Source organism: Microbacterium sp. NPDC056736, from assembly GCF_042790415.1.
Classification (GTDB): Bacteria; Actinomycetota; Actinomycetes; order Actinomycetales; family Microbacteriaceae; genus Microbacterium.
This window is the reverse complement of sequence record NZ_JBHTZE010000002.1, coordinates 453,665-567,950: the sequence shown is the minus strand read 5'-3', so window position 1 is coordinate 567,950 and position 114,286 is coordinate 453,665. Positions and strand designations below refer to the sequence as shown.

Sequence of the window (114,286 nt, the reverse complement as noted above, 5' to 3'; positions counted from 1 at the left end):
CCGGTCGTCGCGGTCTCCGCGCTGCTGTTCAGCGGCTGCTCCGCCGACGCCTGGCCGCAGTTCGCGGCGTCGCCGACGCCGTCCCCGACCGCGACGGTGATCGCGCCCGAGGGGCAGCAGGCGCCCGCTGTGACCAAGGCGCAGGCGGAGCGCATCCTCACCCGCATCGCGGCGACGGTCGCGGACGCGGATGCCGCGATGGACGGCGATCTCGCCGAGACCCGTCTCGAGGGCGCGGCCCTGGCCGCGCGAGACACGAACTACAAGCTGCGCTCGGCGATCGCCGACTACGCGGTTCCCGCACCGATCCTCGCCAAGCCGCTCGAGATCATTCTTCCCCAGGCGTACGACGGCTGGCCGCGCTCGGTCATCGCCGTCGCCGACGACGAGGAGTCGAAGACCTCGAGCATCATGGTCATGACCCAGAAGGACGCCTGGGCCGACTACAAGCTGTCGTACATCGCCAGCCTCGAAGCCTCGACGACGCTTCCCGACCTCGCACCCGCCTACATCGGGGCGCCGCAGGTGGAGCCTGATTCGCCGTTCCTGCTTCTCGCGCCCGACCAGGTCGCCGCGGCGTACTCCGACGTGATCAACAAGGGTGAGGACAGCGAGTTCTACGACCTCTTCGAGGTCGAGGGCGACCAGCTCCGCGCCAGCATCACCGCCGATCGTCAGCGACGCCTCGACGAGTTCAACAAGACCGCGTCCTCCACGGGAAGCCTCACATTCAGCTCGGCTCCCGGGCCGCAGGCGCCGTTCGCGCTGCAGACGGTCGAGAGCGGAGCGATCGTGGCGGTCAACGTCAACGAGATCGACACCGTGAAGCCGACGAACGAGGATGCCGTGATCAAGGTCGACGGCAACCTGACCGTCAAGTCGCTGGCCGGCGTCGACCAGTCCGCGACCGGCTTCGCCACGACGTTCAGCGATCAGGTCTTCTTCTACGTGCCCGGCCCGGGCTCCAGCGAGAAGATCCGCCTGCTGGGCTACTCGTCCGACATCCTCGATGCGAAGGTTCTCTCGTGACCGATCCCACCCTGGGCGCCGCGGTGCGCGGCGCCGTCGATCTCTCGGCTCTCCGCAACCGCCCCACGACCGGCGCTCCCGATGGCGAGCAGGCCGCCGACGGCGCCGGTGGAGTCGTCGTGCCGTCCCTCGTGCTCGACGTCACCGACGAGACCTTCCCGCAGGTGCTCGAGCTGTCGCGCACCGTTCCCATCGTGATCGACCTGTGGGCCGAGTGGTGCGGACCGTGCAAGCAGCTGAGCCCCGTGCTCGAGCGCGTCGTGACCGAGCTGGGCGGCCGCCTCGTCCTGGCGAAGGTCGACGTCGATGCGAACCCGCAGCTGTCGCAGGCCTTCCGGGCGCAGTCCATCCCCATGGTCGTCGCGCTCGTCGGCGGCCAGCCGGTCCCGCTGTTCACCGGCGCGGTGCCCGAGCAGCAGGTCCGCGAGGTGTTCGCACAGCTGCTCCAGCTCGCCGCGCAGAACGGCGTGACGGGCACGGCCTCCGTCGACGGTGAGCGCGCGGAGGAGGCGCCTGCCGAGCCGCCCCTGCCGCCGCTCCACGCGGAGGCCTTCGACGCGATCGAGGCGGGCGACTACCCCCGCGCGATCGCGGCGTACGAGAAGGCTCTCGCCGAGAATCCGCGCGACGCGGAGGCGCGCGCGGGACTGGGGCAGGTGCGCCTCCTCGACCGCGTGCAGGGCCTCGATCTGCAGGCGGCCCGCGCCGCGGCGGCCGCTGCACCGACGGACGTCGCCGCGCAGCTCGCGGTCGCCGACCTGGACGTCGCCGGCGGGCACGTCGAGGACGCGTTCGGCCGCCTCCTGGACCTGTTCGCCCAGCTTCCGTCGGACGCGCGCACGCCGGTGCGGGAGCGGCTCCTCGAGCTGTTCGCCCTCATCGGCGACGGTGATCCCCGCGTCATCGCGGCCAGGGGTCGCCTGGCGTCGCTGCTCTTCTGAGCAGCCCCGGCGCCGGGAGCCCCGGCGCCGAGGGCGAGGTCAGCCCTGCGTCGGCGAGGGGATGTGCGCCTGCGTTCCGTGACGCAGCCAGAGCACGCCCAAGGGCGGCAGCACCAGTGAGGCGCGGCCTCCTGCGCCCGCATGCACGACGCCCAGGTTGCCGACCCCGGATCCGCCATATGCCTCGGCGTCGGTGTTGAGGATCTCGTGCCACACCCCGCTCTCGGGCAGGTCGAGCTCGTACGAGCCGATCGTCGAGCCCGAGAAGTTCGCCACGACGACGACGGTGTTCCCGTGCCAGTCGCGCCGTGCGAACGCGATGACGTTGGGGTTCCACTGCGGGCCGCCGAGCCGCGCGAAGGCGGCGCCGTCGCTGTCACGCGCCCAGAGCGCGGACTGGTCGCGGTAGACCCGGTTGAGCGTGCCCACGAAGTGCTGCAGCTGGGCGTGCGCCGGCTGGTCCAGCAGCCACCAGTCGAGGGAGCGACCCTCGGACCATTCCGAAAGCTGCCCGAACTCCTGTCCCATGAACAGCAGCTGCTTGCCCGGGTGCCCCCACATGTAGGCCAGGAACGCCCGCATGTTCGCCAGCTGCTGCCAGTGATCGCCCGGCATCCGGCCGAAGAGGCTGCCCTTGCCGTGGACCACCTCGTCGTGGCTGATCGGGAGGACGTAGTTCTCGCTGAAGGCGTAGACGAACGAGAACGACATCTCGCCCTCATGGTGGGAGCGGTAGAGCGGATCGCGCGCGATGTACTGCAGCGAGTCGTTCATCCAGCCCATGTTCCACTTGAACCCGAAGCCGAGACCGGCCTGGCTGGTCGGGGCGGTGACGCCGGGGAAGCTGGTCGACTCCTCGGCGATCATCGCGATGCCCGGGTAGCGCTTGTAGGCGGTGGCGTTGACCTCCTGCAGGAAGCGGATGGCCTCGAGGTTCTCACGCCCGCCGTGCACGTTGGGCGCCCATTCGCCCTCGTTGCGGGAGTAGTCGAGGTAGAGCATCGAGGCGACGGCATCCACCCGCAGGCCGTCGACGTGGAACTCCTCGAACCAGTACAGGGCATTGGCGACGAGGAAGTTGCGGACCTCGTTGCGGCCGTAGTCGAAGATGTACGTGCCCCAGTCGCGGTGCTCGCCGCGCCGCGGATCCGGGTGCTCGTACAGGGCCTCGCCGTCGAAGCGGGCGAGCGCGAAGGCATCCTTCGGGAAGTGGCCGGGGACCCAGTCCATGATCACCCCGATGCCCGCCTGGTGCAGGCGGTCGATCAGATAGCGCAGGTCGTCGGGGTCGCCGTACCGGCTCGTCGGCGCGTAGTACCCGGTGACCTGGTAGCCCCAGGAGCCGCCGAACGGATGCTCGGCGAGGGGGAGGAACTCCACGTGGGTGAATCCCTGCCCGGTGACGTAGTCGATCAGCTGGTCCGCGGCATCCCGGTACGACAGACCCTGCCGCCAGCTGCCGAAGTGCAGCTCGTAGACCGACATCGGCCGCGACACCGGGGTGGTCTTCGCGCGCTGCGCGAGCCACGCGTCGTCGCCCCACGTGTACGAGGACCGAGTGACGACGGATGCCGTCGCCGGCGGCACCTCGGCGAACCGCGCCATCGGGTCGGCCTTCAGCACCCACTGCCCGTTGCGGCCGAGCAGCTCGAACTTGTAGGCGGTGCCCTGGCCGATGCCGGGGACGAAGAGCTCCCAGACGCCGCTGTCGCCCATGGAGCGCATCGAGTGGCCCTGTCCGTCCCAGCCGTTGAAGTCGCCGACGACCCGGACGGCGCGGGCGTTGGGGGCCCACACGGTGAACGCCGTGCCGGATGCGCCCTCGTGGTCGCGCTCGTGCGCGCCCAGGACGCGCCAGAGCTCCTCATGCCGGCCCTCGCGGATCAGGTGGAGATCGAGCGCGCCGATCGTGGGGGAGTGCCGGTAGGGATCCTCGGCGACGTAGTCCGGGCCGTCCTCGTATCCGGCGACGAGCTGATATCGGCCCGGCGCCCCGGTGCGCGTCCCCTCCCAGATCCCGGCGCGGACATGCTCGAGGGGAACCCGCGTGCCGTCCGCGAAAACGGCCGTCACGCTCCGCGCCAGAGGTCGCCGCGTACGCACGATCCAGGTTTTCGTGCCCTCGGCATCCGTGTCGGGGTGGATGCCGAGCACGGCGTGCGGGTCGTGGTACGAGCCGGTGGCGACGGTGTCGAGGAGCTCGTCGGAGGGCATCATCGGGACTCCTTCACGTGGAGGATGTGGACCGGCTCGGTGAACGCGTCGAGCATCACGAAGTTGTGATCCGACCACGTCCACGTCGCGCCGGTGACGAGGTCCTCGACCTCGTACGGAGTGCCCGGCTCGACTCCCCACACGCGGGTGTCGAGGTGGACCATCGTCTGACGCACCGAGTGGGGGTCGGTGTTGACCACGACGATGACGGTGTCGCTGCGTCCGTCGGGGGAGACCGCCGCATCCAGGTGCTTCGCGTAGACCAGGATGGCGTCGTCGTCGCTCCAGTGGACGCTGAGGTTGCGCAGCTGCCGGAGCGCGGGATGGGCGCGCCGGATCTCGTTGAGCCTGGTCAGGAAGGGCGCCAGCGAGTCGCCCCGCTCGACGGCACCCGCCCAGTCGCGGAACTTGTACTCGTACTTCTCGTTGTCGATGTTCTCTTCCGACCCCGGCCTGGCGACGTTCTCGTAGAGCTCGTAGCCCGCGTACACGCCGTACGTCGGGGCGGCCGTCGCCGCGATGGCGGCGCGGATCCGGTACGCCGGACGGCCGCCGTACTGGAGGTACTCCGTCAGGATGTCGGGCGTGTTGACGAAGAGGTTCGGGCGGAGGAAGTCGGCGGTCTCGTGGGCCAGCTGCGAGAGGAACTCCTCGAGCTCGGCCTTGGTGTTGCGCCACGTGAAGTATGTGTAGCTCTGCTGGAAGCCGGCCGATGCGAGGCTCTGCAGCGGAGCGGGCCTGGTGAACGCCTCCGCCAGGAACACGACGTCGGGGTTCTCCGCGTTGACCGTCCGGATGAGCCACTCCCAGAACTGCAGGGGCTTCGTGTGCGGATTGTCCACCCGGAAGATGCGCACGCCCTGGGCCACCCAGTGCCGCACGATGCGCAGCACTTCGGCGCGGATGCCGGCGGGGTCGTTGTCGAAGTTGACCGGATAGATGTCCTGGTACTTCTTGGGGGGATTCTCGGCGTACGCGATCGAGCCGTCCGGAAGGGTCGTGAACCACTCGGGGTGCTCGGCGACCCACGGGTGGTCGGGTGCGGCCTGCAGTGCGAGATCCAGTGCGACCTCGAGCCCCTCGGCCCTGGCAGCCCGGACGAACGCCCGGAAGTCCGCGAGCCCGCCGAGGTCGGGATGCACCGCGTCGTGGCCCCCCGCCGCCGAGCCGATCGCCCAGGGGGACCCCGGGTCGCCGGGTCCGGCGTCGAGGGTGTTGTTCGGTCCCTTGCGGTTGAGCGTGCCGATGGGGTGGATGGGCGGCAGGTAGAGCACCTCGAACCCCATGGCCGCGACGCCCGGGAGCCGCTTGGCGGCAGTGCGGAACGTGCCGCTCTTGACGGTGCCGTCCTTGAGCCGGCGCGCGCCCTCCGAGCGCGGGAAGAACTCGTACCACGCGCCCACTCCGGCACGCTCGCGCTCCACGAGGAGTTCCAGGTCGTCCCCGAGCGTGACGAGCGACATGACGGGGCGTTGACGGAAGAAGCCGGCGATGGTGGCGTCGGTCACGATCTCCAGCGCGCCGGCGTCGTCGACGCCGGCGTCACGGAGCGACGCGGCAGCAGTCGCCAGCGCCTTCCGCTCCGCCGCCGGGCGGTCCTTCTCGGCGCGCGCACGGTCGAACAGGAGCGCCCCGATCTCGCGCATGAGCGCCGCATCCACCCCGGCGGCGATCTTGAGGGCGGCGGCGTGCTCCCACGTGGCGAACTCGTCGCCGAACGACTCGAACCGGAAGCGCCAGACGCCCTGCTCCAGCAGCGCGACCTCCGTCCGCCACCGGTCGAATCCGTCTTCGAGGGGGTCCAGGCGGTGCAGCGACTCGTCGCCGGAGGGCGAGAACAGGCGCAGCTGCACACCGATGCGGTCATGCCCCTCGCGGAACGACGTCACGACGAACGGGACGACCTCGCCTACGAACGCCTTCGGCCGGTAATCGCCCCACGGCACCGCCGGGGACGGCTTGGCGAGCGGGACCCGGCGCGACGCCGTGTCGGACTCCGGCTGCCGGGCGGGGACAGGGCGGACGGGAAGGGCTGCGGCGCTCCGCCACGGGCGGGGGCGCTCTGAGCGCGTCGACGTGACCACGAGTCGAACCTATCGCGCGCCCGTCGAACAGCACAGCGAGGTGACGACCGGCGCCGGATGCGGTAGCGTGCGTCCCCGCCGCGGGCGGGAGCTCGTCTACTCGGCGCGGAAGAGGCGCATGGACGTCCCGGGGAGCCGGACGATCTCGCCCGGCGCGTACGCGGTCTCCGTGGCCGCGGAGGGGACCTCGTCAGCGCTGGACCACAGCGACGTGAACCTCGTCACACCGTCGATGTCGGGCAGCGTCACATCGATCGGCCGCTCGGTCCCGTGCACCATGAGCAGCACGCGGTTGAAGCCCTCGAACTCCGGCGTCGAGGCCGCGACGTACTGGAGCGTCCGGTGCGCGGGGTCGGTCCAGCGCTCGCCCGACATCGTCCGGCCGTGCTCGTCGTACCACTCCATGACGGACGCCGACGGCGTGTGCTCGCCGAGACGGGCGAAGCGGCTCGGGCGAAGGGCCGGATTGTCCCGCCGCAGTCGCAGCAGGTGGCGCACGTGCGCGTAGAGGTCGCGCTGCCACGGCGCGTGCTCCCAGGACAGCCACGTGAGCATCGAGTCGTGGCAGTAGGCGTTGTTGTTCCCGCGCTGAGTGCGCGCGAACTCGTCGCCGGCGGTCAGCATCGGGACGCCGGCGGACAGCAGCAGGGTCCCCAGCAGGTTGCGCATCGCCTTGCGTCGCGTGGCCAGGATGGCCTCGTCGTCGGTGGGTCCTTCCGCGCCGTGGTTGAACGACCGGTTGGTGTCGGCGCCGTCGCGGTTCTGCTCGCCGTTCCCGTGGTTGTGCTTGACGTCGTACGACACCAGATCGCGCAGGGTGAAGCCGTCGTGCGCGGTGATGAAGTTGACGCCGGCGAGGGGGCCGCGCTCCTCGACGAAGGTGTTCGCGGATCCGGCGAGGCGGGTGGCGAATCCACCGACGCCGACCGGCGAGGTCGACGCGCGACGGGCGTAGTCGACGTCGCTGAGCCAGAAGTTGCGGACGCGGTCGCGGTAGCGGTCGTTCCACTCGCTCCAGCCTTCGCCGAAGCCGCCGGTCTGCCAGCCGCCCAGGCCGACGTCCCACGGCTCGGCGATCTTCTTCACGCCTTCGAGGGCGGGGTCGTCGAGGATCGCGCGCAGGAGCGGGTGATCGGGGGTGAACGTATGCGCCGCGTCGCGCCCCAGCGTCGCGGCGAGATCGAAGCGGAAGCCGTCGACCTGGACGTCGTCTGCCCAGTACCGCAGCGAATCCAGCACGAGCCGGGCCGCGGCATCCGTCGACGTGTCCAGCGAGTTGCCGCAGCCGGTCACGTCGATGTAAGCGCCGTCCGCCTGCTGCCGGTAGTAGGCGCGGTTGTCGATGCCCCGGAGGCTGGACCGCGGACCGCCGATGCCCTCTTCGGCGGTGTGGTTGTACACGACATCGAGGATGACCTCCAGGCCCGCCTCGTGGAGCAGCTTCACCATGCCCTTGAACTCGCGCAGCACCGCGTCGGGTCCCTGGCGGCGGGCGTCCTCGGTGGCGTACGCCGCGTGCGGCGTGAAGAAGTTCAGGGAGTTGTAGCCCCAGTAGTTGGTGAGGCCGTGCTGGAGGAGGCGGGGCTCCGTCGTGAAGGCGTGCACCGGAAGCAGCTGGATGCTCGTGACCCCGAGGTCGAGGAAGTGGTGCACCATCGCCGGGTGCGCAAGTCCCGCGTACGTGCCGCGCAGCGCGCCCGGGACATCCGGATGCCGCTTGGACAGGCCCTTGAGGTGTCCTTCGTAGATCACCGTGCGGTCCATGGGCACCCGCGGCTTGCTTGCGCCCGCCCAATCGAACGATCCGTCGACCACCGCCGATCGCCAGCCGTCGTAGCCCGTGCGCACGAGGCCCCGCGTGTACGGGTCGAGCAGGAGCGCGCCGTGATTGAACATGTTGCCGGGCCCCTGGGGGCCGTCCACGCGGATCGCGTAGCGCACGCCGGGGCGGAGCAGGGGAGAGGTGACCTCCCAGACGCCCCCTCCGACGTGAGCGAGGGGCTCGGTCGCGGTGATCCAGTCGAGGTCGGTGTCGTCGAAGATGACGAGGTCCACTGCGTCCGCCGCTCCGGACCACACGCGCAGCCGGCCGCCCCCGGGCACGAGCACCACGCCCAGCCCGTCGAGCTCCGGGCTGAGCAGTCCCGGGAGGGGAGGCGAGATGACGGACTCCGGGCTGACCATGCGGACTACGATAACCATGGTCGGAGTCGGGGATGTTACGGGACTCGGTCCCATGACCTCCGGCACTCGGGCGCACGGCGACCGCAGATCGATCGCGAAGGAGGTCCGCGTGCAGATCTACCTCGACCACGCCGCGACCGCCCCGCTGCGACCGGAGGTGCGCGTGGCCTGGATCGACGCCGCCTCGAGCGTCGGGAACGCCTCGTCGATCCACGGTGCCGGCCAGCACGCCCGGCGCCTGCTGGAGGAGGCGCGAGAGCGACTGGCGGCGGTCCTCGACGCCGACCCGATCGAGGTGGTGTTCACCTCGGGGGGCACCGAGGCCGTCAACCTCGCCGTCAAAGGCCTGTGGTGGGCTCGCGGCCCGGAGGAGGACTCCGTGGTGATGCCCGACGCCGAGCACCACGCCACGCTCGATGCCGTGGCGTGGCTGCAGTCGCAGGGTGCGCACGTGCGCCACGTGGGCGTCGACGCCGAGGCGCGCATCCGCCTCGACGAGCTCGCCGCGCGCATGCCGGGGGCGGCGCTGGCGACCGGCCTGGTCGCGAACAACGAGTGCGGCACCGTCAACGACGCCGCCTCGATGTCGCGAGCGGCGCTCGACGCCGGGGTTCCCCTGCACCTGGACGCCGTCGCGGCCTTCGGTCACGTGCCGGTGTCGTTCCGTGCGTGGCGAGCGGATGCCCGGGGAAGGGCGGGCCTGGCAGCCCTGAGCGTCTCGGCGCACAAGATCGGCGGGCCCGCCGGCGTCGGCGCCCTCGTGGTCGCCCGCGGCGCCGAGCTCACCCCCCTCGTTCACGGGGGAGGCCAGCAGCGGAGCCTCCGCGCCGGCACGCAGGACGTGCCGGGGGCCGTCGGCTTCGCGGTGGCGGCCGAGCTGGCCGAGGCCGAGCGCGAGGCCGAGGCGGGGCGGCTGGCCGCTCTGCGCGGACGGCTGGTGGGCGGCATCCGTCACTCGATCCCGGACGCGGTGCTGCTGGGCGACCCCGTCGACCGCATCCCCGGGAACGCGCATGTCCTGTTCCCCGGAGCATCGGGCGAGACGCTGCTCTTCCTGCTGGACGTCGCCGGCATCGCGGTCTCGACCGGGTCGGCGTGCCAGGCCGGCGTACCGGAGCCGTCGCACGTCGTGCGGGCGATGGGGCGGACGGATGCCGAGGCCCGGCAGGTGCTCCGCTTCACGATGGGTCGCACCACGGCCGACGAGGACGTCGACGCGGTGCTGGCCGCACTGCCGGACGCGGTCGAGCGCGCCCGGGCCGCGTCCGGGTCCCGGTCAGGCTCGCGTTCGTAGACTGGACGCATGCGAATCCTTGCGGCCATGAGCGGTGGCGTCGATTCCGCCGTCGCGGCCGCGCGCGCCGTGGACGCGGGTCACGACGTCGTCGGCGTGCACCTCGCGCTGTCCCGCGCCGGCGGCACGCTGCGCACCGGCAGCCGCGGGTGCTGCACGATCGAGGACGCGATGGACGCGCGACGCGCGGCCGACCGGCTCGGGATCCCCTTCTACGTCTGGGACTTCTCGGAGCGCTTCCGCGACGACGTCATCGACGACTTCGTCGCCGAGTACCGCGCCGGGCGCACCCCCAATCCGTGCATGCGCTGCAACGAGAAGATCAAGTTCGCCGCGCTGCTCGAGCGTGCGCTCGAGCTGGGCTTCGACGCCGTCTGCACGGGCCACTACGCCACGCTCGTCGAGGGACCGGGCGGACGGGAGCTGCACCGCGCGTCGGATGCCGCGAAGGACCAGTCGTACGTGCTCGGCGTGCTCACTGCCGAGCAGCTCGCGCACACGTACTTCCCGCTCGGCGCGACGCCCTCCAAGGCGGTCGTACGCGCCGAGGCGGAGTCCAGGGGGCTCACGGTCGCGCACAAGCCCGACAGCCACGACATCTGCTTCATTCCCGACGGCGACACGCGCGGCTGGCTGGCGGAGAAGGTGGGCGCCGAGCGCGGCGACATCGTCGACCGGACAGGCACCGTGGTCGGCGCGCACGACGGTGCGCACGCCTTCACGGTGGGCCAGCGCCGCGGCCTTCAGCTCGGCATGCCCGCGCCTGACGGCAAGCCCCGCTTCGTGCTGGAGGTCCGACCCGTCACCAACACGGTCGTGGTCGGTCCGAAGGAGGCCCTGGCGACCGCCGAGATCGCCGGAGAGCGCTACACCTGGGCAGGGCGCGCGCCCGGGACCGGCGCGTTCGCGTGCGATGTGCAGATCCGTGCGCACGCCGACCCCGTGCCGGCCGCCGCCGTTCTCCGCGAGGGCGTGCTGACCGTCGTGCCGACGACCCCGTTCGACGGCGTCGCGCCCGGCCAGACGGCCGTGCTCTACGACGGAACCCGCGTCATCGGGCAGTTCACGATCGACCGAACCGTGTCGGCCGTCCCCGTGGGCGCCTGAGCGGCGGAAGATCCGCAAGCACCTCGTGCTGTCGGACCCCACTCCTAGACTGACGGGGTGACGGATGCCGTACTTCCCGCAGACGCCGGTCTCGAGGCCGCGCGAGCCGAAGCCCAGGAACTGACGGATCGCATCCTCGACGCGCGGGACGCGTACTACGGCCGCAACGCCGAGATCGTCGACGACGCGACGTACGACGCCTGGATGCGGCGCCTCGAAGAGATCGAGCACATGCACCCCGAGCTGCAGGGGCAGGACTCGCCCACGCAGACGGTGGGCGCGGCCGAGAGCTCGATGTTCGCCCCGGTCGAGCACGCGGAGCGCATGCTGAGCCTCGACAACGTCTTCAGTCCCGACGAGCTGCACGACTGGTGCGTCAAGACCGAAGCGGCCGCCGGGCGCAGGGTGCGGTGGCTCACCGAGCTCAAGATCGACGGGCTCGCCATCAGCCTCCGGTACGAGCGCGGAGTGCTCACCTCCGCCGCCACCCGCGGCGACGGCCGGATCGGCGAGGACGTCACGATGAACGCGGCGCGTGTCGCCGGCATCCCGCACCGCCTTGCCGGCACCGGGCACCCCGACCTCGTGGAGGTCCGCGGCGAGGTGTTCATCCCCGTTGCCGCCTTCGAGCGGCTCAACGCGCTGCAGGCCGAGATGCGCGATCGCGCCGTCGGCGAGACGCGCGCCCGAAGCCGGGCTTTCGACGAGGCCAAGGCGCGCATCAGCGCGGAGCGTCGCTTCCCCTCGTTCGCCAATCCCCGCAACGCCGCCTCCGGCGGGCTCCGCCAGCAGCTCGACAAGAAGGACGGCCTCGAGCGCGAGGCCCGTCAGGCGAGGCTGGACTCCCTGCGCCTCTTCGTCCACGGCATCGGCGCGTGGAGCGACCCGCCGGTCGGCTCGCAGAGCGAGACGTACGCCCTCCTGGCCGCGTGGGGCCTGCCCGCGAGCCCGTACTTCCGCACCGCCGACGACGTCGACGGGGTGCTCGACTTCGTCGCCCACTACGGTGAGCACCGCCACGACGTGGAGCACGAGATCGACGGGGTCGTGGTCAAGGTCGACGAGCTCGCGCTGCATGACGAGCTGGGCGCGACGAGCCGTGCGCCCCGCTGGGCGATCGCGTACAAGTACCCGCCCGAGCAGGTGAACACGAAGCTGCTCGACATCGTCGTGTCGGTGGGGCGCACCGGGCGCGCCACCCCGTTCGCGGTCATGGCGCCCGCACGCGTCGCCGGATCCGTGGTGCGACAGGCGACGCTGCACAATCAGGACGTGGTGCGCGCCAAGGGCGTGCTCATCGGCGACACCGTCGTGCTGCGCAAGGCCGGCGACGTCATCCCCGAGGTCCTCGGCCCCGTCGTCGAGCTGCGCGACGGCTCCGAGCGCGAGTTCGTGATGCCCGCCCACTGCCCGGAGTGCGGATCGCCGCTCGCGCCGGCCAAGGAGGGCGACATCGATCTGCGGTGCCCCAACACCCGCGCCTGCCCGGCGCAGGTGCGGGGCCGGGTCGAGCACATCGGCTCGCGCGGCGCCCTCGACATCGAGGCGCTGGGCGAGGTGACCGCGGCGGCCCTCACGCAGCCCTCGGTGCCCGAGGAGCCCCCGCTCGACACCGAGGCGAGCCTGTTCGACCTCACCCTCGATCAGCTCGTGCCGATCGAGGTCGTGGTGCGCGACGCCGAGACGGGCGAGCCCCGCATCGACGAGAAGACCGGCGAGCTCGTGCGGCGGGCGCCGTTCCGCCGCAACCCCTCGGCGGCCGAGAAGAAGGCGGGCCTGACCGGCCCGCAGCCCTCGGCGCAGGCCCTGACCCTGCTCGATCAGCTCGAGCGGGCGAAGACCAAGGAGCTCTGGCGATTCCTCGTCGCACTGAACATCCGGCACGTCGGTCCCGTCGCCGCGCGCGCTCTCGCCCAGTGGTTCGGCTCGGTGGCGGCCATCCGCGCGGCGTCGCGCGATGAGCTCGCGGGGGTCGAGGGCGTCGGCGGCATCATCGCCGACTCGCTGAGCGACTGGTTCGCCGTGGATTGGCATCGCGAGATCGTGGAGCGCTGGGAAGCAGCGGGCGCGCGGCTGGCCACGCCCGGTCACCCCGGGCCCGGCGGCGCGGTGGCCGGCGGCGGGGTGCTCGACGGTCTCACCGTGGTCGCCACCGGCTCACTGGAGGGGTACACGCGTGAGGGAGCGCAGGAGGCCATCATCCAGGCCGGCGGGAAGGCCGCCTCCAGCGTGTCGAAGAAGACCGACTTCGTCGCGGCGGGTCCCGGCGCAGGCTCCAAGCTGGCCAAGGCCGAGGAGCTCGGCATCCGGATCCTCGACGCCGCGCAGTTCCACGTGCTCGTCACCCAGGGGCCCGAGGCGCTGGAGCCGCTCGCCCCGGATGCCGGATGAGGGCATGATGGCGCCATGGCCCAGTGGCTCTACCGCATCGTGCCCTCCCGACCGGAGATGGTCGCCGACGCGACCGACGACGAGCAGCGCATCGTCGCGGACCACTTCGCGTATCTGGTCGACCTGCGCGACCGCGGCATCCTGATCCTCGCCGGGCGCACGCAGGAGGACGAGGGGACGTTCGGCGTCACGATCTTCGAGGCCGACGACGAGCAGGCCGCCCGGGCGGTCATGGCTGCCGACCCAGGGATCTCGGGGGGAGTGTTCCTTGCGACGCTCCACCCCTATCGCGTCGCAGTGGCGCGGGACGGCCTCGCCGGCTGACGGCGGATCTGGGGGCGACGGAGACCGACCCCTGCTGATCAGGAGCCGCTGTTGAGTGCCAGCAGGCGTTCGCGCACCTGACGGCGGAGGACCTTGCCGATCAGCGACTTCGGCAGCTCATCGACCACGAAGACGCGGCGCGGCACCTTGTAGGGCGTGAGGATGCCGCGGGCGAACTCGCGCACGGCGTCCACGTCGACCTCCTGACCGGGCGCGGCCACCACCGCCGCGACGACCTCCTCGCCGGAGTGGTCGCTGGGAAGGCCCACGACGGCGGCATCCTCGATCTGCGGGTGCTGCCGCAGCGCGTTCTCCACCTCGGTCGGGGCGACGTTGAACCCGCCGGTGATGATGAGCTCCTTGATGCGGTCCACGATGCGCACGAATCCGGCGTCGTCGATGGTGACGATGTCGCCGGTGCGGAACCAGCCGTCGGCGAAGACGGCCTCGGTCTCCTCCGGCTTGCCGTAGTAGCCGCTGAAGACCTGCGGGCCGCGGACGACGAGCTCGCCCCGCTCGCCTGCGGGGACGTCGGCCGTCGGGTCATCCGGGTCCACGACCCGGCACTCGGTGCCGGGCAGCGGAAGGCCGACGGTCCCCGGCACGCGGTTCTCGGCGACGGGGTTCGCCATGAGCACGGGCGAGCACTCGCTGAGACCGTAGCCTTCGACGAGATAGCCGCCGGATGCCTCCTCGAACGGGACCACGAGCTCATGCGGCAGCGCCATCGCCCCCGAGATCGCGACCTGCGTGCCCGCGAGCGAGACGCCCTTCTCGCGCGCCGCCGCGAGCAGGCGGTCCGCGATGGGCGGCACCAGCGGGAGGAACGTCGCGGGATGCTTCTTCGTGACCTCGAGCACCATGTCGGGGTCGAAGCGCGGGAACAGCACGAGACGCGCGCCCATGGACATCGCGAAGGTCAGGCACAGCGTGAGCCCGTACGCGTGGAACATCGGCAGGACCGCGTAGACGACGCATCCGTCGCCCCGCACGATCGACGGCACCCACGCCTGGGCCTGCGCCGCGTTGGACAGGAGGTTCCGATGGGTCAGCGCCGCGCCCTTGGGTGCGCCCGTCGTGCCGCTGGTGTACTGGATCAGGGCGAGGTCGTCGGTGCCCGGGCGCGGGTGCGATGCGGGCAGCGGCGACGCGCCCACGACCTGCGCCCACGGCACGGTGCCCGAGACGCGCTCGGCGAGCGCCCCCCGCGCCTCGCGGGCCTTGGCTATGGGAAGCGTCAGGGCGACGCGCATGCGCAGCGGCATCGCCTTGACGACGTCCACCGAGATCAGGTTCGACACAGCGACGTCGGCGGGGAACTCCTGCACGGTCTTGACGACCTTGGTCCACACGATGGCGTGCTTGGCGCCGTGGTCCTCGAACTGCTTGCGCAGCTCGCGCGGCGTGTAGAGCGGATTGTGCTCGACGACGACGGCCCCGAGTCGCAGGATCGCGTAGAAGGCGACGATGTGCTGGGGGCAGTTGGGCAGCACGATCGCGACCGGGTCTCCGGCCTTCACGCCGAGGTCGCGCAGCCCCGCGGCCGCGCGCTCGATCTGCTCGTGGAGGGAGCGGTACGACGTCTCGCGACCGAAGAACTGCAGGGCCGCGGCATCCGGATAGTCCCGCGCCGACGCGTCGACGATGTCCACGAGCGATCCGGTCACGGGAGCGAGGTCCTCCGGAACCCCCTCCGCATAGCTGGCGATCCAGGGGCGAGGCGGGTCGTACGTCGTCACGCGCTCAGCCTACGCCGCACGCGCCACGGGCCGGGGGTGCGGCCCCGGTAGGCTGTGGGGGTGTCTGAAATCACCCCCGATCTCGTGCGCCATCTCGGTGTGCTCGCCCGGATCCAGCTCAGCGACGAGGAGGTCGGGCGCCTGACAGGGCAGCTCGACGCGATCGTCGACAACATCGCCAAGGTCTCCGAGGTCGCCACCCCCGACGTCCCCGCCACCAGCCACCCGATCGCGCTGCAGAACGTGTTCCGCTCGGACGTTGCCGGTGAGCAGCTGACCCGCGCGCAGGTGCTCCAGAACGCACCGGATGCCGCCGACGGCCGCTTCCGCGTCACCGCGATCCTCGGCGAAGAGCAGTAAGGGGCCCCCGTGACCGATCTCACGAAGCTGAGCGCCGCCGCGCTCGCAGACAAGCTCACCGCCGGCGAGGTCTCCAGCGTCGAGGCGACGCAGGCCCACCTCGACCGCATCGCCGCGGTGGATGCCGACATCCACGCCTTCCTGCACGTCAACGCGCGCGCGCTCGACGTCGCCGCCGACGTCGACCGCCGTCGCGCCTCCGGCGAGGAGCTCGGCCCGCTCGCGGGCGTGCCGCTCGCGATCAAGGACGTGCTGGTCACGACCGACATGCCCTCCACCAGCGGATCGAAAATCCTCGAGGGGTACATGTCGCCGTACGACGCCACCGTCGTCGCACGGTCCCGCGCCGCCGGACTCGTCCCGCTCGGCAAGACGAACATGGACGAGTTCGCCATGGGGTCCTCGACCGAGCACTCGGCGTATGGACCGACCCGCAATCCGTGGGACCTCGACCGCATCCCCGGCGGCTCCGGCGGTGGCTCGGCCGCGGCTGTCGCCGCCTTCGAGGCGCCGCTCGCGCTCGGCTCCGACACGGGCGGATCGATCCGTCAGCCGGCGCACGTCACGGGGACGGTGGGGATCAAGCCCACCTACGGGGGCGTGAGCCGGTACGGTGCCATCGCCCTCGCCTCGAGCCTGGACCAGGTCGGTCCCGTCACCCGCACGGTGCTCGACGCCGGACTCCTTCATGACGTGATCGGCGGCCACGACCCGCACGACTCCACCTCGCTCGCGCACGAGTGGCCGTCGTTCGCCGCGGCCGCGCGGGAAGGCGCGAGCGGCGACGTCCTCAAGGGACTCAAGGTCGGCGTCATCCGGGAGTTGCCCGACAGTGGCTTCCAGGCCGGCGTCTCGGAGTCCTTCCGGTCCGCGCTGGCGGCGATGGAGGCGCAGGGCGCCGAGATCGTCGACATCAGCGCACCGCACTTCGAGTACGGGGTCGCCGCGTACTACCTGATCCTCCCGGCCGAGGCGTCCAGCAACCTCGCCAAGTTCGACTCGGTGCGCTTCGGGCTCCGCGTCGACGTGCCGGGCGGCACGGTCGAGGATGTCATGGCCGCGACCCGCGACGCCGGCTTCGGCGACGAGGTGAAGCGTCGCGTCATCCTCGGCACCTACGCCCTCTCCGCGGGGTACTACGACGCGTACTACGGATCGGCGCAGAAGGTGCGGACCCTCATCCAGGGCGACTTCGCCGAGGCGTTCTCGCAGGTCGACGTCATCGCCACGCCGTCCGCTCCGACCACCGCCTTCAAGCTCGGCGAGAAGATCGACGACCCGCTGCAGATGTACCTCAACGACGTCACCACCATCCCCGCCAACCTCGCCGGCGTCCCGGGCATCTCGATCCCGTCCGGCCTGGCCCCCGAGGACGGCCTGCCGGTCGGCATCCAGTTCCTGGCCCCCGCCTACGAGGACGCGCGCCTGTACCGCGTCGGCGCGGCGCTGGAGGCCCTGCTCGTCGACTCATGGGGCGGTCAGCTCCTCGACAGGGCGCCCGCGCTCGGTGTGAACGGAGGAGCCCGCTGATGGCGAAGGACAAGCTGATGGACTTCGACAAGGCGCTCGAACTCTTCGAGCCGGTGCTCGGATTCGAGGTGCACGTCGAGCTCAACACCGAGACCAAGATGTTCTCCGGCGCGGCGAACCCGGCGAACTCCGCCAACCACGGCGCCGAGCCGAACACGCTCGTGGCGCCGGTGGACATGGGCCTGCCCGGCTCGCTCCCTGTCGTGAACGAGACTGCGGTGCGGTACTCGATCAGCCTGGGTCTCGCGCTCGGCTGCTCGATCGCACCGTCCAGCCGGTTCGCGCGGAAGAACTACTTCTACCCCGACCTCGGCAAGAACTACCAGATCTCCCAGTACGACGAGCCGATCGCGTTCGAGGGGCAGGTCGAGATCGAGCTGGCCGACGGCACGGTCGTCGAGGTGCCCATCGAACGGGCGCACATGGAGGAGGATGCCGGCAAGCTGACGCACGTCGGCGGCGCCACCGGTCGCATTCAGGGCGCGGAGTACTCGCTCGTGGACTACAACCGCGCCGGCGTCCCGCTCGTCGAGATCGTCACCAAGCCGATCTTCGGCGCCGAGCACCGCGCGCCGGAGGTGGCGAAGGCGTACGTGCAGACGATCCGCGACATCGTGATCGGCCTGGGCATCTCGGAGGCGCGGATGGAGCGCGGCAACCTGCGGTGCGACGCGAACGTGTCGCTGCGGCCCCGTGGCCAGGAGAAGCTCGGCACCCGCACCGAGACGAAGAACGTCAACTCCATGCGCTCGGTCGAGCGCGCGGTGCGCTACGAGATCCAGCGGCAGGCGGCGATCCTCGCGGCCGGCGGAACGATCACGCAGGAGACCCGCCACTGGCACGAGGACACCGGCACGACCTCGCCTGGTCGGCCCAAGTCGGATGCCGACGACTACCGGTACTTCCCGGAGCCGGACCTGCTCCCGGTCGCCCCGGCACCCGAGCTCATCGAGCAGCTCCGCGCGGCGCTGCCCGAACCGCCGGCCGCCCGTCGCCGGCGTCTGAAGGGGGAGTGGGGCTTCAACGACATCGACTTCCAGGGTGTCGTGAACGCCGGGCTCCTGGCCGAGGTCGAGGCGACCGTGGCGGCCGGTGCGTCGCCTGCTGCCGCCCGCAAATGGTGGATGAGCGAGATCAGCCGTATCGCGAACGCGGAGAACCGCGAGCCCGCCGAGCTCGTCACCCCCGCCCAGGTCGCCGCCCTGCAGGCGCTGGTGGACGCGGGCACACTCACCGACAAGCTCGCCCGCCAGGTGCTCGAGGGCGTCATCGCCGGTGAGGGCTCGCCGCAGGAGGTCGTCGACAAGCGCGGACTCGCGGTCGTCTCGGACGACGGCGCGCTCATCGCCGCCATCGACGACGCACTGGCCGCACAGCCCGACGTGCTGGAGAAGATCCGCGACGGCAAGGTGCAGGCCGCCGGCGCCGTGATCGGCGCCGTGATGAAGGCCATGAAGGGGCAGGCGGATGCCGCGCGCGTGCGTGAGCTGATCCTGGAACGCGCGGCCGCCACCGGCGCCTGAGCGCCGCGCCGCAGCACGCCGGCTGCGCCCGCGGCCGGTGTCTGCGGCGCACCCACGCTCCGGCGTGCGGTGCCGCGATTGCTGGAAGAATCGACGCATGGGTCGTGGCGACGGGAGCGGCAGAGTCGTCTCTGCGGATGGTGCCGACGACTCCGGCACCGGCATCCTGCACGTCGACATGGACGCGTTCTACGCCTCCGTCGAGCAGCTCGACGACCCGTCGCTGATCGGCAAGGCGATCATCGTCGGGGCGCCCGACGGCAGATCCGTCGTCTCGAGCGCATCGTACGAGGCGCGACGCTTCGGTGTGCGCTCGGCCATGCCGGTCGGCCAGGCGCTCCGGCTGTGCCCGACCGCCGTCGTGGTGCGGCCTCACTTCGAGCGGTACCTCGCGGTGTCGTCTCAGGTCATGCGGATCTTCCGCGACATCACGCCGCTCGTCGAGCCGCTGTCGATCGACGAGGCCTTCCTGGACGTGCGCGGGGCGCGTCGGCTGTGGGGGAGTCCGGGGCACATCGCCCTCATGCTGCGGCAGCGCGTGCGGGACGAGACGGGGCTCACGTGCAGCGTCGGCGTCGCCGCGACCAAGCACGTCGCGAAGATGGCCTCGACGCTGAGCAAGCCCGACGGGATGCTGATCGTCGCGGCGGCGGACACCGAGGCGTTCCTCGCCCCGCGGTCGGTGCGGGCGCTGTGGGGCGTGGGCCCCAAGGCCTCGGAAGCGCTCGAAGGCCGCGGCATCCGCACCATCGCAGACGTGCTCGATGCGCCTCGCGAGGTCCTCGACCGCGCGCTCGGGCCCGCGATGGGCGACCGCGTCTGGCATCTCGCCCGCGGGATCGATGCCCGGGAGGTCGACACCGAGCGGGTGGAGAAGAGCGTCGGCCACGAAGAGACCTTCGACCAGGACATCGGCGACGCCGTCGTGCTGCGGTCGGAGCTGCGGCGGCTCGCGGATCGTGTGGGCGCGCGCCTGCGGGCGAACGGGTGGGAGGCGTCGACCGTGGCGATCAAGGTCCGGTTCTCGGACTTCACGACGATCTCGCGGTCGCAGACCCTCGCGGAGCCCACGGCCGTCGGTCAGCGGATCGGGGATGCCGCGCACGAGCTGTTCGGGTCGGTGGAACGCGCGCTTCCGGTGCGGCTCATCGGCGTGCGCGCCGAGAGGCTCCGTCCCGCCGGGGTGGCGGCGCCCACGCTGTGGGACGACGACGAGGGCTGGCGGCGCATCGAGGACGCCCTGGACGGGGCGACGGCGAAGTTCGGCCGCGGAGCCGTCACGCGCGCGACGCTGCTGGGCTCGCGGGGCGGCGGATCCGTGCCGACGAGCCCTCCGGCGCCGCGTTTCGACCACGGCTGACACGAGGCCGACTCGGCAGCGTGACGCACCGGCCTTGCGGTGATGACTGTGCCTGCGGGCCCGCGCCCGCTAGCGTGGAGCCATGCCCAACATCGCACTCGAACTCGGCAGGCAGTCCGCGTCCTTCGGCGTGAAGAGCGCCTACGGCGAGCAGCAGGACGTCGACGGCGTCCGCCTGATCCCGGTGGCACTGACGTGGTCCGGCTTCGGCGGCGGATCCGACGAGGCGGGCAACGGCGGCGGCGGCGGTGGCGGGTGGGCCATCCCGGTCGGCGCATACATCCGTCGAGGCGACGACGTGCGGTTCGAGCCGAACCTCGTCGCGCTGGTGGCCGTCGCGGTCCCGTTCGTGTTCTTCGCCGGTCGCGCGCTCAGCCGTGTCATCCGCGCCCTCAAGAAGTAGCTCGGACGCGGTCGGCTCCTCCCTGGCTCTCGCTGTCGCGCGCATCACGGCGGCGGTCGCCGACGTGGCGGCATCCAATCCGGTCGTGCTCATCGACGGCCGCAGCGGTGCGGGGAAGTCCTCGCTGGCTCGCGCCCTCGTCGCACGGTGGCCGCTCCGCGGACGCGTGCAGCTCGTCGCGCTCGACTCGATCTACCCAGGATGGAACGGGCTGGAGGAGGGCGCGGAACTCGCCCGTCAGCTGATCCTCACGCCGCATGCGCGCGGCGTCATCGGCGTGTGGCAGCGGTGGGACTGGACCGCGGGCGAGCCGGCTGAAGCGCACGCCGTGGACCCCTCGCTGCCGCTGATCGTCGAAGGAGCGGGACTGCTGACCCCGGCCAGCGCGAAGCTCGGTGACGTGCGCGTCTGGCTCGAGTCGCCCGCGCCATCGCGGCGGCAGCGGGCGCTGGATCGCGACGGCGAGACCTTCCGCCCGCACTGGGAAGGGTGGGCCCGCCAGGAGCAGCGGCACATCACGCGGAACGAACCGATGCGGCTCGCGACGCACGTCTTCGACGTGCCGTGACGCAAACGGTCAGTCGTGCGGGTCGAGCGCGCCGACCAGTCCGTCCAGCCGGTAGCCCAGCCAGTCGTAGATGCCGAAGCGCGGATCGGCGGAATCATGGTCATCGGCCTCGGCGACGCCCAGCCGGGTGGCGAGCACAAGCCTCACCGCAGCCAGCGTGCGCAGCCAGGCTTGGGCGGCGGCCGGATCGAGCCGGATCTCCGTCTCTTCCAGGAGCGCCGGGTCCTCGGGGTCGTCGGGGATCTGCGAGGCCTCGCCGAGCGAGGCCAGCACGACGGCGGCATCGGCACTGCGGCGGTCCAGCAGATCGGACTGCGTGAGCGCGCGGAACTCCCGTGCGGCCTCCTCGTCGTCCGAGTACGCGGACGGCACCAGTCGCGCGATCGCCGGATCGCCGTCGTCGGGTCCCGACTCGCGGAGCAGGTCCGCGAACTGGCCGACCAGGCCCGAGAGGTGCGCCGCCTCCAGGCGGGTGATCTGCATCACGACCGTCCGCGCGCTCACAGCGGAGCCCGTCGAACGGTGGCCCACAGCCCGTAGTCGTGCATCGCCTGTGCGTGCAGCTCCATCTGCTCGCGGGCGCCCTGCGAGACGACGGCATGACCCTCGTGGTGGACGGCGAGCATGAGGCGCTCCGCCTCGGCGCGGGCGAGGCCGAAGTACTCGCGGAACACGTGGGTGACGTAGCTCATCAGATTCACCGGGTCATCCCACACCACCGTCTGCCACGGCGCATCGGGATCGACGCGTGTGGCCTGGTCGGTGTCCTCCCAGGTGCCGGGCGTCGTCAGCGCCGTCATCATGCCCACCCGAGTTCGTGGAGGCGGTCGTCGTCGATGCCGTAGAAGTGCGCGATCTCGTGGACCAGCGTGGTGTGGACCTCGCTGCGCAGCTCCTCGTCGCTCTCGCACGCCGCCAGATGAGGTTCGCGGTACACGATGATGCGGTCGGGCAGCTCTCCGACGCCGTAGCGCTCGCGCTCGGTGAGCGCCCAGCCGTCGTACAGCCCGAGCAGGTCGAGGCTGCCGTCCTCGGGGCGGTCCTCGACCACGAACACGACGTTGTCGAGCCCCTCCACCATGTCGTCGGGGAGGAGGTCCAATTCGTCGATCACGAGCTGCTCGAAGGTCGCCGCATCCATCTCCATCATGATGCCCCGCTCCGACGCGAATGGGGCGCGATTCGCGCGCCCCATTCGAAGGAATTGGGGTGAGTAACGGGACTCGAACCCGCGACATCCGGCACCACAAGCCAGCGCTCTACCAACTGAGCTATACCCACCATGTCTCCCGCCTGCGCGGGCAACCAGAAGATTCTCTCACACCTCTGGGGCAAACGACGACACGGCGGCGGCGGCCGCCGCGCGGGCTCCGTCGCTGGTCGGGCCGGGCTCGGGAACGAACACCGCCTGGCGGTAGTACGCGAGCTCGCGGACGGACTCGAGGATGTCGGCGAGCGCCCGGTGGCCGCCCTCTTTCGCCGGCGCATGGATGTACGCGCGGGGGTACCACCGGCGGGCGAGCTCCTTGATGCTGGACACGTCGACGTTGCGGTAGTGCAGCCACCGGTCGACGCGCGGCATGTACTTCGCCAGGAACATGCGGTCGGTGCCGATGGTGTTGCCTGCGAGGGGCGCCTTGCCCTCGAGCGGCACGAAGCGCTGGATGTACTCGAGGACCTGGAACTCGGCGTCCGCGAGGCTCACCCCGTGCGGGATCTCATCGAGCAGGCCGGACGTACGGTGCATGTTCGTGACGAACTCGTTCATGTTCGCCATCGCGGAGTCGTCGGGCTTGATCACGACGGCGAAGCCCGGGTCGAGTGGTCGCAGCTCGAAGTCCGTCACGACGACGGCGATCTCGACGAGCTCATCGACACCGAGATCGAGCCCCGTCATCTCGCAGTCGATCCACACCAGACGGTCGTTCTCGGATGCCCCCACCATGTGCTCCATCCTTGTGCAAGGTCCAGACATCCCACGGGCCTGGACGCGAGTCCCGGCTCCCACGCCGAGACCCCGTGCCCCTCCGGGAGGATTCGAACCCCCGACCTTGCGGGTAGAAGCCGCTCGCTCTGTCCCCTGAGCTACGGAGGGAAAGGTCCTGCCCAGACTACTAGGTGGCGCCACGCCCTCGCCGACGCTGGCGCTGGGACGCCGCCCGGCGTAGCGTCAGGGGCGGAGGCATCGAAAGGAGTTCACCGATGAGCACCACGGAGACGCACCACCCCCTCTGGGTCGCCTACGGCGCGTCCGGCGTCGCCGGAAGCATCCGGAAGGACGACGACGGCTACACCGTCACGATGGCCGGCGCAGACGCCCCCGCGGGCACCTATCCGTCGATGGAGATCGCCAAGAGCGCTCTCCACGCGAGGATGGCGCCGGGCAGCGAATGGCCGATGTTCCGGGAGCACTGAGGCAGGCGCCCACGCACCGGGTCGTCGTACCGCCGGGCGTCAGACCGATCGCCCGGCGGTCGGCGTCGGCTGCTTCCTCGTGTCCAGGAGCGGCAGCGCGACATGGACCAGCGGACCGATCAGGAACGCGAACAGCACCGTGCCGACGCCGACTGTGCCGCCGAGGAGCCAGCCGACGGCCAGCACCGACAGCTCCACCAGCGCGCGGCACATCCAGATCGGCCATCCGAGGCGGGCGTTCAGGCCCGTCATGAGCCCGTCCCGCGGGCCGGGGCCGAAGCGCGCCCCGATGTAGAGGCCGGAGGCCAGCGCGACGACGAGGATGCCGCCGAGGAGCATGGCGACCTGGGCCGCCAGGCCGGAGATCGGGGGCACGACCCCCAGCACGATCTGCATGCTCGTCCCGACGAGGAGGATGTTCGCGACCGTCCCCACGCCGGGGCGCTGGCGCAGCGGGATCCACAGCAGGAGCACGAAGAACCCGACGATGTTGGTGATCCAGCCGATGCCGATGCCGGTGCGCAGGGAGAGGCCCTCCGCGAACACGGTCCACGGGTCCACCCCGAGTCCGGCTTCCACGGTCAGCGCGCACCCTGCGCCGTAGAGGAACAGGCCGACGAGGAGCTGGGCGATGCGGCGTGGCATACAGCCATCCAATCGCATGATTGGCGTGCCGGATGCAGTCCAATGCGGCTACTCTGGCCCCATGGACTCCCGCGTGTCTGCCCGCGCTCTCGCATCGGCGCTCGGCGGGTGGCGCTCGCGAGAACCGGCCTACGAGGCTCTCGCCGACGGCATCCGTCTCCTCTGCCTCGACAACCGCCTGGCCCCTCGAACGACGCTTCCGGCCGAGCGTGAGCTCGCCGCCGCCCTCCACCTCAGTCGCAGCACCGTGGCGGCGGCGTATCGCAGCCTGCGTGACACCGGACACATCTCGAGCCTTCGGGGTTCGGGGAGCGTGACGCTCCCGCTCGCGCGCCGCGACCCCGGGCGGGTGGCGGCGGCGGACGGCATGATCGACCTGCAGCAGGCCAGTCCTCCCGCCTGGCCCGGCCTAGCGGGCATCATGGCCGAGGCCGCCGCGAACGCGTCGGCGCTGCTCTCGCGCGCCGGATACGACGTGCTCGGACGCATCGAGCTGCGCGAGGCGATCGCCCGGCGGTACACCGAACGGGGGATCCCCACGCAGCCGCAGGAGGTGCTGGTCACCACGGGCGCGCAGAGCGCGATCCACCTGGTCTCGTCTGTGCTCGTCGGGCGCGGAGACCGCGTCCTCATGGAGACCCCGACGTATCCCCACGCGGTCGACGCACTCAGGCGCGCCGGAGCCCGCCTCGTGGGCGTCCCCGTGACGACGGAGGCCGGGTGGGACGTGGACCGGGCCGAGCAGGCTTTCGCCCGGACTCTGCCCGTGATGGCGTACCTCATGCCCGACTTCCAGAACCCGACGGGACGGAGCATGACCGCTCTCGAGCGCGCAGCCGTCCTTGCCGCGGGCGAGCGCGCGGGCTCCGTCCTCGTCCTCGACGAGACGACCGCCGATCTGGACATCGACCGCGGCGCCGTGGCGCCGGGATTCGAGGCGTCCGAGCCCGGCACCGTCGTGCGGATCGGGTCGCTGGGCAAGACCGTCTGGGGCGGGCTGCGGCTGGGCTGGGTGCGAGCCGACGGCGACCTGATCCGGCGCCTCGTCGCGGCGCGACCCGCACACGATCTCGGCACCCCCGAATTCGAGCAGGCGCTCGCCACGAACCTGCTCGCACGCTTCGACGACGTGGTCGCCCAGCGGTCGGAGCTGCTGAAGGCCGGCCGCGACGCGGTCGTGCAGGCGCTCGGCGCACAGCTGCCGTCATGGGACATCCCCGTCGCACACGGGGGAGTCTCACTGTGGATCGAGCTGGGCGCACCGCTGAGCTCCGCCCTGGTGATGGAGTCGCGCTCGCGCGGCGTGCTGCTGAGCGCAGGGCCGCGGTTCTCGGTGGACGGCGGCCATGACCGGCATCTGCGGGTGCCGTTCACCTCGCCGCCGGACGAGATGACGCGTGCCGCCGGCCTCTTGGCGGATGCCTGGGCGGCCGTGCGGGCGGGCGCGCCGTCATCGGCCGTCGAGGCGGCGGGCGCCGTCGTCTGAGTCGCGGGCGCGATGCCCTCACCGTCCGAGGCGGAGGCAATCGATCGCATCCTCGGCGCTCCAGAAGTCGCCCACATCGCGGAATGCGCGCGACGCCGGGTGATACCTCCGGGCCCGGAAGCGCGTCCCGCCTGCCTGGGCGACGGCCTGCAGGTGCCCGACGACCCGGCCGGTGGCGTCCTGCACCCTCCACAGGGACGGCGCAGCGCGGATCAGGCGCACGTCCCGCCGTACGGCGGGCTCGGGTGTGACGAGGGCTTCGGACATGGTCTGCCGGCTCATCGACTCTCCTCTCCATTCGAACATACGTACGGGTCCCGACATCGCAGCGGCCCTCACCCCACGGCGGCTCCCCACGGCGGCTCCTCCCCAGCCGGCGTGCAGGGCCGCTCGTCCCCAGAAGGGCCGACCCCCGTCCAGGCGAGCGATGCCGGCAGCCATGCTGAACCCACCGCCGGCGCTTTCGGGCACGGGCGCCGGCGGTGCCGAGGAGAGTCCTCGCACGCAGAGAAGGGATGCGACATGAGCGATATGGGCGACATGATCACCGTCACGGGCAACGTGGGCACCACCCCGGAGCTGAAGCGCACGAACGCGGGCGTGGCCGTCACCACGTTCCGCCTCGCCAGAGGGCTGCGCCGATTCGACCGCGACGCCGCGGCGTGGTCGGATGCGGGGACGAGCTGGTACACCGTGTCGGTCTTCCGGGACCTCGCCGACCACGCCTTCACGTCACTGCACAAGGGCGACAGGGTGATCGTCACCGGTCGGCTGCGTGTGCGTGACTGGGAGACCTCGTCGGCGAAGGGCACCGCGGTCGAGATCGATGCGGAGGCGATCGGGCACGATCTGCGCTGGGGCACCACGACGTTCGTCAAAGCCGCGCGGCCGACGGCTCACGTCGGCAGCCGCACCTCCGCCGGGCCCGAGGACGCGTGGGCGGCGCCCGGCCTGGACGCGGGCGAGCACGAACTCGGCGCGCCGCACTCCGCCGAAGCGCCGCAGCCGCCGGCACTCCTCGAGGAGCACACCGGTGAGGGCGGGGCGGAGCCGGAGCCGCCGTTCTGAGCCGTTCCGAGGCTCCACCGGTGGCCGTTTAGACTCTCTCCGTGCGCCGTCACCTCGCCTCCCGCTCGTCGTTGCGGGGGTCGTCCCGCCGCACGACCGGGATGGTGGCCGTCGCCGCCGTCCTGACCGTCTCCCTCGCCGCCTGCACCCCGGGTGCCCCCGCGACGGCCCCGCCGCCGGCGGCGAGCTCGCCGGTCGCCGCACCCAGCGCGTCGAGCGCGCCGGAGGACTCGGAGCCGAGCGCGCCGCCGCTGGTCCCGGACGGCACGGCCGCAGACAACCTGCCGGCCTTCGCCGCGGTGACGGCGGCCGTCTGGGCCACCGATGACCGCGTCGCGGGGCGCGCCTACGTCGACGCGCTGGTGCAGGCGGGGTTCGACAGGTCCGCGATGCAGGTGACGCACGACCGCTCCACCGTGGGCGACCCGGCCGAGAGCATCCAGTTCTCCGTCCGATGGGATCAGGAGTGCCTCATCGGGCAGGTCGGTCCGGCGACCGGCGAGCCGGTGACCACGGTCATGCCCGTCCTCGCGGAGGGCACCTGCCTCGTCGGCAACACGCGCCCCATCGACTGGTGACCGGCACCGCGGACGGCGGCGGCAGTCCCGCGGTCCTGCCGCGAGCGGACGCGACGGCGCGGGCCCACACGCCCGCCGCACCGGCGGCCGGTAGGCTGGGACGCTGACGTCCGACTCCAAGGAGAACTGAATCCCGCATGGCTGAGTACATCTACTCGATGGTCCGCGCCCGCAAGGCCGTTGGAGACAAGCTGATCCTCGACGACGTCACCATGGCGTTCCTGCCCGGGGCGAAGATCGGCATGGTGGGCCCGAACGGCGCCGGAAAGTCGACGATCCTCAAGATCATGGCGGGCCTGGATCAGCCCTCGAACGGCGAGGCGAAGCTGACTCCGGGCTACTCGGTCGGCATCCTCATGCAGGAGCCGGAGCTCGACGAGACGAAGACGGTGCTGGAGAACATCCAGGACGGCATCGCGATCAAGCCCAAGCTCGACCGCTTCAACGAGATCTCGGGTCTGATGGCCGACCCCGACGCCGACTTCGACGCACTGCTGGCCGAGATGGGCACCCTGCAGGAGGAGATCGACGCAGCGGACGCGTGGGACCTCGACTCCCAGCTCGAGCAGGCGATGGACGCGCTGCGGACCCCGCCGGGCGACGCCGAGATCGGGCCACTGTCGGGCGGTGAGAAGCGCCGCGTCGCGCTCACGAAGCTCCTGCTGCAGAAGCCCGATCTGCTGCTGCTCGACGAGCCCACGAACCACCTCGACGCCGAGAGCGTGCTGTGGCTCGAGCAGCACCTGCAGAAGTACCCCGGCGCCGTGATCGCGATCACCCACGACCGGTACTTCCTCGACAACGTCGCCGAGTGGATCGCCGAAGTCGACCGTGGCCGCCTGATCGGCTACGAGGGCAACTACTCGACCTACCTCGAGAAGAAGGGCGAGCGTCTCGCGATCCAGGGCAAGAAGGACGCGAAGCTCGCCAAGCGACTCGCCGAGGAGCTCGACTGGGTGCGGTCCAACCAGAAGGGTCGTCAGGCCAAGTCCAAGGCGCGCCTGGCCCGCTATGAGGAGATGGCGGCAGAGGCCGACCGCACGCGCAAGCTCGACTTCGAGGAGATCACGATCCCCCCGGGCCCGCGCCTGGGCAGCATCGTCATCGAGGCGAAGAAGCTCCAGAAGGGCTTCGACGGGCGCTCGCTCATCGACGGGCTGACGTTCAGCCTGCCGCCGAACGGCATCGTCGGCGTCATCGGCCCGAACGGCGTCGGCAAGACGACGCTCTTCAAGACGATCGTCGGCCTGGAGCCGCTCGATGGCGGAGATCTCAAGATCGGCGAGACCGTCAAGATCAGCTACGTCGACCAGTCGCGCTCGAACATCGATCCGAACAAGACACTGTGGGAGGTCGTGTCGGACGGGCTCGACATCATCACGGTCGGCAAGACCGAGATCCCCTCGCGCGCCTACGTGTCGAAGTTCGGCTTCAAGGGTCCCGATCAGCAGAAGAAGGCCGGCGTGCTCTCGGGCGGCGAGCGCAACCGCCTCAACCTCGCGCTGACCCTCAAGGAGGGCGGCAACCTGCTGCTCCTCGACGAGCCCACGAACGACCTCGACGTCGAGACCCTGCAGTCGCTCGAGAACGCGCTCCTCGAGTTCCCCGGCTGCGCGGTGGTCATCACGCACGACCGGTGGTTCCTCGACCGCATCGCGACGCACATCCTCGCGTACGAGGGGACCGACGAGGACCCCGACCGGTGGTACTGGTTCGAGGGCAACTTCGAGGCCTACGAGGCGAACAAGGTCGAGCGGCTCGGACCCGATGCGGCGCGTCCGCACCGCACGGCGTACCGCAAGCTCACCCGTGACTGACGGCGGCGACGCGACGGTCGCGGCCGCGGCTCGCGACCGTCGCCTGCACATCCCCATCCACCTGAGATGGGGTGACCTCGACGCGTTCAACCACGTCAACAACACGTCGATGCTGAAACTGCTCGAAGAGGCCCGAGTGCGGGCGTTCTGGGTGCCCGAGCCTGGAGAGGACGCCCCGTCCACGGCCGTGCTCGATTCCAGCATCTTCAGCGGGATGCTGACGCTCATCGCCCGGCAGGAGATCGAGTACCTCGCCCCGGTGCCGTATCAGCGGCATCCGCTCGACGTGCAGATGTGGTTCGGCAAGCTCGGCGGCTCGAGCATCGAGGTGTGCTACGAGGTGTGCAGCCCGCTCACGACCGCGGAAGCGAGTCAGACAGTGTACGCGCGGGCCACGACGGTCATCGTCAAGGTGCATGCCGAGAGCGGACGGCCGATGCGGCTGACGACGCAGGAGCGGGAAGCCTGGGAGCCGTACCTCGGCGAGCCGATCCTCTACGCCCACCGGCGCTGACTCAGCCCTCCGGAGAGTCCTCGTCCGGCACCCGGACCATGATCTCCTGCGCGACGCTGGCCATCAGCGTGCCGTCGGCGGAGTAGATGCGCCCGGTGGCCAGTCCCCGCCCGCCCCGCGCGCTCGGGGACTCCTGCACATACAGCATCCACTCGTCCACCCTCCCGAAGCGGTGCCACCACATCGCGTGGTCGAGGCTGGCGACCTTGAGCCCGCGCGTGGACCAGGCCACCCCGTGGGCGCGCAGGATCGATTCCTGGATCGTCAGGTCGCTCAGGTAGGCCAGGGCCGCACGGTGGACCGACGGCGTGTCGGGGATCGGCCGTCGCACGCGCATCCACACCGCCTGTCGGGGCACCCGTTCACCCGAGACCGTCGCGTAGATCGGCGAGGGGATGTGCCGCAGGTCGACGGGCCGATCGGTGAAGAGCCGCTTGGACATCGGATGCAGCCCCTTCAGGTGCGACTCGACGTCGGGCAGATCGTCCGGCGCGGGGACGCCGTCCGGCATCGGCGCCTGGTGATCCAGGCCGGGGTCGTCGTCCTGGAACGAGGCGATCATGGAGAAGATCGGCACGCCCTCCTGGAACGCCTGAGTGCGGCGCGTCGAGAACGAGCGGCCGTCGTGTATGCGATCGACGGAGAACGTGATGCCTTCGGTGGAGTCGCCCGGCCTGAGGAAGTACCCGTGCATGGAGTGCACGACGCGTTCCTCCGGGATCGTCCTCGACGCGGCGACGATCGACTGCGCCAGCACCTGGCCGCCGTAGACCCGGCCCAGCGGCATGTGCTGCGAGGTGCCCGTGAAGATGTCCTCCGTGGTGCGGGCGTCCGATGCGCTCAGGTCGATCACCGACAGCATCGAGGCGACGGGATCCGCCTCCGGCATGGCCTCGGCGTTCCGGTCCTGGTCCACGCTGCTCCCTCCCGAGGCGTCCGCCGCCCGCAGGTCCGCTTGGTAGCTTAGGGGCGATGTCTCCGCGCCTCCTGCTCGCCGATCCCGACTCCGCCGCCGACGCCCTCACGTTCGCCGGACGCGCCGCCCGGTTCACGGTCGAAGGGGTGAGGCTGGCCGCATCCGGCGGCGTGCTCGCCATGACGGCGGCGGCGCTCGCTCCGCGCGGCTTCGGCGATCCGACGCCCACGGTGCTCGCTCTGCGCACGCTCGCCGCCGACCCCGAGCTCGTGTGCGACCTGGTGGTGGAGGCATCCGCTCTGTCCGCGGCGGACGACGACCCGCGCGCGCTGAACCTCCCCGAGACCGCCCTGTCGCCCGCCTGGGCGGGCATCACCCCGCCGCGGACCGGCTGGGACGCCCGGCCGGGGATCGAGGCGTCGACCCTCGCCGCCACGGCGCAGGGCGGCATCGCCCGCGTCTCGGATGCGGTTCCCACGGACTCCGGCGAGGACGTCGTGCGCGCGGTGCGCGCCGCGGTGTGGGGCGCCCCCGACGAGGAGCTCGGGGGCCTGCCCGCCGGCGTGGCCTTCGCGGCCCTCAGCCTCGGCTTCATCAGCGGCGCCGAGACGGCGCGCGTGTTCGCCAGCGGTCCCTGGACGCGGGTGAGCCTCACCCGGGGTCACGTGCTGGTTCGCGGCCCGGTGGCCACCGGCCTCACGGCCGTGCGCAGAACCGGCTCGGCGTCGAGCTGACCGGACGCGGCCGATCACCGGCGCCGGGAAGCCGTTCAGACCGCCGCCGCTGCCGCACGCCCCGCGATGCGCCCGGAGAAGAGGCATCCGCCGACGAAAGTGCCCTCCAGCGCGCGATAGCCGTGGACGCCGCCGCCGCCGAAGCCGCTGGCCTCGCCCGCGGCGAACAGTCCGGGCACCGGCTCGCCGCCGGCTCCGAGGGCCCGCGACGACAGATCGGTCTCGATGCCGCCGAGCGATTTGCGCGTCAGCACATGCAGCTTCACCGCGATGAGCGGACCGGACTTCGGATCCAGGATGCGGTGCGGAGCCGCGGTGCGGATGAGCCGGTCGCCGCGGAAGGCGCGCGCCGACCGCAGCATGGCGATCTGCGCATCCTTGGTGAAGTCGTTCTCGACCTCGCGGTCGCGTGCCTCGACCTCGAGCCGCACGCGATCGCCGTCGAGCACCTCGCCGCCGGGGAGGGCGCGCATGCCGGCGATGAGGTCGTCCAGGTCGTCGCGGACCACGAAGTCCGCGCCCCGGTCCATGAAGGCCTGCACGGGTCCGGACGCCCCCTTGCCCAGTCGCGACGAGGCCAGCAGCCGGAGGTCTTTGCCGGTGAGGTCGGGGTTCTGCTCGCTGCCCGAGAGGGTGAACTCCTTCTCGATGATCCGCTGGGACAGCACGAACCACGAATGGTCGTACCCCGTCGCGCGCAGGTGCGAGAGGGTGCCGAGCGTGTCGAAGCCGGGGAACAGGGGCACGGGCAGACGCGAGCCGGTCGCATCCAGCCACAGCGACGAGGGGCCGGGGAGGATCCGGATGCCGTGACCCGGCCACACCGGGTCCCAGTTCTGGATGCCCTCCACGTAGTGCCACATGCGGTCGCCGTTGATGAGCCGGGCGCCGGCGGCCGACGCGATGGGCTGCATCGAGCCGTCGACGTACGCCGGGACGCCGGTCACCATCGTCTGTGGCGCGGCACCCAGGCGCTCGGGCCACCACCGGCGCACGAGGTCGTGGTTGCCGCCGATGCCGCCCGAGGCGACGATCGTCGCGCCCGCCGTGACGGCGAAGGAGTCCACCACGTCGCGGGAGCTCGCGACCCCGCGGGCGGCGCCGGAGGGCGCCAGGACGTCGCCCGTCGCACCCGTGACGACGCCGTCCTCGACGGTGAGCGAGACGACGCGGTGACGGGGGAGGATCGTGACCCTGCCGTCCGTCTCTGCGGCCTCCACCTCCGCCTGGAACGGGGCGACGAGCCCCGGGCCGGTTCCCCACGTGACGTGGAAGCGCGGCACGGAGTTGCCGGGGCCCATCGCGGTGTAGCCGCCGCGCTCGGCCCATCCGACGATGGGGAAGAACCCCACGCCCTTCTCGCGCAGCCAGGCGCGCTTCTCGCCGTGGGCGAAGTCGAGGTACGCATCGGCCCAGCGGCGCGGCCACAGGTCCTCGTCGCGGTCGAAGCCGGCGGTGCCGAGCCAGTCCTGGCGGGCCAGCTCGATCGAGTCGCGGATGCCGAGCCGGCGCTGCTCCGGCGAGTCGATGAAGAACAGCCCCCCGAACGACCACCACGCCTGCCCGCCGAGGTTCGACCGCGGCTCCTGGTCGACGATCGTCACGCGTTTGCCCGCGGACGCGGCCTCGGCCGCGGCCACGAGGCCGGCGAGGCCCCACCCGATCACGAGGACGTCGGTGCGGTGGCTGGCAGTGGGCATGTCGACTCCTTCGTCGGCGGTGGCCTGGGTCAGCGGGACGGGTCGGGGTCCGCCGGGGGAGCGGCCGTGACGGGAAGCGATGTCGCCGCCCGCGCACCCGCGGCCGGTCCGATGCCCGATGGCTGGAAGGTGTTCACCATCGCGTGCGCCGCCCGCTGCAGGTAGTCCCACAGCGTCGCCTCGTGCAGCGGCGGCAGGTCGAGCTCGTCGACGGCCACCCGCATGTGGGCGAGCCAGCGGTCGCGCGCATCGGGATCGACGTGGAACGCGGCATGCCGCATCCGCAGCCGCGGATGCCCGCGCTGGGCACTGTACGTCGTCGGGCCGCCCCAGTACTGCTCCAGGAAGAGCGTCAGCCGCTCCTTGGCGGGCCCGAGGTCCTCCTCGGGGTACATCGGGCGCAGCACCTCGTCGTCGGCGACCCCTCGGTAGAAGGCGTCCACCAGGCGGACGAACGCCTCGTGCCCGCCGATCTCGTCGTAGAAGCTCAGCGGGACGGCCGAGGGCTCGGCGGGAGCGGGGCTGACGGGTTCGTCGGTCATGACGTTCCTCCGGGGGCGCTGCCGTCCTCGGCCTCGCCGGGCTGCGGGTTCTTCTTGGGGGTGCGCTTGGGCTTCCACACCGGTCTCTCGGCCGCAGGGGGGACCGGGGTCGGCTTGGTCTTCGGCGGGTTGGCGCCGCGCACCCGCTGCGCGCCCTCGATGCCCGTCGGCATGACGGCGGTCAGCGCGGGAAGGCTGATGCCCATCTCATCGATGGTGTGCTTGAGTCGCATGCGCAGCTCACGCGCGACGTCGTCCTTCGCGTTGGCCCGCGTCTTCATCACGAGCCGGATCACCAGTGCGTCGCCCGAGATCGACTCCAGACCCCATACCTCGGGCTGCTCGAGGATGCGCGTGCGCCACTTCGGGTCCTTCGCCAGCCCCTTGGCCGTGTCGAGCAGGGCCTGCTCGACCTCGGCGATGTCGGAGTCGACGGCGACCGAGAGGTCGATGATGACCCGCGACCACCCCTGGGAGAGGTTGCCGATGCGGGTGATCTCGCCGTTGCGCACGTACCAGAGCGTGCCGTTGACGTCCCGGACGTGCGTCACCCGGACGCTCACGTACTCCACGATCCCGGTGGCCAGGCCCAGGTCGACGACGTCGCCGATGCCCACCTGATCCTCGGCGACGATGAAGATGCCGTTGAGCACGTCCTTGACGATGTTCTGCGCACCGAACCCGAGGCCTGCGCCCACGGCGGCGGTCAGCAGCGTCAGCGACCCGAGGGCCGTCGGCGCGACGACGTTGATGACCAGCAGGATCGCGATCACGACGATGGTGACGTTGACCACGTTCTGCAGGATCGAGCCCAGCGTGCGGGTGCGCTGCACCAGCCGCACCGACGCGAGCGGGGAGCGTTCGAGCGCCTGCGTGTCGTCGACGTTGGCCTTGGACTTCGCCCCGTTCACGATCCGGTTCACGACGCGGCGGATCACGAACTTGAGGATCCAGCCGAGGATGAAGGCGCCGAGGATGATGAGCGCGATCGACAGCACGTTCCAGCCGGCGGCCACGAAGAAGTCACCGATGCCCGTCCAGAATGCGGCGTCGGTGATGCCGGGGCTTTCGGGGGCGGGGGTCTCGCCGGTGCCGGCGGCGTGGGGGGCGCTGATCATCGTGACGATCCTAACGACGGATGCCTCGGCCCTGCCTGAGAGCGGGGCCGAGGCATCCGATCGGGAACTACTGGGCGTCGCGGTCCTGGACCGACAGCGCGCGCTCGACGCCGGCGAGGTTCTCGGCGACGAGGCGACGCAGCGCCGGTGCGGCGTCGGTGTTCGCCTCGAGCCATGCGCGCGTCGCGTCGCGCAGAGCCACGTCCGCGAGGGGCGCCGGGTACAGCCCCACGATGAGGTACTGCGCGATCTGATACGTGCGCGAGTCCCAGATCGGCAGGAGCGCCTCGAAGTACTGCGGTACGAACTCGCCGAGGAGATCGCGGCTCGCCGGGTGCACGAAGCCGAGGGCCGCCGATCGGACGATGGTGTTGGGGAGGTCGTCGCTCTCCACCAGCGACGACCACGCCGCGGCCTTGGCCGCTGCGGTCGGCAGCGCCGCCTTGGCCTGCGCGGCGAACTCGCCGCCCTTCGCGGTGTTGTCGGCGGCCAGCGCGGCCTCGATGTCGGCCTCGGTCGCGATGCCTCCGGCCGCGAGCGACACGAGCAGCTGCCACGACAGGTCCGTGTCGATCTCGAGGCCGTCGAGGGCCGCCTCGCCGTCACGCAGCCGGCGCACCGTGTCCCACTGACTCGGCGTGGCCGCCCCGGACGCGAACGCGGTGACGAACTGCAGCTGGCTGTCGCTGCCCGCCTCGGCACGCTGTGCGAGCTCCCACAGGGCGTCGGCCACCTTGGCGCGCGTCGCCTCGCGCTTCTCGGGCGCGACGTACGCGTTGGCCGCGAGCAGCAGCTGGGCGAGTGTCGTGCGCACGGTGGTCGACTCCGTCTCGGCGCCGATGTTGCGCAGCACCAGGTCGACGTAGTCGGAGGCGGATGCCTCGGCGTCGCGGGTCTGGTCCCACGCGGCGCCCCACACCAGCGAGCGGGCGAGCGGGTCGCTGATCTTGCCGAGGTGGTCGATCGCGGTCTGCAGCGACTGGGCGTCGAGGCGGATCTTCGCGTAGGCGAGGTCTTCATCGTTGAGCAGCACGAGCGCGGGACGCATGGTGCCCTTGAGCTCCGGCACCTCGGTGAGGTCACCGTCGACGTCCAGCTCGACGTGGTGCACGCGCACCAGCGCGTCGCCCTGGAGGTCGTAGTAGCCGACGCCGAGGCGGTGGGGACGGATGGTCGGGTAGTCGGCCGGGGCGGTCTGCACGATGGCGAAGCGCGTGATCGTGCCATCGGCATCCGTCACGATCTCGGGTGCGAGCGTGTTGACGCCCGCCGTCTCGAGCCACTTCTTGGACCACGTCGACAGCTCGCGCCCGCTCGTGACCTCGAGCTCGGCGAGGAGGTCCGACAGCTCGGTGTTCGACCACTCGTGCTTCTTGAAGTAGGCGGCCACGCCGGCGAAGAACGCCTCGATGCCCACCCAGGCGGCCAGCTGCTTGAGCACGGAGCCGCCCTTGGCGTAGGTGATGCCGTCGAAGTTGACCTGCACGTCCTCGAGGTCGTTGATCTGCGCGACCACGGGGTGCGTGGAGGGGAGCTGATCCTGGCGGTACGCCCAGGTCTTCTCCATCGCGTTGAAGGTGGTCCACGCCTCGGTCCACTCGGTGGCCTCGGCGGTGGCGATGGTCGAGGCCCACTCGGCGAACGACTCGTTGAGCCAGAGGTCGTTCCACCACTTCATCGTGACCAGGTCGCCGAACCACATGTGCGCGAGCTCGTGCAGGATCGTGACGACGCGACGCTCCTTGACGGCATCCGTCACCTTCGAGCGGAAGACGTACGTCTCGGTGAACGTGACCGCACCGGCGTTCTCCATCGCGCCCGCGTTGAACTCCGGCACGAAGAGCTGGTCGTACTTCGCGAACGGGTACGCGTAGTCGAACTTCGCCTCGAAGTAGGCGAAACCCTGGCGCGTCTTGTCGAAGATGTAGTCCGCGTCGAGGTGCTGCCACAGGCTCTTGCGACCGTAGACGCCGAGCGGGATGACGCGGCCGGAGGCGCTCGTCAGCTCCGAGAACGTGGCCTCGTACGGACCGGCGATCAGGGCGGTGATGTAGGAGGAGATGCGCGGCGTGGGCTCGAAGCGCCAGGTCGCGCTGCCGTCGCCGTGCTTCTTGGGCTCGGGGGTGGGGGAGTTCGACACGACCTTCCACGGCTCGGGCGCGGTGACCGTGAACTGGAACGTCGCCTTGAGGTCGGGCTGCTCGAACACCGCGAACACGCGGCGCGAGTCCGGCACCTCGAACTGCGAGTACAGGTACACCTCGCCGTCCACGGGGTCGACGAATCGGTGCAGGCCCTCGCCGGTGTTGGTGTAGAGGCAGTCGGCGTCGATGACGAGCTCGTTGTCGGCGGCCAGGTCTCCCAGGGCGATGCGCGAGTCGGCGAACGCCGTCGCAGGATCGAGCGCGCGGCCGTTGAGGGTGATCTCGCGCACCTCGCGGGCGATCAGGTCGATGAACGTCGAGGCGCCGGGTGTCGCGGTGAAGCGCACGACGGTGCGCGATCCGAAGACCTCCGCGCCCTTCGTGAGGTCCAGCACGACCTCGTACGACTGCGTGTCGACGATCGCGCGGCGCTCCTGCGCCTCGATGCGGGTGAGGTTCTCTCCAGGCACTGCTTCGGCTCCCGTGGGTGAGGATGACGGATGATGTCTTGGGCCCGTTGTGCGGACACACGGTCCGGCGGACGCCGCCAGCGCTGCTGGCGCCGGCGACAACCGGTCCAGCCTACGCGGTGTGCGCGCCCGATCGCCGTCGCACGTGGCTGCGCGCGTGCTCCAGCGCGGGTTCGAGCTGCGTGAACAGGTGGTTCTGGTGGCGGAGCGAGGCCAGCACGCCCACGGTGCGGAACAGTTCCTCGTGGCCGGGCTGCACGCCCTTGATCAGCACGGTGACGCCGCGGCGCTCGAGCGTCTGCACGATCTCGGTCAGCACGCGCGCACCCGTCGCATCGACCAGCTCGAGTCTGGACATCCGCAGGATCACGACGGATATCCCGCTGAGGCCCGTGATCGCCGCCGAGACGCGGTCCGCCGTGGCGAAGAAGAGCGGTCCGTCCAGCCGCACCACGGCGATGTGCTCGTCCTCCGGCATCGGCTCGCCCGGCGGCGGCTCCCGGTGCGCCGACGCCGAGCGGGACAGGGAGCGCAGCGCGAAGACGCCCGCGCACACCACGCCGATCGCGACGGCGACGATGAGGTCGAACGACACCGTCACGAGCGCGGTGATCCCGAAGGCGAGCGCGTCGGAGCGCGTCGAGCGCAGGATCGCACGCACCGTCCCCGCGTGCACCATGCGCACCGCCGTCAGCATGAGCACGCCCGCGAGGGCGGCGAGCGGGATCGCGCCGACCGGTCCCGCCGCGACGAGGACCACGCCCAGGAGCACGACGGCGTGCACGAGCGAGGCCAGCCGTGTGCGGCCGCCCGAGCGCACGTTGACGGCCGTGCGGGCGATCGCACCGGTGGCGGGCATGCCCCCGAACAGGCCCGACCCCAGCGAGGCGATGCCCTGGCCCACGAGCTCCCGGTCCGGGTCGTAGGCGCCGGTGTCGGCGAGGGAGGCGGCCACGCGGGCCGAGAGCAGGGATTCGATCGCCGCGAGGGCGGCCACTGTCACGGCGGGGGCCACGAGGTCGCCGAGCACTGCGGGGTCGAGGGAGGGCAGCGCCGGGGCGGGAAGCGATGCGGGGAGAGCGCCGATGGCGGCGAGCGGTGTCGGCAGCAGCACGGTGAGGACCGTGACGATCACGATGCCGACGAGCGAGCCGGGGATGGCGGGGTGCACGCGGGGAGCGGCGATCATGCACGTGATCACCAGGCCGGCCGCGCCGAGCGCCCACGGGACGTACGCCCAGTCCGCCGCGGCGACCGCCTCGACGGCGGCGGCGACCGCGTTGGCACTGTGCTCGCCCGCCCCTGCCGGCGCGGCCGAGACGAGGAGCGGCACCTGCTGCAGGAAGATGATCACCGCGATGCCCAGGGTGAACCCCTCGATGACCGGCCACGGGATGAACGACACCGCGCGCCCGAGCCGCAGCACGCCGGCGAGGAGGACCAGGACGCCCGCCATCACGCTGACGGCGGCCACGGCCGCCGGTCCGTGTGCGGCCACGATCGGCACGAGCACGACCACCATGGCTCCGGTCGGCCCCGAGACCTGCACGTTCGAGCCGCCGAACACCGCGGCCAGGACGCCCGCCACGATGGCCGTCACGAGGCCGGCCTCCGCCGTCAGGCCCGCGCTCACCCCGAACCCGAGTGCCAGCGGCAGCGCCACGATGCCGACGGTGACCCCCGCGACGAGGTCCGCGCGCCAGCTCCGCCTCAGCCCGCGGTAGTCCGCGGCGGACGGCAGGAGCGCCCGGAGGACGGCACCCGCCCGCCGGCGTGGGCGCGCCGGCGTCGCGGCATCCGCCCCGCTCATCGGGCGGGGAGGGTCGGAAGCGAGCCGGCGTCGGCGAGGAGGTCGCGCTCGGACGCCAGCACGTCCAGGAGGAGCGCACGGGCGACCGCGAGCAGCTCGGCCACCTTGTCGTCGGCGAGCCGGTAGTACACGCGGCTCGCGCGGCGCTCGGAGTTCACCAGACGGTGGCGTCGCAGCACGGCGAGGTGCTGCGAGAGGTGCGACGGCTCCAGCCCGGTCTCGGTCTGGAGCTCGGCGACCCCCACCTCGTCGGCGGCGGACAGGATCTCGAGGATGCGGATGCGCAGCGGATGGGACAGGCCTTTGAACAGGCCCGCCTTGACCTCGTAGAGCGGACGCTGCTGACGTGTTAGCGGCATGATGAATTCATCATATCGCGCCGAGGGCCGCGCCCGCGGTGTCAGGATGGACGGGTGACGTCCTCCGAGCAGCACGTGGTCCCGTTCGCCTCTCCCGCCGCTGCGCCGGGCGCCCCGTGGGTGGAGCAGCCGGTCGCGTACGACGCCCTTCTCCTTGCGGGGTTCGGCGGCCCCGAGGGCCAGGACGACGTCATCCCGTTCCTGCGCAATGTCACACGGGGGCGCGGCATCCCCGACGAGCGCCTCGAGGAGGTCGCGCACCACTACCGCCATTTCGGCGGGGTGAGCCCGATCAACGCGCAGAACCGCGCGCTCAAGGCGGCGCTCGAGGCGGAGCTCGCCCGCCGCGGCATCGACCTTCCGGTGTACTGGGGCAATCGCAACTGGTCGCCCTATCTGGCCGAGGCGGTGACGGATGCCGCGGCCGCCGGTCACACGCGCCTCCTCGGGCTCGCCACCAGCGCCTATTCCTCGTTCTCGAGCTGCCGGCAGTACCGCGAGGACTTCGCGCGCGTGCTGACCGAGACCCAGCTGGCGGACACGGTCACGATCGACAAGGTGCGTCAGTTCTTCGACCACCCCGGCTTCGTGCAGCCGTTCATCGACGGCGTGCGCGACGCGGTCGCCGCCTTCCTCTCCGACGGCCACGCGCCGGAGACGGTCCGCGTGCTGTTCTCGACCCACAGCATCCCGACGGCGGATGCCGAGCGCTCCGGCCCCCGCGCGGGAGACGAGCGGCACCGCGACCTGGGGGAGGGCGGCGCCTACGCCGCCCAGCACCTGGCGGTGGCCGAGGTCGTCATGGCGGCGGTCGCCGCCGAAGTGCCGGGCGCCGAGCGCATCGGGTGGGAGCTGGTGTACCAGTCGCGCTCCGGCCCGCCCACGCAGCCGTGGCTCGAGCCCGACGTCAACGACGTGATCTCCGGTCTGCCCGCGGCGGGCATCGAGGCCGTGGCGATCGTGCCGCTGGGCTTCATGAGCGACCACATGGAGGTGCTCTGGGACCTCGACACCGAGGCGATGGAGGCCGCCGCCGAGGCGGGCATCCGCGCCGTGCGCACGCCGACTCCGGGAGTGGACCCCGTCTTCGTGTCGGGGCTGATCGACCTCGTGGAGGAGCGGCTCCAGGGGACCCCCGCGACCGCCCGCGCGCACCGCACCGACCTCGGCCCGTGGTTCGACGTGTGCCGGCCCGCGTGCTGCGAGAACGTCCGGGCCGGCTTCAAGCCCGCCGCGGCGGGCATCGCCCCCTGAGGCGCGTCTTCCCTCCTCGCGTGGCTCTCTAGGATGGAGCCCATGCGCATCCACATCGCGACCGACCACGCCGGCCTCGAGTTCTCGACGCAGCTCCAGCACCACCTCGCCGCCGCCGGTCACGAGGTCGTCGACCACGGCCCCATCGAGTACGACCCGCTCGACGACTACCCCGCGTTCTGCATCCGCGCCGCCCAGGCGGTCGTGCGCGACCAGGCAGACGGGATCGAGTCCCTCGGCGTCGTGTTCGGCGGGTCCGGCAACGGCGAGCAGATCGCCGCCAACAAGGTCGTGGGGGTGCGCGCCGCCCTCGTGTGGAGCGTCGCGACGGCCGAACTCGCTCGTGAGCACAACGACGCCAATGTCATCGCGATCGGCGCCCGCCAGCACACCTTCGCCGAGGCGGCGTCGTTCATCGACCGATTCATCGCGACCCCGTTCTCGGGCGAGGAGCGCCACGCGCGGCGGATCGCCCAGCTCGCGGCCTACGAGCAGGACGGCGCGCTCGAGCCGGATCCGCGCGCCACCGCACCCGGACAGCCCGACGTCCTGGCCGCCGACGACAGCTCGTTCGACCCCGAAGCCGGCTGACCCGATGCCCGAGGGCCATTCCGTCCACCGCATCGCTCGTCAGTTCGATCGCAACGTCGTCGGCCGGCCCGTGCAGGCCTCCAGCCCGCAGGGTCGCTTCGTCGAGGGGGCCGCAGTCCTCGACGGCCGCACGGCGACCTCGGTGCGGGCCGTCGGCAAGCAGATGTTCCTCGAGTTCGACGACGACCTGTGGCTTCGCGTGCATCTGGGCATGTACGGCGCGTGGGACTTCGCGGGCGAGATCCTCGTCGACCCGACCATCGCCTCCGCGAACGGCCGCATGGGGCAGACCAACCAGCGCGGCACCGACGTCGGCGAGGCGATCCTCGACGCCGCGGGCGAGAACTCGCTGACGTCGATCGGAGCGCCCCGCCGCACCCGCGTGCACGTGCGCATGTCGGAGCAGACCACCGGGCTGGCCGACGAAGGCGACAGCTGGCCGCCGCCCGTCGTGGGGCAGGTGCGGCTCCGCCTGCTGACCGACGTCACCTGCGCCGACCTTCGCGGCCCCACCGCCTGCGAGCTGCAGACACCCGACGAGGTCGCCGCCACGATCGCCAAGCTCGGGCCCGACCCGCTGGTGGACGACGTCGCCGAGGGGGAGGAGCGGTTCACCTCGGTCGTGCGTCGCAAGCCGACCGCGATCGGGCTGCTCCTGATGGATCAGGGCGTCGTGAGCGGGATCGGCAACGTCTATCGCGCCGAGCTGCTCTTCCGTGCGCGTCAGAACCCGCACACACCGGGCCGCGACGTGCCGGAGGAGATCGTGCGCGCCATCTGGCAGGACTGGGTGCAGCTGCTCGCGATCGGCGTGGAGACCGGTCAGATGATGACGATGGACGACCTCGACGAGCACGCCTATCGCAGGGCGATGGCCAGCCGCGACGACCGCCACTGGGTGTACCACCGCGCGGGTCTGCCGTGCCGCGTCTGCGGCACGGCGATCGTGGTCGAGGAGGCCGCCGGCCGCAAGCTCTACTGGTGCCCGTCCTGCCAGCGCTGACCGCCGCGGCGTCGGGCGTCGCGCCGCGAGCGCGCCCATAGGCTGGAGCCATGCGTCAGAACCCGAGCTTCGCGATGACGGATGTGGGCGAGATCCGCCGGCTCATCGAGCACAACCCGTGGGTCACGATCGTGAGCGCCGCCGACGGGGGCCTCGTCGCCTCCCACTACGCGGTCCTGCTCGATGCCGGGCGGGACGACCTCACGGTCGTCGGTCACGTGGGCAAGCCGGACGATCTCGTCCACGGTCTCGGGGACCGTGAGCTGCTCGTGGTGGTCCAGGGGCCTCACGGCTACGTCTCGCCCGGGTGGTACGGCGACACCCCGAGCGTCCCGACCTGGAACTTCGTCTCGGCGCATCTGAGCGGCATCCCGGAGCTGCTCACCGCGGAGGAGAACCTCCAGGTGCTCGAGCGGCTCGTCGCGCGATTCGAGAGCGGGATGCCGCAGCCTCGGATGATGTGGGCGCCGCCGAACGACCCCGACTACGTGCGCCGTCTCGAGCGGGGCACCGTCGGATTCCGGCTCACGCCCACGCGGGTCGTCGGCAAGCGCAAGCTGAGCCAGAACCGCCCCGACGAGATCGTCGAGAACATCATCACGCAGCTCGAAGCCGGTGGCGGCCCCTATACCGACCCGCGGCTGCCGGGCGAGATGCGCCGCGACCTCGAGACCCGTAAGGCCGCGCGGTGACGGCGGGCCGCGGCGACGTTCCCCACGTCATCGCGAATGCCCGGCTCACCGGCGCCGACCGCACCGATCCGTTCGGCGACGAGCCCGTCGACGTCCACCTCGCCGACGGCGTGGTGGCCGACATCGCCCCCGCCGGCGCCCTGCCCCGCCGCGGCCTGGTGCTCGACGCCGACGGTGGGTTCGTCGTCCCGGGGCTGTGGGACCACCACGTCCACACGGTGCAGTGGGCCCTGTCGGCGCAGCGCGCTGCTCTCGGCGACGCGGCATCCGCCGCCGAGGCTGCCTCGCTCATGAGCGCCGCAGACGTCCTCCCGGACGGACGCCGGGTGGGCGGCGGCTTCCGCGACGCGTTCTGGCCGGACGCCCCGGATCTGGCCGTGCTCGACGCCGCGACCGGCGACGTGCCGACCTACCTCGTCAACGCCGACGTGCACAGCGTATGGCTCAACTCCGCCGCGCTGCGCCGTGAAGGCTTCGAGCCGGACGGCGTCGGCATCCTGCGCGAGGAGCCCGCATTCGAGATCTCGCGGCGCCTCAACGCCGTCGACGCGTCGGTGTCCGATCCTCTCGTCGCGCGGATGGCGCAGGATGCCGCCGCGCGCGGCGTCGTCGGGCTCGTCGACCTCGACATGGCGTGGAACGAGGACGCGTGGGTGCGTCGCCTCGCCGGTGGGTTCGACGCGCTGCGCGTCGCGTTCGGCATCTACCCGGAGTTCCTCGACCGGGCCGTCGCCGAGGGGCTGCGGACCGGCGATGCCGCGCGGGGCGCGGCATCCGATCTGGTCCGCGTGGGTCCTCTCAAGGTGATCACCGACGGATCCCTCGGCACCCGGACGGCCGCGTGCTCCCACGCCTATCCGGGCGATCCGCACGATCACGGTCTCCTCACCGTCGACCTCGCGACGCTGGTCGATCTGATGAGCCGCGCCACCGCCGCCGGCATCGCCTCCGCCATCCACGCGATCGGCGACGTCGCGAACGCGCGCGCCCTGGACGCATTCGCGGCGACCGGCGCCTGGGGCACGGTCGAGCACGCGCAGCTGGTCGCGCACGCCGACCTCCCGCGCTTCGCCCGCCTGGGCGTCGGCGCCAGCGTCCAGCCCGTTCACGCCCTCGACGACCGCGATCTCACCGACACCCTGTGGGCCGGCCAGACCGCGCAGCCCTATCCGCTGCGGGCGCTGCACGAATCGGGAGCGAACCTGCTGTTCGGATCGGATGCCCCGGTGTCGCCGCTCGACCCCTGGGCGGCGATGGCGGCGGCGGTCTTCCGGACGCGCGACGGTCGGGACCCATGGCAGCCGCAGCAGCGGATCGACGCCGCGACGGCGCTCGGTGCCTCGACCCGCGGCGGATCCGCCGAACCCGCCCGCATCGCCCCGGGCGACGTCGCGGACCTCGCGATCTGCGAGCGCGACCCGCTGACGGCCGACGAGGCGCAGCTGCGCGGCATGCGGGTCGCCGCGACGGCGGTCGGCGGGCGCCTCACGCACATCGCGTAACGCGAGCACTCATCGGGGGTCTTCCCCCGTACGTCTTCGGGTGGATGTCGGATGCCGCAGCGCCGGCCGCGCCGGGAGGCTGGGATCATGACTTCCGAGGGAGACGCCCATGAGCACCACGATCACTGAATCCGCGCCGTTGCAGCCGCCGGCCGCGACGGCGGTCGGCAGCGGCTTCTGGGCGTCCTACGGCCGCGCGTGGGCGCGGACGCCGGGCAGCGCGCTGTACCTGCTCGTGGTCTTCGTCCTCGCCATGCTCTCGCTCAGCATCCTCGCGGTGCTCTTCTCGACGAGCGTCGGCCTCCTGATCCTCGTCGTCGGACTGCCGCTCGCCGTGCTCACCCTTCTCATCGCGCGCGGCTTCGGCGTCGCCGACCGCTTCCTGCTCCGCCTCACGGGTCTGCCCGCGATCGCAGAGCCCGAATGGAACCGCGACAGGACCGATGCGACCGGTTTCTGGATGACGCTCACACGTCCGCTCCGCAACGCGCACTACTGGGTGTACCTCGTGCACGGCATGGTCGTCAGCCCGATCATCAGCATCGTGTCGTTCGCGCTGACCACCGTGTGGCTCAGCGTGGGGCTCGGCGGCCTCACGTACTGGTTCTGGGGGCTGTTCCTGCCGCGCGACGACCGGTCGGCCCAGTGGGGGCAGTACGTCGCCGACTACCTGCCGGGGCTGTTCGGCGGCTGGTCGAGCTGGGTCCTGGAGGTGACGCTGTATCTCATCGCCGGCATCGTGTTCACGGCCACGATGCCGTGGGTGCTGGGAGGCCTGGCCCGCGGGCACCACGCCGTGGCCGCGGGCATGCTCGGCCGCTGGGACTCCGACGATCTCGCCGCGGAGGTCCGCGCCGAAGCGGCTGCGCGAGGCGCCGCGGTGCACGCCGAGGATCTCGGGCTGCGCCGCCTCGAGCGCGACATCCACGACGGGCCGCAACAGCGCCTCGTCCGACTGCAGATGGATCTCGCGGCCCTCGAGCGCCGCGCCGAGGCGGGAGACGCGGATGCCGCAGCCGACCTCGCGCGCGAGGCACGGGGGCACGCGCAGGCGGCACTGGACGAACTGCGCGCCCTGTCCAGCGGCGTCGCCCCGCCGCTGCTGCAGGATCGCGGACTCGCCGCGGCGCTCGACGCCCTCGCCGCGGGTTCGCCGCTGGCCGTCCAGGTCGACGTCGACCCCGCCATCGACCGGGCGGTGAGCCAGGAGACGGCACGAGGCGTCTACTTCGTGGTGGCCGAGCTGATGACGAACGCCGTCAAGCACTCCGGCGCCACCGCCGCGACCCTGCAGGCGTCGCTGCGGCGCGCGGCGGGCGGTGCTGCGACGCACCTGGACGTCTGGGTGGTCGACAACGGGCGCGGGGGCGCAGTGGTCACGCCGGGCCACGGCCTGGAAGGTCTTCGTGAGCGCGTCGCGGGCCTGCGGGGCGTGCTGGACGTTCGCAGCCCGATCGGCGGGCCGACATCGGTCGGCGCCCACGTCCCCCTGGCGGGCACGCCGTGACCGCTTCGGCCTCTGAGGCGACGGGCGCCTCCGGCCCGCTCCGCGTCGTGCTGTTCGAGGACTCGCTCCTCCTGCGCGAGGGCCTGGTGAGACTCTTCGACGAGGCCGGCTACCTCACCGCCGGGGCATGGGGCGACGCGCAGGATGTGGTGGCGCGCGTGCGCGACGCGCAGGCGGATGTCGCGATCCTCGACGTGCGCCTGCCGCCGGGGTTCCGCGATGAGGGCATCCGGGCTGCGCTCGACGTGCGGGCGGCGCTTCCCGGTGTCGGCATCCTGGTGCTCAGCCAATACGTCGAGGCGGTGTACGCCCGCGAGCTGCTGGCCGGCGGCGAAGGGGGCGTCGGCTACCTGCTCAAAGACCGGGTGACCTCGCTCGAGGAGTTCACCGACGCCGTGCGGCGCGTGCGGGAGCGGGGCACCGTGCTCGATCCGGTCGTCGTGCAGGCTCTGCTGTCCGCGCGTCCCGACCCGCTCTCGAGCCTCACGCCGCGGGAGCGGGACGTGCTGACGCTGATGGCCGAGGGACGCAGCAACGGGAGCATCGCCGAGCGTCTGTTCATCGGGGTGGGCGCTGTCGAGAAGAACATCAGCGCGATCTTCGCCAAGCTCGGCCTGGAGGAATCGGGCACCGAGCACCGGCGGGTGCTCGCCGTCCTCGCGTTCCTGCAGAGCCCCTGACGACGAGAGCCCCCGGGAATCCCCGAGGGCTCTCGTCACAGGTCCGGCGTCACTCGGCGAGGTGCGCGAAGAGGAACCAGCGGTCCTTCTCGAGCGACTCCTTGATGCCGATCGCGATGTCCTGGCTCGTGAGGTCGAACTCGTCCAGGCCGTCGATCGCCGCCTGGACGTCGGCGATGACGGCATCCATGTCGGTGATGACGTTGCGGATGAGCGCCTCCCACTGCGTGAAGCCCGCCGGCACCGCGCTGGCGGTCTTCTGCGCCACCGTGGCGACCCGCGCGTCGATCGGCAGCCCCAGGGCGACGATCCGCTCGGCGGCCTGGTCGGCGCCGTCCTGCGCGTGGGCGACCACGGAGTCGAGCAGCTCGTGGATCGCGATGAAGTTCGCGCCGCGCACATTCCAGTGCGCCTGCTTGCCGTTGACGGCGAGCGCCTGCAGCCCCAGTACGACGGGAGCGAGGAACTGCGCGGTCGCGGCGGCGACGTCGGGGTTTGCAGCGGTGGCGGGGGTGGTCTGGGTGTTCGACATGTCTGGCCTCCATCGTTCGGAGGGTCGCTCAGCTGGGCGATCGGCCTCCAATGACTGCAACGGTACTCAGCGGGAGTCATTCCGCAAGCAAGTGAAGGCTGGGCTAAACAGCTGCCTCCGGGCCCGTCGGTTCGGGTGCGGCGACCACAGCGGCTAACGTCGATTCGTGCCTTCCGCCGATCACGACCTCGGACCGCAGCATCTGGGCGATCCCGCCAAGACCGTGACGCGCGAGCCGCGCGACCGCTCCCCGGAGCACGCGGAGCCGTCGCGCTTCCTGCCGCACGTGCAGGGTCTTCGCGCGATCGCCGTGCTCTGCGTCGTGCTCTACCACTTCTGGCCCGGCCGTGTCACCGGCGGCTACATCGGCGTCGACATCTTCTTCGTCATCTCGGGCTTCCTCATCACGTCCCACTTGATGCGGGAGCTCACGGCGACCGGCACCGTCCGTCTCGGCCAGTTCTGGGCCCGCCGCGCAAGACGCCTGCTCCCCGCATCGCTCCTGGTGCTGCTGTTCTGCGCCGTCGTGGTGATGTCGCCGTACCTCATGCCCACGTCGGCGCTGCCGAACGAGGTGCGAGAGATCCTGGCGTCGACGTTCTACGTCGAGAACTGGTACCTGGCGCTCAACTCCGCCGACTATCTCAACCACGGCGGCGAGCCGACGACGGTCCAGCACTACTGGTCGCTGTCGCTGGAAGAGCAGTTCTACGTGATGTGGCCGCTCATCATGCTGCTGGCCGCCTGGGTCGCGGTGAAGTGGTTCCGCGGCGCGCGTCGGCGGGCGATCATCGTGGCGCTCGGGCTCGTGACGGCCGTCTCGTTCGTGTTCTGCGTCGTCTTCACGATCACCGACCCCGCACCTGCCTACTTCGTGACGTTCGGCCGCATGTGGCAGTTCGGCGTCGGCGCGCTCATCGCCCTCGTCCCGCTGCTGCGCGTGCGCCACGCCGTCGGGAGCTTCCTGCTGGGCTGGGCGGGCATCGCCGCGCTCCTCTACGCGACCTTCACATTCGACGGGCAGACGCCCTTCCCCGGCTATATGGCCGCTGTTCCCACGCTCGGCGCTGCGGCCGTCATCGCCGCGTCCAACACCGACCGCTGGTGGTATCCGACGAGGATCCTCTCGATCCGTCCCGCTCAGTTCGTCGGCGACATCTCGTACTCGCTGTACCTGTGGCACTGGCCGCTCATCGTCATCGCGCCGTCGGTGCCGTTCTGGGGACTGACGATCTACCACCGCGTGTCGCTGCTGGTGCTGTGCTTCGTGCTCGCGTGGCTCACGAAGCGGTTCGTCGAGGATCCGGTCCGCGGCTGGAAGGTGCTCACGCGGCGTCCGGCGCGGGTGACGCTGTGGTCGTCGCTGGCCGGCATGGTCGTCGTCGCCCTGGTCGCGGGCACCGCGTGGTTCGCGAACGCACCGCTGTACGAACGGGGCACGCGCGACATCGCCGAGCTGCAGCAGAATCCGCCGGAGTGCTTCGGTGCGGCATCCGTCCTCGATCCCTCGTGCGCGGACGCCGCGTTCGGCGACACGATCCTGCCGGCACCCGGCTTCGCGGGCATCGACCGGCCGGCCGACGAGCAGTGCTTCGTGCAGCTCACCGACTCGCGCCCGGTGTCGTGCACGTTCGGCTCCGACGATCCGGACGCGCCGCGCGTCGCCCTCATCGGCGACAGCCACGCCTACCAGCTGCTCTCGACCTTCCAGCGCATGGCGCAGGACAACGGCTGGCAGCTCGTGACGTGGTTCAAGGGCGCGTGCCCGTGGAATGCGACCCCGCTTTCGACCCCCGGCGCCTTCGGTGCGGCGTGCACGGAGTGGCGCGAGCGGGTGCAGGCGGCGATCGACGACGCCGAGCTCGATGCCGTCTTCACCGCGGCCATCGCGACGACCCCGTATTCGCCGGCCGGCTTCGACTCGGCCCACGACGCGGCCGTCGCGGGCTACCGCGACGCGTGGAGCACCGTGACGGAGCGCGGCATCCCCGTCATCACCGTCGTCGACAACCCGGTGTGGGAGACGGATCCGAACAAGTGCCTGCGCACCCGCGACACGTCCGAGTGCGACGCCGCCCGATCGGACGTGCTGGTGGCCGACGATCCGCTCCGCGACGCGGCATCCGGCCTCGACGCGGTCACGCTGCTCGACTTCACCGACGTCTTCTGCGCGTCGGACACCTGTGCACCGGTCGTCGGCGGTGCGAACGTCTACCGCGACCAGGATCACCTCACGGTGACCTTCGCCGACACCCTCGCGCCCTGGTACACCGAGGCCATCCAGACGGCACTGGCCAATAGGGTCGGATCATGACGGTCGCACCCGGAGCATCAGTCCTCTCTGCCGCGGGCAGGACGCCCGACCTGCACCCCACCGCCTTCGTCGCCGCCGGTGCACGCGTCGTCGGGGGAGTCACCCTCGCCGAGGGCGCGAGCGTCTGGTACAACGCGGTCCTCCGCGCCGACGGCGACACCATCACGGTCGGGCGCAACAGCAATCTGCAGGACAACGTGTCGGTCCACGTCGACGCCGGCAGGCCCGTCGTGATCGGCGAGAACGTCTCGGTCGGCCACAACGCCGTCGTCCACGGCTGCACCATCGGCGACGGCTCGCTGATCGGCATGGGCGCCGTCGTCCTCAACGGCGCGAGGATCGGCGACGGATGCCTCGTCGCCGGCGGCGCCGTCGTGCTGGAGGGCTCCGAGATCCCCGACGGCTCGCTCGTGGCCGGCGTGCCGGCGAAGGTGCGCCGCGCGCTCACGGCCGAGGAGCGCGCCGGACTGCTGCGCAACGCCGAGCATTATCTCGCCCACGTGGAGGAGCATCGCGACGCGACCCCCGTCGGCTGACGGGTCGAGGCGACGGCTCAGCTCTTCGCCGGCGGATGGTGCGTGCCGCGGTGCACCTCGTACAGCCGCACGTGTCCCGGCCATTCCGGGTCGTTCTCGATCGGGAGGTCGTCCATGAAGAGGCGGATCACGTGGGCGAGCTGGCCGGGGTGGCTGAAGTTGATCGCGTGCGCCGCCCCCTCCAGCAGCACGATGAGGACGTGACTGTCGGTCTGGCTCGCGATCTCGTCGATGCGATGCGCGTGGGGCAGCAGCGGGTCGCGCTGACCGAGCACGACCAGCGTCGGGATGCGGAGCTCGAGCAGGCGCTCGAGCGACGGGTACTGCGTGAGCGCGCGGAACATGCGCATCGTGCTGGGCACGCCGAAGCGCACGTAGTCCGGCACGGCGACCCGCGCCATTCGGGTCGGCTCGCGCGGCGCGTCGGCCGACAGCTGCCGGATGGCGCGGCGCAGCGGCTGATTGAACAGTCCGCCGGCGGGGGACACCAGCACCGCGCGGTCGACACGCTCGGGGTAGCGGTGCGCACACTCGATGATCACGGGGCAGCCCATCGAGTTGCCGACCAGCGTGGCCTTCTCGACGCCGCGATCATCGAGGAAGTCGACGGCGGCGCGCGCGAGATCGGGGATGTCGAGCATGTCCCGCCGCTTGCCGCTGCGCCCGAACCCCGGAAGGTCGGGGACGTACGTGTGGAACTCGTCCGCGAGCCGCTCCGCCGTCGGGAGGAGGTAGCGCCCCGAGAGACCGAAGCCGTGGATGTGCGCCATCACCCGGGCATCCGGCGGTGCATGCGGCGACTCGCGATAGAACACGTCGACGTCGTCGATCCGCGTCCACCGCTCGGCGAGCGTCGACGCGGGCCGGCGGGGGAGCTTGCGCGCCTGCGGCGACTGTGGCGTCGGCCTGCGGTTGCCCATCGCGCCTCCTGAGCGGGGAACGGTGCTCATGCCAGTCTGCCCCTGGGCGGGACGCCCGCGATAGCGCAGATCGCGTGAATGCAGAAGCCCCGAGCACGGCAGGCTGTCGGCCGACCGCTCGGGGCATCGGAGGGGATGACGGGAATCGAACCCGCACCATCAGTTTGGAAGACTGAGGCTCTACCATTGAGCTACATCCCCGTGCGCCCGCTGACGGGCACCGACCAATCGTAATACATCGCGACGGCCATCCCGTTCCGAGTCGATCCAGATGCGCGGCCGAGAGAGGACGCCGCGATGGAGCGCACGGGCAGGCAGGTGGTCGAGGATCTCGTCGCGACGTTGAACGCGGGCGTGGTCGCCGGCATGGACGATCTGTTCCACGACGATGCCGTCATGGAGTGGCCGCAGTCGGGGGAGCGGATCGTCGGGGCGGACAACCGGCGTGCGGTCTACGGGTCGTTCCCGCGGCTTCCGGCGATCTCGCCGCGACGGCTGGTGGGCGACGGCGACCTGTGGGTGCTGCAGGCCGATCTGGACTACGGCGACGGCGATCCGTACCAGACGGTGTTCGTGTTCGAGATGCGCGACGGCCGCATCGCGAAGGAGACCGCGTACTGGACGAAGCCCTTCCCTGCCCCCGACTGGCGGGCGCAGTGGGTCGAGCGGATGTGAGGGCTGCGCAGGAACCGACCGGCTCGGTCGGCTAGACTTCTCGGGGCCGAACGGCGCGCGCACGCGTGCGCACCCGCCCGGGGCGTAGCTCAGCTTGGTAGAGCGCCCGCTTTGGGAGCGGGAGGCCGCAGGTTCAAATCCTGTCGCCCCGACATCACGGCCACGGAATTTCCGAACCCAGACCTTCAGCCCGCCGCGTCCTCGCGCGGTCCGATAGAGGAGAAGTAACAGGCATGGTGAACAGCACCGTCGAGAAGCTCAGCCCGACCAGGGTCAAGCTGCACATCACGGTCAGCCCCGACGAGCTGGGGCCCTCGATCAAGCACGCGTACGAGCACATCGCGCAGGACGTGCAGATCCCCGGCTTCCGCAAGGGCAAGGTCCCGGCGCCCATCATCGACCAGCGCATCGGCCGCGTGGCCGTGCTCGAGCACGCCGTCAGCGAGGGGCTGGACACCTTCTACCGCGAGGCCGTCGCCGCCAACGAGCTGCGCGTCCTCGGCCGGCCGTCGGCCGAGGTCACCGAGTGGCCGAACGAGAAGGACTTCTCGGGCGACCTCGAGGTCGAGGTCGAGGTCGACGTCCGTCCCGAGTTCGAGCTGCCGTCCTTCGAGGGCACGACCGTCGAGGTCGACGCGGTCGAGGTCGACGAGGCCGCCGTCGACGAGGAGCTGGACCGCCTGCGCGCCCGCTTCGGCACGCTCGTCACCGTCGACCGCCCCGCCGCGACCGGCGACTTCGTGGAGCTCGACCTCGTCGCGACCATCGACGGCGCCGAGATCGACCGCGCCGAGGGCGTGTCGTACGAGGTCGGCTCGGGTGAGCTCCTCGAGGGCATCGACGAGGCCATCGACTCGCTCACCGCGGGCGAGGACACCACGTTCCGCTCCAAGCTCGTCGGCGGCGACCACGCCGGCGAGGAGGCCGAGGTGTCTGTGACGGTCAAGGCCGTCAAGGAGCGCGAGCTTCCCGAGGCGGACGACGACTTCGCCCAGATCGCGAGCGAGTTCGACACCATCGGCGAGCTGCGCGACAGCCTCAAGGAGCGCGTCGGCCAGCAGGGCGCCTTCACGCAGGGCTCCGCCGCGCGCGACAAGCTGATCGAGACGCTGCTGGAGCAGGTCGAGATCCCCGTGCCGCCGCAGCTCATCGAGGACGAGGTGCACAACCACCTCGAGGGCGAGGGCCGCCTCGAGGACGACGTGCACCGTGCGGAGGTCGCCGAGGCGAGCGAGAAGCAGTTCAAGACGCAGATGCTGCTCGACAAGATCGCCGAGACGGTCAACGTGCAGGTCTCCCAGGACGAGCTCACGCAGTACCTCGTGCAGTCGGCAGCGCAGTACGGCATGGCTCCGCAGGAGTTCGTCAACGCGCTGCAGGAGGGCAACCAGCTTCCCGCCATCGTCGGCGAGGTCGCCCGCAACAAGGCGCTGGCCGTCGCCCTCGGCAAGGTGAAGGTCGTCGACACGAACGGCGAGCCGGTCGACCTCACGGGCTTCGTGGCCGTCGAGGACGAGGCGGAAGGCGAGGACGAGGTCGCCGAGGAGCAGGCGACGACGGATGCCGACGCAGAGGCCGCCGAGAAGCCGGCCAAGAAGGCCCCCGCGCGCAAGACCGCCGCCAAGAAGGCCGACGCCGACGCCGAGAAGGCTCCCGCGAAGAAGGCACCGGCCAAGAAGGCACCGGCCAAGAAGGCTCCGGCCAAGAAGGCTGCCGCAGAGAAGGAGTGACGCCCGCTCCTCTCGGTGCTCGCACCGAGACCGGGTGACGAGGAGGACGGATGCCGCGGCATCCGTCCTCTTCTCGTTCCGCCCGATCTGCCCAGGGCGAACACGCGCGGGTCGCTCGCGGCGCCCCGGTAGATTCGATGGCGACCCAAGGAAACAGGAGTACACATGGCCGAACCACTTGTCGCGACCAGCGTCTTCGACCGGCTGCTGAAGGACCGCATCATCTGGCTGGGGTCGGAGGTGCGTGACGACAACGCCAACGAGATCTGCGCCAAGATCCTGCTTCTCGCCGCGGAGGACTCCGAGAAGGACATCTACCTCTACATCAACTCGCCGGGTGGCTCGATCACCGCCGGCATGGCGATCTACGACACGATGCAGTTCGTGCCGAACGACATCGTCACCGTCGGCATCGGCATGGCGGCCTCGATGGGCCAGCTGCTGCTCACCGCAGGCACCAAGGGCAAGCGCTACATCACCCCCAATGCCCGCGTGCTGCTCCACCAGCCGCACGGCGGCTTCGGCGGCACCGCCAGCGATATCCAGACGCAGGCGCAGCTGATCCTCGACATGAAGAAGCGCCTCGCCGAGATCACCGCCGCGCAGACCGGGAAGTCGGTCGAGCAGATCAACGCCGACGGCGACCGCGACCGCTGGTTCTCGGCCGAGGAGGCGCTCGAGTACGGCTTCGTCGACCACATCCGCGAGTCCGCCACCGATGTCATCGGCGGCGGCGGCACGGCGAACTGACGGCTTCGAAGGCGAAAGAGAGAGAACCCGAATGCAGACCCCCACCTTCGGACCCAGCGCCCCGCAGGGGCTCCAGATGCCCGGCAGCCGCTACATCCTGCCGCAGTTCGAGGAGCGCACGGCCTACGGCTACAAGCGCCAGGACCCGTACAACAAGCTCTTCGAGGACCGCGTCATCTTCCTGGGTGTCCAGGTCGACGACGCGTCAGCCGATGACGTGATGGCCCAGCTCCTCGTGCTCGAGAGCCAGGACCCCGATCGCGACATCATCATGTACATCAACTCGCCCGGCGGCTCATTCACGGCGATGACCGCGATCTACGACACCATGCAGTACGTGTCGCCGCAGATCCAGACCGTGGTGCTCGGCCAGGCCGCGTCCGCTGCGGCCGTGCTGCTCGCGGCCGGCGCGCCGGGCAAGCGCCTGGCGCTGCCGAACGCGCGCATCCTCATCCACCAGCCCGCGATGGGCGAGGCCGGCCACGGCCAGGCGTCGGACATCGAGATCCAGGCGCAGGAGATCATGCGCATGCGCACCTGGCTCGAGCAGACGCTCGCGAAGCACTCGAACAAGTCGGTCGAGGAGGTCAACAAGGACATCGACCGCGACAAGATCCTCTCCGCCGAGGAGTCGGTCGCGTACGGCCTCGTCGACCAGGTGCTCACCACGCGCAAGCGGGGTCAGCAGGCCGCGCTCACGAAGTAGGGCTGCGTTGCGCGCCGGGCGCCCCGCCATCCGCACGTCGGGTGGCGGGGCGCTTCGTCGTCCGGTGTCCGCTGAGCGCGAACCGCGGCCGTCCACAACGTGCGTCGCAATGCCGCCGCTTGTCGGCCCCACCTATTAGGCTCGGAGACAGCTGGGGGCTTTCCCGGCGGTGACGAGGAGGAGCCGCATGGCACGCATCGGTGAGAGCGCCGACCTGTTCAAGTGCTCCTTCTGCGGCAAGAGCCAGAAGCAGGTCCAGCAGCTGATCGCGGGTCCCGGCGTCTACATCTGCGACGAATGCGTCGAACTGTGCAACGAGATCATCGAAGAGCGCATGGCCGAGTCCTCGTCGGGCGTGGTCGCCGACTTCGATCTGCCGAAGCCGCGTGAGATCTTCGCGTTCCTCGAGGAGTACGTCGTCGGCCAGCACGACGCCAAGCGGGCGCTGTCGGTCGCGGTGTACAACCACTACAAGCGCGTGCGCGCGCATGGCACCATCCAGTCGGCCGAGCAGCGCGCCGACGAGATCGAGATCGCCAAGAGCAACATCCTGCTGCTCGGGCCCACCGGCTGCGGCAAGACCTACCTCGCCCAGACCCTCGCCAAGCGCCTGAACGTGCCCTTCGCGGTCGCCGACGCCACCGCGCTGACCGAGGCGGGCTACGTCGGCGAAGACGTCGAGAACATCCTCCTCAAGCTCCTGCAGGCCGCGGACTTCGACACGAAGCGCGCCGAGACCGGCATCATCTACATCGACGAGGTCGACAAGATCGCCCGCAAGGCCGAGAACCCCTCCATCACGCGCGACGTGTCGGGGGAGGGCGTTCAGCAGGCGCTGCTGAAGATCCTCGAGGGCACGGTCGCGTCCGTTCCCCCGCAGGGCGGCCGCAAGCACCCGCACCAGGAGTTCATCCAGATCGACACCACGAACGTGCTGTTCATCGTGGCCGGCGCGTTCGCGGGACTGGAAGACATCATCTCGTCGCGCGTGGGCAAGCACGGCGTCGGCTTCGGCGCCCCGCTCCACGACAAGGGCGACGATCTCAGCCTGTTCAGCGAGGTGCGGCCCGAGGACCTGCACAAGTTCGGCCTCATCCCCGAGTTCATCGGGCGTCTGCCTGTGGTCGCATCGGTCTCGCCGCTCGACCAGGAGGCCCTCATGGAGATCCTCGTCGAGCCGAAGAACGCCCTGGTCAAGCAGTACCAGCGCATGTTCGAGCTCGACGGCGTCTCGCTCGAGTTCGAGCGCGAGGCGCTCGAGGCGATCGCAGATCTCGCCGTGGCGCGCAAGACCGGTGCCCGCGGACTCCGCGCGATCCTCGAGGACGTGCTCGGGCCGATCATGTTCGAGATCCCGTCCACCGACGACGTCGACAAGGTGGTCGTGACCCGCGCCGCGGTCGACGAGGGCGCCGCCCCCACGCTGGTGCTGCGGGAGAAGCGCAAGAGCGCCTGATCGCGACCGGTCTGCGGGACTGCGGGCTGACAGGGACGCCGTACGCGTGGCTGTCGGGGGTGGCCGATAGCGTCGGCGTGTGACCGCGCGCCCCTTCTCGATCCACATCCCCGACGTTGAGCTGGCCGATCTGCGCGAGCGTCTCGATCGGTTCCGGCCCTTGCCGGATTCGCCGCGTCGGCCGGAGGCCGGCATGAGCGCCGACTACCGTTCTTCTCACGCCTCGAGCAGTGGGGCGGCGCCAACGGCGCGTACGGCCACGTGCAGGCGACGCGACCCGACACGCTGGCGGCCGCACTGAACGACTCTCCGGCGGGGCTGGTCGCGTGGCTGGCGGAGAAGCTCGTCGAGTGGAGCGACACGCCCGCAGGCGATCCACGGGCCGTCGAACGCCGGATCTCGCGCGACCGCATCCTCACCGAGGCGATGGTCTACTGGACCACGCAGACCATCGGCTCTTCGTTCCGCCCTTACTACGAGAGGGCCGACCAGCCCGAAGAGATGCCACCGGTCGTGGTTCCGGCATCCGTCCACATCCAGCGCCACGAGGGCGACTACCCCGAATCACTGGCGCGCCGCTTCTACCGCGATCTGCGGGTCTTCGAGCGTCTCGAAGAGGGCGGGCACTTCGCGGTGGGGGAGGTGCCCGCCGTGATGGCCGCACGGGTGCGAGCTTTCGCCCGGAGCTTGGGCATGCTCTGAGGCACAGCGGAGCGGCGCGGCGACGGGCTCGACTCGCCGGCACGACCCGGGACTGGCCGGTTCGGGCCACCGGCGAATGGCCCGACCGTGCGACGCGGGCGGGCCGCCCTCGCACGTTCACTTGTGAGCATGTCAGCTCTCATCATCTCGCTTCACTCTCCGTCGACATCCGCCGAGACGCACGCACTCGGCTCGGATGACGGGCATGGCGCGCGTCCGGTCGGGACCGTCCTCATCGAGCGCCACCTCAACGGCCCCCGCGGCTCCGCCAACGGCGGGTTCGCGGCCGGCTCCATCGCGCAGCACGTCGACGGCGACACCGTGTCCGTCGTCCTGCAGAGCCCCGTCCCGCTCGGTCGGTCGCTCGGCGTCTTCGACGACGGCGCGGGCGGCGTGGTCGTCCGCGACCGGCGCAAGGACGTCGCAAGGGCGCATCCCGGCGCCCTGGTCGCCGCCGCCGCTCCGCTCGCACCCTCGTTCGCCGACGCCGTGCACGCGCGGGAGCGGCATCCGCTCGTCGGCGTGCGTCACGCGCTCTCGGACTGCGTCGTCTGCGGGCCGCGCCGGGCCGACGGCATGCACGTGACCCCCGGCCCCGTCGTCGGCCACGACGACCGGCTGGCGGCGCCGTGGACCGTGTCGGGCGCGTTCGCCCACGCGGGGCTCGCCTGGTATCCGGCGGTCTGGGCGGCGCTCGACTGCACCAGCTATCCGGCCGCGGCGCTCGAGCAGGGCATCCTCTGTCTCCTCGGCACGATGACCGCTCGTGTCGACCGCCGACCGCGCGTCGGCGAGCACCTCGTCGTGCACAGCTGGACGCGCGAAGCCCGCGGTCGTCGCTACGAGACGTCCGTCGCGATGGTAGACGCGCGTGGCGACGAGATCGCCCGCGCCGACGCGACCTGGATCGCCCTCAGGCATCAGAAGGCTGCGGCCGTGGCGAGCCGGCTGCGCTGAACCACCACCGGGATGGCCGGTTCCGGCCATCCCGCCCGATCCGCAATGGCAGATCCTGCCGATGCCGTCCACCGGCTCTGCCGGGTGGACTGTCCACCAGACGCGGGCATGCGCCCGGCGTCGCACCAGAAAGGAATCCGAATGTCCACCACCACGATCCTCGACCGCGCGGACGCGCTGTCAGAGCCGGTCATCATCGGCCCCGACGAGCAGGCGGCGGCACTCACGCAGCGCCTGCTGGAATCCGTCGGCCCCGCCCTCGAGCTGCTCACCATCGAGCTCGGACACCGGCTGGGCCTGTACGCCGCCATCGACGCCGCCGGCGGGGTCACGGCGCACGACCTGGCGGGCCTCACCGGATACGGTGAGCGTCAGCTGCGCGAGTGGCTCGACCAGCAGGCGATCGCCGGGATCCTCGAGAGCGAGGCGGGGACACGGCGACGCTACCGGCTTCCCGCCGCGCATCGAGCGGTCCTGCTCGATCCGACGTCACCCGTGCACGGTGCGGGGCTCGCCTCGATGTTCGCCGGCATCGCCTCGGCGTTCGATGCGGTCGCAGAGTCGTTCACCGCCGACGGCGCCGTGAGCTTCGCCCGCTTCGGCGCCCCCGTGCGCAACGGCCTGGAGGTCATCTACCGACCGGGCTACACGCACGCGCTGCCGTCGTGGCTCGAGCAGCTGCCCGACATCGAGTCTCAACTCGAGGCGGGCGGGACGATCGTCGACGCCGGTTGCGGCACCGGCTGGTCCACCATCGCCCTCGCCCGGCGTTTCCCGCGGGCTGTCGTCCTCGGCGTCGACCTCGATGCCGCGTCGATCGAGGAGGCGCGACGCAACGCCGAGACGGCGGGGGTCGCGGACCGCGTGCGCTTCGAGTGCGCCGACGTCGGCGACGACGCCGCGCTCCGGGCGCTGGTGGGCGGGCCGGCGACGCTGGTCACGGTCTTCCTCGCACTCCACGACATGAACGATCCGCAGCGGGCCCTGTCGTCGCTCGCCGGACTGCTCGCCCCCGGCGGCGCGGTCCTCATCGGGGACGCCAAGGTCGAGGACGAGTTCCTCGCGCCTGCCGGGCCGCTCGACCGGATGTTCTCGGCGTTCAGCGTGCTCCACTGCCTGCCCGCCACCCTCGCCGAGGGCAGCGGCCACGCCCACGGCACCGTGCTGCGCGCGCCGACCGTCATGGCGTGGAGTGCTGCGGCGGGGCTGCGACGCGCCGAACGCCTGCCGATCGAGCACCCGGCCTGGTCGTTCTACCGGCTGGACGCGTGACCACGCTGCCCGCACCGACGCTCCGTGTGCCGCGGTCCGGCCCGCTCCCGGCGGGCCGGACCGTGGCCCATACTGATGTCGTGTCCACCCCCATCGACGTCCGGTATGCCTGGTCGGGCTCCGACGATGTCGCCTGGTCGCAGCTCGGCGACGGCGCATCGGTGCTGGTCGGCGGCTGGTGGATGAGCCACCTCGAGCGCGACTGGGAGTATGAGCCTTTCCGCCGGTTCGTCCAGGCGATGGCCCGCCACCGTCGTGTCATCCGGATGGACCCTCCGGGCAGCGGACTCTCGCGTTCCCGCACCGGCACCCCTGACACGCTGGAGCCGCACGTCGACGCGATGAAGGCGGTCCTCGACGCTGCCGACGCCGAGCAGGCGACGCTCTTCGCCGGCTCGTCGGGGTGCGCCGTCGCGGTCGCGTTCGCCGCACGCCACCCCGAGCGCGTGCGCCGGCTCATCCTGGCCGGCGCTTACCTCGACGGGGCCTCGATCGCGTCGGCGGGGGATCGGGCGGCGCTGGTCGACCTCGTCCGCAGCAGCTGGGGGGTGAGCTCGCGGGTGATGTCCGACATCTTCTACCCGGACGCGACGGCGGAGCAGCGCCGCGCGTATGCGCGCCATCAGCGCTCCACCGCGACGGCGGAGTCGGCCGCCGCCGGCCTCGAGGCGGTGTACTCGTTCGACGCGCGCGCCGACGCAGCCGCCGTGACGGCGCCCACTCTCGTGCTGCACCGCCGCGGCGACCGGGCCATCCGCCTCGCGCTCGGCACGGCCACGGCGTCCGCCATCCCCGGCGCGCATCTGGAGGTGCTCGACGGCTCCGACCACCATCCGTGGCACGGCGACTCATCTGCCTTCCTGAGGCGCGCCCTCGCGTTCGACGGCGTCCCGGAGGCCGCGCTGGCGGGCGACCTTGTGAAAGCTCCCCCTGCCGAGCCTGGCGCTCGCGAGGCCGATTCGCCCATCTCTGGCCGCGAACTCGAGGTCCTGCTGCTCGTGTCACAGGGCCTCACCGACGCCCAGATCGCCGCGGAGCTGTTCCTGAGTGTGCACACGGTGCACCGGCACGTGGCGAATGCGCGCACCAAGCTCGGCGTGCCCTCGCGGGCGGCCGCCGCGGCGTGGGCGGTCTCGCACCGGGACGGCGTCTAGCCTGCGAGACCCCGGCGCTCGAGGAGCGGCTGGGTGTCGGCATCCCGGCCCCGGAAGTCGCGGTACGCCTCCAGCGGGTCCTTGGAACCGCCGACGCCGAGCAGGCGATCACGGAAGCGATCGCCGTTCTCACGGCGCAGGCCGCCGTTCTCGCGGAACCATTCGACCGTGTCGGCGTCGAGCACCTCGCTCCAGATGTAGGAGTAGTACCCCGCGCTGTACCCGCCCGAGAACACGTGGGCGAAGTAGGTGGACGAGTAGCGTGTCGGCACCGCCGGGTTGTCCAGCCCGATGTCGGCGAGGGCGGATGCCTCGAACGCGGCGACGTCCAGGTCCGCCGCGGCGTCCTGGACCGAGAGCGAGTGCCACGCCTGGTCGAGCCACGCCGCGGCCAGGTATTCGCTCGTCGCGAAGCCCTGGTTGAAGGCCTCGGAGGCGTGAAGCCTCTCGACGATGCTGGCGGACAGCGGCTCGTCGGTCTCGATGTGCCGGGCGTACGAGGCGAGGATCTCGGGCCAGTAGATCCACATCTCGTTGACCTGGCTGGGGAACTCGACGAAGTCGCGGAACACGTTCGTCCCCGCGAAGTGCGGATATGTCACGGTTGCGAAGAGCCCGTGGAGGGCGTGCCCGAACTCGTGGAAGAGCGTGGTGACCTCGTCGAGGCTGAGGAGCGTCGGGCGCCCGGCGGCGGGCTTGGACACGTTGAGGTTGTTCACCACGATCGGAGCGGTGCCGCGCAGGCGCGACTGCAGCACGATCGAGTTCATCCACGCGCCCCCGCGCTTGGTGTCGCGCGTGTAGAGGTCGAGGATGAACAGCCCGAGCGCCGAGCCGTCCGCGTTGTGCACCTCGAACACCCGCGTATCGGGGTGGTAGCCGGCGAGGTCGTCGCGTTCGGTGAAGGTGATGCCGTACAGCTCGGTGGCCGCGCGGAAGACGCCGTCCTGCAGCACCCTCTCGGCCTCGAACCACGGGCGCAGCGCGGCACGGTCGAGGTCGTACTCGGCGGCGCGCACCTTCTCGGTGTAGAACGCCCAGTCGTGCGCCTCGAGGGCGAACGGTGCCGGTTCGGCGTCGACGATGGCCTGCAGCTTCTCCTGCTCGCGGCGGGCGTTGCGGGCGGCGGGCACCGCCAGCCGGCGGAGCAGGTCGTGGACGGCGGCGGGGGAGCCCGCGGTCTGGTCGGAGGTGATGTAGGCCGCGTGCGAGTCGTAGCCGAGCAGTGCTGCGCGCTCCGCGCGCAGCCGCACGATCTCGAGGAGCGTCTGGCGATTGTCGTTGTCGTTGCCCCGCGAGCCGCGCGAGCGCGACGCCTCCAAGAGGCGCGCCCGCGACGCACGATCGGTCAAGGCGGCGAGGTACGGGTGGCCGGTGAAGAGCGTGAGCGTCACGACCCACTTGCCGTCCAGGCCGCGGTCGGCGGCGGCCTGGGCCGCAGCGGACAGCTCACCCTCCGAGAGCCCGTCGAGCTCGTGCGCGTCATCGAAGACGACCGCCAGGTCGTTCGTGTCGGCGAGGAGGTTCTTCTCGAACTGGGTGGTGAGGGTGGAGAGCCGCTGGTTCAGCTCCGTGAGTCGCTTCTTCGCCTCCTCTCCGAGGCCGGCGCCGGCGTGGGACATCTCGGTGTGGTGCCGCTCGACGAGGTAGCGCTGCTCCGGCGTGAGGTCGAGCTCGTCCAGCTGGTCGTGGATCGTCTTGATGCGCCAGTACAGGGCCGAGTCGAGCTGGATGGAGTCGTGGTGCGCCGACATGAGCGGCGCGAGCTCCTCCTCGATCGCCTGGATCTCCGGCGTCGCATCCGCGGACGAGACCGTGTAGAAGGTGCGCGCGATGTCGCCCAGCAGGCGGCCGCTCTCCTCGAGCGGGACGAGCGTGTTCTCGAAGGTCGGCATGGACCGGGCCCTCGTGATCGCCGACACCTCGGCCGAATGCCGGGCGAACGCCTCCTCGAATGCGGGGAGGTAGTGCTCGGGCCGGATCGCGGCGTAGTCGGGCAGTCCGTAGGGCAGCGCGCTGGGGGAGAGGAGGGGATTGCTGGTCGGCATCCCGCAAGCCTAGCCGCGGGCTCGACCGTTGCCGCCGAGACTTTGCAAACCAATTTGTGCAAAGAAATACTTGCAAAGAATCCTTTGCGGTCGTACGCTGAAGCCATGGACGAGGAGATCACGGCCCCGAGCACCGACGACCGTTCGCCGGCCCCGAGCGGGCGGCAGGACCGGGTCCTCGACGCCGGCGCGCTGCGGGCCCTGGCGCATCCGCTCCGCGTGAAGATCTACGACATCCTCAGCCAGTACGGCCCCCAGACGGCGAGCTCGCTCGCCGAGCGGCTGGGGGAGTCCTCGGGCGCCACCAGCTACCACCTCCGCGCGCTGGCCAAGCACGACCTCATCCACGAGGTGGCCGACCGCGGATCAGGCCGGGAACGCTGGTGGGAGCGTCCGGTCGGCGGCGTGTCGTTCGCGAACGAGGAGGCGCTCAAGACGCCCTCCGGCCGTGCGGCGACCCAGATCGTGATGAGCGAGTTCTTCCGGCTTCGCCAGGAGCAGCTCATGCGGTTCATCGACCGGGGCCTGAACGCGGAAGAGCACGCGTGGCAGGACGCGAGCTTGATCTCCACGGCCACCGTGCGCCTCACGCCCGAGCAGAGCAAGGAGCTCGCCACGGCGATCATGGCCCTCATCGACGAAGCGGTCGACACGTACCGCGAACAGAACGGCGAGGACGTCCGCCCGGTGACCATCCGGGCCGACCTGTTCCCGCTCCCCGGACTCGAAGGATAGGAGCGCAGTCATGACCACCATCACCCTCCCGGATGTGACGACGGGAACCCTCTCCGCCGCCGCCACGGGGCTCGACAGAGCCCTGCTGCGCGCGGCATCCGCCCTCGACGCCCACGTCCTCGGACGCGTCGAACGGCGCGCGGGCGTCGCCTTCCGACGCGCAGTGTCGGCTCATTCGGCCGCCGACGGCATCCGCCGTGACGCGACAGCTCGCGCGGCGATCGGGATCCTCCCGCGATGAGCGCCGCCACCGACACGCAGCCGCGGAAGGGGTCGCGGAGCGAGCGACCGGCCAGGGTGCCGCTCGGCCGCGACTTCGGCAAGCTGTGGACCGCGGCAGCCTTCAGCAATCTCGCCGACGGTGTCGGACGCGTCGCGGTGCCGCTGATCGCGACGACGCTCACGCGGGATCCCCTCGCCATCGCGGCGATCAGCGCGCTCGCGTTCCTGCCATGGCTCGTGTTCGGGCTGCCGGCCGGGATGATCGTCGACCGCTTCGACCGGCGCTGGATCATGGCCATCGCGAACACGATCCGCGGCCTCGCCGCGGTGGGGCTCGCGACGCTGACGGTGTCCGGAGCCATCACGGTGTGGTGGCTGCTGGCCGGCGTGCTGGTCTTCGGCCTGGGTGAGACGCTCTTCGACAACGCGACGAACTCGATCGTCCCGACCCTGGTGCCCCGGCGAGGGCTCGACCGCGCAAACGGGTTCCTCCAGGCGGCGCAGATCACGATCGACAACTTCATCTCGGCGCCGATCGGAGGCGTCCTGTTCGCCTTCTCGCTCGCCCTGCCGCTCTGGGTGGGCGCCACCGGCTACGTCATCCCGATCGCCCTCGCGCTGCTCCTTCCGCTCTCCGCAGCGCGACCCCTCCGCGAGCCGCGGGATCTCGACCGCGCGGCGACCATCGCCGCGCAGGGCGAGATCGCATCCGCGGAGCCGTTGGCCGCCGCCGAGCTGCCTGCCGCCGCGCAGCCCCGTCCGGCGGAGGCGGTCTCGGCACGGGAGGCGCTGGCGTACCTCTGGAACCACCGCTTCCTGCGGGCGATGGTGCTCTTCACCTGCGTCGTCGGCTCGGCATTCGCCTTCGCCCAGGCCCCGATCTTCCTCTACTTCCTCGACGAGCTCGCGGTCGACCCCGCCGCCATCGGCTTCGTCACAGCGGGCATCGGACTGGGCGCCCTCGTGGGCTCGCTCATCGCCCCCGGTCTCGTGCAGCGGTTCGGACGGGGCCGCGTGATGCTCGCGGCGAACGTCGTCGCCGCGGCCGGGCTGTTCGGGGTTTGGCTGGCGCCGGAGGCGATCACCGGCACCGTGGCCTACGCGGTGATGGCGTGCGCCGTGTCGATCTGGAACGTGCCGTGGGGCGCGCTGCGTCAGTCGATCATCCCCGGCCACCTGTTCGGCCGCGTGCTCGGCATCATCCGCAGTCTGACGTGGGGCATCTTCCCCTTCGCGACGCTGCTGGGCGGCTGGGTGGCGCGCTTCGACCTCCGGCTGCCGTTCCTCATCGCGGCCGGCGTCACCCTCGTGGCGACGGCGGTCGCCGTGAGGCTCCTGCTCGAGGCGTCGCGGCACGACGCCCCGGAGGACTGACGGCGGATGCTACCCGAACCCGTCTTCCGGATCGTTCCGGGCGACGGGTTCGCCGTCGGCGTCGAGCGACACGATGATCCCGGTGTCGAGTTCGGCGATCGGCTTGCCTTCGAGCCACGTGAGCGTCCAGCGCGGCCGAGGCTGTCCGAACTGGTCGGCCGGGATCGTCGCGTCGACGGACTTGACGCCGCGGCGCAACGCGTCCGGCACGGCGGCGGGAGGCTCGTCGCCCGAAGTCCAGCGTGTTCCGAGCTGCATGTCAGGCCTCCTGAGTGGCGAGCTGGATGTCGGTCACCGACACGGCGTCGGCGTCGGCGTACTCGATCCGCTCGATGCGGCCGACCGCCTTGAGGTCACCCTCGGCGAGCTTGAGCGCCTCGAGGGTCGCGGCCGGGGCGGCGATGACCGCCCGCGCCACCGGGGTCTTCTGCGACGCCTTGGCCTCCGTCTTGGCGCGACGCACGCCGACGAGCGCCGCGCTCACCGCGGTGAGCACGGCCGGGTCGCCCCACTCCTCGTCCGGCGCCACGGGCCACGCGGCCGTGTGCACGGAGCCCTCGTTGAACCAGGACCAGGCCTCCTCGGCGGCGAAGGCGAGCACCGGCGCGAGCAGCCGGAGGAGCGCCGACATCGCCAGGCGCAGCGCGAGTGCGGCGGAGGCCTGGCCGACATCGGTCTGGTTGTAGGCGCGCTCCTTGACCAGCTCGAGATAGTCGTCGCAGAACGTCCAGAAGAACGATTCGGTCACCTCGAGAGCACGGGCGTGGTCGTAGTCCTCGAGCGCCTTGGTCGCCTCGCGCACCACGCCGTGGAGCGTGGCGAGCATCGATGCGTCCAGCGCGTGGGTGACCTCGGCGCCCTCGGGGACCGGGAACGACAGGACGAACTTGGCGGCGTTGAGCACCTTGATCGCGAGGCGGCGGCCGATCTTGATCTGCGTCGGGTTCTGCGGGTCGAAGGCCGCGTCGGTGCCGAGACGGCTCGAGGCCGCCCAGTACCGCACCGCGTCCGACCCGTGCTGGGCGAGGATGTCGGCGGGCGTGACCACGTTGCCCTTGGACTTCGACATCTTCTTGCGGTCGGGGTCGACGATGAAGCCGGAGATCGCCGCATCCGTCCACGGCGCGCGGTCGTCTTCGAGGGCGCTGCGCAGCAGCGTCGAGAAGAGCCAGGTGCGGATGATGTCCTGTCCCTGCGGACGGACGTCGAACGGCGTGACGAGGTTCCACAGCTCCGGGTCCCGCTCCCAGCCTCCGGCCAGCTGCGGCGTGAGGGATGACGTCGCCCACGTGTCGAAGATGTCGTTCTCGCCGTCGAACCCGCCAGGGACGCCGCGCTGGTCCTCGGTGTAGCCGGGGGGCACGTCGGTGGAAGGGTCGATCGGGAGCGCGGCGAGGTCGGGCGTGAGAACGCGGCCGTAGTCGCGGTCGCCGTTCTCGTCGAGGGCGTACCAGACCGGGATCGGAACGCCGAAGAAGCGCTGACGGGAGACCAGCCAGTCACCGGTGAGACCGTTCGTCCAGTTCTCGAAGCGCACGCGCATGAAGTCCGGATGCCACGACATGCTCTTGCCCAGGGCGATGAGCTTGTCGCGCAGCGCCTCGTCCCGTGCGCCGTTGCGGATGTACCACTGGCGCGTCGAGACGATCTCCAGCGGGCGGTCGCCCTTCTCGTAGAACTTCACGGCGTGAGTGAACGGCTTCGGGTCGCCTTCCATCTCGCCAGACTCCTGGAGGAGCTCGACGATGCGCTTCTTCGCGCTGAAGACCGTCTTGCCGGCGATCTCGGCGTACGCCGCCTTGGCGGCATCCGTGGCGATGACGTCGGGCGCCTCGGCCATCACCCGGCCGTCCTGTCCGAGGATGGTGCGGTTCGGAAGCTGGAGCTCGCGCCACCAGACGATGTCGGTGACGTCGCCGAAGGTGCAGATCATCGCGATGCCCGAGCCCTTGTCCTGCTGGGCCAGCGGGTGGGCGAGAACGGGCACCTCGACGTCGAACAGCGGAGTGCGCACGGTGGTGCCGAAGAGCGGCTGATACCGCTCGTCGTCCGGGTGGGCGACGAGCGCCACGCAAGCGGCGAGCAGCTCGGGCCGCGTGGTCTCGATGAAGACGTCGCCCGACCCGTCGGTGCTGTGGAAGGCGACGCGGTGGTACGCGGCCGGCTGGTCGCGGTCTTCGAGCTCGGCCTGCGCGACAGCGGTGCGGAAGTCGATGTCCCAGAGCGTCGGCGCCAGGTCCTGGAACGCCTCGCCGCGCTCGACATTGCGCAGGAACGCCAGCTGGCTGGTGCGCATCGTGTCGTCGGAGATGGTGCGGTAGGTCTGGGTCCAGTCGACGCTCAGGCCGAGCGAGCGCCAGAGCGCCTCGAAGTGCTTCTCGTCCTCGACGGTCAGCCTCTCGCAGAGCTCGATGAAGTTGCGGCGGCTGATCGGGATCTGGTCGGCGGCGCGGCTGGACTTGTTGTCGCCGCCCTCGTAGGGCGGCGTGAAGCCCGGCTCGTACGGCAGCGACGGGTCGCAGCGGACGCCGTAGTAGTTCTGCACCCGGCGCTCGGTCGGCAGGCCGTTGTCGTCCCAGCCCATCGGATAGAACACCGTCTTGCCGCGCATGCGCTCGTAGCGCACCTTGACGTCGGTGTGGGTGTAGCTGAAGACGTGGCCGATGTGGAGCGATCCCGAGGCGGTCGGCGGGGGAGTGTCGACCGAGTAGATGCCTCCGCGCCCGACCTCGACGGCGCGATCACGGTCGAAGAGGTACGTGCCCTGCGCGGACCACGCGGCGTCCCACTTCTGCTCGAGGCCCTCCAGCGCGGGCTTGTCGGGGATCTGTCCCTGTGCGGGGCGGGCGTCGGTCATGCGAACTCCTCGAGCGATATGTGCGGCACTGTGTGAGCGTGCCTGAGTGTGGGATGCCGCTCGATTCTAGCCCGGGCCGCGTGAAGGCGGAAAAGCGAGCGGATGCTGCGCGCTGCGGCATCCGCTCCCTCGATGTCTCGTCAGGCGTTCGCCGTCGCCGTCTCGGGTCGTGTCGCCAGCTCCGGCTCCACGCGGCGGCGGGACGCGAGGAAGGCCGCCACCAGCGTCACCGCCGACATGATCGCGAGGATGACGCCCGGGTGCCACCAGGCATAGCCGGTCGCCTCGCCGAGACTGAGCGTCAGGTACGGCACGAAGCCGCTCAGCGTCGCGGCCAGGGCGTACGCGAACGACAGCGCCGAGTACCGGAAGTGGTCGGGGAAGAGGTCGTTCATGAGCCCGCCCAGCGCCGCCCACGCCATCGTCGGCAGGATGCCGCCGACGATCATGGTCCCGACGAGGATCGGGAACGTCGCGAACTGCAGCAGGAAGTACATCGGGAAGGTGATGAGGAGCGTTCCCAGCGCACCCCACACCACCACGTTCGCCGAGCCGACGCGGCTCGCCCACGCCCCGAACAGCGGGATCGTCACGAGCTGCAGGAGACCGCCGATGGTCGTCGCGACCAGAAGGTCCTGGAAGCTGAAGCCGAGCTGCTCGACGCCGTAGTTGACGGTGTAGGTGTTCATGAGCGAGTACGACCCGATGCCCAGGAGCGCGGCGCCGACGGCGATCGCCATCGCACCGGGACGCTTCGCGAACATCGTCACGAACGGCACGCGGTCGCGGCGCCCCTCGGCGACGATCCCCTCGAACACCGGGGTCTCGGAGATGGACCAGCGCAGGTACAGCGAGACGAGCAGGAGGGGGAGCGCGAGGAGGAATGGGATGCGCCAGCCCCATTCGGCGATCTGCTCGGGCGGGAGCACGGCGGTGAGCACGATGAAGACCGTGGCGGAGAGGATCGAGCCGACGGGCGAGCCGAGCTGCGGGATCGCGGCGTAGAACGCGCGCTTGACCGGCCCGGAGTTCTCGGTGGCGATGAGGATCGAGCCGCCCCACTCGCCGCCCAGCGACAGCCCCTGGACGATACGCAGGACGATCAGCAGCACCGCGCCGAGCCATCCGGCCTGGGCGTAGGTGGGCAGCAGGCCGATGAGGCCCGTCGCGACACCCATGATGGCGACGGTCCACAGGAGGGTCGCGCGGCGCCCCACGCGATCTCCCATGTACCCGAAGATCACCGCGCCGATCGGGCGGACGACGAAGGCCAGCGCGATCGTGAGGAACGCCGCGCTGGTGGCGCCGAACTGCCCCAGCGGGTCGAAGAACAGCGGCCCGACGAAGAACGCCGAGAAGTACGCGAAGAGGTAGAAGTCGAACGACTCCAGGGAGGTCCCCACCATCGATGCCCATGCGACGCGGCGCGTCGGGGCGTTGTCGAGGGGGAGGGTGGATGCGGGTGCTGCGGCGGTCACGGACGTCAATCTTGGCACGAGTCCAGAAACCAGGACGCGGCCGTTCGCATTCCCGCCTTGCGCACGCCCGGTAGACTCGTGCGATCAGCACCGATCCGGCCATCACCGGGGAGCTCTCGGAAGAACAGGACGCCACCGCGTGGCGTCCCCATTAGAACCGAGCGGGTCAGGCCCGTCACAGCCGCAGTGAGAGAGGACGGATGCCTCCGCCGAGGCATCCGTCAATGCAGGGTGGTACCGCGGTCGGCCGGAGAGTCTCCGGTTCGGTCGTCCCCGCAGGAAGCACACGAGCGAGCACCTGCGAGAGATGATGACCTACCCACGATCTGAGTCACGGTCCCCGAGCACCGGCGAAGCCGCCGTCGTCCCGAGCCCCCGCTTCCCCGACATCGAGCGGGAGACGCTCGCCTTCTGGGAGGCCGACCAGACCTTCCGCGCGTCGATCGACCAGCGCGAAGGCGCCGACGAGTGGGTCTTCTACGACGGTCCGCCGTTCGCAAACGGCCTGCCGCACTACGGCCACCTGCTCACCGGCTACGCCAAGGATCTCTTCCCGCGCTTCCAGACCATGCGCGGCAAGAAGGTCGACCGCGTCTTCGGCTGGGACACGCACGGTCTCCCCGCCGAGCTCGAGGCCATGAAGCAGCTCGGGATCACCGAGAAGAGCGAGATCGAGGCCATGGGCATCGCCGCCTTCAACGCGAAGGCCCGCGAGTCCGTCCTCGCCTACACGCGGGAGTGGGAGGACTACGTCACGCGCCAGGCGCGATGGGTGGACTTCGAGCGCGGCTACAAGACGTTGAACCCGTCGTACATGGAGTCCGTGCTGTGGGCGTTCAAGACGCTTCACGACAAGGGTCTCGCGTACGAGGGGTACCGCGTCCTGCCGTATTGCTGGCGCGACGAGACACCGCTGTCGGCGCACGAGCTGCGCATGGACGACGACGTGTACAAGATGCGCCAGGACCCGTCGGTGACCGTCGCGTTCCCGCTGGTGGGCGCCAAGGCCGAGTCCCTCGGCCTCACCGGGGTGCGCGCGCTGGCGTGGACGACCACCCCCTGGACGCTGCCGACCAACCTCGCCCTGGCGGTCGGCCCCGGCATCCGGTACGTCGTGGTGCCCGGCGGGCCCGACGGCGCCGCCGACGTCCACCGCGGGCCCGACGGCCGGGCCGACGAGGCGGAGGAGGCGTACGCCCACCGCTACCTCCTCGCTGAGGAGCTGCTCGGTGGGTACGCGAAGGACCTCGGCTACGAGTCCGCCGAGGCCGCCCGCGCCGCCGTCGTCCAGACGGTCCTCGGATCCGAGCTCGAGAACGTCGCGTACGACCGTCTGTTCGACTACTACGCGGATGCCGCGACCTGGGGCACCGAGAACGCCTGGCGCATCCTCGTCGACGACTACGTCACGACGGGCGACGGCACGGGCATCGTCCATCAGGCTCCGGCGTTCGGTGAGGACGACCAGCGGATCACCGAGGCCGCCGGCATCCCGCTCATCATGAGCCTGGACGACGGCGGGCGCTTCCTGCCGCAGGTGACCGACGTGGCCGGCGAGCTGTGGATGGACGCCAACCGTCCGCTCATCCGACTGCTGCGCCAGGAGGGCCGTCTCCTGCGCGAGGCGAGCTACGAGCACTCGTACCCCCACTGCTGGCGATGCCGCAACCCCCTCATCTACCGCGCCGTCTCGAGCTGGTTCGTGCGCGTGACCGACATCAAGGACCGGATGATCGCCGGCAACGAGCAGATCACCTGGGTGCCTGAGAACGTCAAGCACGGCCAGTTCGGCAAGTGGCTCGAGGGCGCGCGCGACTGGTCGATCAGCCGCAATCGCTACTGGGGCTCTCCGATCCCGGTGTGGAAGAGCGATGACCCGTCGCACCCGCGGGTGGACGTCTACGGCTCGCTCGAGGAGCTCGAGCGCGACTTCGGCCGTCTGCCGCGCAACGCGGAGGGCGAGGTGGACCTGCACCGCCCCTACATCGACGAGCTCACCCGCCCGAACCCCGACGACCCGACCGGCCGCTCGACGATGCGGCGCATCGAGGACGTCTTCGACGTGTGGTTCGACTCGGGGTCGATGCCCTACGCGCAGGTGCACTATCCGTTCGAGAACCAGCAGTGGTTCGACGAGCACTCGCCGGCCGACTTCATCGTCGAGTACATCGGGCAGACGCGCGGCTGGTTCTACGTGATGCACGTGCTGTCGACCGCGCTGTTCGACCGGCCGGCCTTCACGGGCGTCTCGTGCCACGGCATCGTGCTGGGCAGCGACGGCCTGAAGATGTCGAAGTCGCTGCAGAACTACCCCGACGTCAGCGAGGTGTTCGACCGCGACGGCTCCGACGCGATGCGCTGGTTCCTGATGTCGAGCTCGGTGCTGCGGGGCGGCAACCTCATCGTCACCGAGGAGGGCATCCGCGCGGGCGTCCGGGAGTTCCTGCTCCCGCTGTGGAACGCGTGGTACTTCTTCGCCACGTACGCCAACGCGGCGCGCGGCGCCGGCGGAGCGGGCTACGAGGCGTCGTGGCGCACCGATTCGACCGACGTGCTGGACCGCTACATCCTGGCGCTCACCGGCGACCTCGTGCGCGACGTCGCCGCCGACCTGGAGGCGCTCGACTCGACGCTGGCCGCGGCCAAGCTCCGCGACTTCGGCGAGGCGCTGACGAACTGGTACATCCGCCGCTCGCGCGACCGCTTCTGGACGGGCGTGTCGGACGACCCGGAGAGCCGCCAGGCGTTCGACACGCTGTACACGGTGCTCGAGACGCTCACCCGCGTCGCCGCCCCGCTCATTCCGCTGGTGGCCGAGAAGGTGTGGCAGGGACTCACCGGCGGCCGCAGCGTTCACCTGCAGGACTGGCCCGACGCCGAGGCGTTCCCCGCGGCGGACGACATCCGCGCCGCCATGGACGCCGTGCGCGAGGCATCGAGCGTCGCCAACGCCCTGCGCAAGAAGGAGGGCCGCCGCGTGCGCCTGCCGCTTCCCACGCTCACGGTGGCGGTTCCGGATGCCGCAGCCCTCGCGCAGTTCGAGGGCATCCTGCGCGACGAGCTCAACGTCAAGACGGTTCAGCTCATGGAGCTGGGCGACGACGTGTCGGAGCGCTACGGCATCAGCAAGCGCCTCTCCGTCAACGCCCGCGCCGCCGGCCCGCGCCTGGGCAAGCAGGTGCAGCACGTGATCGCCGGGGCGAAGGCGGGTGTGTGGGAGGAGCGCGACGGCGCCGTGATCGTCGACGGCATCGCCCTCCAGCCCGGCGAGTACGACCTGACCCTCGAAGCCGGGGGCGTGGCGGAGGGGACGGCGATCGCCCTCCTCGCGGGCGAGGGCTTCGTGCTGCTCGACACGACCACCACGCCGGAGCTCGAGGCCGAGGGGCTCGCGAGGGACGTCATCCGAGCCGTGCAGGACACGCGCAAGGCCGCCGGATTCGACGTCAGCGACCGCATCCGCCTGGCGCTGCTCTTCGACGAGGCCGCCGACGGCGAGGCCGTCGCGTCCGCGTTCGACGTCGCCGACGTCGCGGGTGAGACCCTCGCGGTCGCGCACTCGGTGAGCACCCGCGGCAGCCGGCTCGTCGTCTCGGGCGACGGCGACACGCCCGTCGAGTACGAGGCCGTCGTCGACGCGGGCACGTACGCCAATCGCGGCGCGTTCACCGTCTCGGTCGGCAGGGTGGGGGTCTCGGCATGAGCGACCGCGACCGCCGCAGGGCCGACGCCGTCTACGAGGCGCTGCTCCAGCGCCAGGGGGAGCGGTGGGTGCAGCCGCGCGTCGAGCGCACCCGCCGCGTGCTCGAGCTGCTCGACGACCCCCAGAAGACGTATCGCGTCGTGCACGTGACCGGCACGAACGGCAAGACCTCGACCAGTCGCATGATCGAGAGCCTCGTGCGTGCCCACGGCCTGCGCACGGGCCTGTTCACCAGCCCGCATCTCGAGCGGTTCACCGAGCGCATCATGATCGACGGAGAGCCGATCGACGACGCCGCCGTCGCCGACGCGTGGGACGAGATCTCGCCGTTCGTCGACATCGTCGATGCCGAGCTGGAGTCGAAGGACGATGCGCCGCTGACCTTCTTCGAACTGCTCACGGTGCTGGCGTTCGTGGCGTTCGCGGACGCGCCGATCGACGTGCTGGTGCTCGAGGTGGGAATGGGCGGGTCCTGGGACTCGACCAACACCGCGGACGGGGACGTCGCCGTGTTCGCGCCGATCGACGTGGACCACGCCGACCGGCTCGGCGACACGATCGCCGAGATCGCCGCGGTCAAGGCGGGCATCATCAAGGACGGCGCTGCAGTCGTCTCGGCGCGGCAGGATGCCGCCGCCGAGGCGGCGCTGCGCGAGGCAGCGACCCGCCACGGCGCCTCGATCGCCTTCGAGGGTGCGGAGTTCGCCCTCGCCGAGCAGCGTCTGGCCGTGGGCGGGCAGCAGATCACGGTGCGCGGGCTCGCGGGCACATACGAGGACGAGTACCTGCCGCTGTACGGCGCCCACCAGGGCTTCAACGCCGCCCTCGCGATCGCCGCGGTGGAGTCCCTCGTCGGGGGAGGAGCCCAGCGCATCGCCGGCGACGTCCTGGCCGAGGGTCTCGGCGCCGTCACCTCGCCGGGCCGTCTCCAGCTGGTCGGCGCAGCACCCACGGTGCTCGTCGACGCGGCGCACAACCCGCACGGCGTCCGCGCACTCGTCGGCGCCCTGCGCGAGAGCTTCGACTTCGACGAATGGGGCGTGGTGCTGGGCGTGCTCTCCGACAAGGACGCCGCCGGAATCGTGGCCGAGTTCGCACCGGTCGCCGCCCACGTCTTCGCCACGGCGCCGGACTCCGAGCGGGCCGAGGACGCCGACGCCATCGCCGACCTCGCCGAGGCCCACGACCTGCGGGTGTCGGTGCACCGCGACCTCGCGGATGCCGCGGAGGCGGCGCGCACGTGGGCGGCGGCATCCGATCGCCGTGCCGTCGTCATCGCGGGCTCGGTCGTCCTCGCCGGCGAGGCGCTGGCGCTGTCCGCCTCCGAGGACTGGAAGAGCGGGTCGAGCGATGAGCGCTGAACGGCCCGCACGGCCCCGCCGCGCCCGAGGGGCGGCGGAATCGCTGGGCGCCATCGTGCTCGGATTCGAGTCGCTCATCGCGTTCCTGGCAGGACTGGTGATCTTCGGTCTGAAGGCGCTGCCCGCGCCGATCGAGCCGTGGTGGGGGATCGTCGCGGGCACCGTGGTGGCGGCGCTCATGATCGCCACCACGCGCGTGCTGCGCCACCGGTGGGGCATCGCGCTCGGCTGGGCCCTGCAGGTGATCGTGGCGCTCGGCGCCCTCCTCGTCCCCGCGCTGGCGCTCGTCGCCGTCATTTTCGGCGGCATGTACGGGTATGCGACGATCAAGGGGGCCGCTCTGGACCGGCGCAACGCGCAGCTCGCGGCGAATCCCCCCGAAGAAGCCTGATCCGAAACGAAAGGCCCGCATGCCCACCGAAGAGACCCTCGTCCTCGTCAAGCCCGACGGCGTCGCCCGCGGCCTCACCGGCGCGATCCTCGCCCGCATCGAGGCGAAGGGGTACGCCCTCGTCGACATCCGCCTGGTCGAGCCCGACCGCGAGCGGCTCGAGCGCCACTACGCCGAGCACGAGGGCAAGCCGTTCTACGAGCCGCTGCTGGAGTTCATGATGTCCGGCCCGTCCGTCGCCATCCGCCTGGCCGGCAACCGGGTCATCGAGGGGTTCCGCTCGCTGGCCGGGACGACGGATCCCACCACCGCGGCGCCCGGAACGATCCGCGGCGACCTGGGCCGCGACTGGGGCCTGAAGGTTCAGCAGAACCTCGTGCACGGCTCCGACAGCCCGGAGTCGGCCGCCCGCGAGCTGGACATCTGGTTCGCCTGAGCCGACCGGCGCGGGGGCCATCGTGCGCACGGGCGGTCGCGCCGGTCGACGGCGCGGCCGTCCGTCGCATCAGCCGAAGAGCGTCTGCCAGACGTTGACGATCGCGTTCATCTCGAGCTGCGCCAGCAGCAGGATGATCGCGTAGCTGAGGATCGCGGCCAGCGGCACCCACGCCATCAGCCGGTCGGCGACGCGCCGCACGCCTGCCGACACCGGGACGAGTCCCGCCCGCAGCAGGTGGAGGGTGACGGCGTAGAACGTCGGGATCGTCACCGACCACGTCACCATGCACCACGGGCACAGCGTGTGCAGGTCGTAGATGCTCTGGCCGATCAGCCAGACGACGAAGCCGAACGCGAAGGCGATCCCCGCCCAGAAGCACCACCAGAACCAGCGCGCGAACCGGGCCCGCGCGAGGATCGCCATTCCCACGACGATCGGCGCCATCCAGCCGGTGAGTCCGAGGATCGGGTTGGGGAAGCCGAACACGCTGCCCTGCCACGAGTCGAGGTTGGCGCTGCACTGCACCAGCACGGAGAAGTCGCACGACGCGATGGCGTCGGGATTCGCGAGCGCGTGGAGCTTCTCGAGGGTGAGCGAGAACGCCGCCCACCAGCCGATCACGCCGGCGACCACGAGCCAGACGGCGAGACCGGTCGGACGGGCGTGGCTGTGCTGCTCGGGCATGCCTCGGATTATGGCATCCGGCTCTGATCGGTTGCCGCACCCGGCGCCGTGCCAAATGCCCGAGACGGCGCTCCACCCCATCGGCGCGCCGCGAATGGGCAATATGGCGGGGGAAGTGCGATAATGGGGGTCGATCGATCACGGCCGCGCCGTGCCGGTCGCATACAGAAGACTTCAGGGCGACGAATGCCCTTGGCAGCGCGAACCTCCGCCAGAGCGCCGAGATCCGCTGCAGACCGAGTGAGTTCGCGGCACCGCCCCGTCCGGAGGGGCATGGGCGGCGCCGCACGAGATTTCGCCGGGCGACGCGCGGTGCCGCCCCGCTAGGAGTACGCCAGTGATGGCTGATGGAACCGATGCAGAATTCATCCCTGGGACCGATCCGGACGCTCCGCTGACAGCGGCGCCGGTCGACGACGCGACGTCCCCAGCGGCGGGCGCACAGGTCGAGGACCACGGGGTGGCCGACACGGGCGGCGCGACGGCGGATGCCGGCGTCGCGACCGACGGCGACGGAGCCGACGGAGAGCCTGCGGCGACCGCCGACACCCCCGCGGGTGAGGCGGCTGAGGCAGCCGCAGCCGAGGGTGAGACGGCCCCCGGGGCCGCCGCCGTCCCGGCGCAGGAGTCGGCGGACGGCGCGAGCGCCGATGCGGACAGCCCCGGTGGTGCGCAGCCCGCGGACGCCGGTGGGCCGTCGCCCACGGAGCCGGTCACGGCGGTGAGCCTCGGCCTGCTGCCGCAGGAGTTCGTCTCGGCGGTCTCGACGCAGCTGCACTTCTACGCGCCCGAGATCGCCGTCCTCCCCGCCCGTCCCGGACGCGAGCGGGAACGGGAGCGGGAGCCCGAGGCCGACGCCTCCGGTTCGGGGTCGTCGCGCCGCCGCAGCCGTCGTCGCGGCGGCGAGGGCAGGGACGAGGCATCCGCGTCCTCCGATCAGCCGCAGCAGCCGCAGCAGCCGCGGCAGCGCGCGGTCGAGCTCATCACCGAGCCGCAGCGCATCAAGGGATCGACGCGGCTGGAGGCCAAGAAGCAGCGGCGCCGCGACGGCCGGGAGGCCGGTCGCCGCCGTGCGGTCGTCACCGAGGCCGAGTTCCTCGCCCGGCGCGAGTCCGTCGACCGCGTCATGATCGTCCGTTCGCGCAACGGCCGCATCCAGATCGCGGTGCTCGAAGACAACGTGCTCGTCGAGCACTACGTCGCCCGCAGTCAGGACGCCTCGCTGATCGGCAACGTCTACCTCGGCCGTGTGCAGAACGTGCTGCCGAGCATGGAGGCGGCGTTCGTCGACATCGGCCGTGGCCGCAACGCCGTGCTGTACTCGGGCGAGGTGGACTGGGATGCCGTCGAGACGGGCAACCAGCCGCGTCGCATCGAGCTCGCCCTCAAGAGCGGCGACCGCGTGCTCGTGCAGGTGACCAAGGACCCGGTCGGGCACAAGGGCGCCCGCCTCACCAGCCAGATCTCCCTTCCGGGCCGCTACCTCGTGTACGTGCCGGGCGGCGCCATGAACGGCATCTCCCGCAAGCTGCCCGACACCGAGCGCGCGCGCCTGAAGAAGATCCTCAAGGAGGTGCTGCCCGAGTCGTCGGGCGTCATCGTCCGCACCGCGGCGGAGGGGGCGACCGAAGAGCAGCTCACCCGCGACGTGCAGCGTCTCACCAACCAGTGGGAGCACATCTCCAAGCAGATCGAGTCCATCCAGGCGCCGGCGCTGCTGCACTCGGAGCCCGACCTGCTGGTCAAGATCGTGCGGGACGTCTTCAACGAGGACTTCTCGAAGATGCTCATCCAGGGCGACGACGCCCACCACACGATCTCGAAGTACCTCGAGTCTGTCGCACCCGACCTCCTCGAGCGCGTCGAGCGCTTCGAGGGCGAGCACGACCCGTTCGACGAGTTCCGCGTCACCGAGCAGATCGAGAAGGCCCTCGACCGCAAGGTGTGGCTGCCCTCGGGCGGCTCGCTGGTCATCGACCGCACCGAGGCCATGACCGTCGTCGACGTCAACACCGGCAAGTTCGTCGGCTCGGGCGGCAACCTCGAAGAGACCGTCACCAAGAACAACCTCGAGGCCGCCGAGGAGATCGTCCGCCAGCTGCGCCTGCGCGACATCGGCGGCATCATCGTCGTCGACTTCATCGACATGGTGCTCGAGTCCAACCGCGACCTCGTGCTGCGCCGGCTCGTCGAGTGCCTGAGCCGCGACCGCACCAAGCACCAGGTCGCCGAGGTGACCTCGCTCGGACTCGTGCAGATGACCCGCAAGAAGCTCGGCCTCGGTCTGCTCGAGACCTTCAGCGAGGCGTGCGAGGTGTGCGCGGGCCGTGGCCTGATCGTGCACCACGACCCCGTGGTCAAGCACCGCGCGCCGGCCGCGGGTGCATCCTCGTCCGGTCGCCGGGGCCGCGGCGCGTCGCCCGCCCCGACGAACGGCGGCTCGAACGGCACCCATGTCATCACCGAGGGCGTGAAGTCGGCCCTGGCCCAGATCGCCGCCTCGACCATCCACCACCATGACGAGGCACCGGTGGCCGAGGCCGCCCCGGTCGTGGAGCAGCCGCAGACCGAGCGTCCCAAGAAGCGCAAGAAGCGTCAGGACGCCGGCCAGAAGCGCGAGACGAAGACCGAGAAGGACATGCTCCTCGATTCGGTGCTCAACGCCCTCCCCGAGCCCAAGGCTCCTGGTCAGGGGCGCTCGCGTCGGCGCGTGACCACGGCGGCCCTCACCGGCACGCCGGTTCCGCACACGCCCGCCGAGGACTGAGGTCGCCCGGGGCCCGGCGCACGCCGGGCCCCGGGCGGCCACCCCCTGTCGGCGCTTCCCCGCCATCGCTAGTGTGAGCGCCGAGGGGCCGGGGGAGCGGGGGCGCCATGGCGCGCTACATGTTCGTCACGTGGGACGGCGGTGGGAACCGCGTGCCGACGATCGCCGTCGCGCGGGCTCTCGTCGATCGCGGGCACGATGTGCGGGTGCTGGGGCACGACTCGCAGGCCGAGGCCTATCGCGCCGCGCACCTGCGCTTCACGGCGTACCCCAGCGCGCCCGGATTCGTGCTCGATCCCCGTCCGGGCGGCCTGCTGCGGCTGTTCACGGACAGGGGACTGGCCGACGACGCCGTGGCCCAGCTGACCGCGGCTCCGGTCGACATCGTGGTCGTGGACTGCACCCTCGTCGCGGTGCTGGACGTACTCGACCGTATGGATCAGCGCTTCGCCGTGCTCGAGCACACCATGCACGACTTCCTCGTCCCCGGGTTCCGCGCCCTCGAGGCGATCGCCTGGACGCGAGGGATCCGCGTCGCGCGGCCGCGCTCGCATGCGACGCCGATCCTGGTGGCATCCGTCCCCCGCCTGCGTGCGCCCTTCCCGCCTCAGCGGCCGCTGTCGGCGGGGCCGGGGGAGGTCGTGTACGCCGGAGTCATGACGCCGGCGGTGGCGGCGCGCCCCGACGCCTCGACTGTCGTCCTCACCCTCAGCACCTTCCGGTTCCCCGATCTGGTCGCGATGTGGCAGCGGATCCTCGATGCCGCGGACGGGATCGACGCGCCGGTGGTCGCGACGCTCGGCCGCGCGGTCGCGCCGGGCGAGGTGACTGCGCCGCCGGGTGTGCGGGTTCTCGAGTGGATGCCCCATGACGAGCTGTTCCCGGACGCTTCGCTGATCGTGGGGCACGGCGGGCACGGGACGACCCTCGCGGCGCTCGCCCACGGCGTGCCGGTGCTCGTGCTCCCGCTGGACACCACGTCGGATCAGCCCCGCATGGCTCGCGCGGTGACGCTGGCCGGAGTCGGGGAGACCCTTCCGCGGCGGGCCGGCCCGGCGGCCATCCGCGCGACGATCGAGCGGATGCGGCGCGATGCGGCGCTGCACCGCCGTGCGCAGGAGCTCGGGGCGGCGATCAGACAGCTCGACGGACCCCGGCGGGCGGCACAGGTCCTGGAGCTGGCGGTTTCCGGCGGCCGGTGAGGCTCAGCGTCGGTCGCGGGCCTTGACCCGGAGCCCGGATGCGATGAGACGGCGCACCAGCTCGTGTCCGCTCACGTGCTGCGCTCCGGCCGCCACGAGCCTCGCGTGCGCCTCTTCCGGGACGTCGTAGTGGTCGAGATCGAAGCCTCGTCGCGGGATGCCGTTGGCCGCGGCGAACGCGTGCAGCTCGCCGAGGTCGGAGTCCGTCACCAGGTGCGCCCACAGTCGCCCGTGCGCCGGCCAGCGCGGATCGTCGATGAGGATCGCCACGTCCGAATCCTACGCACGGATGCCGCGCGCGCCCGCTTTTCGCGACCGCATCCGGCATCTGATAAAGTGGACCCTTGGTGCGTCGAGATATCCGCACCGAGTCTTTCATGACGTCCTGAGCGCGTGCGCGTGCTCCCAGAAGAAACAGGTGTGAAGTGGTTTACGCAGTTGTGCGCGCCGGTGGCCGGCAGGAGAAGGTCGAGGTCGGCACGATCGTCGTTCTCGACCGCCAGGCCGCGAAGGTCGGCGACAAGATCGAGCTCCCCGCGGTGCTCTTCGTCGACGGTGACACCGTGACGACCGACGCCGACAAGCTCGCGAAGGTCACCGTGACCGCCGAGGTGCTCGGCGAGGAGCGCGGCCCCAAGATCGTGATCCAGAAGTTCAAGAACAAGACCGGCTACAAGAAGCGCCAGGGCCACCGTCAGGACCTCACGCGCGTCAAGGTCACCGGCATCAAGTAAGCCACAGGAGACGCAGAGATGGCACACAAAAAGGGCGCAAGCTCCACCCGCAACGGTCGTGACTCCAACGCGCAGCGCCTCGGCGTGAAGCGCTTCGGCGGCCAGGCCGTCAACGCCGGCGAGATCCTCGTCCGCCAGCGCGGCACCCACTTCCACCCCGGCGCCAACGTCGGCCGCGGTGGCGACGACACCCTGTTCGCGCTCGCCGCGGGGGCGGTCGAGTTCGGCCACAAGGGCGGCCGCAAGGTCGTCAACGTCGTGGCGGTCGCGGAGTAATCCTCGACAGGCTCACGCACCGCGAGAGTGGCGCAGACTTCGAGAAGGGGCGGGCTTCGGCTCGCCCCTTCCCTTTATCCCTGAGGGGGACCGGATGGTCACGTTCGTCGATCGGGTGACGCTTCACCTGCGCGCAGGCAAGGGCGGCAACGGCTGCGTCTCGGTGCGCCGCGAGAAGTTCAAGCCGCTCGCCGGCCCCGACGGCGGGAACGGCGGGCACGGCGGCGACATCGTGCTCGTCGCCGACCCGCAGGTGACGACGCTGCTGTCGTACCACCACTCTCCGCACCGCAACGCCGGCAACGGCGGGTTCGGCATGGGCGACAACCGCTCCGGTGCCGCCGGAGAGGGCCTCGAGCTCCCCGTGCCCGTCGGGACGGTCGTGCGCGACCCCGACGGCGAGGTCCTGGTCGACATGATCGAGCCCGGCATGCGCTTCATCGTGGCGCCGGGCGGTCAGGGCGGTCTCGGGAACGCGGCGCTGGCCAACCCCAAGCGCAAGGCGCCCGGGTTCGCGCTGCTGGGCGTGCCCGGCTGGGAGGGCGATGTTCTCCTCGAGCTGAAGACCGTCGCCGACGTGGCGCTGGTCGGCTTCCCCTCCGCCGGCAAGTCGAGCCTCATCGCCGCGGTGTCGGCGGCACGGCCGAAGATCGCGGACTACCCGTTCACCACCCTCCATCCCAACCTCGGTGTCGTGCAGGCCGGCGACGTGCGCTTCACCGTGGCCGACGTGCCGGGTCTCATCGAGGGTGCGAGCGAGGGCAAGGGGCTCGGACTGGAGTTCCTCCGCCACGTCGAACGCTGCACGGCGCTCGTGCACGTCCTCGACTGCGCGACGCTCGAGCCCGGCCGCGACCCCATCACCGACCTCGACGTCATCCTCGCCGAGCTCGGCGCCTACCCGGTCCCGGAGGGTCAGGTCCCGCTTCTGGAGCGACCTCAGCTCATCGCGCTGAACAAGGTCGACGTCCCGGAGGCGAAGGATCTGGCCGACCTCGTGCGACCCGACCTCGAGGCACGCGGCTACCGCGTGTTCGAGATCTCCACCGTCAGTCACGCAGGCCTGCGCCAGCTCACCTTCGCCCTCGGCGACATCGTCGCGGCGCATCGTCTCGAGCAGGCGAAGACACCCGCCCCCGAGCGCATCGTGATCCGGCCGAAGGGCGCGGACCGGGACTTCACCGTGCGGGTGGAGGGCGGCACCTACGGCAACGTGTACCGCATCCTGGGCGACAAGCCGGTGCGCTGGGTGCAGCAGACCGACTTCCAGAACGACGAGGCCGTCGGCTTCCTGGCCGACCGTCTCGACAAGCTCGGCGTGGACGACGCGCTGTACCGCGCGGGAGCCACGCCGGGGGCCACCGTCGTCATCGGCGAGGGCGACGGCATCGTCTTCGACTGGCAGCCGGCGCTGACGTCGGCCGCCGAGGTCATGACGGCCCCGCGCGGCACCGACCCTCGTCTGTACCAGGGCGGCCGGCGCACCAGCTCCGAGCGCCGTGAGCAGTACCACGAGCTCATGGACGCGAAGGCTCAGGCCCGCGCCGACCTCGAGGCCGAGCGCCTCGCCGAGCGCGGGTGGGCCGAGGAGGACGCCGAGTGAGCACCCCCGAGCGCCGCGACCTCCCGGCCGCGCGCCGCGTCGTGGTGAAGGTCGGATCGAGCTCGATCAGCGGTGACAACGCCCACAAGATCGCGCCGCTCGTCGACGCCCTGGCCGCGGCGCACGGGCGCGGGACCGAGGTCGTGCTCGTGTCGTCCGGCGCGATCGCGACGGGCATGCCCTACCTGCTGCTCGACGAGCGGCCCAGCGACCTCGCCACGCAGCAGGCGGCGGCGGCCGTCGGCCAGAACGTGCTGATCTACCGCTACCAGGAGGCGCTCCGGCCGTTCCGCATCGTCGCGGGTCAGGTGCTGCTGACCGCGGGTGATCTCGAGAACCCGACGCACCGCTCCAACGCCCGCCGCGCGATGGAGCGCCTGCTCGGCCTCCGCATCCTCCCGATCGTCAACGAGAACGACACCGTCGCGACCCACGAGATCCGCTTCGGCGACAACGACCGCCTCGCCGCGCTCGTCGCACAGCTGATCGGTGCCGACGCACTGGTGCTGCTGAGCGACATCGAGTGCCTCTACACGCGCCCGCCGGACGAGCCGGGCGCAGCGCCCATCCCGCGCGTGGCATACGGCGACGACCTGCACGGCTTCCAGTTCGGGTCGGTCGTGGTCAACAGCGTCGGCACCGGCGGCGCGGCGACCAAGGTGTCCGCTGCACGTCTGGCGGCGGCATCCGGGATCGGAGTGCTCGTCACGAGCGCCGACCTCGTCGCCGAGGCGCTCGCGGGCGCCGAGATCGGCACGTGGTTCCAGCCGAATCCCGAGCCCGCTGCGCCCGCCGCGACCGGACCCGTGCGCACCGCCGCCGATAGACTGGTCCGATGACCACCACCGCCACGACGGCACGCGAACGGATGCTTCTGGCGAAGGACGCCGCCCGCACCGTGGGCCTTCTCGGCGACGAGGCCAAGCGCGACGCGCTGCTGGCCATCGCCGATGCGATCGAGGCCGCGGCGCCCCGCATCGTGGCCGCGAACGCGGAGGATCTGCAGCGCGGCGCCGAGACGGGACTCTCCACGGCACTGCAGGACCGGCTGCGGCTGGATGAGCCGCGGGTCGCCGCGCTGGCGGCAGCGGTGCGCGAGATCGCGGCACTGCCCGATCCGGTGGGGCGGGTCCTCGACGAGCGCACCCTCGCCAACGGCGTCTCGCTGACGAAGGTCGCCGTGCCGTTCGGCGTCGTCGGGTCGATCTACGAGGCACGTCCGAACGTGACCGTCGACATCGCCGCTCTCGCCCTGCGGTCGGGCAACGCCGTGGTGCTCCGCGGCGGCACCGCGGCCGAGCGCACCAATGCCGCTCTCGTGAGCGCCATGCGCGGAGCCCTGGCCGATCGCGGCCTCGACCCGGAGGCGATCCAGACGGTCGACGAGTTCGGGCGCGAGGGCGCGCGGGAGCTCATGCATGCCCGGGGGATCGTGGACGTGCTGGTGCCGCGGGGGAGTGCGCAGCTCATCGAGACGGTCGTGACCGAATCGTCGGTCCCGGTGATCGAGACGGGCGCCGGCGTCGTGCACATCGTGCTCGACGAGACCGCGCCGCTGGAGTGGGCCCGCGACATCGTGGTCAACGCCAAGACGCAGCGTCCCAGCGTCTGCAACGCGGTCGAGACCGTGCTCGTCCACCGGGCGGCCGCCGAGCGACTCGTGGGCCCCGTCGTCGAGGCGCTGCAGCAGGGCGGCGTCACCGTGCACGGCGACGAGTCCGTCGTGCGGCTCGCGCCGGGGGTGACACCGGCCACCGACGACGACTGGGCGACGGAGTACCTGAGCCTCGACCTGGCGATGCGCGTCGTGGATGATCTCGACGATGCGCTCGACCACATCCGGCGCTACTCCACCCATCACACGGAGTCGATCGTGACGCGGGATGCCGCGAACGAGGCCCGGTTCCTCGCCGAGGTGGACTCTGCCGTGGTGATGGCGAACACCTCCACCCGGTTCACCGACGGCGGCGAGTTCGGGTTCGGCGCCGAGGTCGGCATCTCGACGCAGAAGCTGCACGCCCGCGGGCCCATGGGTCTGGCCGAGCTCACCAGCTCCAAGTGGCTCGCGCGCGGCGCAGGGCAGGTCCGCGCGTAACGGAATAGACTGGTCCAGTCCTGCGCCCCAGAGGCGAACTCGAACGGAGCCCGAATGACACTCGCCACGATCATCGCCCTCGCCGCCGAAGAGGCCGAGCACCACGGAAACGTCGCTCTCGAGACGGTCTGGTACGGCATCGTCGCGGTCATCGTCTTCGCCGCGCTGGCACTCGTGACGCTGTCGTACCGCAACGTGGCCAACCGTCACTCCCACAAGGCCGAGGCGTACGCCCGGGCCCACGCCGACGACCTCCAGCGAGCGGGGCACGGCCACTGAGGCTGCCCCATGACGGCGACGGCGGCCCCGCGGATCGGGGTCATGGGCGGGACGTTCGACCCGATCCATCACGGTCACCTCGTCGCCGCCAGCGAGGTGGCGCAGTGGTTCGATCTCGATGAGGTCGTCTTCGTGCCCACGGGCGAGCCATGGCACAAGGCCGACGTCTCGCCGTCCGAGCATCGCTATCTGATGACCGTCATCGCGACGGCATCCAATCCCCGCTTCACGGTCAGTCGCGTCGACATCGACCGCGAAGGAACCACGTACACCATCGACACGCTCCGCGATCTGAAGGCCCAGCGCCCCGACGCGGAGCTGTTCTTCATCACCGGTGCCGACGCCATAGCGCAAATTCTCAGTTGGAGAGACCATGATGAACTGTGGGACCTCGCCCACTTCGTCGCGGTGTCCAGGCCCGGACACGTTCTGAACACGGACGGTCTGCCCAGCGACGACGTCAGCCAGCTCGAGATCCCCGCCCTCGCCATCTCATCGACGGACTGCCGCGATCGGGTTCAGCGGGGACACCCCGTGTGGTACCTCGTTCCCGACGGGGTCGTCCAATACATTGCGAAGCACCACCTCTACCGGAGCAAGGAATGAGCACACCCGAGCACCCGGCGACACCAGCCCTCACGCGCAAGCAGATCCGCGAGCTGCGCAACACGGGATCCACCCCCGTGATCAGCGGAACCCCGGCGTCGGCCGACGACGTCACCGAGACCTCCGAGACCGAGGCGCCTGCCGACGCCGCGCCCGTCGCGCCGCCGGCCGCTGCGCCGTTCCCGCGTCCTGCCGCGCCGGTCGACGTGCCCCCGCCCCCGGTCGCGGACTCCGCGGTGGATCTCGGCGTCTCGCCGTTGACCCGACGGCAGGCCCGTCAGCAGGAGCGCATCCGCACCGCATCCGTCCCCGTCATCACGCCGGAGATCGTCGCGGCGCACGCCGCAGGCGTCCCCGCACCCGCCCCCAGCCTGCCTGCAGCGCCCGTGGCCGCCGCGCCGGACGCCGCGACGCAGGAGTCCGGGCGTCCGCTCTTCACCGCCCCGGACGACGCGTCGCAGGTATCCACCGACAGCGGCGTGCATTCGCTGTTCGGCCTCTCGCGCGAGAGCGAGCCGGCGGCTCCCGCAGCCGGCCGCGATCAGGGCGCTTCGGCGTCGGCCAGCGTGGCGCCGGTACTCGCTCCCGAGCGCACCGCCCGGACGGACGAGGACGAGGCCTCCGCCGACGCGTCCTCCGACCCGGACGAGGATGAGTCGCGCGAGGAGGAGCAGCCGAAGTCGGTCGTCAGCCCTCACCTCGGTGCGAGCCTCCTCGACGCCGACCCCGTCGCCGGCACGCCACAGGCCGTGGAGTTCCCGCCGTCGTTCGATCAGCTGCTTTCGCGGACCACGGGGGCGACGGTCATCCCGAACACCCTCATCGTCTCGCAGGCGCCCGAGGTGTCGCCGCTGGTGGCGCCCGTCACCGCGACCGGCGAGGTCATCGTGACCGGAACCTTCAACCTGCCCGAGGGACTGGGCTCGACCGGGCACGCGAAGGGGACCGCGGACGGCAAGGAGATCGACGCGACCCTCATCGACGGCGAGCTGCCGCGCCACTCCTCGCCGACGCCCATCGCCGCCAGCGCCGCGGTCAGCACCTCCAAGATGCCGGGCGAGGTCATCAAGCCGCCGGCACCGGAGAAGGGCGGCAAGCTCATGATGTCGCTGGCGATCACGGCGGGCGTCCTCGCCCTCGCGCTGGTGGGCGTCCTCATCCTCGCGTTCGTGACGGGAGTCTTCTGATGGTCGCGAGTGCGCAGTCGCACGACATGCTCCGGATCGCCGCGGCCGCGGCGGACGCGAAGGGCGGCGAGGATCTCATCGCCCTCGACGTGTCCGAGCCGCTTCCGCTCGTCGACATCTTCCTCCTCGTCACCGGTCGCAGCGAGCGCAACGTCGCGGCCATCGCCGACGAGATCGAGGACAAGCTGCTCGAGGCCGGCTACAAGCGACTGCGCCGCGAGGGACGCCAGGAGTCGCGCTGGGTGCTCATCGACCTCGGCGACCTCGTCGTGCACGTCTTCCACGAGCAGGAGCGCGTCTACTACGGCCTGGAGCGGCTGTGGAAGGACTGCCCGGTGGTGCCGGTGACCCTTCCCGCTCGTGCGGCCGCGGAGGAGTGACGGTGGTTCGGAGCACCCCGAGCGGTGTTGTAAGCTAGACGAGTTGCCCCGCGAGAGCGGGGAACGTCAGGGCCTGTGGCGCAGCTGGTAGCGCACCTGCATGGCATGCAGGGGGTCAGGGGTTCGAGTCCCCTCAGGTCCACCAAAACTCCCGGTAAAGCACCGAGTCTTCGTTCCCTCATCAGGGATCGACAGTGGTTCGCAGTGGTCTTCTGGACCCTGAGCGTTCACCGTGATCCGGGACGGGATGCCGCCACCGGCGTAGCCTTGCCGCATGAGCAGTCCGCGCCGTGTGCTCGACCGTCGTCCCGTCGCGTGGGTAGCGGCGATCGCCGCACCGATCGTGGTGGGCGCCGCGGTGCTCGTGCCGATGGCAGCCAGCGGAGCGGTCGATCTGCCCGACAAGTCCGTCGCGGAACTGATCGCGTTCGCGAGCGCCAGTGAGGTCGATGCGCTCAGCGGCACGATCGAGCAGTCGTCCGAGCTCGGACTGCCGGACCTGGCCGGGTTGACCGGCGGACCACGGGAGCGCGACGACGGGCCGCGCGCGGCAGAGGTCGACGACCTGATCGCCCTGGTCACCGGCTCGCACACGGCGAACGTCTACCTCGACGGCGATCAGGCGCGCCTGCAGGTGCTCGACCAGCTCGGCGAGCGCAACGTCTACGTCGACCACGACGCGGGGGAGGCCTGGTTCGTCGACAGCGAGTCGCAGACCGCCACGAGGCTCGCCCTTCCGGCGGGCGCGTCACCCGGTGCGGGCGATGCCGGCCGCGCCCTGCCGACTCCCGACCGGATGCTCGACGAGGCGCTGGCCCGGCTCGACGCCACCACCGAGGTGACGGTGGGAACCGACGCGCGTGTGGCCGGGCGCGAGGTGTACGAGCTCCTCATCGTGCCGCGCACGGAGGACACCCTCGTCGGCGAGGTGCGCTTCGCCATCGACGGCCAGAACGGCGCTGCGCTCGCGGCATCCGTCACCGCGCGGGGCGCGAGTGCGCCCGCCTTCGAGATCGCGTTCACGCGCATCGACTTCTCGGCTCCGGCCCCCGACACCTTCGCCTTCGAGCCCGGCGCCGACATGGTCGTGGTGGAGAAGGACCTCACCCGGCCGGATGACGCCGAGCACGAGGGGGACGCAGAGAAGGGGGATGCCGCCCCCGCGGTCATCGGAGAGGGCTGGGCGACAGTGGTCGCGCTGACCGCGGCCGATGGCTCGGGCGTGCCGCAGGCGCTCGAGCCTGCTCAGCTCGCGATGCTGGAGAGAGTCACCACCGCCGTCGAGGGCGGCCGCGCCCTGCAGACCTCGCTGGTCAGCGTCCTGTTCACGGACGACGGTCGCGTGCTGGCGGGCGCCGTGCCCGCTGCGCGTCTCGTCGAAGCCGCCCGGACCGGCCGCTGACGGACCGCCGGTGACGATCCCGACCCCGGTGCGCCCGACCGAGGGGGCCGAGCCGGCCATCGTGACCACCGGCCTCACGAAGCGATTCGGTGCGCAGACCGCCGTCGACGCCATCGACCTCGCGGTGCCCCGCGGGTCGGTCTACGGGTTCCTCGGGCCGAACGGGTCGGGCAAGACCACGACGATCCGGATGCTGCTGGGACTGCTGAGGCCGACGGGCGGTGCGGCGCGCGTCCTGGGCGCCCCGATGCCCCGGTCACTGGACACCGTCCTTCCCCGCGTGGGAGCGCTCGTCGAGGGCCCCGCGTTCTCGCCCTTCCTCACCGGGGAGCAGAACCTGACCCGCTTCGATGCCGCGGACCGTCATTCGCCGAGCCGCACGCGCACGGCGCGGGTGGCGGCGGCGCTCGAGCGCGTCGGCCTCGCGCACGCCGCGAGGAAGAAGGCGCACGCCTACTCGCTCGGCATGAAGCAGCGCCTCGGGCTCGCCAACGCACTGCTGATGCCGCGAGAGCTGCTCGTGCTCGACGAACCCACCAACGGGCTCGATCCGCAGGGCACCCGCGAGGTCCGGTCCCTCATCCGCTCCTTCGCCGCCGACGGCACGACGGTGTTCGTGTCGAGCCACCTGCTCGCCGAGGTCGAGCAGCTGTGCACCCACGTCGGAGTGATGAGCGGCGGACGGCTCGTGGCCCAGGGCACCCTCGACGACTTCCGCCGCCGCGGCGGACCCACCCGCGTCCGCGTCCGCACCCCCGACGTCGACGCGGCCCGGGCGGTGCTCGCATCGATGAAGATCCGCCCCGACGCGCAGGATGGGGCATCCGATCATGATCTGGTGACCGGGATGCTGTACGACAGCGTCCCCCCGGAGGCGCTGGTGGCCGCGCTCGTCGCGGCAGACGTGCGCGTGCGAGGGTTCGACGTGGTGGGCGAGACTCTCGAGCAGCGGTTCGTCGAGCTGACCGGCGAGGGCTTCGATGTCGTCGCGTAACGTCGCGACGGCCACACCCCGCGCCGGATCGGGGACGTTGCAGCTGTTCGGCAACGAGCTGTCCACCCAGTTCCGGCGCCGGCGCACGTGGGCGATGCTGGCCGCTCTCGCGCTCATCCCGATCCTGCTGGGGGTCGCGATCCGGCTCGTGGGCGGATCGAGCCCTGGTCGCGGACCGGCGTTCCTCGATCAGATCACCGGCAACGGGCTCTTCGTCTCGCTGGCGGCGCTGACGGTCGCGATCCCGCTCTTCCTCCCCCTCACCGTGAGCGTCGCGTCGGGCGATGCGATCGCCGGCGAAGCGAGCCACGGCACGCTTCGCTATCTGCTCATCGCCCCGGCCGGACGCGTGCGCCTCCTCCTCGTGAAGTACCTCGCTGCGGTGGCGTTCTGCCTCTCGGCGACGCTCACGGTGATCGCGATCGGAGCGCTGGTGGGGTGGATCCTCTTCCCCGTCGGGCCGGTCACGCTGATCACCGGGACTCAGGTGTCGGTCGGCGAGGGCCTGCTGCGTCTTCTCGCCGTGGGCGCCTACGTGTCGGTGTCGCTGTGCGGACTGGCGGCGATCGGACTGTTCCTCTCGACGCTCACCACCGTGCCCATCGGAGCGATGGCGGCGACGGCGATCCTGGCGGTCGCCGCCCAGATCGTCGGTGCGATCCCGCAGCTCGACGCCGTGCACCCGTGGCTCTTCACCGACCGGTGGCTGGACTTCGGCGACCTGCTGCGCTCGCCGATCGCCTGGGACTCGTTCGCAGGCAACGCGCTGCTGCAGGGCGGCTACATCCTCGTGTTCGGGTTCGCCGCGCTCACCAGGTTCACCACGAAGGACGTCCTCTCGTAGGACCATGAGCAGGCCGCCCGACCGGCCGGCCCTTCCCCTTCCCGGGATGCGCCGGCCATTGCGCGAGGGGGCCGCGTCGGCGAGGGTGGGACGCATGAGCGGCGTGACTCCCTTCCTCTGGTTCGACGACTCGGCGGAGGAGGCGGTCAGCTTCTACACCGCGCTCATCCCGGACTCCGAGATCGTCTCGCTGGGCCGGTATCCCGACGAGGTGCCCGGCATGGGCGGCAAGGTGATGCACGTCCACTTCCGATTGGCGGGCCGGGACTACTACGGCATGGATGCGGGTCCGCAGTTCCCCTTCACCGAGGCCGTCTCGCTGTACGTCTCGTGCGCCGACCAGGCCGAGGTCGACCGGTACTGGGACGCGCTGACCGCCGACGGCGGCCAGGAGCAGCCCTGCGGGTGGCTGAAGGACCGTTGGGGACTGTCGTGGCAGATCATCCCGGATCGCCTCGTCGAACTTATCCGTCATCCCGACGCCGACATCGCACACCGTGCCGTTCAGGCGATGCTCCGGATGCGGCGCATCGACCTCGCGGCACTCGAGGCCGCCGTGGCGGACACCGCCGTGGGCGACGGATGACGTCACCCGCCCGCGCGGCGGCGGCCGCATGCCTCGTGCTCGCACTCCTCGCGGCATCCGGTTGCACCTCCCGCCCACAGGGCGGGGCGCCGACGTCGCAGGCCCCCACGCTCGGGCCGAGCCCTGCCGCCGAAGTCGGCACACGGTGGCGCGCCGGCTCGGCGACCGGCACGCTGGCATCCGGCCTCGACGCGCCCTGGTCGGTGGTCCCGCTCCCGAACGGTGGAGCCCTCATCTCCCAGCGCGGGGACGGGACCGTGCTCGAGCTCACGGCACACGGCGATCTGCGTCTCGCGGGGACGATCCCGGGCGTGGTCTCCGGAGGCGAGTCGGGCTTGCACGGCCTGGCTCTGCGGGAGGCGGGGGAGACCACGCTGCTGTACGCGTACTTCGGCGCGGCGGAGGACAACCGGGTGGTCCGGATGCCGTTGCAGGGGGAGGCCGGGGCATACGCCCTCGGTCCGGCGGAGGTCGTCGTCGAGGGCATACCGCGCGCGAGCACGCACGACGGCGGTCGCCTCGCGTTCGGCCCGGACGGTTACCTGTACGTCACGACGGGCGACGCGCAGCGGTCCGATGCCGCGCAGGATCCGGACGCCCTCGGCGGGAAGATCCTTCGGGTCACGCCGGACGGCGACCCGGCGCCCGGCAACCCCTGGGGCAACGCGGTCTACTCGATGGGACACCGCAACGTGCAGGGCATCGCCTGGACCTCCGACGGCACGCTGTGGGCGAGCGAGTTCGGCCAGAACACCTGGGACGAGCTGAACCGCATCGACGCCGGCGCGAACTACGGATGGCCGGTCGTCGAAGGCGTGGGCGGGCGGGCGGAGTTCGTGGATCCGGTCGTCACATGGGCGACGAGCGAGGCGAGCCCCAGCGGAATCGCCGCGTATGGCGACACCGTCTTCGTCGCGGGTCTGCGCGGCGAGCGGCTGTGGCAGATCGACACACGGGACGGCGAGGCCGTGGGGAGCCCGGTCGCCGCTCTCGACCGCGCGCACGGCCGGCTCCGCGACGTCATCGCGCTGCCGGACGCCTCGCTCTGGGTGCTCACGGGCAACACCGACGGCCGCGGAACGCCGCGAGAGGGCGATGACCTCCTGCTCCGCATCCCGCTGACACCGGCGACCTGACGCGGGCCGTCTGCTGTCGCGGCGCGCTACGGTGAGAGCGTGAGCTCGCAGCCCCGCTGTCCGCATTGCCGCCATTTCGTCTACCTCGACACGCTGCAGTGCCCCAACTGCGAAGGGGAGATCGCGTACCACCTGCTGACGCGCGAGTTCTACGGCATCCGTCACGGTCAGGTCGTCATCGACGGCGCCACCTGGTACACGTGCTCCAATCGCGACTGGGCGTGCAACTGGCTGGTGTGGGAGAACGCACCCGCCGGGCGCTGCTTCTCGTGCCGCCTGACGCGCCGCCGGCCCGCGGCGGACGACACCGTCGCCCTGGACAAGCTGGCCAAGACGGAAGAGGCCAAGCGCCGGCTGCTTCTGCAGCTGGCCGACCTCGGCCTGCCCATCGTGGGGTGGGACGTGCGTGAGGGCGGCCTCGGCTTCGACCTCATCTCCAGTCTCTCCGACGGCAAGCCGGTGACGATCGGACACGCGAACGGCATCATCACGATCGACCTGGCGGAGAGTCTGGACGACCGGCGCGAGGCCCTGCGGGTACGGCTCGGCGAGCCGTACCGCACGATCCTCGGCCACCTCCGCCACGAGGTGGGCCACTACTTCCAGAACGTGCTCCTGACCGACGACGAGCTGTGGGCGCGCTCTCGCGAGCTGTTCGGCGATGAGCGCACGAGCTACCGCGAAGCGCTCACCCGCTACTACCAGGTGGGCGCGCCGGCCGGCTGGCAGGAGTCCTTCATCTCGGAGTACGCGACGATGCACCCCTGGGAGGACTTCGCCGAGACCTTCGCCCACTATCTGCACATCACCGGCACCCTGCAGACGGCTGCGATCATCTCCATCCGCCTGGACGCGGCGGTGACCAATCTGCGCGACACCGACGTCGTTCCGCTCGTCTCCTACGAGCGCGAGCCGATCCAGCGCCTGCTGACGGACTGGGAATGGCTCTCGCAGAGCTTCAACCGCATCAACCGGTCGATGGGCTTCGGCGACCTGTACCCGTTCACGATCGTCACGCCCGTGCGGCACAAGCTGGCGTTCGTGCACGACATCGTCACGCGGGCACCGCTGACGCCGGAGCAGCAGTATGCGCTGGCCCTGCCGGTGGAGAGCGAACGGGCATGACCTCGCTCGGGCGCGGTGATCGGGTGATCGGGCAGGCGACGCACCACGTCGAGAATCAGCCGCCGTGGCGCGTCGACGTGAACGAGTACGACCTGAACGTCCCGCTCGGCGAGGCGGTGCGGACCTTCGGGGCGGGCTGGGCCGAGGACGACCTCCTCGAGGCCGGACGGCTCGTCGGATCGGCGTCGTTCCAGCGCGATGCGCAGCTGGCCGAGGTGCATCCGCCCGCCTCGCACGCGCACGATCGCTGGGGCTTCCGGCTGGACGAGGTCGAGTACGACCCGTCCTACCACCGGGTGATCGGCGAGGCGATCGCGCGCGGCGCGCACACCTCGGCGTGGGCGGATCCGCGGCAGGGCGCGCACGTCGCACGGGCGGCGATGTTCATGCTGTTCGCGCAGGTGGAGCCGGGGCACGCCTGCCCGGTGTCGATGACCCACGCCGCCGCGGCGTCGCTGCAGGACGCGGGGTGGATCTCGGACGAATGGCTGCCCAGGCTCCTCTCACGCGAGTACGAGCCGCGCCTCGTCGTCGAGGGCGGGAAGCGCAGCGCGCTGATGGGCATGGCCATGACCGAGAAGCAGGGCGGCTCGGACGTGCGCGCCGGCACCACGGTCGGCGAATCGATGGGCGGCCGGGCGTACCAGCTGACCGGGCACAAGTGGTTCTGCTCGGCGCCGATGTCGGATGCCTTCCTCGTCCTGGCTCACACGCGGAACGGCGGCACCGACGAGGGACTGTCGTGCCTCTTCGTCCCGCGGATCCTTCCCCACGGCATGCGCAACGTCTTGCGCATCCAGCGGCTGAAGGACAAGCTCGGGAACCGCTCGAACGCGTCCGCCGAGATCGAGCTCGACGGGACCGTCGGATTCCTGGTCGGCGAAGCCGGCAGGGGCGTCCGCGCGATCATCGAGATGGTGCAGCGCACCCGGCTGGACTGCGTGCTGGGCACGGCCGCCGGGATGCGGCAGTCGCTGGCCGAGGCGCTGTGGCACACGCGTGGCCGCCGCGCGTTCGGCGCGCTGCTGGTGGACCAGCCGGCGATGACGGCGGTGCTCGCCGACCTCGCGCTCGAGTACGAGGCGGCGATGCTCTCCGGCCTGCGTCTGGCGCAGCTGTTCGAGTCCGGGGCGTCCGACCGGGACGTCGCGCTGCGGCGGCTGGCGACCCCGGTGTCGAAGTACTGGGTGTGCAAGCGCGGTCCGCAGCACGCCTACGAGGCACTGGAGTGCCTCGGCGGCAACGGCTACACCGAGTCCTTCCCGCTGGCCCGCCGATACCGCGAGCAGCCGGTGATGGCGATCTGGGAGGGCTCCGGCAATGTGATCGCCCTGGACGTCCTCCGAGCGCTGACACGCGACCGCGACTCGGGCGAGGCGTTCGCCGACGAGCTCGCCGGCACGGCGGGGGCTTCGGCCGTCCTCGATCGGCACGTCGACCGCACGCTCTCGCTGCTGAGCCGGCTGTCGGGTGCCGCATCCGGCGACGCGGCGCCGCAGGCGCGGCGGATCAGCGAGGACCTCGCGCTGGCCTTCCAGGCCTCACTCATGCTCCGCCATGCTCCTTCGCGCGATGCCGAGGCGTTCATCGCCGCACGGCTGGGCGACGAGCGCCGCGCGCAGTACGGCGTGCTGCCGGTCGGGACGGATGCCGCTGCCGTCGTCGCGCGCCACTGACACCTCGACGCCGCTTAGGCTTGATGGATGACGGCAGCGGCGCGGGTGGGATGCTTCGCCGCGGTCGTCGCCGCCGCGGCGATCGCGTGCGCGTCCTGCGCTCCGGCGCCCACGCCCACCGCCTCGCCCACTCGCTCACCGTCCGCGGCCGCGACGCCCACGCCGTCGCCGTCGCCCGACGAGGCGGCGACGCCCGCTGAGAACGCGGTGGCGGCGATGACCCTGCGGGAGCGGGCTGCCAGTGTCGTGATGGGGCACATCCCCACGACAGACGCCGCGGCGCTGCACTCGTACATGTCGGAGACCGGCATCGGCGGCTTCATCCTCATGGGGGCCAACATGCCCGCCGACGAGGCCGCTCTGCAGGAGATCACCGCCGCCCTCACCGTCGATCCCGCGAACCCTCCGCTGATCGCGATCGACCAGGAGGGCGGGGACGTCTCGCGTCTTCCGTGGGACGACCTCCCCGCGCCGTACGAGCTGCAGCAGGCCGACCCGTCCGCGTCCGAGGCCGCCTATTCAGGCCGCGCGGCGCTTCTCGCCCAGAGCGGCATCACCGTGAACTTCGGCATCGTCGCCGATGTGTCGGCCGACCCTGCCTCGTTCATCCACCGGCGCGTGCTCGGCACGACGCCGGACTCGGGAGCCGCGAGGGTGGCCGCCGCGGTGAAGGGCGAGCAGGGCGTCGTGCTCTCCACCCTCAAGCACTTCCCGGGTCACGGCGCAGCTCCCGGCGACTCCCACGCATCGATCCCGTCGACGGGGATGACGCTCGATCAGTGGCGGGCCGCCGATGCGCTGCCGTTCGGCGCCGGTATCGACGCGGGGGCGGAGCTCCTCATGTACGGGCACCTCGCCTACACCGCGGTCGACGCGGCGCCGGCCAGCCTCTCCACCGAGTGGCACCGGATCGCGCGCGAGGAGCTCGGCTTCGACGGCGTCGCGATCACCGACGATCTCGGCATGCTGCAGGCCTCCGGCATCGACGTGTACGCAGACCCGGTCGCCAACGCCGTCGCCGCCCTGGCGGCGGGCAATGACATGGTGCTGACCGTCGTGTACTCGACGGCCGACACCGCGCCGCAGACGGTCGACGGCATCGTCGCAGCCGTGGAGTCGGGGGCTCTCCCCGCCGAGCGGCTCCAGGAGGCGGCGGAGCGCGTGACCGAGCTGCGCCTGGCCATCGCGGAGGCTGACGGCGGCGAGCTGCCGTGCACGACCTGCGAGCCGGCGGGCTGACTCAGCCCGCTGCGATCTCGAGCAGGCGGGCACGGATGATCGCGCCGCGCTCGGCGAACCCGCGCTGCTCGCGGACATACGCGGCCTTGCCCTCGGCGGTCTCGATGGGCACGGCGTCGTATCCCCAGTCGGCGAGGTCGTACGGGGATGCCCTCATGTCGAGCACCCGGATGTCGCGCGCGAGCTCGAAGGCGTCGAGCAGAAGCTCGCCGGGCACCAGCGGCCCCAGCTTGACGGCCCACTTGTAGAGATCCATTCCCGCGTGCAGGCATCCGGGCTGCTCGAGCTCCGCCTGCCGCTCGCGGGTCGGCGTCTCGCGATTGCGCGGGACGGCGGCCAGGGTGAAGAACCGGAAGGCGTCGAAGTGGGTGCAGCGCAGGTCGTGCGCATCGACCACGGCATCGGTGGCGTCCTGCCCGAGACGCAAGGGGACCGGATGCCGGTGCTCCGCCTGCCTGTAGACCATCGCCCATTCGTGGAGACCGAAGCAGCCGAACCCGGGTGCCCGGTACGCGGTGGCACGGAGGATCCGGGCGATGTTGCCCACGAGGGCCCCGCGCTCCGCGCGGAATCCCGCGCCGTCGACGGCGATCGCCCCGCGCGCGCTGCCGGGGCGGTACCAGCGCCACCGGGCACGGGCATCGGCTGCGGCATCCGCGAGCTCCACGCCCTCACCCGGATGCCAGCGGTGCAGCACGGCCGGCTTGTACGAGTAGTACGTGAAGAGGAAGTCCTCCACCGGGTGCGTCTCGCGGCGCTCCTGGCGCGCCCGGCGGGCGGCCGTCGAGGCCCGTGCCCGCGTCTCGTGCGCGGCCTCGCGCTCACGCCAGACCGCCGCCGGCAGCACGGGGGCGGAGGGCGGCGCGATGGTCACCGTTCGAGGATACGCGGGCTCGTACAGCCGCCGAGCCGGAGCGTCACACCGGCTCGATGAGCTCCGGCGCATCGTTGCGGACGTTGCCGACGGCGGTGGACACCTCGTGGTCGTCGAGCGTCTCGGCGAGGGCGGGAGCGGCGTCGATCGCGGCGTCGAGCACGTCCCGCACATTGTCGGTGGTGGGATCGAGCCACGCGTCGGCGTGATCCGGGTCGAGGAACAGCGGCATGCGGTCGTGGATCGAACCGAGCCGCCCGATGGCGTCGCGCGTGAGGATCGTGAAGCTCAGCAGCCAGCGATCGAGGTCGTCGTCGCCCTTCGTCTTGTCGCGCCACCACTCGTACAGGCCCGCGAGGAACAGCGGCTCGCCGTCGGCCGGGTGGATGTAGTGCGGGATCTTGACGCCGTCGACGTTCTTCCACTCGTAGTAGCCGGAGGTGGGCACCACTGCTCGGCGCTTCTCGAGCGCTCCGCGGAACATCGGCTTGTCTTCGAGCTCTTCGGCGCGCGCGTTGAAGGCCCGCGCCCCGATCTTGGTGTCTTTCGCCCACGACGGGACGAGCCCCCACCGCGCCGCCTCGAGCCGCCGGGTCGGCGGTTCGGTCTTGGCGGAGTCGAGCACGATCGCCACGCGGGAGGTCGGCGCCACGTTGTACGACGGCTCGGGGAGGTCATCGCCTTCGACGTCGACGCGCAGCACCCCGACGAGGTCGGAACCGGCACTTGCCACCACGAAGCGTCCGCACATGCGGCCAGCCTACGCGCGGCCGCCGACGTCGGCGCGGCCGCTCAGGCCTCGATCGTGCCGCCGCTGCCGAGGACGCCGACACCCTCCAGGCGCTCCAGCAGGCCGGCGCCGTCGTCGTCGCTCACCCAGGGCACGGATGCCGCGGCGTGGTCGTTGACGGCCGTGCGGCCACCGGCGAGCACGGCCTCGGCGGGGGAGAGGCGCCGGATCGCGACCGCCACCACCTGTGAGGGGTGCTCGTCGGTGAAGGTGGTGTAGATCTCGTCGTCGTGCTGGCCGTCGTCGCCGATCAGCAGCCACCGCACGTGCGGGAACTCGTCGGCCAGGCGCCGGAGGTTCGTGAGCTTGTGGGTCTTCCCGCTGCGGAACCACCGATCGTGGGTGGGACCCCAGTCGGTCAGCAGGAGCGACCCCGGAGGGAAGACGTGACGGCTCAGGAAGCGGATGAGCGTGGGCGCGATGTTCCAGGCGCCGGTCGAGAGGTAGATCAGCGGCGAGCCCGGGTTCTCGCGCACCACCCGCTCCATCAGCACCGCCATTCCGGGGACCGGCTGGCGGGCGTGCTCATTGACCACGAACGAGTTCCACGCCGCCAGCAGCGGGCGGGGCAGCGCCGTGACCATGACGGTGTCGTCGACGTCCGAGACGACTCCGAACTCCACGTCGGAGCCCACCACGAACGTGCGCGTCTCGACCGGCTCGCCGCCCTCGACCGACATCGTGAAGGTCTGCCAGCCCGGCTCGAGCTTCGCCGGAAGCCGCGTGTCGATGACGCCGCCGCGATCGGCGACGACCTCGTGGTCGACGCCGCCGATGGAGACCGTCACCTGCGCATAGCCGATCGGGACGGCGACGAAGCTGCGCCAGCCGCGGACGCCCGCGTACTCGCCGGACTCGGTCGTCTTCGCCGGCGGGGCGATCATGACCCGCCCGAGCACGCGCACCCAATCGGGCCCCGCATACCCCGGGAAGGGGGCCACCGTCGGCCTGTGGCCGCGTCGCCGGGCGCGTCGCTCCCGCCAGGCGTGGAAGCGATACTCCAGGCGAGCGAACCACAGCACGTTGGCGGGCTCGGACCGGGTATCGGTGGCAGACACTCCTTCAGTCTTCCATGTCCGCCACGGCGGCCTGGTCGGGACCGTCATGATCGAGGTGCTTCCGCTCGGCGCGCTCGATCACCTTCTTGCTGACGAAGACCAGGCCCAGGAACAGCACGATGACCCCGACGAAGATGTAGCCGGCGTAGTGCAGCTGATCGGCCAGCTCCCGGTACGTCCCCGCCGCGAGAGCGGCCACGGAGATGTACAGCGTGGACCAGATGACGCACGCGGGGATGGTCCACGCGAGGAAGCGCCGGTAGGGGAATCCGCTCATCCCCACCGTGAGCGGGACCAGCGAGTGGAGCACGGGCAGGAAGCGGGAGATGAAGATGGCGGGGCCGCCGCGACGCCGCAGATAGCGCTCGGAGCGGGCCCAGTTCTCCTCGCCGATGCGGCGCCCGAGCCGGGAATGCCGGATCTTGGGGCCGAGGAATCGTCCGAGCCAGAAGCCGATGCTCTCGCCGGCCAGCGCGCCGAGAACGACGGCGATCCCGAGCAGCACGCCTTCCAGGGGCGACGCCACGGCCGTCCCGGCGACGATGACGATGGTGTCGCCGGGCACGACGAGCCCGATGAGCACGCTGGTCTCGAGCATCACCGCGACACCGGCGAGGAGGGTCCTGACGAGGGGGTCGACGCTCTGGACGGCGTCGAGGAGCCACGTGAGGAACTCGTTCACGCCACGAGCCTAGAGCTCCGTCCGTCCCTCTAACCTGGGAACATGTCGGACCCTCTCGCCGCCGCGGACCTCGCGGAGTGGGTGGATCCGGCATCCGTCTTCTCCGCGCTGCTCGCCGATGCGGAGCACGCCTTCTGGCTGGATGCCGGGCCGGCGGCCGAAGCCGGCTGGAGCTTCATGGGCACGGGCACGCCTCAGGACGCCGCCGTCGTGCGCGCGACGGCGTGCGGCGGCGGCGAGGACGACGGCGACAGCCCGTTCCGCGGCGGCTGGGTGGGCTGGATCGGCTACGACGACGCCGCGGCCCGCGCCGGCGCCCCCGCCGTCCGCGACGACGACGCCGTGCCGAACGAGCGGTGGCTGCGGGTCGAGCGGCTCGTCGCCTTCGACCATGCCCGCCGGCGCGTCCGCGTGTTCGCGCCCCCGAGCGCGCTGACCGGGCTGGTCCAGGCCGTCGCCGCGGCGACGACCGGACCGGCGCCTGCGCCGACCGCACCCCTGGGACACGCCCGCTCGCGCCACACGCCGGACGAGTACGCGACTCTCATCGAGCGCTGCCGGGATGCGATCCGCGAGGGCGACGCCTACCAGCTGTGCCTGACGACGCGTTTCGAGGTCGAGGCATCCGTCGACCCGGTGCAGGTCTACCTGCGGCTGCGCGCTGCGACCCCCGCCCACCACGGCGGGTTCGTGCGCTCGGGCGACTCTGCGCTGCTGAGCGCGAGCCCGGAGCGCTTCCTCCAGGTGGAGCGCGGCGGCGAGGGCGTGGCGATCGTGCGGACCCGCCCCATCAAGGGCACCCGCCCGCGCGGCCGCGACGCCGCCGAGGACGCGGCGCTTCGGGCGGAGCTGCGCGGGAGCGAGAAGGAGCGCGCCGAGAACGTCATGATCGTCGACCTCATGCGCAACGACCTCTCGCGCGTGTGCGTGCCCGGCACGGTCGGCGTCGACGCGCTCCTGGAGGTGGAGTCGTATCCTGCCGTGCATCAGCTGGTCAGCACGGTGTCCGGTGCGCTCGTCCCCGGCACGACGCTCGCGGACCTGCTCGACGCGACGTTCCCCGCCGGGTCGATGACCGGTGCGCCGAAGCTCTCCGCCATGACGATCCTGCATCGGCTGGAGGCCGCGCCGCGCGGCGTGTTCTCGGGCTGCTTCGGGTGGGTCGGCGACGACGGCGCGCTGGATCTCGCGATGGTCATCCGATCGATCGTGGTGCGCCCGGACGGCGCGTACGTCGGCGCGGGCGGGGGGATCACATGGCGATCGGATGCCGCGGCCGAAGTCGCCGAGGTGGGCATCAAGGCGCGGGGGCCGCTGGCGGCGCTCGGCGCCGGACTGCCGCCCGGCTGGTGAGGGCGCCCTTCCGCTAACCTGGAAGACGCGCTTCGCGCGCTGAGCGCGTCTCAGCCCCTCCCATGATTGGTTCTTCCCCCGTGAGTCAGACCATGTCCTCCGACACCAGTGCGCCCGCAGAGGGCTACGACGCCTACGCCATCCAGCAGAAGTGGCAGGCGCGCTGGGCCGAGGCCGACCCCTTCCGTGCGGGCGGCGACGACGACACGCGGCCGCGCAAGTACGTGCTGGGCATGTTCCCGTATCCCTCGGGCGACCTGCACATGGGCCACGCCGAGAGCTACGCGTACGTCGACATCGTCGCGCGCTTCTGGCGCCACCGCGGCTACAACGTCCTGAACCCGATCGGCTGGGACTCGTTCGGGCTGCCCGCCGAGAACGCCGCCATCCAGCGCGGCGCCGACCCGCGCGAGTGGACCTACGCGAACATCGCGCAGCACAAGAAGAGCTTCCGGGAGTACGGCTCGTCGTACGACTGGAGCCGCATCCTGCACACCAGCGACCCGGAGTACTACCGGTGGAACCAGTGGCTGTTCCAGCGCCTGTACGAGCGCGGCCTGGCCTACCGCAAGGAGAGCCCGGTCAACTGGTGCCCCAACGACCAGACGGTCCTCGCCAACGAGCAGGTCGTCGACGGGCACTGCGAGCGGTGCGGCGCCGAGGTGATCAAGAAGAAGCTCACGCAGTGGTACTTCAAGATCACCGAGTACGCCGACCGCCTGCTCGACGACCTGAACCAGCTCGAGGGGTTCTGGCCGCAGAAGGTCATCCGCATGCAGCGGAACTGGATCGGCCGATCGGTCGGGGCCGACATCGACTTCGAGATCGAGGGTCGCGCCGAGAAGGTCACGGTCTTCTCCACCCGCCCCGACACGCTGCACGGCGCGACGTTCATGGTCGTCGCCCCTGACAGCGACCTGGCGGCGGAGCTCGCCGCGGGCTCGACCGCCGAGGTGCGCATGCGCTTCCAGGACTACCTCGAGACCGTGCAGCGCGAGACCGAGATCGAACGGCAGAACACCGACCGGCCGAAGACCGGCGTCTTCCTGGACCGCTTCGCGATCAATCCGGTCAACGGCGACCGCCTGCCCATCTGGGCCGCCGACTACGTGCTGGCCGACTACGGGCACGGCGCGGTCATGGCGGTGCCCGCCCACGACCAGCGCGACCTCGACTTCGCCCGAGCGTTCGACCTGCCCGTGAAGGTGGTCGTCGACACGACCGCGCCGATCACGGGCGCGATCCCCGTCATCGAGCTCGACGACGACGGCGTCCCGATCGACCCGGGCCCGGTGGACACCCTCGACGACATCGACCCCGCGCGCACCGGCATCGCGCTCACCGGCGACGGCCGCATGATCAACTCCGGCTCGCTCGACGGCCTGTCCAAGCGCAATGCCATCGCGCGGGTCATCGAGGAGCTGGACGCCGCGGGCACCGGCCGCGCCGCGAAGTCCTACCGCCTGCGCGACTGGCTGATCTCGCGCCAGCGCTTCTGGGGCACGCCCATCCCGATGATCCACACCGAGGACGGGCGCATCGTGCCGGTGCCGGACGACCAGCTGCCGCTGCGCCTCCCCGACGCGCAGGGCCTGGACCTCGCGCCCAAGGGCACCTCGCCGCTGGGCGGGGCCACGGAGTGGATGCAGACGACCGACCCCGAGACGGGGGAGCCCGCGCTGCGCGACCCCGACACGATGGACACGTTCGTCGACAGCTCGTGGTACTTCCTGCGGTTCCTGTCGCCGACGGACGACGCCGAGGCGTTCCCGCCGCGTGCCGCCGACCGGTGGGCTCCCGTCGACTCGTACATCGGCGGTGTCGAGCACGCCATCCTCCACCTGCTGTACGCGCGCTTCATCACGAAGGTCCTCTTCGACATGGGGCTCATCGAGTTCACGGAGCCGTTCTCGAGCCTCATCAACCAGGGCATGGTGCTGCTGGACGGCTCGAAGATGTCGAAGTCGAAGGGCAACCTCGTCGAGTTCGCCTCGAGCATGGTCGACCCCGGCGCCGACGCGGTGCGGATCGCGATCGCGTTCGCCGGTCCCGTCGAGGACGACATCAACTGGGAGGACGTGTCCACGACGGGCGCCCAGAAGTTCCTCGCGCGCGCCTGGCGCGTCGCCAAGGACGTCACGAGCGACCCCGATGTCGTCTGGGCCGAGGGCGACACCGCGCTCCGCCGCGTCACGCACCGACTGCTCGCGGATGCCCCCGGGCTGGTCGAGCAGACGAAGTTCAACGTCGTCGTCGCCCGCCTGATGGAGCTGGTCAACGCCACCCGCAAGACGATCGACACCGGCGCCGGCCCCGCCGACCCCGCCGTCCGCGAGGCCGCCGAGGCGACCGCGATGATCTTGGATCTGTTCGCCCCGCACACCGCCGAGGAGATGTGGCAGATCCTGGGCTACGAGGGCTTCGTCGGCCTCGTGCCGTGGCGCACGGCCGACCCGACGCTGCTGGTCGAAGAGAGCGTCACGGCGGTCGTGCAGATCGACGGGAAGGTGCGCGGAACCCTGCAGGTGCCCGCGCGCATCGAGGCCGCCGAGCTCGAGCGCCTCGCTCGGGCGGACGAGAAGGTCGTCCGTTCGCTGGCGGGTCGTGAGATCACGCGCGCGGTCGTGCGACCGCCGAAGGTCGTGAGCTTCAGCACGCACTGACGCTCCTCCCCAGGAGCGGACGGGCGCGCGGACTGCACAATCGCGTCCCGGGCGTCCCGGGCGGTCGCGGCGCACTCGTAGCGTGGGCGCGTGACAGCCGGTGCCCGTGACGACCCGGAGCGGGCGCCGGGTCCTGGCGCGCGGCGACGCTTCGGCGCGGGTGCCGTCGTGGTCATCGTGCTCGTGGCCCTCGCCGTCACCATCGCGATCGGCATCGTCCGCGGCGCGACGACTCCCGTCGACGAGGTGGCCGTCGACCCCTCGCCGGTCGCGACCCCCGGCGGGGGCGAAGAGCTGTTCGTCCACGTCTCGGGCGCCGTGCGGGAGCCCGGCCTGTACGTCCTCCCCGCCGGCGCCCGGGTGGTCGACGCGATCGCGGCCGCGGGCGGATTCGCCGACGACGCGGCGCGCGATGCGGTGAACCTCGCGCGGCCGATCGACGACGGCGAGCAGCTGCCCGTTCCGCGCCAGGGCGAGGCCGCGCCGCCCACGACGGCACCGCCGGGACAGGCGCCGGACGGCCGTGTGGACATCAACACCGCCGACGCGACGCTGCTCGAGACGCTGCCGCGAATCGGACCGGCCCTGGCGGAGCGGATCATCGCCTGGCGGGATGACAACGGCGGGTTCACCAGCGTCGAGGACCTGCTGGCCGTCCCGGGGATCGGCGACACCATGCTCGAGGCACTCCGCGACCTGGTGACGGTGTGACACGGCGTCTCCCGGCACTGCGCCTCCTCCCCGTCGCCGGCGCGACGTGGGCGGTCGCCGCGGCGGCGATCCTCGCTCCCGCGGCGGCGGGCTGGATCGCGTCGGTGTCCTGGGCGGTCGCCGTCGTCGCCGTCGCCGTCGTCGCGCGAGCGGGTCGCCGCGTCTCGAGCGGGCGCCTCTCCGCGGCTGCGGCGCCGATTCCGGCCGCCGGAGTCGCACCGAGGCTCGGGATGCCGCCCCGGACAGCACGCGTCGTCCTGGCGGTGATCGTGCTCGCCGCCGCGGCCGCGGGTACGACCGCCGCGCACGTGGCGGCGGCCTGGCCCGGGCGCCAAGCCGTCACGGAGCTGGCCCTGCAAGGCGGCCGGGCGGTCGACGTGCGGGCCGACGTGGTCGGCAAGGTCGAGCGGCGCGCCGGCACGCTCTCGTTCGCCGCGCGCGCCCGCAGCGTCAACGCCGGCAGCGAGACCCACCGCGTGGCGATCGACGTCACGGTACGCGTCGCTCCCGACGACGTGGACCGCCCGGACCTGCTCGATGTGGGCGCCGACGTCGAGGTCCACGGCACCGCGAGCACCGGCCGGGCGGGGGATCGCGCGGTCCTGGTGCTGTGGGCATCTCGCGGCGTGGAGGTCCTGCAGGCGGCGAACGGTGCCGCGGCGCTGACCGGCGACCTCCGGCGCGGCCTCGTCCGCGCCGTCGCGGATCTGCCGGGGGCGGGCGCCGGACTCGTGCCGGGGCTGGCCGTCGGCGACACGTCGATCGTCTCCCCGGAGCTCGACGCCGCCATGAAGGAGGCCTCCCTGTCACATCTGACCGCCGTCTCCGGCGCGAACTGCGCCCTCGTCGTGGGCATCGCGTTCGGCCTCGCGGCGGCGGCCGGCGCCTCCCGCGGGCTGCGGGTCGGCTGCGCGCTGGCGGTGCTGCTGGGCTTCGTCGTCCTGGTGACCCCCGAGCCGAGCGTCGTTCGCGCCGCGACCATGGCGGCGATCGCGATGCTCACCGTCCTCCTCGGCCGTCCCGGCGCCGGAATGGCGCTGCTGTGCCTCGCGGTGACGCTGCTCCTCGTCTTCGACCCGTGGCTGGCGGCATCCCTCGGATTCGGGCTCTCCGTCGCCGCGACCGGGTCGTTGCTGCTGTTCGCGCGCCCGCTTGCCTCCGGGCTGGCCCGCTGGGTACCCCGCCCGCTGGCGCTGGCGCTCGCGGTGCCGCTGGCGGCTCAGCTCGCCTGCGGCCCGTTGCTGATCCTGATCCAGCCCACGGTGCCGGTCTACGGGGTGGTGGCCAACCTGCTGGCAGGGCCGGCCGCGCCGGCGGCGACCGTGCTCGGCCTCGCCGCGTGCCTCAGCGCGCCCTTGCCGTTGCTGCAGTCGGGCCTCGCGGTGCTGGCATGGGTGCCGGCGTCCTGGATCGCGGCGACCGCGGTGACGATGTCGGAACTGCCCGCCGATCAGCTGCCGTGGCCCGAGGGCGTGCCCGGCGCCGTGGCGCTCGCGCTCGTCGGTCTCACGGTCGGCGCCGCGATCGCGCTTCCGCGCGCCGGCCCACCCGCGCTTCGCGCCGCGCGCGCCGGCGCGGCGGTCCTCGTGGCGACGGTGGTGGGGGCCGGACTCGGCACGGGCGCGCTGGCGACGGTCGCCGGGCGTCTGACCCTCCCCTCGGGGTGGGCGATGCTGGCGTGCGACGTCGGCCAGGGCGATGCCGTGCTGCTGCGCTCGGGCGGCGCCGTGGCGCTCGTCGACACCGGACCGGACCCCGGCGCCCTCGAGGCATGCCTGTCGCGCGCCGGAGTCGGACGCATCGAACTCCTCGTGCTGACGCACTTCGACCTCGACCACGCGGGCGGTCTCGACGCCGTGCAGGGGCGGGTGGGCACGGTGCTGCACGGCCCCACCGACGCCGCCGGGCACGCCGGGATCGCCGCCCTCGAAGCGGCGGGCGCCCGCGCCGTCGAGGCGTCCGCGGGGATGTCGGGGTCGCTCGGCGGGGCGCGGTGGCGGGTGCTCTGGCCGCGCGCCGACAGCCGCGCCTACCCGGCCGGCAACGACGCGAGCGTGGTGCTCGACGTGCGTGGCGGCGGCGTGCCGCCCACCCTGCTGCTCGGCGACCTGTCCGCGTCGCCGCAGCGCGCTCTCGTGGCATCCGCGACGCTGGACCCGCCGTACGTGATCGTCAAGGTCGCCCATCACGGCAGCGCGGATCAGGATGCCGCACTCTACGCCGCCGCGCGGCCCGCCGTCGCGGTGATCACGGTCGGGCTCGACAACGACTACGACCACCCGCGCCCCGAGCTCCTCGCGGTCCTCGCCGACGCCCGCGCACGCGTGGTGCGCACCGACGAGGACGGATCCGTCGCGCTGTGGGCGACGGCCGGGGGAGCGGTGGCGCTCTGGCGCGACCGGGGCGGCTGATCGCCCATCCGGGGGGGCGCCGCGGGTCGCGTCGGCGGTCGTCGGTAGGCTGAGGGGATGGCATCACCCGCGCGCCGATCACCGGCGAAGTCGGCGCGCAGCGCCATCCCTCAGCTGTCGTGGCGCACCCCGCAGCCGGCTCCCGTCGTGCTCGTGTCCGGCCCCGAGGAGGTCTGCGCCGAGCGCGCGATCGCCGGTGTCCGCGACTATCTGCGCGCAGAGGATCCGACGCTCGAAGTGTCCGACATCCGGGCCGACGACTACTCGGCGGGGTCTCTGCTGGGTGTGACGTCGCCGTCCCTGTTCGGCGAGCCGCGCCTGGTGCGGGTCAGCGGCGTCGAGAAGTGCTCCGACACCTTCCTCTCCGAAGCGCTCGCGTACCTCGCCGCCCCGCAGGACGGCGCCACGGTCGTGCTCCGGCACACCGGCGCGAGCGTGCGCGGGAAGAAGCTCCTCGACGCGATCCGGGCAGGCCAGGGCGCGGGGGTGGAGATCGCCTGCCCGGCGATCAAGCGGGACTCCGACAGGTTCGACTTCGCGGCGGGAGAGTTCCAGGCTGCGCGCAAGCGGATCGCCCCGGTCGCGCTGCGCGCGCTCGTGTCCGCGTTCGCCGACGACCTCACCGAGCTCGCCGCGGCGTGCCAGCAGCTCATCGCCGACGTCCCCGGCGACATCACCGAGCAGATCGTCGAGCGGTACTACGGCGGTCGGGTCGAGACCTCGGCCTTCACCGTCGCCGACACGGCCATCGCCGGGCGCTACGGCGAGGCGCTGATCGCGCTCCGGCACGCGCTGGCCTCGGGAGCCGACCCGGTCCCGCTGGTCGCCGCGGTCGCGATGAAGCTGAGGACCATGGCCAGGGTCGCGGGCAACCGCGAGCCCGCCGCGGCGCTCGCCGCGCGCCTGGGCATGAAGGACTGGCAGGTCGACCGCGCGCGCCGCGACCTGGTCGGGTGGAACGAAGAGAGCCTGGGCCGCGCGATCCAGGCGACGGCGCGCGCGGACGCCGAGGTCAAGGGCGGCTCGCGAGACCCGATCTTCGCGCTGGAGCGCATGATCACGGTCATCGCCACGCGCGCTCCCTACGGCTCCTGACCCCGCGGGTCCTCGCCGCTCGGGAGGGCGTCGCCGACACCGCCGGCGCCGTGGACATGCGAAAGGCCCGCCCCTCGCGGGACGGGCCTTCTCATGCGACGCGGACCTGCCGAGCCGTTCCGGCGTCAGAGCGCAGCAACCTGCTTGGAGATCGCCGACTTGCGGTTCGCCGCCTGGTTCTTGTGGATGACGCCCTTGCTGACGGCCTTGTCGAGCTTCTTGGTGGCCTTGCCGAGCGCCTTCTCAGCGGCCGCCTTGTCGCCCGCGGCGACGGCCTCGCGCGTGCGGCGCACGAGCGTCTTCAGCTCGCTCTTGACGGACTTGTTGCGCTCTCGCGCCTTCTCGTTGGTCTTGTTGCGCTTGATCTGCGACTTGATGTTCGCCACGTGTCGACGTTTCTTTCGTTCGAAGGGAATCGGATTGATGATGCCGGTCAGCGGGAGAGGGGCGCTGCTCGGCGGTCGTGAGGGCGAACCCACACGCAAGCCAAACAAGGATTCTATCAGGTCGGTCGCCCGGTCGATGACGGGAGTCCGCCGACGCTGCGGCCCGGGTGCTCGTGCTGCCCCGCCTCGAGCGTCGCGAGGGCGACCTCCAGCACCGCATTGAACACCCGCGGGCGCATCACGGTGACGTGATGGGTCGTGCGGGGGACGACGATGAGCTCGGCGTGCTGCGCCACGCGGGTGAAGAGCCGCTCATTCACCCGCAGCTGGTCGTACTGCCCGTTGACGATCCACAGCGGCACCTCGATGCGCCTGAGCGCCGACAGCAGGTCCAGCACCGACAGACTCCGCAGGGCGACGTCCTGCGCGTCCAGCGCGTAGCCGCCTGCCCCGAAGTCCGCGCGGGTCTCCTCGGGGAGGATGCGATCGAGCATCCGGTCCGTCAGCCACATGCCCCGGTCGGGGAGCGAGTCGAAGCCCCGCGCCAGCAGGCGGTAGGCCCGCAGGCCGATGCCCCGCGGGATCGCGGTGCACGACGCCGCGATGAATCCCGAGACCGGCGGCCGCTCCTCGGCCCCCGCGTACTCGATGCACAGCAGCCCGCCCATGGAGTGCCCCACCAGCAGCACCGGGCCGCGCTCCGCCGCGGCCTGCACGGCGTCGTCGATCGTGGCGAAGGCGGACTCGATCGTGAACTCCTCGCGCATGCGGGATCCGTGCCCGGGCAGATCGACCGCCGTGACCGGGGTCCCGCGCGCCTGGAGATACGCGACCTGCGACCGCCACATCGTCGCGGATGTGCGGATGCCGTGGACGAGGACGACGTGGACCGCCATGACGACAGGCTAGCCACAGCGCCCGCCCTAGCATGGCGGCATGCCCGAGATCGCCCCGCACATCGCGCGCATGCCCGGCTCGGGCGTGCGACACATCCTCGAGCGCGCGCTGCGCCGGCCGGGCACCATCGTCCTGGCCGTCGGCGAGCCCGGAGAGGTGGCGGGCGCGGCGATCAGAGACGCGGCGGCGGCGGCGTGGACGGCCGGGGCCATCCGCTACACGCCGAACGGCGGCATCCCGGCCCTGCGCGAAGCCATCCGCGCGAAGCTCGCGCGCGAGAACGGGCTCGAGGCCGACGTCGAGCAGATCTGGGTGACGGTCGGCGCGACGCAGGCGCTGCACCTCGCGATGGCCCTGACCCTGTCGCGCGGCGACGAGGTGCTCGTGCCCGACCCCGGGTACACGACCTTCACCATGAACGCGCACCTGCTGCAGGCGACGCCGGTGCCCTACCCCCTGCGTCCGGACCGCGGCTTCCAGCCCGACCTGGACGAGCTGGACGCCCTCGTCACCCCGCGGACGCGCGCCCTGATCGTGAACACGCCGTCCAATCCGCTGGGGTCCACCTTCGATCGAGCGACACTCGAGGCGCTGATGGCGCTGGCTCGACGGCACGACCTGTGGGTGATCAGCGACGAGGTGTACGAGCGCTTCACGTGGGGACATCCGCACGTGAGCCCGGCGACCCTGGACGACGACGGGCGCGTGCTCTCGGTGTTCTCGATGTCGAAGACGTACGCGATGACCGGTGCGCGCGTGGGCTGGCTCGTGACGCCTCCCGGATGGCGCCAGACCATGCTGCGGGTGCAGGAGTCGGTGGTCAGCTGCGTCGACGAGCCCGCGCAGCGGGCGGCTGTCGCGGCGCTGACGGGGGAGCAGACCGCCGTCGCGGCGAGTGCGGCGCACTACCGCGACAACCTGGCCGCCGCGACGGCGCTGCTGGATGCCCGCGGCCTGCGCTATCTCGCACCCACCGGCGCGTTCTACCTCTGGATCGACGTCTCGCACGCCTCGGGCGGCGACGTGGTCGCGTGGTGCGAGCGGTTCCTCGACGAGCACGGGGTGGCCGTCGCGCCGGGCAGCGCGTTCGGGGCCTCCGGCGAGGGATGGGTGCGCGTCTGCGTCGCGAGCGACAAGGCGGAGCTGCTGGAGGGCCTCAGCCGCCTGCCGGCACCGGCGCGGCCTGCGCACGGCGGGATCCGGTGACGCGCAGGGTCGCGGCATCCGTCACCCGTACAATCGTCTGGACATGTCACCCCGTGCCCTGAAGCCTCTCGAGCCGTCTGCGACCCCTCCTGAGCTGATCCGCAACTTCTGCATCATCGCCCACATCGACCACGGAAAGTCGACGCTGGCGGACAGGATGCTGCAGATCACCGGCGTCGTATCCGACCGCGACATGCGCGCGCAGTACCTCGACCGCATGGACATCGAGCGCGAGCGGGGAATCACGATCAAGTCGCAGGCCGTCCGCATGCCGTGGTCCACCGCGGACGGGACGTTCGCGCTGAACATGATCGACACGCCCGGGCACGTGGACTTCACCTACGAGGTGTCGCGCTCGCTCGCCGCCTGCGAGGGCGCGATCCTGCTCGTCGACGCCGCGCAGGGGATCGAGGCCCAGACCCTCGCCAACCTCTACCTCGCGCTCGAGAACGACCTGCACATCATCCCGGTGCTCAACAAGATCGACCTCCCGGCAGCCGACCCCGAGAAGTTCGCCGCCGAGCTGGCCAACCTGATCGGCGGCTCGCCGGACGACGTGCTGCGGGTGTCCGGCAAGACGGGGATGGGGGTCGAGGACCTGCTGGACCGCATCGTCGAGCAGATCCCCGCGCCCACGGGCGACGCCGACGCCCCGGCCCGCGCGATGATCTTCGACTCGGTGTACGACTCGTACCGCGGCGTCGTGACGTACGTCCGCATGGTCGACGGCAAGCTCGAGCCGCGCGAGCGGATCCAGATGATGTCGACGCGAGCCACCCACGACCTCCTCGAGATCGGCGTGTCCAGCCCCGAGCCGGTGCCCACCCGGGGTCTCGGCGTCGGCGAGGTCGGCTACCTGATCACCGGCGTGAAGGACGTGCGCCAGTCGAAGGTCGGCGACACGATCACCAATCAGCGCAAGCCCGCCGCCGAGGCCCTGCCGGGGTACACCGACCCGAAGCCGATGGTGTTCTCCGGCATCTACCCGATCGACGGCAGCGACTACGGCGATCTGCGCGAGGCGCTGGACAAGCTCAAGCTGTCGGATGCCTCCCTCCAGTACGAGCCCGAGACGTCGGTCGCGCTGGGCTTCGGCTTCCGCTGCGGCTTCCTCGGGCTGCTGCACCTCGAGATCATCACCGAGCGCCTGTCGCGCGAGTTCGACCTCGACCTCATCACGACCGCGCCGTCGGTGACCTACGAGGTCACCACCGACACGGGGGAGACGGTCGTGGTCACCAACCCCAGCGAGTACCCCGACGGCCGCGTCGCCGAGGTCTCGGAGCCCGTGGTGAAGGTGGGGATCCTGCTGCCCAAGGACTACGTCGGCACGGTCATGGAGCTGTGCCAGTCGCGCCGCGGGTCGCTTCTGGGCATGGATTACCTCAGCGAGGACCGCGTCGAGCTGCGCTACAACATGCCGCTCGGCGAGATCGTGTTCGATTTCTTCGATCAGCTGAAGTCCAAGACGCAGGGCTACGCGAGCCTCGACTACGAGCCCGCCGGCTCGCAGACGGCCGACCTGGTCAAGGTCGACATCCTGCTGCAGGGCGACAAGGTCGACGCCTTCAGCTCGATCGTGCACCGCGAGAAGGCGTACGCGTACGGCACCATGATGACCGAGCGCCTGCGCAAGCTCATCCCGCGGCAGCAGTTCGAGGTGCCGATCCAGGCCGCCATCGGCGCCCGCATCATCGCGCGCGAGAACATCCGCGCCATGCGCAAGGACGTCCTGGCGAAGTGCTACGGCGGTGACATCTCGCGCAAGCGCAAGCTCCTCGAGAAGCAGAAGGAGGGCAAGAAGCGCATGAAGATGGTCGGGCGCGTGGAGGTCCCCCAGGAGGCGTTCATCGCCGCGCTCTCGGGTGACGTCGAGACCAAGGGCGCCAAGTAGGCTGGTCCTCATGCGTCGAGGGACCTTCCGTGACGACACCGTCGACTACGCCGCCGTCGGGGCGACGCAGGCGGCCGATCTGATGCACTTCCCGCCGGAGCGCAGCATCCCCGCGGAGCAGTCGTGGCGCATCGGCAGCGGCGAGGCCCGCTTCCACGCCGCGAGCGATGCGCTGCTGTCGTGGACCGCCCAGCGCGGCGCCGGACTCGAGGTGACCGACGTCCGCCCGGCTTCCGGGCCGATGTACTCGGGCGTGAGCTTCGACGCCGAGGGCAACCCGGTCGCGCCGAGCCGCACCGAGTCGGAGCAGCGCTTCGACGCCGACGGCACCCCGTACGTGGGGCCCGGCACGACGATCCGCGTCGCGGGCCGTGTGAAGGGGCTTCGGGCGGATGCCGAGCTCCGGGTGATCTTCGCCATCGAGGAGCCCCGGCGCGTCGGCTTCGCCCTGGGCACGGTCGGCGACTCGGTGGTCAGCGGCGAGGAGTCGTTCATGCTGGACTGGAACGACAAGGACGAGGTGTGGTTCACCGTGCGCGCGTTCGACGCCCCGCACGCGCTGCTGTACCGGATGCTGCCCGCGCTGACCAGGCGCCGCCGGCGTGAGCTGTTCACGCGCTATCTGCGCGCGATCTCGCCGCTGTACACCACCCCCGCGTGAGGCGCTGATGGGCTCCGCTCTTCCTCTCGGCGAGCCCGTTCCGGCGGACGGCTCGCTGCCGGCCGGCATCCGCATCGATCAGGCCACCGACTTCGGCGTGTACCTGCACGTGCCCTTCTGCCGCGTGCGGTGCGGGTACTGCGACTTCAACACCTACACGTCGTCCGAGCTGCGCGGGGCACGCCAGGACCAGTACGCCGACACGCTCCTGCGCGAGATCGGCCTCGCCCGGAGCGTCCTCGAGCGCGCCGGCGGCACCCGGCCCGCATCGACGGTCTTCTTCGGCGGAGGCACGCCCACGCTGCTGCCGCCGGGGGATCTCGCGCGCATGCTCGACGGGGTGCGCAAGGCGTTCGGGCTCCGGGACGACGCGGAGATCACCGTCGAGGCCAATCCCGACACGGTGTCGCCGGCGGTGGCGGCCGAGCTGGCGGCAGCGGGGGTCACCCGGATGTCGATCGGCATGCAGTCCGCCGTCCCCCGCGTCCTGGCAGCGCTCGACCGCACCCACGACCCCGACAACGTGCGCACCGCCGTGTCGGCCGCACGCGAGGCGGGACTCGACGTCAGCGTCGACCTCATCTACGGCGCACCGGGCGAGACGCTCGACGACTGGCGCAGCTCGCTCGCGACGGCCGTCGCGCTGGAGCCCGACCACATCTCGGCCTACGCGCTGATCATCGAGGATGGCACCAAGCTCGCCCGTCAGATCCGCCGCGGCGAGGTCGCCGCGCCCGACGACGACCTGCAGGCCGACATGTACGAGCTCGCCGACGACCTGCTGTCCGTCGCCGGCTTCGACTGGTACGAGGTGTCGAACTGGTCCCGCGGCCCCGAGCACCGCTCCCGGCACAACCTGGCGTACTGGACGGGCACCGACTGGTGGGGCTTCGGCCCCGGCGCCCACAGCCACGTCAACGGCGTGCGCTTCTGGAACGTCAAGCACCCGGCGGCCTACGCCCAGCGCCTCGCGGCCGGCGAGTCGCCCGCGGCGGGACGGGAGATCCCGGATGCCGCCGCCCGCGGTCTGGAGAGCGTTCTGCTGCGCACCCGCATCCGCGAGGGGATGCCCGTCGACGAGCTGCTGGGCGAGGGTCGGCACGCGGTGGCCGCGCTGATCGCCGACGGCCTGATCGAGGGGCGGGACGCGCTCCGGGGCCGTGTCGTGCTCACCCGACGCGGGCGGCTCCTGGCCGACGCCGTCGTCCGGGCGCTGACGCCGTGAGGCGGCCGCGCCGGGGCGTGCCGGGGCGGAGCCGCGCGGACATCTGCGGACGCGGCGTCGCTCAGCGATCGTGACGGGCTCATCGGATAGAATTGGCACTCCAGTCATGCGAGTGCCAGATCGGGCGTGAGGAGGCGTGATGGTCAGCGAGCGCGGTCTCCAGGTGCTGCGGGCGATCGTCCAGGACTACGTCGACACGCGCGAGCCGGTCGGCAGCAAGGCGATCGTCGAGCGGCACGCCTTCGGCGTCTCTGCGGCGACCATCCGCAACGACATGGCCCTGCTCGAAGACGAGGAGCTCATCGCCGCCCCGCACACGTCGTCCGGCCGCGTGCCGACCGACAAGGGGTATCGGGTGTTCGTCGACCATCTGGCGGAGCTGCGGCCGCTCTCGCCGGCGCAGCGGTCCGCGATCGCCTCGTTCCTCGACGGCCCCGGAGACCTCGACGACGTGCTCGTGCGCACGGTGCGCGCACTCACGCAGCTCACGGGCCAGGTCGCGATCGTGCAGTACCCGTCGTTCGCCCGCGCCACCGTCACGCACGTCGAGCTCGTGCAGCTCAGCGCCGGGCGCATGCTCGTCATCGTCGTCACCGACACCGGCCGGGTCTCGCAGCGGCTCGCCTTCGTGGGCGACGAGTTCGACGAGGCCGACCT

The 114,286-nt window shown here is 71.4% G+C and carries 104 protein-coding genes and 5 tRNA genes (2 of these 109 cut by a window edge); 75 read left to right on the top strand and 34 right to left on the bottom strand.

Translation table 11 applies throughout. The annotated features are described in order from the left end of the window. Both ACFRAL_RS07215 and ACFRAL_RS07210 read left to right on the top strand, forming a co-directional pair. Window positions 1–1,029 carry the 3' portion of a glycosyl transferase gene (locus ACFRAL_RS07215; RefSeq protein WP_378881199.1) on the top strand. Its footprint begins 876 nt before the window's first position, so 1,029 of the gene's 1,905 nt are visible here — the last part of the coding sequence; the start codon falls outside the window, past its left edge; it ends in the stop codon at window positions 1,027–1,029. Further along, window positions 1,026–1,970 (top strand): tetratricopeptide repeat protein, encoded by a 945-nt coding sequence (locus tag ACFRAL_RS07210; protein WP_378881196.1) that lies wholly within the window; start codon window positions 1,026–1,028, stop codon window positions 1,968–1,970. Before ACFRAL_RS07215 ends, ACFRAL_RS07210 begins: the two co-directional genes overlap by 4 nt. A 39-nt stretch (window positions 1,971–2,009) precedes the next feature. On the opposite strand, the gene glgB is transcribed toward ACFRAL_RS07210, so the two are convergent. The 3 genes from glgB to glgX all read right to left on the bottom strand — a co-directional run bounded on the left by glgB (window position 2,010) and on the right by glgX (window position 8,452). Then, window positions 2,010–4,187, bottom strand: coding sequence for a 1,4-alpha-glucan branching protein GlgB (gene glgB, locus ACFRAL_RS07205; RefSeq protein ID WP_336396959.1), 2,178 nt, complete (start codon window positions 4,185–4,187; stop codon window positions 2,010–2,012). Next, a complete protein-coding gene (locus tag ACFRAL_RS07200) occupies window positions 4,184–6,268 on the bottom strand; it encodes a maltotransferase domain-containing protein (protein WP_378881191.1) in 2,085 nt (694 codons plus the stop codon). Before ACFRAL_RS07200 ends, glgB begins: the two co-directional genes overlap by 4 nt. A gap of 96 nt (window positions 6,269–6,364) precedes the next feature. Then, the gene (glgX, locus tag ACFRAL_RS07195; protein WP_378881315.1) at window positions 6,365–8,452 is read right to left on the bottom strand and encodes a glycogen debranching protein GlgX; all 2,088 of its coding nucleotides are present in this window, start codon (window positions 8,450–8,452) and stop codon (window positions 6,365–6,367) included. Window positions 8,453–8,561: 109 nt separating this feature from the next. On the opposite strand from glgX, the gene ACFRAL_RS07190 reads away from it, so the two are divergent. The 4 genes from ACFRAL_RS07190 to ACFRAL_RS07175 are packed head-to-tail and all read left to right on the top strand — an operon-like array spanning window position 8,562 to window position 13,568. Beyond that, a complete protein-coding gene (locus tag ACFRAL_RS07190) occupies window positions 8,562–9,746 on the top strand; it encodes a cysteine desulfurase family protein (protein ID WP_378881313.1) in 1,185 nt (394 codons plus the stop codon). 9 nt (window positions 9,747–9,755) lie between these two features. Further along, window positions 9,756–10,853: a tRNA 2-thiouridine(34) synthase MnmA gene (gene mnmA / locus ACFRAL_RS07185; protein WP_336396961.1), complete on the top strand. Its 1,098-nt coding sequence runs from the start codon at window positions 9,756–9,758 to the stop codon at window positions 10,851–10,853. 57 nt (window positions 10,854–10,910) lie between these two features. Continuing rightward, window positions 10,911–13,244 carry an NAD-dependent DNA ligase LigA gene (gene ligA, locus ACFRAL_RS07180; RefSeq protein ID WP_378881188.1) on the top strand — a complete coding sequence of 778 codons (2,334 nt, stop codon included), beginning with the start codon at window positions 10,911–10,913 and terminating at the stop codon, window positions 13,242–13,244. A gap of 15 nt (window positions 13,245–13,259) precedes the next feature. Then, complete coding sequence (locus ACFRAL_RS07175; RefSeq protein ID WP_378881185.1) at window positions 13,260–13,568, top strand: YciI family protein; 309 nt, start codon at window positions 13,260–13,262, stop codon at window positions 13,566–13,568. 38 nt (window positions 13,569–13,606) lie between these two features. Here the strand turns inward: ACFRAL_RS07175 and ACFRAL_RS07170 are convergent, their stop codons facing one another. After that, on the bottom strand, window positions 13,607–15,307 hold the full coding sequence (locus ACFRAL_RS07170; RefSeq protein ID WP_378881182.1) for a long-chain-fatty-acid--CoA ligase: 1,701 nt from the start codon (window positions 15,305–15,307) through the stop codon (window positions 13,607–13,609). A gap of 60 nt (window positions 15,308–15,367) precedes the next feature. Between ACFRAL_RS07170 and gatC the strand changes: the two genes are divergently transcribed. The 6 genes from gatC (at window position 15,368) to ACFRAL_RS07140 (ending at window position 21,051) form a co-directional block, all read left to right on the top strand. Beyond that, a complete protein-coding gene (gatC, locus tag ACFRAL_RS07165) occupies window positions 15,368–15,667 on the top strand; it encodes an Asp-tRNA(Asn)/Glu-tRNA(Gln) amidotransferase subunit GatC (protein ID WP_336396965.1) in 300 nt (99 codons plus the stop codon). 9 nt (window positions 15,668–15,676) lie between these two features. Then, a complete protein-coding gene (gene gatA, locus ACFRAL_RS07160; protein WP_378881178.1) occupies window positions 15,677–17,197 on the top strand; it encodes an Asp-tRNA(Asn)/Glu-tRNA(Gln) amidotransferase subunit GatA in 1,521 nt (506 codons plus the stop codon). Further along, window positions 17,197–18,720, top strand: coding sequence for an Asp-tRNA(Asn)/Glu-tRNA(Gln) amidotransferase subunit GatB (gene gatB / locus ACFRAL_RS07155; protein WP_378881175.1), 1,524 nt, complete (start codon window positions 17,197–17,199; stop codon window positions 18,718–18,720). The genes gatA and gatB overlap by 1 nt, the downstream gene beginning before the upstream one ends. A 97-nt stretch (window positions 18,721–18,817) precedes the next feature. Further along, window positions 18,818–20,080 carry a DNA polymerase IV gene (locus ACFRAL_RS07150; RefSeq protein ID WP_378881172.1) on the top strand — a complete coding sequence of 421 codons (1,263 nt, stop codon included), beginning with the start codon at window positions 18,818–18,820 and terminating at the stop codon, window positions 20,078–20,080. 82 nt (window positions 20,081–20,162) lie between these two features. Then, the gene (locus ACFRAL_RS07145) at window positions 20,163–20,483 is read left to right on the top strand and encodes a hypothetical protein (protein WP_336396969.1); all 321 of its coding nucleotides are present in this window, start codon (window positions 20,163–20,165) and stop codon (window positions 20,481–20,483) included. Continuing rightward, complete coding sequence (locus tag ACFRAL_RS07140) at window positions 20,458–21,051, top strand: hypothetical protein (RefSeq protein WP_378881169.1); 594 nt, start codon at window positions 20,458–20,460, stop codon at window positions 21,049–21,051. The genes ACFRAL_RS07145 and ACFRAL_RS07140 overlap by 26 nt, the downstream gene beginning before the upstream one ends. 9 nt (window positions 21,052–21,060) lie before the next feature. On the opposite strand, the gene ACFRAL_RS07135 is transcribed toward ACFRAL_RS07140, so the two are convergent. The 6 genes from ACFRAL_RS07135 to ACFRAL_RS07110 all read right to left on the bottom strand — a co-directional run bounded on the left by ACFRAL_RS07135 (window position 21,061) and on the right by ACFRAL_RS07110 (window position 23,146). Further along, entirely contained in the window at window positions 21,061–21,555 is a 495-nt protein-coding gene (locus ACFRAL_RS07135) for a DUF2017 family protein (protein WP_378881166.1), read from the bottom strand. Continuing rightward, window positions 21,552–21,860, bottom strand: coding sequence for an ATP-dependent Clp protease adapter ClpS (clpS, locus tag ACFRAL_RS07130; RefSeq protein ID WP_378881163.1), 309 nt, complete (start codon window positions 21,858–21,860; stop codon window positions 21,552–21,554). Before clpS ends, ACFRAL_RS07135 begins: the two co-directional genes overlap by 4 nt. Further along, entirely contained in the window at window positions 21,851–22,201 is a 351-nt protein-coding gene (locus tag ACFRAL_RS07125) for a metallopeptidase family protein (protein ID WP_336396972.1), read from the bottom strand. Before ACFRAL_RS07125 ends, clpS begins: the two co-directional genes overlap by 10 nt. A 55-nt stretch (window positions 22,202–22,256) precedes the next feature. Beyond that, window positions 22,257–22,332: transfer RNA gene (locus ACFRAL_RS07120), tRNA-His, on the bottom strand. A 37-nt stretch (window positions 22,333–22,369) separates the two neighbouring features. After that, window positions 22,370–22,996, bottom strand: coding sequence for an oligoribonuclease (gene orn / locus ACFRAL_RS07115; protein WP_336396973.1), 627 nt, complete (start codon window positions 22,994–22,996; stop codon window positions 22,370–22,372). Window positions 22,997–23,073: 77 nt separating this feature from the next. Beyond that, window positions 23,074–23,146 (bottom strand) — tRNA-Arg (locus ACFRAL_RS07110). 107 nt (window positions 23,147–23,253) lie between these two features. Between ACFRAL_RS07110 and ACFRAL_RS07105 the strand changes: the two genes are divergently transcribed. Beyond that, complete coding sequence (locus ACFRAL_RS07105; RefSeq protein ID WP_378881159.1) at window positions 23,254–23,466, top strand: methyltransferase; 213 nt, start codon at window positions 23,254–23,256, stop codon at window positions 23,464–23,466. 39 nt (window positions 23,467–23,505) lie between these two features. Here ACFRAL_RS07105 and ACFRAL_RS07100 read toward each other — a convergent pair whose 3' ends face one another. Beyond that, complete coding sequence (locus tag ACFRAL_RS07100) at window positions 23,506–24,111, bottom strand: YitT family protein (RefSeq protein WP_378881156.1); 606 nt, start codon at window positions 24,109–24,111, stop codon at window positions 23,506–23,508. Window positions 24,112–24,172: 61 nt separating this feature from the next. On the opposite strand from ACFRAL_RS07100, the gene ACFRAL_RS07095 reads away from it, so the two are divergent. After that, window positions 24,173–25,597 carry a PLP-dependent aminotransferase family protein gene (locus ACFRAL_RS07095; RefSeq protein ID WP_378881155.1) on the top strand — a complete coding sequence of 475 codons (1,425 nt, stop codon included), beginning with the start codon at window positions 24,173–24,175 and terminating at the stop codon, window positions 25,595–25,597. A gap of 18 nt (window positions 25,598–25,615) precedes the next feature. Here ACFRAL_RS07095 and ACFRAL_RS07090 read toward each other — a convergent pair whose 3' ends face one another. Beyond that, entirely contained in the window at window positions 25,616–25,879 is a 264-nt protein-coding gene (locus tag ACFRAL_RS07090; protein WP_378881152.1) for a hypothetical protein, read from the bottom strand. Between the two features lie 240 nt (window positions 25,880–26,119). On the opposite strand from ACFRAL_RS07090, the gene ssb reads away from it, so the two are divergent. From ssb to ACFRAL_RS07070, 4 genes are all read left to right on the top strand, one after another. Then, window positions 26,120–26,665, top strand: coding sequence for a single-stranded DNA-binding protein (ssb, locus tag ACFRAL_RS07085; RefSeq protein WP_378881149.1), 546 nt, complete (start codon window positions 26,120–26,122; stop codon window positions 26,663–26,665). A gap of 41 nt (window positions 26,666–26,706) precedes the next feature. Continuing rightward, window positions 26,707–27,243 carry a DUF6993 domain-containing protein gene (locus tag ACFRAL_RS07080; protein ID WP_378881148.1) on the top strand — a complete coding sequence of 179 codons (537 nt, stop codon included), beginning with the start codon at window positions 26,707–26,709 and terminating at the stop codon, window positions 27,241–27,243. A 137-nt stretch (window positions 27,244–27,380) separates the two neighbouring features. Next, window positions 27,381–29,060 (top strand): energy-dependent translational throttle protein EttA, encoded by a 1,680-nt coding sequence (ettA, locus tag ACFRAL_RS07075; protein ID WP_336396980.1) that lies wholly within the window; start codon window positions 27,381–27,383, stop codon window positions 29,058–29,060. Next, the gene (locus tag ACFRAL_RS07070; RefSeq protein WP_378881146.1) at window positions 29,053–29,574 is read left to right on the top strand and encodes an acyl-CoA thioesterase; all 522 of its coding nucleotides are present in this window, start codon (window positions 29,053–29,055) and stop codon (window positions 29,572–29,574) included. Before ettA ends, ACFRAL_RS07070 begins: the two co-directional genes overlap by 8 nt. Window position 29,575: 1 nt before the next feature. On the opposite strand, the gene ACFRAL_RS07065 is transcribed toward ACFRAL_RS07070, so the two are convergent. Next, on the bottom strand, window positions 29,576–30,463 hold the full coding sequence (locus ACFRAL_RS07065) for an acyl-CoA thioesterase II (RefSeq protein ID WP_336397135.1): 888 nt from the start codon (window positions 30,461–30,463) through the stop codon (window positions 29,576–29,578). Window positions 30,464–30,546: 83 nt separating this feature from the next. On the opposite strand from ACFRAL_RS07065, the gene ACFRAL_RS07060 reads away from it, so the two are divergent. Then, window positions 30,547–31,224, top strand: coding sequence for a hypothetical protein (locus ACFRAL_RS07060; protein ID WP_336396982.1), 678 nt, complete (start codon window positions 30,547–30,549; stop codon window positions 31,222–31,224). 35 nt (window positions 31,225–31,259) lie between these two features. Here the strand turns inward: ACFRAL_RS07060 and ACFRAL_RS07055 are convergent, their stop codons facing one another. The 6 genes from ACFRAL_RS07055 to ACFRAL_RS07030 all read right to left on the bottom strand — a co-directional run bounded on the left by ACFRAL_RS07055 (window position 31,260) and on the right by ACFRAL_RS07030 (window position 39,367). Beyond that, window positions 31,260–32,924, bottom strand: a complete 1,665-nt coding sequence (locus tag ACFRAL_RS07055; protein ID WP_378881143.1) for an FAD-binding dehydrogenase — start codon at window positions 32,922–32,924, stop codon at window positions 31,260–31,262. Window positions 32,925–32,953: 29 nt separating this feature from the next. Further along, complete coding sequence (locus ACFRAL_RS07050; protein WP_378881140.1) at window positions 32,954–33,466, bottom strand: globin; 513 nt, start codon at window positions 33,464–33,466, stop codon at window positions 32,954–32,956. Further along, window positions 33,463–34,584, bottom strand: coding sequence for a mechanosensitive ion channel family protein (locus ACFRAL_RS07045; protein WP_378881137.1), 1,122 nt, complete (start codon window positions 34,582–34,584; stop codon window positions 33,463–33,465). Before ACFRAL_RS07045 ends, ACFRAL_RS07050 begins: the two co-directional genes overlap by 4 nt. 67 nt (window positions 34,585–34,651) lie before the next feature. Next, entirely contained in the window at window positions 34,652–37,198 is a 2,547-nt protein-coding gene (gene pepN, locus ACFRAL_RS07040) for an aminopeptidase N (RefSeq protein WP_378881134.1), read from the bottom strand. Between the two features lie 112 nt (window positions 37,199–37,310). Then, window positions 37,311–39,008: a SulP family inorganic anion transporter gene (locus ACFRAL_RS07035; RefSeq protein WP_378881132.1), complete on the bottom strand. Its 1,698-nt coding sequence runs from the start codon at window positions 39,006–39,008 to the stop codon at window positions 37,311–37,313. Then, the gene (locus ACFRAL_RS07030) at window positions 39,005–39,367 is read right to left on the bottom strand and encodes an ArsR/SmtB family transcription factor (RefSeq protein ID WP_378881130.1); all 363 of its coding nucleotides are present in this window, start codon (window positions 39,365–39,367) and stop codon (window positions 39,005–39,007) included. Before ACFRAL_RS07030 ends, ACFRAL_RS07035 begins: the two co-directional genes overlap by 4 nt. A 54-nt stretch (window positions 39,368–39,421) precedes the next feature. Between ACFRAL_RS07030 and ACFRAL_RS07025 the strand changes: the two genes are divergently transcribed. From ACFRAL_RS07025 to ACFRAL_RS06995, 7 genes are all read left to right on the top strand, one after another. After that, entirely contained in the window at window positions 39,422–40,621 is a 1,200-nt protein-coding gene (locus ACFRAL_RS07025; protein WP_336396989.1) for a ferrochelatase, read from the top strand. Window positions 40,622–40,663: 42 nt separating this feature from the next. Then, entirely contained in the window at window positions 40,664–41,212 is a 549-nt protein-coding gene (locus tag ACFRAL_RS07020; RefSeq protein WP_336396990.1) for a ribose-5-phosphate isomerase, read from the top strand. Between the two features lie 4 nt (window positions 41,213–41,216). Next, the gene (locus tag ACFRAL_RS07015) at window positions 41,217–42,215 is read left to right on the top strand and encodes an Fpg/Nei family DNA glycosylase (protein WP_378881125.1); all 999 of its coding nucleotides are present in this window, start codon (window positions 41,217–41,219) and stop codon (window positions 42,213–42,215) included. A gap of 50 nt (window positions 42,216–42,265) precedes the next feature. Further along, entirely contained in the window at window positions 42,266–42,907 is a 642-nt protein-coding gene (locus tag ACFRAL_RS07010; RefSeq protein WP_378881122.1) for an FMN-binding negative transcriptional regulator, read from the top strand. Next, window positions 42,904–44,409, top strand: a complete 1,506-nt coding sequence (locus tag ACFRAL_RS07005) for an amidohydrolase family protein (RefSeq protein ID WP_378881119.1) — start codon at window positions 42,904–42,906, stop codon at window positions 44,407–44,409. The genes ACFRAL_RS07010 and ACFRAL_RS07005 overlap by 4 nt, the downstream gene beginning before the upstream one ends. 109 nt (window positions 44,410–44,518) lie before the next feature. After that, the gene (locus ACFRAL_RS07000) at window positions 44,519–45,916 is read left to right on the top strand and encodes a sensor histidine kinase (RefSeq protein WP_378881116.1); all 1,398 of its coding nucleotides are present in this window, start codon (window positions 44,519–44,521) and stop codon (window positions 45,914–45,916) included. Then, on the top strand, window positions 45,913–46,596 hold the full coding sequence (locus tag ACFRAL_RS06995; RefSeq protein ID WP_378881113.1) for a LuxR C-terminal-related transcriptional regulator: 684 nt from the start codon (window positions 45,913–45,915) through the stop codon (window positions 46,594–46,596). The genes ACFRAL_RS07000 and ACFRAL_RS06995 overlap by 4 nt, the downstream gene beginning before the upstream one ends. 49 nt (window positions 46,597–46,645) lie before the next feature. Here ACFRAL_RS06995 and ACFRAL_RS06990 read toward each other — a convergent pair whose 3' ends face one another. Beyond that, on the bottom strand, window positions 46,646–47,128 hold the full coding sequence (locus ACFRAL_RS06990; protein WP_336396996.1) for a DNA starvation/stationary phase protection protein: 483 nt from the start codon (window positions 47,126–47,128) through the stop codon (window positions 46,646–46,648). A 166-nt stretch (window positions 47,129–47,294) separates the two neighbouring features. Here ACFRAL_RS06990 and ACFRAL_RS06985 point away from each other — a divergent pair, with 166 nt between their 5' ends. After that, entirely contained in the window at window positions 47,295–49,442 is a 2,148-nt protein-coding gene (locus ACFRAL_RS06985) for an acyltransferase family protein (RefSeq protein WP_378881109.1), read from the top strand. Further along, entirely contained in the window at window positions 49,439–49,978 is a 540-nt protein-coding gene (locus tag ACFRAL_RS06980) for a gamma carbonic anhydrase family protein (protein WP_336396998.1), read from the top strand. The genes ACFRAL_RS06985 and ACFRAL_RS06980 overlap by 4 nt, the downstream gene beginning before the upstream one ends. 17 nt (window positions 49,979–49,995) lie before the next feature. Here ACFRAL_RS06980 and ACFRAL_RS06975 read toward each other — a convergent pair whose 3' ends face one another. Together ACFRAL_RS06975 and ACFRAL_RS06970 are read right to left on the bottom strand one after the other, a co-directional pair. Beyond that, window positions 49,996–50,898: an alpha/beta fold hydrolase gene (locus tag ACFRAL_RS06975; protein WP_378881310.1), complete on the bottom strand. Its 903-nt coding sequence runs from the start codon at window positions 50,896–50,898 to the stop codon at window positions 49,996–49,998. A 130-nt stretch (window positions 50,899–51,028) separates the two neighbouring features. After that, a tRNA-Gly gene (locus ACFRAL_RS06970) sits at window positions 51,029–51,099 on the bottom strand. A 96-nt stretch (window positions 51,100–51,195) separates the two neighbouring features. Between ACFRAL_RS06970 and ACFRAL_RS06965 the strand changes: the two genes are divergently transcribed. From ACFRAL_RS06965 to ACFRAL_RS06920, 10 genes are all read left to right on the top strand, one after another. Then, window positions 51,196–51,573 (top strand): nuclear transport factor 2 family protein, encoded by a 378-nt coding sequence (locus ACFRAL_RS06965; protein WP_336397000.1) that lies wholly within the window; start codon window positions 51,196–51,198, stop codon window positions 51,571–51,573. Between the two features lie 78 nt (window positions 51,574–51,651). Further along, window positions 51,652–51,725 (top strand) — tRNA-Pro (locus ACFRAL_RS06960). Between the two features lie 84 nt (window positions 51,726–51,809). Further along, window positions 51,810–53,303, top strand: coding sequence for a trigger factor (gene tig / locus ACFRAL_RS06955; RefSeq protein WP_378881307.1), 1,494 nt, complete (start codon window positions 51,810–51,812; stop codon window positions 53,301–53,303). Window positions 53,304–53,468: 165 nt separating this feature from the next. Continuing rightward, window positions 53,469–54,053 carry an ATP-dependent Clp protease proteolytic subunit gene (locus tag ACFRAL_RS06950; protein ID WP_336397001.1) on the top strand — a complete coding sequence of 195 codons (585 nt, stop codon included), beginning with the start codon at window positions 53,469–53,471 and terminating at the stop codon, window positions 54,051–54,053. A gap of 31 nt (window positions 54,054–54,084) precedes the next feature. Further along, window positions 54,085–54,759 (top strand): ATP-dependent Clp protease proteolytic subunit, encoded by a 675-nt coding sequence (locus tag ACFRAL_RS06945; protein ID WP_336397002.1) that lies wholly within the window; start codon window positions 54,085–54,087, stop codon window positions 54,757–54,759. 187 nt (window positions 54,760–54,946) lie between these two features. Further along, complete coding sequence (clpX, locus tag ACFRAL_RS06940; protein WP_336397003.1) at window positions 54,947–56,215, top strand: ATP-dependent Clp protease ATP-binding subunit ClpX; 1,269 nt, start codon at window positions 54,947–54,949, stop codon at window positions 56,213–56,215. Window positions 56,216–56,476: 261 nt separating this feature from the next. Continuing rightward, a complete protein-coding gene (locus ACFRAL_RS06935) occupies window positions 56,477–56,917 on the top strand; it encodes a hypothetical protein (RefSeq protein WP_378881103.1) in 441 nt (146 codons plus the stop codon). Between the two features lie 129 nt (window positions 56,918–57,046). Next, entirely contained in the window at window positions 57,047–57,874 is an 828-nt protein-coding gene (locus tag ACFRAL_RS06930) for a hypothetical protein (RefSeq protein ID WP_378881100.1), read from the top strand. A 141-nt stretch (window positions 57,875–58,015) separates the two neighbouring features. Beyond that, window positions 58,016–59,146, top strand: coding sequence for a class I SAM-dependent methyltransferase (locus ACFRAL_RS06925; RefSeq protein ID WP_336397006.1), 1,131 nt, complete (start codon window positions 58,016–58,018; stop codon window positions 59,144–59,146). An 80-nt stretch (window positions 59,147–59,226) separates the two neighbouring features. After that, a complete protein-coding gene (locus ACFRAL_RS06920) occupies window positions 59,227–60,300 on the top strand; it encodes an alpha/beta fold hydrolase (RefSeq protein WP_378881096.1) in 1,074 nt (357 codons plus the stop codon). On the opposite strand, the gene ACFRAL_RS06915 is transcribed toward ACFRAL_RS06920, so the two are convergent. Further along, window positions 60,297–62,348: a M3 family metallopeptidase gene (locus ACFRAL_RS06915; RefSeq protein ID WP_378881093.1), complete on the bottom strand. Its 2,052-nt coding sequence runs from the start codon at window positions 62,346–62,348 to the stop codon at window positions 60,297–60,299. The genes ACFRAL_RS06920 and ACFRAL_RS06915 overlap by 4 nt on opposite strands. 105 nt (window positions 62,349–62,453) lie before the next feature. On the opposite strand from ACFRAL_RS06915, the gene ACFRAL_RS06910 reads away from it, so the two are divergent. The 3 genes from ACFRAL_RS06910 to ACFRAL_RS06900 are packed head-to-tail and all read left to right on the top strand — an operon-like array spanning window position 62,454 to window position 64,679. Further along, on the top strand, window positions 62,454–63,083 hold the full coding sequence (locus ACFRAL_RS06910; protein ID WP_378881090.1) for an ArsR/SmtB family transcription factor: 630 nt from the start codon (window positions 62,454–62,456) through the stop codon (window positions 63,081–63,083). 10 nt (window positions 63,084–63,093) lie between these two features. Beyond that, complete coding sequence (locus ACFRAL_RS06905) at window positions 63,094–63,324, top strand: hypothetical protein (protein ID WP_378881087.1); 231 nt, start codon at window positions 63,094–63,096, stop codon at window positions 63,322–63,324. Next, window positions 63,321–64,679, top strand: coding sequence for an MFS transporter (locus ACFRAL_RS06900; RefSeq protein WP_378881084.1), 1,359 nt, complete (start codon window positions 63,321–63,323; stop codon window positions 64,677–64,679). Before ACFRAL_RS06905 ends, ACFRAL_RS06900 begins: the two co-directional genes overlap by 4 nt. 9 nt (window positions 64,680–64,688) lie before the next feature. On the opposite strand, the gene ACFRAL_RS06895 is transcribed toward ACFRAL_RS06900, so the two are convergent. The 3 genes from ACFRAL_RS06895 to ACFRAL_RS06885 form a co-directional block, all read right to left on the bottom strand. Next, complete coding sequence (locus ACFRAL_RS06895; protein WP_336397012.1) at window positions 64,689–64,937, bottom strand: hypothetical protein; 249 nt, start codon at window positions 64,935–64,937, stop codon at window positions 64,689–64,691. 1 nt (window position 64,938) lies between these two features. Next, entirely contained in the window at window positions 64,939–67,536 is a 2,598-nt protein-coding gene (gene valS, locus ACFRAL_RS06890) for a valine--tRNA ligase (RefSeq protein ID WP_378881080.1), read from the bottom strand. A gap of 140 nt (window positions 67,537–67,676) precedes the next feature. Continuing rightward, window positions 67,677–69,014: an MFS transporter gene (locus ACFRAL_RS06885; RefSeq protein ID WP_336397014.1), complete on the bottom strand. Its 1,338-nt coding sequence runs from the start codon at window positions 69,012–69,014 to the stop codon at window positions 67,677–67,679. 310 nt (window positions 69,015–69,324) lie between these two features. Between ACFRAL_RS06885 and ileS the strand changes: the two genes are divergently transcribed. Genes ileS through ndk form a run of 4 tightly spaced genes read left to right on the top strand, consistent with a single transcriptional unit; the run spans window position 69,325 to window position 74,905 of the window. Next, the gene (gene ileS / locus ACFRAL_RS06880; RefSeq protein WP_378881078.1) at window positions 69,325–72,717 is read left to right on the top strand and encodes an isoleucine--tRNA ligase; all 3,393 of its coding nucleotides are present in this window, start codon (window positions 69,325–69,327) and stop codon (window positions 72,715–72,717) included. Further along, window positions 72,714–74,078 carry a folylpolyglutamate synthase/dihydrofolate synthase family protein gene (locus ACFRAL_RS06875; RefSeq protein WP_336397015.1) on the top strand — a complete coding sequence of 455 codons (1,365 nt, stop codon included), beginning with the start codon at window positions 72,714–72,716 and terminating at the stop codon, window positions 74,076–74,078. The genes ileS and ACFRAL_RS06875 overlap by 4 nt, the downstream gene beginning before the upstream one ends. Continuing rightward, window positions 74,068–74,469, top strand: coding sequence for a DUF4233 domain-containing protein (locus tag ACFRAL_RS06870; protein WP_378881075.1), 402 nt, complete (start codon window positions 74,068–74,070; stop codon window positions 74,467–74,469). Before ACFRAL_RS06875 ends, ACFRAL_RS06870 begins: the two co-directional genes overlap by 11 nt. Window positions 74,470–74,488: 19 nt before the next feature. Next, complete coding sequence (ndk, locus tag ACFRAL_RS06865) at window positions 74,489–74,905, top strand: nucleoside-diphosphate kinase (RefSeq protein WP_336397017.1); 417 nt, start codon at window positions 74,489–74,491, stop codon at window positions 74,903–74,905. Between the two features lie 69 nt (window positions 74,906–74,974). Here the strand turns inward: ndk and ACFRAL_RS06860 are convergent, their stop codons facing one another. Then, window positions 74,975–75,592 (bottom strand): vitamin K epoxide reductase family protein, encoded by a 618-nt coding sequence (locus ACFRAL_RS06860; RefSeq protein WP_378881073.1) that lies wholly within the window; start codon window positions 75,590–75,592, stop codon window positions 74,975–74,977. Between the two features lie 340 nt (window positions 75,593–75,932). On the opposite strand from ACFRAL_RS06860, the gene ACFRAL_RS06855 reads away from it, so the two are divergent. Together ACFRAL_RS06855 and ACFRAL_RS06850 are read left to right on the top strand one after the other, a co-directional pair. Then, window positions 75,933–78,359, top strand: coding sequence for an Rne/Rng family ribonuclease (locus tag ACFRAL_RS06855; protein ID WP_378881070.1), 2,427 nt, complete (start codon window positions 75,933–75,935; stop codon window positions 78,357–78,359). 107 nt (window positions 78,360–78,466) lie between these two features. Further along, window positions 78,467–79,561 (top strand): glycosyltransferase, encoded by a 1,095-nt coding sequence (locus tag ACFRAL_RS06850; protein ID WP_378881067.1) that lies wholly within the window; start codon window positions 78,467–78,469, stop codon window positions 79,559–79,561. Between the two features lie 3 nt (window positions 79,562–79,564). On the opposite strand, the gene ACFRAL_RS06845 is transcribed toward ACFRAL_RS06850, so the two are convergent. Next, window positions 79,565–79,831, bottom strand: a complete 267-nt coding sequence (locus ACFRAL_RS06845; RefSeq protein WP_336397021.1) for a DUF4031 domain-containing protein — start codon at window positions 79,829–79,831, stop codon at window positions 79,565–79,567. Window positions 79,832–79,986: 155 nt separating this feature from the next. Between ACFRAL_RS06845 and rplU the strand changes: the two genes are divergently transcribed. From rplU to ACFRAL_RS06755, 18 genes are all read left to right on the top strand, one after another. Next, window positions 79,987–80,295, top strand: a complete 309-nt coding sequence (gene rplU, locus ACFRAL_RS06840) for a 50S ribosomal protein L21 (protein ID WP_109211193.1) — start codon at window positions 79,987–79,989, stop codon at window positions 80,293–80,295. A gap of 18 nt (window positions 80,296–80,313) precedes the next feature. Next, the gene (rpmA, locus tag ACFRAL_RS06835) at window positions 80,314–80,571 is read left to right on the top strand and encodes a 50S ribosomal protein L27 (protein ID WP_109211194.1); all 258 of its coding nucleotides are present in this window, start codon (window positions 80,314–80,316) and stop codon (window positions 80,569–80,571) included. Between the two features lie 94 nt (window positions 80,572–80,665). Beyond that, window positions 80,666–82,174: a GTPase ObgE gene (obgE, locus tag ACFRAL_RS06830; RefSeq protein ID WP_336397022.1), complete on the top strand. Its 1,509-nt coding sequence runs from the start codon at window positions 80,666–80,668 to the stop codon at window positions 82,172–82,174. Continuing rightward, entirely contained in the window at window positions 82,171–83,013 is an 843-nt protein-coding gene (gene proB / locus ACFRAL_RS06825; protein ID WP_336397023.1) for a glutamate 5-kinase, read from the top strand. The genes obgE and proB overlap by 4 nt, the downstream gene beginning before the upstream one ends. Next, the gene (locus ACFRAL_RS06820) at window positions 83,010–84,269 is read left to right on the top strand and encodes a glutamate-5-semialdehyde dehydrogenase (protein WP_378881062.1); all 1,260 of its coding nucleotides are present in this window, start codon (window positions 83,010–83,012) and stop codon (window positions 84,267–84,269) included. The genes proB and ACFRAL_RS06820 overlap by 4 nt, the downstream gene beginning before the upstream one ends. Before the next feature lie 54 nt (window positions 84,270–84,323). Further along, window positions 84,324–84,548, top strand: a complete 225-nt coding sequence (locus ACFRAL_RS06815) for a hypothetical protein (protein WP_336397025.1) — start codon at window positions 84,324–84,326, stop codon at window positions 84,546–84,548. Between the two features lie 9 nt (window positions 84,549–84,557). Then, window positions 84,558–85,154, top strand: coding sequence for a nicotinate-nucleotide adenylyltransferase (nadD, locus tag ACFRAL_RS06810; protein WP_336397026.1), 597 nt, complete (start codon window positions 84,558–84,560; stop codon window positions 85,152–85,154). Further along, the gene (locus ACFRAL_RS06805; RefSeq protein ID WP_378881059.1) at window positions 85,151–86,341 is read left to right on the top strand and encodes a hypothetical protein; all 1,191 of its coding nucleotides are present in this window, start codon (window positions 85,151–85,153) and stop codon (window positions 86,339–86,341) included. The genes nadD and ACFRAL_RS06805 overlap by 4 nt, the downstream gene beginning before the upstream one ends. Next, window positions 86,341–86,721: a ribosome silencing factor gene (rsfS, locus tag ACFRAL_RS06800; RefSeq protein ID WP_378881056.1), complete on the top strand. Its 381-nt coding sequence runs from the start codon at window positions 86,341–86,343 to the stop codon at window positions 86,719–86,721. The genes ACFRAL_RS06805 and rsfS overlap by 1 nt, the downstream gene beginning before the upstream one ends. Window positions 86,722–86,790: 69 nt before the next feature. After that, window positions 86,791–86,866 (top strand) — tRNA-Ala (locus tag ACFRAL_RS06795). A gap of 129 nt (window positions 86,867–86,995) precedes the next feature. Beyond that, window positions 86,996–88,123, top strand: coding sequence for an outer membrane lipoprotein carrier protein LolA (locus ACFRAL_RS06790; protein ID WP_378881054.1), 1,128 nt, complete (start codon window positions 86,996–86,998; stop codon window positions 88,121–88,123). A gap of 10 nt (window positions 88,124–88,133) precedes the next feature. Then, entirely contained in the window at window positions 88,134–89,117 is a 984-nt protein-coding gene (locus ACFRAL_RS06785; protein ID WP_378881051.1) for an ABC transporter ATP-binding protein, read from the top strand. Next, a complete protein-coding gene (locus ACFRAL_RS06780) occupies window positions 89,104–89,961 on the top strand; it encodes an ABC transporter permease (protein ID WP_378881048.1) in 858 nt (285 codons plus the stop codon). Before ACFRAL_RS06785 ends, ACFRAL_RS06780 begins: the two co-directional genes overlap by 14 nt. A gap of 94 nt (window positions 89,962–90,055) precedes the next feature. Beyond that, complete coding sequence (locus ACFRAL_RS06775; RefSeq protein ID WP_378881045.1) at window positions 90,056–90,547, top strand: VOC family protein; 492 nt, start codon at window positions 90,056–90,058, stop codon at window positions 90,545–90,547. Next, a complete protein-coding gene (locus ACFRAL_RS06770; protein WP_378881043.1) occupies window positions 90,544–91,683 on the top strand; it encodes a PQQ-dependent sugar dehydrogenase in 1,140 nt (379 codons plus the stop codon). The genes ACFRAL_RS06775 and ACFRAL_RS06770 overlap by 4 nt, the downstream gene beginning before the upstream one ends. Before the next feature lie 39 nt (window positions 91,684–91,722). Then, window positions 91,723–92,808, top strand: a complete 1,086-nt coding sequence (locus ACFRAL_RS06765; RefSeq protein ID WP_378881040.1) for a putative zinc-binding metallopeptidase — start codon at window positions 91,723–91,725, stop codon at window positions 92,806–92,808. Next, window positions 92,805–94,484, top strand: coding sequence for an acyl-CoA dehydrogenase family protein (locus ACFRAL_RS06760; protein WP_378881037.1), 1,680 nt, complete (start codon window positions 92,805–92,807; stop codon window positions 94,482–94,484). The genes ACFRAL_RS06765 and ACFRAL_RS06760 overlap by 4 nt, the downstream gene beginning before the upstream one ends. Before the next feature lie 27 nt (window positions 94,485–94,511). Further along, window positions 94,512–95,723 carry a glycoside hydrolase family 3 N-terminal domain-containing protein gene (locus ACFRAL_RS06755; RefSeq protein WP_378881034.1) on the top strand — a complete coding sequence of 404 codons (1,212 nt, stop codon included), beginning with the start codon at window positions 94,512–94,514 and terminating at the stop codon, window positions 95,721–95,723. Between the two features lies 1 nt (window position 95,724). On the opposite strand, the gene ACFRAL_RS06750 is transcribed toward ACFRAL_RS06755, so the two are convergent. From ACFRAL_RS06750 to ACFRAL_RS06735, 4 genes are read right to left on the bottom strand one after another with little or no spacing between them, the layout of a single operon-like run. Then, window positions 95,725–96,597: a 3-methyladenine DNA glycosylase gene (locus tag ACFRAL_RS06750; protein WP_336397062.1), complete on the bottom strand. Its 873-nt coding sequence runs from the start codon at window positions 96,595–96,597 to the stop codon at window positions 95,725–95,727. A gap of 43 nt (window positions 96,598–96,640) precedes the next feature. Next, window positions 96,641–97,348 carry an SOS response-associated peptidase gene (locus ACFRAL_RS06745; RefSeq protein ID WP_378881031.1) on the bottom strand — a complete coding sequence of 236 codons (708 nt, stop codon included), beginning with the start codon at window positions 97,346–97,348 and terminating at the stop codon, window positions 96,641–96,643. Window positions 97,349–97,389: 41 nt separating this feature from the next. After that, on the bottom strand, window positions 97,390–98,445 hold the full coding sequence (locus ACFRAL_RS06740) for a phosphatase domain-containing protein (protein WP_336397064.1): 1,056 nt from the start codon (window positions 98,443–98,445) through the stop codon (window positions 97,390–97,392). A gap of 4 nt (window positions 98,446–98,449) precedes the next feature. Continuing rightward, window positions 98,450–99,127 (bottom strand): DedA family protein, encoded by a 678-nt coding sequence (locus tag ACFRAL_RS06735; RefSeq protein WP_336397065.1) that lies wholly within the window; start codon window positions 99,125–99,127, stop codon window positions 98,450–98,452. 42 nt (window positions 99,128–99,169) lie between these two features. Between ACFRAL_RS06735 and pabB the strand changes: the two genes are divergently transcribed. The 5 genes from pabB to holA all read left to right on the top strand — a co-directional run bounded on the left by pabB (window position 99,170) and on the right by holA (window position 107,360). After that, window positions 99,170–100,480 carry an aminodeoxychorismate synthase component I gene (pabB, locus tag ACFRAL_RS06730; RefSeq protein WP_378881027.1) on the top strand — a complete coding sequence of 437 codons (1,311 nt, stop codon included), beginning with the start codon at window positions 99,170–99,172 and terminating at the stop codon, window positions 100,478–100,480. Window positions 100,481–100,572: 92 nt separating this feature from the next. Further along, window positions 100,573–103,143: a leucine--tRNA ligase gene (gene leuS / locus ACFRAL_RS06725; protein ID WP_378881024.1), complete on the top strand. Its 2,571-nt coding sequence runs from the start codon at window positions 100,573–100,575 to the stop codon at window positions 103,141–103,143. Between the two features lie 90 nt (window positions 103,144–103,233). Then, window positions 103,234–103,854, top strand: a complete 621-nt coding sequence (locus tag ACFRAL_RS06720) for a helix-hairpin-helix domain-containing protein (protein ID WP_378881021.1) — start codon at window positions 103,234–103,236, stop codon at window positions 103,852–103,854. Further along, window positions 103,851–106,265, top strand: coding sequence for a ComEC/Rec2 family competence protein (locus ACFRAL_RS06715; RefSeq protein WP_378881018.1), 2,415 nt, complete (start codon window positions 103,851–103,853; stop codon window positions 106,263–106,265). The genes ACFRAL_RS06720 and ACFRAL_RS06715 overlap by 4 nt, the downstream gene beginning before the upstream one ends. Window positions 106,266–106,322: 57 nt before the next feature. Continuing rightward, on the top strand, window positions 106,323–107,360 hold the full coding sequence (gene holA / locus ACFRAL_RS06710) for a DNA polymerase III subunit delta (RefSeq protein WP_378881015.1): 1,038 nt from the start codon (window positions 106,323–106,325) through the stop codon (window positions 107,358–107,360). Window positions 107,361–107,485: 125 nt separating this feature from the next. Here the strand turns inward: holA and rpsT are convergent, their stop codons facing one another. Both rpsT and ACFRAL_RS06700 read right to left on the bottom strand, forming a co-directional pair. Then, complete coding sequence (gene rpsT / locus ACFRAL_RS06705; RefSeq protein ID WP_336397071.1) at window positions 107,486–107,746, bottom strand: 30S ribosomal protein S20; 261 nt, start codon at window positions 107,744–107,746, stop codon at window positions 107,486–107,488. A 116-nt stretch (window positions 107,747–107,862) separates the two neighbouring features. Continuing rightward, window positions 107,863–108,642, bottom strand: a complete 780-nt coding sequence (locus ACFRAL_RS06700; protein WP_336397072.1) for an alpha/beta hydrolase — start codon at window positions 108,640–108,642, stop codon at window positions 107,863–107,865. Between the two features lie 40 nt (window positions 108,643–108,682). Between ACFRAL_RS06700 and ACFRAL_RS06695 the strand changes: the two genes are divergently transcribed. The 5 genes from ACFRAL_RS06695 to hrcA form a co-directional block, all read left to right on the top strand. Next, the gene (locus tag ACFRAL_RS06695; RefSeq protein ID WP_378881010.1) at window positions 108,683–109,849 is read left to right on the top strand and encodes a pyridoxal phosphate-dependent aminotransferase; all 1,167 of its coding nucleotides are present in this window, start codon (window positions 108,683–108,685) and stop codon (window positions 109,847–109,849) included. A 43-nt stretch (window positions 109,850–109,892) separates the two neighbouring features. Then, entirely contained in the window at window positions 109,893–111,743 is a 1,851-nt protein-coding gene (gene lepA, locus ACFRAL_RS06690) for a translation elongation factor 4 (protein ID WP_336397074.1), read from the top strand. Window positions 111,744–111,753: 10 nt separating this feature from the next. After that, complete coding sequence (locus ACFRAL_RS06685) at window positions 111,754–112,404, top strand: DUF1990 family protein (protein ID WP_336397075.1); 651 nt, start codon at window positions 111,754–111,756, stop codon at window positions 112,402–112,404. Between the two features lie 7 nt (window positions 112,405–112,411). Further along, on the top strand, window positions 112,412–113,629 hold the full coding sequence (gene hemW / locus ACFRAL_RS06680; protein WP_378881005.1) for a radical SAM family heme chaperone HemW: 1,218 nt from the start codon (window positions 112,412–112,414) through the stop codon (window positions 113,627–113,629). A 139-nt stretch (window positions 113,630–113,768) separates the two neighbouring features. Further along, window positions 113,769–114,286, top strand: partial view of a heat-inducible transcriptional repressor HrcA gene (gene hrcA / locus ACFRAL_RS06675; protein WP_378881002.1) — the 5' portion only. Its footprint extends 523 nt past the window's final position; 518 of the gene's 1,041 nt are visible here — the first part of the coding sequence; its start codon is at window positions 113,769–113,771; its stop codon lies off the right edge, out of view.

Coding starts and splice junctions, on each gene's coding strand:
- glgB (WP_336396959.1), bottom strand. CDS start 4,187: ATGATGCCCTCCGACGAGCTCCTCGACACCGTCGCCACCGGCTCGTAC.
- glgX (WP_378881315.1), bottom strand. CDS start 8,452: ATGGTCAGCCCGGAGTCCGTCATCTCGCCTCCCCTCCCGGGACTGCTC.
- mnmA (WP_336396961.1), top strand. CDS start 9,756: ATGCGAATCCTTGCGGCCATGAGCGGTGGCGTCGATTCCGCCGTCGCG.
- ACFRAL_RS07175 (WP_378881185.1), top strand. CDS start 13,260: ATGGCCCAGTGGCTCTACCGCATCGTGCCCTCCCGACCGGAGATGGTC.
- gatB (WP_378881175.1), top strand. CDS start 17,197: ATGGCGAAGGACAAGCTGATGGACTTCGACAAGGCGCTCGAACTCTTC.
- ACFRAL_RS07150 (WP_378881172.1), top strand. CDS start 18,818: ATGGGTCGTGGCGACGGGAGCGGCAGAGTCGTCTCTGCGGATGGTGCC.
- ACFRAL_RS07145 (WP_336396969.1), top strand. CDS start 20,163: ATGCCCAACATCGCACTCGAACTCGGCAGGCAGTCCGCGTCCTTCGGC.
- ACFRAL_RS07125 (WP_336396972.1), bottom strand. CDS start 22,201: ATGATGGAGATGGATGCGGCGACCTTCGAGCAGCTCGTGATCGACGAA.
- orn (WP_336396973.1), bottom strand. CDS start 22,996: ATGGTGGGGGCATCCGAGAACGACCGTCTGGTGTGGATCGACTGCGAG.
- ACFRAL_RS07105 (WP_378881159.1), top strand. CDS start 23,254: ATGAGCACCACGGAGACGCACCACCCCCTCTGGGTCGCCTACGGCGCG.
- ACFRAL_RS07100 (WP_378881156.1), bottom strand. CDS start 24,111: ATGCCACGCCGCATCGCCCAGCTCCTCGTCGGCCTGTTCCTCTACGGC.
- ACFRAL_RS07095 (WP_378881155.1), top strand. CDS start 24,173: ATGGACTCCCGCGTGTCTGCCCGCGCTCTCGCATCGGCGCTCGGCGGG.
- ACFRAL_RS07090 (WP_378881152.1), bottom strand. CDS start 25,879: ATGAGCCGGCAGACCATGTCCGAAGCCCTCGTCACACCCGAGCCCGCC.
- ssb (WP_378881149.1), top strand. CDS start 26,120: ATGAGCGATATGGGCGACATGATCACCGTCACGGGCAACGTGGGCACC.
- ettA (WP_336396980.1), top strand. CDS start 27,381: ATGGCTGAGTACATCTACTCGATGGTCCGCGCCCGCAAGGCCGTTGGA.
- ACFRAL_RS07065 (WP_336397135.1), bottom strand. CDS start 30,463: ATGCCGGAGGCGGATCCCGTCGCCTCGATGCTGTCGGTGATCGACCTG.
- ACFRAL_RS07060 (WP_336396982.1), top strand. CDS start 30,547: ATGTCTCCGCGCCTCCTGCTCGCCGATCCCGACTCCGCCGCCGACGCC.
- ACFRAL_RS07055 (WP_378881143.1), bottom strand. CDS start 32,924: ATGCCCACTGCCAGCCACCGCACCGACGTCCTCGTGATCGGGTGGGGC.
- ACFRAL_RS07050 (WP_378881140.1), bottom strand. CDS start 33,466: ATGACCGACGAACCCGTCAGCCCCGCTCCCGCCGAGCCCTCGGCCGTC.
- ACFRAL_RS07045 (WP_378881137.1), bottom strand. CDS start 34,584: ATGATCAGCGCCCCCCACGCCGCCGGCACCGGCGAGACCCCCGCCCCC.
- ACFRAL_RS07035 (WP_378881132.1), bottom strand. CDS start 39,008: ATGAGCGGGGCGGATGCCGCGACGCCGGCGCGCCCACGCCGGCGGGCG.
- ACFRAL_RS07030 (WP_378881130.1), bottom strand. CDS start 39,367: ATGCCGCTAACACGTCAGCAGCGTCCGCTCTACGAGGTCAAGGCGGGC.
- ACFRAL_RS07020 (WP_336396990.1), top strand. CDS start 40,664: ATGCGCATCCACATCGCGACCGACCACGCCGGCCTCGAGTTCTCGACG.
- ACFRAL_RS07015 (WP_378881125.1), top strand. CDS start 41,217: ATGCCCGAGGGCCATTCCGTCCACCGCATCGCTCGTCAGTTCGATCGC.
- ACFRAL_RS07010 (WP_378881122.1), top strand. CDS start 42,266: ATGCGTCAGAACCCGAGCTTCGCGATGACGGATGTGGGCGAGATCCGC.
- ACFRAL_RS07000 (WP_378881116.1), top strand. CDS start 44,519: ATGAGCACCACGATCACTGAATCCGCGCCGTTGCAGCCGCCGGCCGCG.
- ACFRAL_RS06990 (WP_336396996.1), bottom strand. CDS start 47,128: ATGTCGAACACCCAGACCACCCCCGCCACCGCTGCAAACCCCGACGTC.
- ACFRAL_RS06980 (WP_336396998.1), top strand. CDS start 49,439: ATGACGGTCGCACCCGGAGCATCAGTCCTCTCTGCCGCGGGCAGGACG.
- ACFRAL_RS06975 (WP_378881310.1), bottom strand. CDS start 50,898: ATGGGCAACCGCAGGCCGACGCCACAGTCGCCGCAGGCGCGCAAGCTC.
- ACFRAL_RS06965 (WP_336397000.1), top strand. CDS start 51,196: ATGGAGCGCACGGGCAGGCAGGTGGTCGAGGATCTCGTCGCGACGTTG.
- ACFRAL_RS06950 (WP_336397001.1), top strand. CDS start 53,469: ATGGCCGAACCACTTGTCGCGACCAGCGTCTTCGACCGGCTGCTGAAG.
- ACFRAL_RS06945 (WP_336397002.1), top strand. CDS start 54,085: ATGCAGACCCCCACCTTCGGACCCAGCGCCCCGCAGGGGCTCCAGATG.
- clpX (WP_336397003.1), top strand. CDS start 54,947: ATGGCACGCATCGGTGAGAGCGCCGACCTGTTCAAGTGCTCCTTCTGC.
- ACFRAL_RS06930 (WP_378881100.1), top strand. CDS start 57,047: ATGTCAGCTCTCATCATCTCGCTTCACTCTCCGTCGACATCCGCCGAG.
- ACFRAL_RS06925 (WP_336397006.1), top strand. CDS start 58,016: ATGTCCACCACCACGATCCTCGACCGCGCGGACGCGCTGTCAGAGCCG.
- ACFRAL_RS06915 (WP_378881093.1), bottom strand. CDS start 62,348: ATGCCGACCAGCAATCCCCTCCTCTCCCCCAGCGCGCTGCCCTACGGA.
- ACFRAL_RS06910 (WP_378881090.1), top strand. CDS start 62,454: ATGGACGAGGAGATCACGGCCCCGAGCACCGACGACCGTTCGCCGGCC.
- ACFRAL_RS06905 (WP_378881087.1), top strand. CDS start 63,094: ATGACCACCATCACCCTCCCGGATGTGACGACGGGAACCCTCTCCGCC.
- ACFRAL_RS06900 (WP_378881084.1), top strand. CDS start 63,321: ATGAGCGCCGCCACCGACACGCAGCCGCGGAAGGGGTCGCGGAGCGAG.
- ACFRAL_RS06895 (WP_336397012.1), bottom strand. CDS start 64,937: ATGCAGCTCGGAACACGCTGGACTTCGGGCGACGAGCCTCCCGCCGCC.
- valS (WP_378881080.1), bottom strand. CDS start 67,536: ATGACCGACGCCCGCCCCGCACAGGGACAGATCCCCGACAAGCCCGCG.
- ileS (WP_378881078.1), top strand. CDS start 69,325: ATGACCTACCCACGATCTGAGTCACGGTCCCCGAGCACCGGCGAAGCC.
- ACFRAL_RS06875 (WP_336397015.1), top strand. CDS start 72,714: ATGAGCGACCGCGACCGCCGCAGGGCCGACGCCGTCTACGAGGCGCTG.
- ACFRAL_RS06870 (WP_378881075.1), top strand. CDS start 74,068: ATGAGCGCTGAACGGCCCGCACGGCCCCGCCGCGCCCGAGGGGCGGCG.
- ndk (WP_336397017.1), top strand. CDS start 74,489: ATGCCCACCGAAGAGACCCTCGTCCTCGTCAAGCCCGACGGCGTCGCC.
- ACFRAL_RS06860 (WP_378881073.1), bottom strand. CDS start 75,592: ATGCCCGAGCAGCACAGCCACGCCCGTCCGACCGGTCTCGCCGTCTGG.
- ACFRAL_RS06855 (WP_378881070.1), top strand. CDS start 75,933: ATGGCTGATGGAACCGATGCAGAATTCATCCCTGGGACCGATCCGGAC.
- ACFRAL_RS06850 (WP_378881067.1), top strand. CDS start 78,467: ATGGCGCGCTACATGTTCGTCACGTGGGACGGCGGTGGGAACCGCGTG.
- rpmA (WP_109211194.1), top strand. CDS start 80,314: ATGGCACACAAAAAGGGCGCAAGCTCCACCCGCAACGGTCGTGACTCC.
- obgE (WP_336397022.1), top strand. CDS start 80,666: ATGGTCACGTTCGTCGATCGGGTGACGCTTCACCTGCGCGCAGGCAAG.
- ACFRAL_RS06820 (WP_378881062.1), top strand. CDS start 83,010: ATGACCACCACCGCCACGACGGCACGCGAACGGATGCTTCTGGCGAAG.
- ACFRAL_RS06815 (WP_336397025.1), top strand. CDS start 84,324: ATGACACTCGCCACGATCATCGCCCTCGCCGCCGAAGAGGCCGAGCAC.
- nadD (WP_336397026.1), top strand. CDS start 84,558: ATGACGGCGACGGCGGCCCCGCGGATCGGGGTCATGGGCGGGACGTTC.
- ACFRAL_RS06805 (WP_378881059.1), top strand. CDS start 85,151: ATGAGCACACCCGAGCACCCGGCGACACCAGCCCTCACGCGCAAGCAG.
- rsfS (WP_378881056.1), top strand. CDS start 86,341: ATGGTCGCGAGTGCGCAGTCGCACGACATGCTCCGGATCGCCGCGGCC.
- ACFRAL_RS06790 (WP_378881054.1), top strand. CDS start 86,996: ATGAGCAGTCCGCGCCGTGTGCTCGACCGTCGTCCCGTCGCGTGGGTA.
- ACFRAL_RS06780 (WP_378881048.1), top strand. CDS start 89,104: ATGTCGTCGCGTAACGTCGCGACGGCCACACCCCGCGCCGGATCGGGG.
- ACFRAL_RS06775 (WP_378881045.1), top strand. CDS start 90,056: ATGAGCGGCGTGACTCCCTTCCTCTGGTTCGACGACTCGGCGGAGGAG.
- ACFRAL_RS06770 (WP_378881043.1), top strand. CDS start 90,544: ATGACGTCACCCGCCCGCGCGGCGGCGGCCGCATGCCTCGTGCTCGCA.
- ACFRAL_RS06760 (WP_378881037.1), top strand. CDS start 92,805: ATGACCTCGCTCGGGCGCGGTGATCGGGTGATCGGGCAGGCGACGCAC.
- ACFRAL_RS06755 (WP_378881034.1), top strand. CDS start 94,512: ATGACGGCAGCGGCGCGGGTGGGATGCTTCGCCGCGGTCGTCGCCGCC.
- ACFRAL_RS06745 (WP_378881031.1), bottom strand. CDS start 97,348: ATGTGCGGACGCTTCGTGGTGGCAAGTGCCGGTTCCGACCTCGTCGGG.
- pabB (WP_378881027.1), top strand. CDS start 99,170: ATGTCGGACCCTCTCGCCGCCGCGGACCTCGCGGAGTGGGTGGATCCG.
- leuS (WP_378881024.1), top strand. CDS start 100,573: ATGTCCTCCGACACCAGTGCGCCCGCAGAGGGCTACGACGCCTACGCC.
- holA (WP_378881015.1), top strand. CDS start 106,323: ATGGCATCACCCGCGCGCCGATCACCGGCGAAGTCGGCGCGCAGCGCC.
- ACFRAL_RS06700 (WP_336397072.1), bottom strand. CDS start 108,642: ATGGCGGTCCACGTCGTCCTCGTCCACGGCATCCGCACATCCGCGACG.
- ACFRAL_RS06695 (WP_378881010.1), top strand. CDS start 108,683: ATGCCCGAGATCGCCCCGCACATCGCGCGCATGCCCGGCTCGGGCGTG.
- lepA (WP_336397074.1), top strand. CDS start 109,893: ATGTCACCCCGTGCCCTGAAGCCTCTCGAGCCGTCTGCGACCCCTCCT.
- ACFRAL_RS06685 (WP_336397075.1), top strand. CDS start 111,754: ATGCGTCGAGGGACCTTCCGTGACGACACCGTCGACTACGCCGCCGTC.
- hemW (WP_378881005.1), top strand. CDS start 112,412: ATGGGCTCCGCTCTTCCTCTCGGCGAGCCCGTTCCGGCGGACGGCTCG.